The sequence below is a fragment of the Clostridium sp. LIBA-8841 genome (assembly GCF_057782475.1).
Genome location: NZ_CM173488.1, coordinates 2732201 through 2847543 on the forward strand (window position 1 = coordinate 2732201; position 115343 = coordinate 2847543).

Consider the following 115343-nt stretch of genomic DNA (forward strand, 5'->3'; position numbering starts at 1 on the left):
CCATAGATACTAATTTATATAAATTCTTAATTCCAACTTGATCTTTAGCTAATATTATTATGTGATGAAGAGGAAGTTTTCTAACATCTATATTTGATAAATACTTTTCATTCAAAGACTTAACATCATGAATATCCATTTCTTCTTTCATCTTTTTAAATGAAACCTTTAAAATTTCTGCAGTAGCCTTGGCATCATCAACAGCTCTATGATGGTTTTCTAAGCTTATTCCTAAGTGCTTAGCAACAAGATTTAATTTAACCTTCTTTAAATCTGGATAAAGATATCTTGCCAAAGGAACAGTATCCATAACAGGATTTTTTAAAGTTTCCCCTAAATCAGCTAAATTTTTCTTTATAAAACCAACATCAAAGGCAGCATTATGAGCTACCATAATAGCATCTCCAACAAACTCCATAAACTTTGGTAAAACTTCATCTATAGTAGGTTTACCATCAACCATATTCTGAGTTATGCTTGTAAGTTCTGTAATTTTATATGGAATAATAACTTTTGGGTCTACAAAAGCACTAAATGAATCAATTATTTCTCCATCTTTTAATTTAACAGCTCCTATTTCTATTATTTTATCATTCTTGCTAGAAAATCCTGTTGTTTCTAAATCGAATACTACGTACTCATCATCAAAGCTTTCATCATGCCCATTAATAACTATAGGTGTTCCATTATCCGCTAAGTATCCTTCTACTCCATAAATAACCTTTATATTATTTTTCTTAGCTGCAATCTGAGCATCTGGGAAGGCCTGAACCACACCATGATCTGTTATAGCGACAGCCTTATGTCCAAACTTAGCCGCTCTTTCAACAATTTTACTAGCTGCTGTTACAGCATCCATAGAACTCATAGTTGTATGCATATGAAGCTCTACTCTTTTCTCCTCAGCCGTATCCATACGCTCTATCTTAGTAAGTTTGTTTATATCCCTAGCCATTATTACAACTTCTTTAGCATAAGGGTCCATAGTAGCTTCCCCTCTTACCTTGCAATAAAGTCCTTTTTTAACATTCTCTAATACATGTTCCTTATCTTTATCTCTCAAGAAACACTTAACAGCTATGGAACTTGTATAATCTGTTATAAAGAATGTAAGAATTATTCTACCTGTCTTAGTTTCAAATATATCAGTTTTAAACACATCTCCAGCAACAGTTACTATTCCAGAACCCATATCAATCTTACTTATTTCTATGGTATCACCCTGAATATTTCTTCCAAGAATAGTGTTTTCATTTTTAGGTTCATCCTTATATGATTTCTTCTCATATGAACCTTTGCTTCCTCCACCTGTTTTTGGTTTATTATCTACATTTTCCTTTTTAAGAGGTTTTTCTTGAGAAACTTGAGCCTTCATAGTTTCTATAACCTTTTTAGCTATTTCCTTATTTTCATTTATCTTTTCGTCATTGTAATTTTTATTAGCTAAAGATTCATCATATTTAAACTCTATAAAAGAATTAATTCCAAAAAATGATTTTATATATCCCTTTAATTCTTTATCTATGTTTTTCTTATTAACGAAGGTACATAAGAACTCTGAGCCATTTCTTATAATTAATTTCTCCTCTTCAATCATTATAGGAGAATTAAGTAAAATATTTTTTAAAATAGGATGTTTGTCTATAATTTTTTCACATACGTGATTCCAATGTTGATCTACTACCTGTTTTAAAGTTATATCAGAAATATCTATGTAATACATAAGTTCTATATTTATTTCAAATCCTATGGCCTTCTTTATGTATTGCTTTATTATTTTTTTCTGTTCCTCTGATAATTGTTCCTTACTCTTTATTATAGTTCTCAAAGTATTGCTCTTTTTCAATAACTGAAACTTAGTTATTTCAAACTCTAAGTCGCTCAGATTTTCATCTGATCTTATAGACCTGTTAATCTTTTTGACAAACTCATTACTCAAAATCTAAGCCTCCTTTGAATTAAATGTTATTTTATCTATATACGACATAAAGAAGGGATAAGAATCCCTCCTTTAAATTATATTGTTTCTATTATTTTTATAAGCTCTTCAACTAAGTCTTCTTCTTTTACCTTTTTAATTATTTCACCTTTTCTAAAGATAAGTCCTTCTCCCTTACCTCCAGCTATTCCAATATCTGCTTCTCTTGCCTCTCCAGGACCATTTACAACACATCCCATTACAGCAACCTTTATGTTCTTCTTACAAGAACTTAATCTTTCTTCTACTTCTTTAGCTATGTTTATTAAATCGATTTGAGTTCTTCCACATGTAGGGCATGATATAAACTCTATTCCTTCTTTTACATAACCAAAGTTTTTAAGAATTTCTTTACCTACTTTTATTTCTTCAACAGGGTCTCCTGTTAAAGAAACTCTTATTGTATCACCAATTCCTTCTGCAAGTAAAGTGCCTATTCCTATAGCAGATTTTATTGTTCCTCTCCAAGGTGTACCAGCCTCAGTAACCCCTAGGTGAAGAGGATAATTAGTTTTCTGTGATGCAATTCTATAGCTTTCAATCATAGTTTCAACATTAGATGATTTCATTGAAATTACTATATCATGAAAATCTAATTCTTCTAATATTTTAACATGTTCTAATGCACTTTCAACTAGGGCATCTGGGGTAGGCTTTCCGTATTTTGCTAAAAGCTCTTTTGATAATGACCCTGAGTTAACCCCTATTCTTATAGGAATATTCTTTTCCTTACAAGCTTTTACTACAGCTTCAACCTTTTCTCTTGATCCAATATTTCCTGGATTTATTCTTATTGCTGAAACTCCATTTTCTATTGCTTTTAAGGCTAATCTATAATCAAAATGAATATCTGCAACTAATGGTATATTTATTTTTGCCACTATATCTTTTATAGCACAAGCTGCATCCATATCTAAAACTGCACATCTAACAATATCACATCCAGCTTCTTCAAGATCCTTTATTTGTTTAACTGTAGCTTCTACATCTTTTGTATCTGTATTGGTCATAGATTGAATGGAAACTCTAAAGTCTCCTCCAACAAATATGTTTCCAACCTTAACCTTTCTAGTTTCTTTTCTATTCACTATTAATCCCTCCAAAGTTCTATAGTATCGGGAATATTATATCCTTTATAGTAACTAATACCATAAGTCCCATAAGGAGCATGAATCCGACGGTATTTACAGCATCAATATATTTAGCCGGTATTTCTTTTCTAGTTATCATTTGAATAAGCTCTATAAATATTCTTCCACCATCTAAAGCTGGGAATGGTAAAAGGTTAAATACAGCTAACTGAACACTTAAGAATGCCATAAACCATAAAAGATTACTTGCTCCTGCTTTTGCTGCTTGCCCTGACATCTTAATTATGGTAACAGGACCACCTACATCTGTTTTAAGGTTAGCTTCTCCTGTAACAATAGTTTTTAATGCAATAAATGCCTGAGATACAAGACTTCTTGTTTCATTAAAACCTTGCTTTATTCCTTGAAGCAAAGTAGGATTTTCAACAACACTATAGCCTATTCCAACTTGATACATTCCATGCTCATTTGCAACCGGCTGTACTGTTTTACTTAAGACTTCATCGCCTCTTTTTATTTCTAATTCAACTGGATTTCCCTTAGCTAAGGCTAATCCTACTCTAAAATCATCAGTTGTGTAAATTTTATGCCCATCTATCTTTAGGAATTTATCTCCCTGTTCAATTCCTATTTCCTGAGCTGGTGAATTAGGTACTACGCTTGCAACTTTATTTTCTGCAAAACCAGAACTCATAGCTAACCCAATAAATATTATAAGGGCTAATACATAATTCATAAAGGCCCCTGCACCCATAACAAGGATTCTTTGTAATGGTGTCTTAGCATTTAAGCTTCTTGAATCCTCACTATCATCCTCTTCACCAAGCATTTTAACAAATCCACCAAAAGGAAGGATTCTTAAGTTATATTCTGTTTCTCCAACTTTTACACCAAAAAGCTTTGGGCCCATACCAATAGCAAATTCCTCAACATAAATTCCATTTAATTTCGCTACAATAAAATGTCCAAGCTCATGAACTAAGATTAAAGCACTAAATGCTAATAAAGCAAAAATTATATACACCCTTTCCCCTCCTAATTATATTTTTCATATATATATTTTCTTACCTTTTTATCTAAATCTATTACATTATCAAGAGTAACCTCTTTGTTGTAATCAAACTTATTCATACATTCTTCTATTATTTCTGGTATTTGTAAATACGTTATTTTCTTATTTAAGAATAACTCAACGCAAACTTCATTTGCACCATTTAATATTGTTGGCATAAGTTTTCCCTTTTCTCCTGCTTCATAAGCTAATTTTAAGCATTTGAAAGTATCTAAATCTGGCTTCTCAAAAGTTAATTCTCTAATTTTGAATAAATCTAACTTTTCACTTATATTACCCTCTCTATTTGGATAATTTAAAGCATATTGAATTGGTAACTTCATATCTGGTACGCCTAATTGAGCTATAACTGCTCCATCAGTATATTGAACCATAGAATGAATTATTGATTGCGGATGAACTACAACCTCTATATCTTTATAAGGACAATCAAATAACCAATGAGCCTCTATAACTTCTAAACCTTTATTCATTAAAGTTGATGAATCTATTGATATCTTTTGTCCCATATTCCATTTTGGATGCTTAAGAGCTCTTTCTGGAGTTACTGATTTTAAATCTTCTATAGTAAATCCTCTAAAAGGTCCTCCAGAAGCTGTTAAAAGTATTTTGTCAATTTTGTTATGAGCATTTCCTTGTAATGATTGGAATATAGCACTATGCTCAGAATCTACTGGAAGTATTTTTACTCCATTTTCTTTAGCTTCTCTCATAACAAGCTCGCCTGCTACAACTAAAGTTTCCTTATTTGCTAAAGCAATATCTTTTCCTTTTCTTATGGCCTTAACTGTTGGTTTTAATCCAATCATACCAACTACAGAAGTAACAACAATGTCAATCTCATCTAAAGTAGCAACTTTGACTAAGCCTTCCATACCATAGATAACTTCACATTCTAATTCTTCCTTTTTCACTAAATCCACAAGTTTTTCATAAGATTCCTTATGATTTATCGCAACATATTTAGGTGAAAATTCTTTTATTATATCTAATGTTAAATCTATATTTCTATTAGCTGTTATTCCAACTAATTCAAAATCTTCTTTATGAAATCTTATTACATCTAAAGTTTGAGTTCCTATAGAACCGGTTACCCCTAGTATAGATATTCTCTTCATATTCTTTCCTCCTAAGTTCTTCCTTAAACATACTAGACTAAAATTCTCTACTTAGCCTATTATACTATTTTATATCATTATATCTCTAAATACAATAATATACATTTATTATGTATTCTTTTAACAAAGATTTATATATTCTCTGCTAATTTTAGTTTTTTATTCAAATTTCGTTCGCTTCAATATAGTGAATTCCCTTAGGTATTGATTTAAGTTATAACTTAACAAGCCTTCATACTTATACATAATAAATATATTATATTTATTTCTGAATATTCTACATTAGATTATTTTACTATAAATATTTCTTCATATATCACTAAATCACTTTTTTCCTTTTAATGTCCTCTTTATGATATTTTATTCAGTTGCAAAACCGCATTTTATTATATAAGAAGGAGTTTTTTTATCCTCATAGCTATAAGCATTTTTATACCCACATCTGACTATGTATTTGCTAAATACAATAAAAAGCATGGACTAACCATGCTTTTCAAACATTATTTTTTAAACCTATCCCCAGTATTCATATATATAACTCCACCTAATGTAACAAGAATGAAAATTACACTTACTGAGAAAACAAGTCCATCATATTCAATTTTCAAAATTTCAGTAATAGGTAAAATTAATTGAATTGCTCCTAAAATAAATAAAAACTTTCCCATAAACCTACTTAATTTTTTCTTATCTATCTTTTCTTTTTCTTCTTTACTTGCAGTATTATATCCTGCAATCAAAAAGTTAGCCTTTCCTGATCCTATTACTATGGCTAATCCCCATAAAAGTATTGAAGCTAAAAAATACATAATCATATTACCATTCCCAAATTCTTATTATTTCATATAGATTGCAGTTAATTTTATTTCCTTATTAAAGCCTAATGTAAATTGTGCTTTACCATTTTCATACTTAGCTATTACAGCCACAGCTACTCCTTCTTCAGTTTCCTTAAATAAAATCTTTTTTATCTCTTCATAATTACCTAATTTAGAAGATAAACCTGTATATGCCTCTTCTATCTGCTCTTTAGTTAATATCTTCTTTAACTCATCACTTCCCATATCAACTATATCTTCATATTTTCCCTCTACTAAATAATTCACCACCTCTTCTGACGCAGCTTTTAAATCCTCTTCATTATAATCTGAACTTAATTTTGGAGCTCCACATCCCCCAAATAAAACCCCACAAAAAACTACCATTAAAATAGACATTAATTTTTTCATTTTTAATACACTCCCTTATTTTTCTCAAATACTCTTTTATATTTAATAGTAACTATTAATCCTCCTAAAGCACAAATCCCTACCCATCCTTCAACTAAAAGTATATTTATTCCTAAACTTGATAGTAATACAACTATAAAATCTACAAGTCCATGAAGTATAATAGCTAAGAATAAATATCTTATCTTATTTTTATTAATTCCATATAAGACTATCATTGTTAATCCTATATGAATCATAATTGCAAATATACGTTCAAATCCACCTAGCAAAATATATGGTCCATTTGAATATAAAATATTTAAAACACTTTCATTCCCTTTAGAAATTACTATAAATAAATTTTGCAAACTAGCCATTCCTAATAAAAGCATAGCTTCTATCCCTCCATGACCAATTCCAAAAGCAATTCCATCTATCCACCTTCTATTATTCTTTAAAGCTATTTTAAACCCTAAGTATCTTCCTACCTCTTCAAATACCCCTGCTGTTAATCCAAGAAATATCATAACTATCACTGGATAAAACGTAGACATCTCCATATACCAATCCATCTTGCTTATTACATTGTTCAGAAGAGGTATTCTAAGAATCATTTGAGATATGAAAAATACTAACATCCCTATAAAATATGGCTTTACACATCTATTCTTTTTTCTTATAAAATAAACCAAAGCTCCTATTGGTATTCCAAAACTGATTATTATATTGATTAAAAGATATATAATTATACTTGCTGATTCCATATAACACACCCCTAATTATTAATTGGAATAATTATATTAACTTTAAACTCTCTATCATCAAAATCTATTCTCATGTTTCCCTCATACTTTTCTAAAGCTCTACTTACATTTTCTAATCCAAATCCACTATGATTCTTCTTAGTGCTCTTAAAAAAATTCTTATCTTTTTGAGGCTTATTCCTTAGCGAATTTATAATATTGATAATTATAAAGTTATTAAAAGAATCTATCTTTAATGTTATTTTCTTTTCCTTCTCTACTAAGCTTGTCTCATCAATAGCATTATCTAATAGATTTGCAAAAATAGTTGTTAAATCAATATCCTTAATAAATTCTAAATCTATCTCTCCAACCTTACAGATAAAATCAATGTTATATTTATTAGCTTTAATCATCTTATCGTTTATTATAAGATTTAAAGTTCTATGTTCTGCATATTGTTTTTGAGAGAACTTTTCTAAAAGTTTATACATATCATCAGTATATGTTTTTCCTTTATCACACTGCTCTGATTTATATAAATTTTCTATTGTCTGAAGGTGATTTTTAATATCATGAATTACTTTTCTAGAATTTTTATAGTTATTTTCTAAAGAAGAGTAATATTCATACTGAATTCTAGATTGTTCTTCATAAAGTATCAACTTACTTTTAAGCTCATTATTCTTTGATATTGACTCAAATATATTAGTAATGAATATGTTCAAAATAATTATGGATAATATATTCACCATAATCCAAAGCATATCACTAAGTCCTATATAAGTCTGAAGGTACATCATTAAAGTCATTATATATATAATACTAAATAGTGGCATGACTAAGAAATTAAAATACTGAACCTTTGTTATCTTTTTAATATTTTTATTTTTAAAGTATATTATAAATAATCTTGAAATTCCTAAGTAGGAAAACTGAATAACCAGTGATAATGTACTAATATAAATTATTGGACTATAAAAATAAATTGCAAAACGAGCACAAGCAAGGTTAAATAATAAACTAACAACACTTTGAGTTATTAGCAAGGCTACTACATAAATTGAATAATAAATTATAGCTATCTTTTCTCTATTGTATAAAAAATACCCTATCGATACTGTTCCTAAAAAAGTTACTCCTAAAGTAATCAATCCATCGGCTAAAATTATATTTACGCCAAACAAACTAACAGTAAATATAATATATGCTATTACATATACGTACTTTGGATAAAACTTATTTCTTTTAAATCTACCTAAAAAATCAAATATTATAAAAGTAGAAAAAAATCCTAATAAAAGATTTATTAAACTAGCTAAAATCTCAATTGAACTATTCACCATATCTCCCACCTTAAAGTAAAATGCAGCTTTCTAAAAATATATTTAATTTATCTCTAAAGTAAGTAGCCTTCTTTTGAGATAAAGGAATACTACTTCCATCCATCATGAAAATATCATATCCTTTTATAGATTTAACATATAGCAAGTTCACAACAAAACTCTTATGAGGCATAAGAAAATTATACTTTTCCATCATTTCTGCAATATTAGTTATTTTCTCTCTTATCACATATACCTTTTCTTTTGAATGAATATAAACCTTTCTATCCAAATATTCAAAGTAATATATATCCTTTAGCTCTAATTGTAATACTCCTTCTGTAGTAACAAACTTTATGCTTTCTTCACCTTTCTCTTCTTTTAAATAAGAAACTACCTCCCTTAATTGCTTATGTATCTCTAATTCATCTACTGGCTTATTTAAATATCCAAATGCATGCACTTGAAAAGCTAAATTTGTATAATCAGTATAACTTGTTATATATATTATTTTTACTGATTTATCATATTCTCTTATTCTTTTAGCTGTTTCAATCCCATCCATATTAGGCATGTCAATATCTAAAAATATTAAATCAAACTTATTCTTCTCTTTTATAAGTTCTTCTCCACTACAATAAGTAGTTATTTCATATCTAATTTCTTCAAAACTTTCTATATAACTTTTAGTTTTTTCGATAATAGATTTATCATCATCACATATCCCAATTCTTATCATAGATCTCTCCATCGGTGTAATTTCTAAATTTTGTATCCTAGATTATTTAAATTATATATCCATGAAAATACTATTACAATACGAAGTGCATAAGGTATAGTTTTTTTTACATAAAATACAGATTTTATTAATAAGTATAAATTTTTGCATAAAAAAAATGCTTTAGAAAAATCTAAAGCATTAAATTTTTAATACAAGTGTTAAATAGAAGAATACTATTGTTCCAGCAAATAATATACTGTCAAATCTATCAAGTATTCCACCATGTCCTGGTATTAAGTTACTGTAGTCTTTTATTCCTGCATATCTCTTTATTGATGAAGCAACTAAATCACCAAATTGACAGAATACTCCACATAATATACCTATTATGAAATAATGATATATTGGTATTAAAGAGAAACTATTTGATATTAATATACCAAAAATTCCACAAGCTAGTGTACTTCCTATTATACCTCCTATAGATCCTTCTATAGTTTTCTTAGGACTAACCTTTGGACATAATTTGTGTTTTCCTAAAAATCTTCCTGAATAGTATGCTGCAGTATCACAAAGCCATGATGATAGGAATATTAACCAAACTAGGTATTGTCCACCATTTTTGCTGTTTACTAAATATATGAAGCTAAAGAAAACGCCAACATATATAAAACCTAAAATTGTTACTGCTACATCAATAAAAGTATATTCAATGTCTAGTATTGGAACACATAGTAAAATAAAAGTTCCTATTATAATTAAAAATGATAACACTTCAAAATTATTTGAAGTTAAGTAGTATAATATTAAAAGAATATATCCTGCTATAGATATAGGCTTCATTTTTGCTACTTTAACAGTCTTATAATATTCATATAACCCTGCTAGAGATAAAGCAATTGTAAAACACTTAAGCCAAATACCGCCTAAAAATATAAAGGCAATAAACGGCGCCATAATAAGTGCACCTAAATATCTGCTATTGGATTTCACTAAAATCACCTCAATATTTATTTAATTCCACCAAATCTTCTATCCCTATTTTGGTAATCAAAAATAGCTTTTCTTAAATCTTCTCCATTAAAGTCTGGCCAGTTAATTTGAGAATACCAAAACTCTGAATAAGCACATTGCCATAATAAAAAATTACTAAGTCTTTGTTCTCCACTTGGTCTTATTATAAGATCTGGATCTGGTATCCCTTTAGTATAAAGATAATCATTAAACATAGTTTCATTTACATCCTCTATGCTTATTTTGCCCGCTTGAACATCTTCTATTACAGATTTCATACCTCTAATTATTTCATTTCTTCCACCGTAATTTAAAGCTAGAGTTAAAACTACTCCATTATTATTTGCAGTTTTTTCAATAGCACCTAATATAGCCTTTTTAGGCTCTTCAGGAAACTTGGACAAATCTCCAATAGTTTTAACCTTCACTCCATTTTTATGTAGTTCTTCAATTTCATTTTTTATAAATTCAACAACTAATTTCATAAGAGCATTAACTTCTTCTTCTGGTCTTTTCCAATTTTCAGTGGAGAAAGCATATAAAGTTAAGTATTTAACTCCTAACTTATCACATTCTTTTACAATAGTTTTTATAGTTTTGACACCAGCTCTATGTCCCATAGTTCTTGGAAGCCCTCTTTTTTTTGCCCATCTTCCATTACCGTCCATTATTATGGCAATATGTTTTGGCATTTTATCTTCTATTAGAACTATTTCTTCTGAATCATCATTTCCTTTTTTACTAAAAAAATCTAACATAGAAGGTTCCTCCTTATAATACCAATTACAAAATAATAAAAACCTGCTAAAGAAGCAGGTTTTTAAAATTAAATTGACATAATTTCTTTTTCTTTAGCTGCTACTATATTATCTATTTCTTTAACGAATTTATCTGTTACTTTTTGAACGTCATCTTCGCCCTTTTTCATTTCATCTTCAGTAAGAGTTCCCTCTTTCTTTAAGTTCTTGATCTTATCATTTGCATCTTTTCTTATAGATCTTATAGCAACTTTAGCTTGTTCTCCAGCCTTTTTAACATTTTTAACTAAGTTTTTTCTTGTTTCTTCAGTTAATTCTGGAACTAAAAGTCTTATTATTGCACCATCATTATTAGGGTTTATTCCTAAGTCAGATTTTAATATAGCCTTTTCTATTTCTTTAAGCATTGGCTTTTCCCATGGTGTTACAACTAATAATCTTGGTTCTGGTGATGAAACGTTAGCCACTTGATTTAAAGGGCACATGCTTCCATAGTACTCAACTTGTATTCTATCTAACATAGTTGGGTTAGCTCTTCCTGCTTTCATTGTAGCTAACTCTGAATTTAAAGCACTTATAGTTTTATTCATTTTCTCTTCTAAATTTTTTAGAACATCTTTAATCATAAAAATCCTCCTTATTTCTTACTTACTATTGTTCCTATTTTCTCACCTAAAATAGCCCTTTTAATGTTTTCTGGCTGGTCTAAAGCGAAAACTAAGATAGGAATGTCATTGTCCATACAAAGTGATGTTGCTGTTGAATCCATTACCTGTAATCCTTGCTCAAGTACTTCTATATATGATAACTCATCATATTTTTTTGCATCATCGTATTTATGTGGATCTTTATCATAAACTCCGTCAACTTTCTTAGCTAATAATATTATATCAGCTTCAATTTCAGCTGCTCTTAAAGCTGCAGCTGTATCAGTTGAAAAATAAGGGTTTCCTGTTCCTGCTCCAAATATTACTACTCTGCCTTTTTCTAAGTGTCTCATAGCTCTTCTTCTGATGTATGGCTCTGCTATTTCTTTCATTTCTATAGCAGTTTGTACTCTAGTGTCAACACCTAAAGACTCTAATGAATCTTGAAGTGCTAATGCATTTATTGAAGTAGCTAGCATTCCCATATAGTCAGCAGTAGTTCTATCCATACCTTCTCCACTTCTACCTCTCCATATGTTTCCGCCACCTACAACAGCACCAACTTCTACGCCCATATCAACAAGCTCTTTTACAGCCTTCGCTATATTCATTGCTATGTTGAAATCTATTCCAAAGCCATTTTCTCCTGCTAAAGCTTCGCCTGATAACTTAAGCATAACTCTTTTGTATTTACAAGTTCCCATCTCAAACCTCCAAAACGCTGAAATTCTCTATTTTTGTTAATTTTTATGTCTATACTCTAAAAAAAAGAGAACACATTGTGTTCTCTTATGTTATTATTTTCCGCCCATTTTAGCTACTTCTTCAGCGAAGTTTTCTTCTTTCTTTTCGATACCTTCTCCTCTTTCGAATCTTACGAATTTGTTGATAGTTATCGGAGAACCTACTTCTTTAGATTTTTCTTGTAATAACTTAGATATTGACTTGTCGCCATCTTTTACCCAAGCTTGCTCTAAAAGACATACTTCTTTGCAGTACTTCTTAACTCTTCCCATTACCATCTTATCAACGATGTGCTCTGGTTTACCTTCGTTTAATGCTTGAGCTCTGTATATTTCTTTTTCTTTTTCTAAAGCTTCTTGATCAACATCAGCTTCTGATAAGAATAGTGGGTTAGCAGCAGCTATTTGCATACAAACATCTTTAGCAACTTCTGCTAATACAGGTGATGAAGCTTCGCATCCTAACTCAGCCATAACACCTATTCTTCCACCACCGTGGATGTAGCTTTGAATTAATCCGTTTTCAACAGCGAATCTTTCAAATCTTCTTACGCTCATGTTTTCACCGATTTTAGCTATTAACTCAGTTAAAACTTCTTGAACAGTTTTGTCTCCGTCTAACTTTTCTGCTAATAACTCTTCTACAGTTGTAACGTTTGAGTTAGCAACTAACTCTGCTACTCTTCCAGCGAATCCAATGAACTCTTCGTTTAAAGCAACGAAATCAGTTTCACAGTTGATTTCAACTATTGAACCTTTCTTCATGTCTTCTGATACATAAGTTTTAACGATACCTTCAGCGGCTACTCTTCCAGCTTTCTTAGCTGCAGCTGCTAATCCTTTTTCTCTTAAAACTTCAACTGCTTTTTCCATATCTCCATTTGTTTCAGTTAGCGCTTTTTTACAATCCATCATTCCTGCGCCAGTTTTTTCTCTTAACTCTTTAACTGCTTTAGCTGTTATCATTGAAATTCCTCCTGACTATTTAATTAAAAGGTAAATGAAGCAGAGAGCTTCATCTACCTTTTCAGTATTTATGTTAATATTACTCTGCTAATTGCTCGCCTTGTCTTCCTTCGATTACAGCGTCTGCCATTTTACCAGCTATTAATTTAACTGCTCTTATAGCATCGTCGTTTCCTGGAATTACGTAGTCAACTTCTTCTGGATCACAGTTAGTATCAACTATAGCTACTACTGGGATTCCTAATATTTTAGCTTCTGCTATTGCATTCTTTTCTTTTCTTGGGTCAACAACGAACATAGCTCCAACATTTGAAGCATCTAATTCTCTGATTCCACCTAAGTTTCTTTGTAATTTTTCTCTTTCAAGTTTTAACTTGATTACTTCTTTCTTAGGTAAAACGTCGAATGTTCCGTCTTCTTCCATTTCATTTAATTTGTTTAATCTGTTTATTCTTGTTTTTATAGTTGAGAAGTTAGTTAACATTCCTCCTAACCATCTGTGGTTAACGAAGTACATGTTTGATCTTTCAGCTTCTTCTTTAACAGCTTCTTGAGCTTGTTTCTTAGTTCCAACGAATATTACGTCTTTACCTGATTCTGATACTTCTCTTATAAAGTTGTAAGCTTCTTCAGCTTTCTTTACAGTTTTTTGTAAATCGATTATGTATATACCGTTTCTTTCTGTAAAGATGTAAGGAGCCATTTTAGGGTTCCATCTTCTTGTTTGATGTCCGAAATGAACACCAGCTTCTAATAATTGTTTCATTGAAATTACTGACATTATTGTTTCCTCCTCGATTGGTTATTTCCTCCACTATCTTCTTTACTATAAGCACTACCTAAAGTAGCACCGGCTTATAGATTCGATAATGTGTGTATTTTGTTACCTTTGATAGTATAACATAGGGTTATAAAAGTATCAATAAGATTTTTCAAAGTTTTTTATAAAATAAGAATTAATTGCCATCAGACTTTTAACCTAATTCAATTTTCCCTCAAATCGTCTATTAATATACTTAAAATAAACTATATATACTATAAATATAATAAAATTTCATTTATTCTTCTTAAATCACTTATGAAACTTTTAAACTAATATTAACATGTTAAATTTAATAGTTGTCTTTTTTAATTTATTATTTTATTAAAGTTTAATTATCTAAACAAAAAATAAGGAGATGCTTTACACATCTCCTTCTATTTCTATTTTATCTTCTTAAGTTCATCCATTAACTTTTCATTTAATATTTTTATGTGAGTACCTTTCATACCAAGACTTCTTGATTCTATAACTCCAGCACTCTCAAATTTTCTTAATGCATTTACTATAACCGATCTAGTTATTCCAACTTTATCAGCAATCTTAGAAGCTACTAATAATCCTTCGTCTCCATTTAACTCACTAAAAATATGTTCTACAGCTTCTAGCTCAGAATAAGATAAGGTTCCTATAGCTAACTGAACCACTGCTTTTTTACGTGCTTCTTCTTCTATTTCTCCTTGTCTAGCTCTTAAAAGCTCCATTCCAACTATTGTAGCACTATATTCTGCTAAAACTAAGTCATCCTCATTAAACTCTTCACCAAATCTAGCTAATAATAAAGTTCCTAATCTCTCTCCATTACCCACTATAGGAACAATAGTTGATATTTTCTTAGAGATTAAACATTCTCCTACCCCTTCAAAAACACAAATACCTTTATTAGATATGTTAGCAATTGTATCTTGAATGTTTATTAATTTATTATTGTAGTCTTCTGGGAACTTTCTATCAACAACAACTTTTTCTTTCATTATGTCACATTCAAATTTTTCTGAGAAAGAATAACCTAATATTCTTCCTTTTTTCCCTACTAAATACACATTACATAACATAACATCGCTTAATAATTCGCATATATCTCCAAAAGCTATAGCTTCAGTACCTGATTTTTGTAAAATCTTATTTAATCTTCTAGTTTTACTAAGTAGTGTCGACATTATATCCTCCTCGCACTATTTTACAAAAGATGTAAATTTCAGAATTTTTAAAATATTCTAATAATAAACCTATTATTTAAATATTAACATAGTACATACTTCATTTCAACCAGTATTCGTGGTAAAGATAATGCCTAAAAACTACTTTTCTGAGTTATTTTCATCGTTGTTTTTTTCAATTATTTTCTCATGTTTACATTCTTTATTGCTACACTGTAGATATTCACCTTTGCTCTTTGAATATCTCTTAACCATATATGAACCGCATTCTGAACATTTTTCATTTGTTGGTTCGTACCAGCTTACAAAATTACATTCTGGATAGTTACTACATCCATAGAATCTATTTCCTTTTTTACTTCTCTTAACTAAGATCTTTCCTCCACATAATGGACAGTTTGCATCAACCTCTTCAACTATAGGTTTTGTATTTTGACATTCTGGATATCCAGGACAAGCTAAAAAGTCTCCGAATCTTCCATGTTTTATAACCATAAGTCTTCCACACTTATCACAAGGAACATCACTTACTTTGTCTTCTATTATAACCTTAGATATTTCTTTTTCAGCCTTATCTATATCTTCTTTTAATGGCGTAAAGAATTCATCAACTATATGAGTCCAACTTTCTTTTCCTGCTTCAACATTATCAAGCTTAACTTCCATTTCTGCTGTAAAATCAGTATCTACTATTTGTTTAAAATAATTTGAAAGTATATCATTTACTATGAATCCTAATTCTGTTGGAATAAGAATCTTTTTTTCTCTCTCTACATACTTTCTACTTATTAATGTAGATATTGTTGGAACATAAGTACTTGGTCTTCCTATGCCTTTTTCTTCTAGAAGCTTAACAAAGGCTGCCTCTGAATATCTAGCTGGCGGTTGAGTGAAATGTTGCTTTCCTTCAACTGATTCCTCTTTTAAAACTTCATTTTCTTCTAATTCAGGTAAAAGAACTGATTCTTCCTCTTCTCCAGAAATATATTCATATACTTTCATAAAGCCATCAAATTTTATTGTAGAACCACTTGCTCTTAAAGTGTAATCTCCATTTTTTATTTCTAAGCTATTAGTATTTAATATGCATGTAGCCATTTGGCTTGCAATGAATCTCTTCCATATTAAAGCATATAATTTATATTGATCATTACTTAAATTTGCTTTAGCAACTTCTGGTGTTATTTCAACATATGTAGGTCTTATTGCCTCATGGGCATCTTGTATATTCTTCTTTCCTTTATATACTCTTGGCTCACTTGGAACATACTCTTTTCCATATGTCTCGTTTATAAAGTTAAGTGCTTTTTCTTGAGCCTCATTTGAGATTCTAACAGAGTCAGTTCTCATGTAAGTTATTAAACCTACAGTTCCGAACTTCTTAACTTCTACCCCTTCATAAAGTTGTTGGGCAACAGACATTGTTTTCTTTGTCATAAAATTAAGCTTTTTACTAGCTTCCTGTTGAAGTGTACTTGTAGTAAATGGTGCTAAAGGATTTTTATTTTTAGTTCCTTTTTTTATCTTACTTACTACATATTCATTTTCTTTTAATTCATCTATTATTTGGTCTGCTTGATCTTTATTTTTTATTTCTAATTTTTTCTTATTTTTAGTTGTTAACTTAACAGGGAAAGATTTTTTTCCTTTTTTAAGTTTAACATCAACAGTCCAATATTCTTCTGGATTGAACTTTTTTATTTCTTCTTCTCTATCACATATAAGTTTTAATGCTGCTGATTGAACTCTTCCAGCACTTAATCCCCATTTTACATTTCTCCATAAAAGTGGACTTATTTCATATCCAACCAATCTATCTAGTACTCTTCTTGCTTGTTGAGCATCTACTAAATTAGAATTTATTTTTCTTGGATGCTTTATTGAGTTTTTTACAGCATCCTTTGTTATTTCGTTAAATTCTATTCTGCAATTTTCACTTTCATCTATCTTAAGTACATTAGCTAAATGCCAAGATATTGCTTCACCCTCTCTATCGGGGTCAGTTGCAAGATATATCTTATCACTTTTTTTAGCTAACTTTCTAAGTTTACTTAGAAGTTCACCTTTTCCTCTTATTGTTATATATTTTGGATTATAATCATTTTCTATATCAACGCCTAATTGGCTTTTTGGCAAATCTCTCACATGTCCCATTGATGCTTCGACTACATAGTTTTTACCTAAGTATTTTTCTATTGTTTTAGCCTTAGCTGGTGACTCAACAATTACTAATTTTTGACCCATCGTAAACTCTGAATTAACTTCAGAGTGTTCACCCCCTCAAACTATCATATTATTTTTGTATAATAATCTCCTGGTATAACTTCTATTTTATTTTCAAATTGCAATTCACATAATAACTCATATATTATAGATGTGTCAATATTTGTTACTCTTATAATATCATCTATATGTAGAATATTATTATCTAATATGCTTAAAAGCAACTGGTTAATCTCCGAATTTTCTTCCTTTTTACCAACTTTATTACATTTTCCTTCTTTTTTTATCTTAAAAGGAATAGAATTCAACAAATCGCCTACATTAGTGAATATACCTGCACCATCTTTTATAAGATTATTGCATCCTTTACTCTGAAGTGAAAATACATCTCCAGGTACTGCAAAAACATCTTTTCCTTGATTTATAGCGTAATTTGCAGTTATTAAAGAACCACTTTTCTCTCCAGCTTGAACAACTATAACAGCATCAGACAAACCACTTATTATTCTATTTCTTCTAGGAAAGTTATATTTAAGAGGTGGTGTATCAGGGAAAAATTCGCTAACTATACATCCATTTTTAATTATTTTCTTATACAATTCTCTGTTATAAACAGGATAATCTAAATTTATTCCACAACCAAAGACAGCAACATTGTAGAAATTTCCATCAACACATTTTTTATGCGCCTCAGTATCTACTCCAAAGGCTCCTCCACTTACTATACCAACACCTACCCTCCCTAAACTAGCACTTATAAGTTGGGTGCATCTTTTTCCATATTGATCACACTTTCTTGAACCAACAATGGCTACATTAGTATTTTCAGCCTTTTCTAAGTCTCCTTTATAAAAAAGAATATATGGAGCTTCATCTATGTTTTTTAATCTCTCAGGATATTCTTTATCTAAGTATGTTACTATTTTATAGTCTTTCTTATTTATATCATTAATTATCCTACTATTCAAATCAACATTAATGTCATTTTTAAATTTACCAGCGCATTTAATTCCAGTTTTCTCTATATCTTTTCTATGTATGTATATATTTTCTTCATTTCCTAATTGATTTAAGAGTTCTATCTTTATATTGTTTGAAATATTCAAGTTTCCAAACCATATTTTATAATTCAAATCAATCTCTTTCATCTATATAACCTCACCCTCTAAATTCTTTCTATAATTAAGAGCTTCATATATATTAGCTTTACTAATATCTTCATTTGCATTAATATCTGCTATGGTTCTAGAAATTTTTATAATTCTATCTAAGGCTCTACCACTTAAAGAAAACCTTGTATATATATTATTTAAAACTTCATGACACTCTTCATTTAACTTTATAAGACTTTGTATATGACTATGTTTCATCTGAGAATTATAGCTTATATCATACTCTCTAAATCTAAGTTCTTGCTTTTCCCTCGCATTCTTAATCTTATTTCTTATTTCCTCAATACCTTCTTTTTCATTCTTTGAATTAAGTTCTTCGTATGAAGCATACCTAACAGAAGTAAAAATATCAATTCTATCTAACATCGCCTTAGAAAGTCTATTTCTATATTTAATCCTTTCATACTCACTGCAAGTACAAATACGTCCCTCATACCCACTTAAATAATTTCCACAAGGACATGGATTAAAAGCACCTATTAACATAACTTCTGCTGGGTAAGTTACGCTTCCTATATTTCTTGATATAGTTATTTCTCCATTTTCCATAGGTTCTCTTAAACATTCTAAAGTTCTTCTATCAAACTCTAGAAGTTCATCTAAAAATAAAATTCCATTATGAGCTAAGGTAACCTCTCCTACTCTTAAATCCCTTCCACCTCCAATAAGTGATACTCTAGTGGCTGTATGATGTGGACTTCTAAAAGGTCTCTCAATTTTTCCTTCTTTATTATTTAAAAGTCCTGAAACACTATATATTCTTGTTGTTTCTAACATTTCTTTTTCATTTAATTCAGGCAATATAGATTTAACTCCCTTAGCTAACATGGTTTTACCTGATCCTGGTGGTCCTTGAAGAATTACATTATGATTCCCTGAAGCAGCAATTGTTAATGCTCTTTTAGCACTTTCTTGTCCACAGATTTCATTAAATAAATTATCTTCTCTTTCAAAAAAGTTCTTTCTATTTTTTTCATAAGGCATAACATCTTCATAAGTTAAAAATCCAACTACCTCTTTTAAGTGAGAAAACCCATATAAGCTAATATTATTTACATAAGAACACTCACTTAAATTTTCTATTGGCATAATAAATTTATCATTATTATTCTCAACTGCTGATATTACAGAACACAATGCCCCTTTAATACCTCTTATGTGGCCATCTAATGATAACTCCCCTAAATAAACTGTATTTTCTACAAACTTTTTATCAACTTGCCCACTTTCCATTAATATTGCTAAGGCTATAGGCAAATCAAATCCAGTTCCTACCTTTCTCAAGTTACCTGGGGCTAAATTAACAGTTATTCGTCCTAGTGGAAATTCATATCCACTATTTACAATAGCTGCTCTCACCCTCTCCTTCGCTTCTCTAACAGAAGTATCAGCTAATCCTACTAAGGTAAAACTAGGCAACCCCTTACTTATATCTACTTCTATATTAACAATTACTCCTTCTATTCCCACTAAAGTTGAACTTATTAAACTAACAGACATATAACCCACCTTCTTAAAAAGATTTTCAAGAATCATACTGTCCATAAAAAAACTTTTTAAACATTAAACCTATTAAGTGATTAAATTAATGTTTCATTGTTAAAAATTTAGATGAGGTGATTCAATGAAAAAATATAACAAATCAATAGGTTCGTATGGCGAAGAAATCAGTGTGGATTTTTTGAAAAAAGATGGTTATTCAATTTTAGAAAAAAATTTTAATTGTTCCTCTGGGGAAATTGATATAATAGCTCTTAGAAATGAAATTTTATCTTTTATAGAAGTAAAAAGCAGGTTTACTAAGTCTTTTGGAAATCCAAAAGAATCAGTAACCTGCCATAAACAACGTAGAATAATAGCTGCTTCAAAATATTATCTGCACCTAAAAAAACTCTACAATTATTATATTAGATTTGATGTTATTGAAATTAATTTTAATTTTGATGGTTCTGAATATGAATTAAACTTTTTAAAGGATGCCTTTAGATTATAACTCTAAAATATTTTTTAAAAAGCTCATTCTATGTATATCAGTAGGACCATATTCCTTTAAGGCATCTACATGAGTTTTAGTTCCATACCCAACATTTTTCTCAAAATCATATTGTGGATATTTTTTATGATATTCCTTCATAATATTATCTCTATAAACTTTTGCAATTATTGAAGCACAAGCTATACAAGCACTCTTTGTATCACCTTTTATAACATGCTTATTCTCACCATTAAAGTTCTTTATTAAATATCCATCAGAAAGAACTAAATCCGGTTTTATACTTAGTCCTTCACAGGCCTTTATAAATACTTCATTATTGCAATATCCTATACCTTTTTCATCTATTTCATTACTATCACACATAGAAATAGAATAGCTTAATGCTTTTTCTTTTATGATTTCACTTAACTCTTCCCTTTTATGTTCTGATAATTTCTTAGAGTCATTTATGTAGAGAATTATATCATCTAAATCGTTAGAATCTAATATTACTGCTGCTGAAACTATAGGCCCTGCTAAAGGTCCTCTTCCAACCTCATCTACTCCAGCTACATGAGTATAATCTCCAAAACTCTTATCAAAAAGATACATGTTTTTAACCCTATCTTCTTCTTTAATAAGATTATTTAAGTTTTTCTCTAGTCTGGTACCTAAAGATGATACATTCTTTCTTTTATCCTCTTTTAATAAATCAGCAAGTTCTTTTATTTGAGCTTTATTGTCTTTATTTACTTCTAACTCTTTTACTAAATCACTTACCACTTTAAAAGAGTATGAATTTAAATTTTCTTTCATATCTTTTATTAAATTATCCATAATAAACCCTGCTTCCTATTCTGGTTTTTCTAAAGATATTTTCCCTATTTTTCCGCCTCTAAATTCATCTAAGATTATTCCTGCAATTCTATTGTAGTCTATTTGATTGCCTGACATTATAGCTCCTCTTTTTCTAGCTATAGAATCTAAGTTATCTAATGGATTTTCTTGAAGCTCCGTAAGCTTATATCTAGTCATTAAAGCTTCTGGATTTGTCTCTTGAAGTCTTTCAACTAGTTTAAGTGCTAATTCTTCAGTATCCATTATTTCGTCCTTTATAGCCCCAGTGAAAGCTAAGTTTAACCCAACAATTTCATCTTCAAATTTAGGCCATAAAACTCCTGGTGTATCCATAAGTTCTATTCCTAACTTAGTTTTTATCCATTGTTTATTCTTAGTAACACCTGGTCTATCTCCAGTTTTAGCTATATTGTTTTTAGCCATTTTATTTATGAATGTTGATTTACCTACATTAGGAATTCCAACAACCATAACTCTAGTAGTTATTTTAACTAATCCCTTAGCTCTTAATCTATCATGTTTTTCTTTTAATAATTTTAAAAGAGCAGGTTTTATAGCATTTAATCCTTCCCCTTTTAAAGCGTTTACTTCTAAAACAACCGTTTCATTGTTAGTTAAGCTTTCCTTCCAAGCCTTAGTAACTTTAGGATCTGTTAAATCACTCTTATTAAGAAGTATTACTCTAGGCTTTCCAGCACATAATGTATCTATATCTGGGTTTTTAGAAGACTTAGGTATTCTAGCATCTCTAATCTCTATAACAGCATCTACAAGCTTTAAATTGTTCTGTATTTCTCTCTTCGTTTTGACCATATGGCCAGGGAACCAGTTTATTGCCATAATAAATCACCCTTCCATTTTTTATTTTAGGTTATATCTAATATATTATCTTAAACAAATTAAATCAATATTGTTTAATGTAAAATTCTAATATTTTTATACAAACAAAAAATGGGACTATTCACTAGTCCCAGTTTATGTTTAAATTATCTAGTTAACTCTTTAACTTTAGCAGCTTTACCTACTCTGTCTCTTAAGTAGAATAATTTAGCTCTTCTTACTTTACCTCTTCTTACAACATCAATCTTATCGATGATTGGAGCATTCATTGGGAAAGTTCTTTCAACACCTACACCGTAAGCAACTCTTCTTACTGTGAAAGTTTCTCTTAATCCACCGTTTTGTTTCTTTATAACAGTACCTTCGAATACTTGGATTCTTTCTCTGTTACCTTCTTTAATTCTAACGTGAACTTTTATAGTGTCACCTATGTTGAATTGAGTTAAATCTTCTCTGATTTGTTCTTTTTCTATAGCTCTTATGATTTCGTTCATTGTGCATTCCTCCTTAATATCTAAAAATTTTGACGTTCTTAACACACTCTGTGACAGAGGACCGCCGGTACTAGCACGAAGTTTATTCTATCATACTTGTATTCTTTAATCAATATATTTATTTTGATTTTAATAATTTTATATCTTCTTTTGAAAGTTTTATTTTTTCAAACATATCAGGTCTTCTTTCCTTTGTTATAAGAAGGGACTGCTTCCTTCTCCACTTTCTTATATTTTCATGATGACCTGACATAAGAACATCTGGTACTTTTTCCCCTTCAAACTCAATTGGTCTAGTGTATTGTGGGTATTCTAAAGTTCCATCATAGTAACTTTCATCTTGGAAGCTCTCTTCACTTCCTAAAACTCCTGGGACTAATCTAGCTATACTATCAACAACAGGGATACATGCCATTTCTCCACCTGTTAATACAAAATCTCCAAGAGAAATTTCTAAATCAAAATATTTGTAAACTCTTTGATCTATTCCCTCATAATGTCCACAGACAAAAATAAGATTATCTTCTTTAGAAAGCTCCTTAGCCATCTCTTGGTTAAAAGTTTTTCCTCTTGGTCCTAAGAATATAACTTTACCCTTATTATTTTCTTTAACAGCCTTTATAGCATCTACAACTGGCTGAGGAGTCATAACCATTCCTGCTCCTCCACCATAAGGATAGTCATCAACCTTTTTATGCTTATTTAAAGTATAATCTCTTATATTTATTGTTTCTATATGTAGAAAACCATTTTCTTGAGCTCTTCCTATTATGCTATGTTTAAATATATCAAACATATCTGGGAAAAGGGTAAGAATATTAATCTTCATATTGCCACTCTCCAGAAGGCCTAATAGTTATTAATTTTTCATCCATATTAATATCTAAAACTATGTCCTTTAAAACTGGAACTAAAATCTCTTTATTTCCTTGAACCCAATAAACATCATTACTTGGAGTTTGTATAACATCTTTGATTTTTCCGTATTCAAATCCTTCTGTATCAACAACAGTGCATCCAATTAAATCAACTATGAAATATTCATCTTCTTCAAGTTCTATAGCATCTTCACGTTCTATTTCTAAATAAGTTCTTTTTAATTTTTCAGCTTCCTCTATTGAGTTTATTCCTTCTAATTTAAGTATAACTTTATCTTTAAAGTATTTTACGCCCTCTACTTTAACCTTTTTCCCTTTTAAGATAACATACTCTAAGTAATCAAATCTTCTCATGTCATCAGTTAGAGGCATAACTTTCATTTCTCCTCTTAATCCATGAGTGTTTATTATTTCACCAACTACTAATAAATCGTCCATTACTACACCCCTTTTCTGTATATAAAAGAAGAGTTAGGTATTCCCCTAACTCTTTTTTAAATGATCTCTACTACAACTTTTTTATTTTCTTTAATTGCAGCAGCTTTCACTACTGTTCTAATAGCCTTGGCAATTCTACCTTGCTTTCCAATAACTTTTCCCATATCTTCAGGTGATACCTTTAGTTCTAATATGATTGATTGCTCGCCTGTGATCTCATTTACATGAACATCTTCAGGTTTATCTACTAGTGACTTAGCAAGTATTTCAACTAATTCTTTCATATTACCCTACTTAATAAATTAAGTAGATCCACCTCCCTAAGGAAAATTATTTTATACCAGCTTGGTTGAATAACTTTTTAACTATATCAGTTGGTTGAGCACCATTTCCTAACCACTTAGCAGCCTTTTCAGCGTCTATTTTAACTTCAGCTTCTGGCTTAGCGATTGGGTTGTAGTATCCTATTTCTTCGATGAATCTTCCGTCTCTTGGACTTCTTGAATCAGCAACAACTACTCTGTAGAAAGGAGCTTTATGAGCACCCATTCTTCTTAATCTTATTTTAACTGCCATTACATTTTCACCTCCTTCAAAAGTGTGTTCAATTTATTTCATAAAAGGAAGTTTATTTAAAAATCCCTTTTTATTAACATTTTTTTGGAATGATTTCATTTGCTTCATTTGCTTTTTCATCATTTCATAGCCTTTTAAGACCTTATTTACCTCTTGTACTGTAGTACCAGAGCCTTTAGCTATTCTTCTTTTTCTTGAACCATTTCCTATAACTAAAGATGGATGTTTTCTTTCTTTAGATGTCATTGACTGTATGATTGCTTTAACTGAAGCCATTTGTTTTTCTCCTTGAGAAAAGTCAATACCTTCAAGTTCTTTTGAATTCACACCAGGAATCATTTCTATAAGTTTATTTATAGGTCCAAGCTTTTTCATTTGATCCATAGCTGATAAGTAATCATCAAAGTTAAATTCTTGACTTAACATCTTTTCACTTAACTTAGTTGCTTCTTCCTCATCAATAGCTTGCTGAGCTTTTTCTATTAAAGAAAGTACATCTCCCATACCTAATATTCTTGAAGCCATTCTGTCTGGGTGGAATACTTCGATATCACTCATCTTTTCTCCAACACCAACGAACTTTATTGATTTACCAGTAATGTCTCTTATTGAAAGAGCAGCACCACCTCTTGTATCACCATCTAGCTTTGTTAATATTATTCCTGAAAGATCTAATGAATTATTAAATGTCTCAGCTACATTTACAGCATCTTGACCTGTCATAGCATCTACAACTAATAATATTTCACTAGGATTTGAAACTTCCTTAACATCTTTTAACTCTTGCATTAAATCTTCATCTATATGAAGTCTACCAGCGGTATCTATGATAACAACATTATTTCCATTATCTTTAGCATGTTCTATTGCTGCTTTAGCAATATCAACTGCCTTAACCTTATCTCCCATTGAGAATACTGGTATATCTATTTGTTTTCCTACAACTTGTAATTGCTTTATAGCCGCAGGTCTATATATATCACAAGCCACAAGTAATGGCTTTTTGTTTTTCTTTCTTAAATGTAATGCAAGTTTTCCTGCCATAGTAGTTTTACCTGCACCTTGAAGACCTACTAACATGAACACTGTTGGTCCATTATCTGAGTACTTTAACTTGCTCTCAGTTTCACCCATAAGAGTTGTTAGTTCTTCATTAACTATCTTAATAACCTGTTGACCTGGAGTTAAACTATTTAATACTTCCTCACCAACACATTTATCTTTAACACTTGATATAAACTTTTTTACCACTTTGAAGTTAACATCAGCTTCTAAAAGAGCGAGCTTTACTTCTCTCATGGCTTCTTTTATATCTTTTTCTGTTAGCTTTCCTTTACCCTTTAACTTTTTAAGCGTATCTTGTAATTTAGACGCTAAACCATCAAAAGCCATGCTTAACCCTCCTAAGCGTTTATAATTTCCTCCAACTTTTCATTTATATATTTTTTAATATCATCATTCAAATTGAAGTTCTTATTTAATTCTGCCATAAGCTCCTCTTTAATTCTATACCTTTTATCATATTTTTTTGATAATTGTAATTTTTCATCATAAGAGTGTAGTTGCTTACAGCATCTCTTTATCAAATCATAAATTGCTTGCCTACTGGTTTTATTAATTTCAGCAATTTCTGCTAATGACAAATCTTCATTATAATAAAGGGTCATAACATTAAACTGCTTTTCCGTAAGCAATATTCCATAGTAATCTATTAACATTGATATTTCAAATCTATTTTCCATATAACCACCTTGCTCACGAATAAGATAATAACAAATATTTTTATAAGTGTCAAGTATTTTTACTTAACACCTATAATTTTTCATATTATCCCCATAAAGCTAGATAATTACTACTTCTCAATATAAATAAACTACAGTAAAAATAACATTTTCATTTTTTTTATTCTTTTTCAGAATTAAATATAAGTTTTAATTAAAACCTAAATTATAATAATGCCTCTGCAAATTCTTTAGCATTAAATTTTTGTATATCATCTACACCTTCTCCAACTCCAATATACTTAACTGGAATATTTAAAGTATTCTTTATAGATATAACAACTCCACCTTTAGCTGTTCCGTCTAGTTTAGTTAATATTATACCATCAATAGGACAAGCTTCCATAAATTGTTTTGCTTGAATAACAGCATTTTGTCCTGTTGTTCCATCTAATACTAAAAGAGTTTCTTTTTTTCTATCTCCTAACTCTCTATCTATTATTCTATTTATTTTAGCTAACTCATCCATAAGGTTTTTCTTGTTATGAAGTCTTCCAGCCGTATCACATATTAATAAATCCACATTTCTAGCTTTAGCAGCTTGAACAGCATCAAATACAACAGCCGCTGGATCTGAACCCTCTTGATGTTTAACTATATCAACATTAGCTCTTTGACTCCAAATATCTAATTGATCTATTGCCGCCGCTCTAAATGTATCTGCTGCCGCTAACAATACTTTCTTACCATTATTTTTATTTCTAGCAGCTATTTTACCTATTGAAGTAGTTTTACCAACACCATTAACCCCTATGATAAGCATAACTTTCTTTTCGTTATCCTCTTCCTCCTCTTCATAGTCACCTTCTAGCATCATTTCTGCAATAACTTCTTTTAAAGCTGGTTTAACCATTTCAACATCATTTATCTTTTCTTTTCTTATCTTAGCTTTTAATCTATCTATTATTTCAACAGTTGTATCCATTCCTATATCTGACATTATAAGAGCCTCTTCAAGCTCTTCATACATATCATCATCTATAGTAACAGCTAAATTTAAAGCCTCATTTATTTTATCCGTTAAGTTGTCTCTTGTTTTTGTTAATCCAGTTTTTAATTTGTCAAATAATTTTCCAAACATTTTTTCTCCTCCTCTATTTGTCTAAGTCTACTGAAACAATTTTAGATATACCCTTTTCTTCCATAGTAACTCCATACATAATATCAGCAGCTTCCATAGTACCCTTTCTGTGAGTTATTACTATAAACTGTGTATTATCTCTAAACTTGCCTAAAAACTCTGCATACCTTCTTACATTGGCATCATCTAATGCAGCCTCAATTTCATCTAGAATACAGAATGGTGTAGGTTTCATCTTTAATATTGAGAATAATAATGCTATAGCAGATAAAACTTTTTCTCCTCCAGACATAAGATTTATATTCTGAAGCTTTTTACCTGGTGGTTGAACATTTATATCTATGTTTCCTGTAAGCTCATCACCCTCACCTAAAACAAGTTTTGCACTACCACCCTTAAATAATTCTTTGAAGGTTTCATCAAATAATTTATTTAAAATATTAAAGTTCTGTCTAAATACTACTCTCATCTTAGAAGTCATCTCTTCTATAACATTTAAAAGTTCTTCCTTAGCCTTTTCTAAGTCATCTCTTTCTGTAGCCATAAAATTGTGCTTCTCTGATATTTCCTTAAACTCTTCAATAGCATTTACATTAACATTACCTAATCCAGTTATTCTAGCTTTAAGAGTTGTTATTCTTGATTTATGAGAATTAATATCTTCAATAGGCCTAAATCTATTTTTTTCTTCCTCAAAAGTTGTATTAAACTCTTCTAAAAGTCTCTTATTTAAAATATTTTTTTCATTTTCCTGTTTAGTATATGTTATATCATTCTTATGAACTTCTTCTTCTTTTCTAGCTATCTCAACTGAAAGAACCTCTAAAGCATTTTCTACAGAGTTAATAGTTTCTTTCAACTTACCTTTTTTAAGTTCAAAAGATTTAAAGTTTTCTTCAAGAGTAAGTATATTTCCCTCTTCATTCTTTATAAACTTTTCACATGAAATTATTTCCTTCTTACTTTCTTCCTTATTAGATTTGATCTCTTCTAAGTACTTAGTAAGATTAACAATTTTATTTTCTACCTCTTCTATCGAAGAATTTATTCTGGAAGCCTCTTTTTCTCTTCCTTCAATAACTTCTTGAAGTTTAGCCTTGTTTATTTTCATATTAGTTAATTTATCTTTATGCTTAAAAAGATTTTTTGAAAGCTCTTCACATTTCTTCTCTAACTCTTTAACCCTTTGAGAATTAGTCACTTCCTTATTTTCAACCTGACTAATCTTTTCATTAACCAATTCTATCTCTTTCTCTATTTTGGCTTTTCTTGAATCAGTATCTTTAAGTTCTAATTCTAAAGATTTTATTGAGTTTTTTATTTTAAATGTTTCATCATTAACATTTTTAATCTTATTATTTAAATCTGCTAATTCTAGATTCTTTTCATATATCTTATCTGTGATTTCTTTCTTCTGTATATTTAAATCTTCTTGAATGTTATTTAACTCTTCCAATTCCTTAGTTAATATTTTTTCTTCTTTTTTGACATTAACTAATTCATCTTCTAAAGATTTAACTTCATTTTTCCTAGACATTATACCTGTATTCTTTTGATAAAGACTACCACCAGTAAGAGCTCCACCAGCATTTACTACTTCCCCAGATAAGGTAACTATTTTATATCTATAATTAAGCACTTTAGCAATCTTTATAGCATTATCTATATTATCACATATTATGGTTTTACCTAATACATAGTTTATTACATTCTTATAGACCTCTTTAAATCCCACTAAATCCGAAGCTATTCCTAAGAATCCTTTACTTTCAACAATATTTTTACTAAGCTCTAACTTCTTACCTCTTATTATGGATAATGGTAAGAATGTAGCTCTTCCTAATTTATTTTCTCTTAAATGGTTAATAAGAATTTTAGCTACTTCTTCATCTTCAGTTATTATATTAGAAATACTTCCACCTAAAGCTATTTCAATAGCAGTTTCATATCCAGCTTTAGTTTCTAAGATTTCACCTAAAACCTTACATTTGTTCTTATTTATTTTAACACGTCCAGCATCTACACTAGACATAATCTTCTTTACAGAAAGATTATACCCTTCATACTGCTTTTCTAGCTTGTTTAGCATTTCCTTATTAGCTTCAAGTTTATTTCCTTTTGATAAAACTTGGTTTAACTTATTTTGAGTTTCCTTAATACTATTAAGTCCCTCTCTAAACTGGATTTCTTTTTCTCTTAATTCTTTTTCTTTATTTTGCTTCTCCTCTTCAATATTTTGAAGTTCTTTTTGAAGAGTTACTTTAGTTGCTAAATTTATCTTTAATGAATTATCATAATTTGTTTGCTTGTTTTTTGAAGATTCAATCTTCTCATTTAAATTATTTAATTCACTTTCTAACATTGTTTTTTTATTTTTAGAAGAAGAAACTTTTCTTAAAAGCTCTAACTCCTCATCTTTTATTTTCTTAACTTCTTTTTCCTTAGAAATAAGTTTAGAATTTAGTTCATTAACTTCCTTTTCTAACTTATTAATTTCTTCTAACTCTTTAGCAAATTTATCTTTATTTGAATTAAAATCCTTCTCTATAGAATTCTTTTCCTTCATTAAGCTATTTAGTTTTTTCTTGTTTTCTTCTAACTCTGCCTTATTTTTAAGAACTAATTCATCAATATTCTTAATTCTTTCATTTAAAAGATTTACCTTACCTAAGCTTCTATTTATTTCTTCCTTCTTAGCAAAGTACTCTCCTTGCTTTTCAGAATGACTATTTTCTAAAGAATCTAGTTCTTCCTTTAAAGCAAACATCTTTTCTCTTTCTACTTTATACTTTTCTTTTTGCTTATCATTAAAAGCTATTAAATCTTGTATCTTTTCTTTTTGCTTTAATATAACCTCATCAATATTATGAAGTTCACTCATAATAGATGAAATTTCCTTATGTTTAAGCTCATTAGAAAGTTCTAAATATCTTAATGCTTTATTCTTTTCCTCTTCTAAAGGACCTAATCTTTCCTCATAAGTAAAAATTATATCATTTATTCTAACTAAGTTTTCTTCCGTATTTTTTAATTTCCTCTCAGCTTCAACTTTCCTAGATTTAAACTTAACAATTCCTGCTGCTTCTTCTAGAATAGCTCTTCTATCTTCCGGCTTCCCACTTAGAATACTATCTATTTTACCTTGACCAATAAGCGAATACCCTTCTTTTCCTATTCCTGTGTCCATAAATAGGCTTACCACATCTTTTAGTCTACAAGGAGAATTATTTATTAAATATTCACTTTCTCCAGAACGGAATAATTTTCTAGTAACTTTTACATCTAAATAATCTAAAGGAAGTTCTCCTAAAGAGTTATCTAAAGTTAAGGAAACTTGAGCATATCCTATAGGCTTTCTATATTCTGTACCAGTGAAGATTACATCCTCCATCTTAGCACCTCTTAAAGTTTTAGCACTCTGTTCTCCTAAAACCCATCTTACGCTATCTGATACATTACTCTTACCGCTTCCATTAGGACCAACTATAGCAGTTATCCCTTTTTTGAAATTCAATTCCGTTTTATCAGCAAATGATTTAAACCCCCTTATCTCAAGAGATTTTAAAAACATATATTCACTCCTATCCTTACATAAACATAACTGGTAATAAAGTTGCTAAAAAGCATATTATTATAAAAACAATTGTATATTTTATAACTTTTTCTCTTGTATCTTTTCTCACTACACTTCACTCCTCATGGTATAAGTTTATATTATGCTAATTAAAATATCAATAAAAAAAGCCCCAGAGATTAACTCCAAGGCATATAAATTATAAATCTATTTTATATACTTTTGATTCTACTTCTATATTAATTTTATCTACTTCCATAGAATTCTCTACCTTAACCTTCAACTCACAATTTTTAGCCTTGTTCTTAAGTTCATTGAAGTATCTCTTCTTATCTGCATAAAGTTTAGAAACAGCCCTGTTACTAACCCTTATAATGACCTCTCCACTTTTATCCTTTAGTATATTGTAGATATTTTCATTTATAATACTACTTTCTACTAATTCTCTAAAAGCAGGATGAAAAGGTCCATCAACTATATCTTTTCCTAAAGCTATATTATCTGTTGGCTGAAGTCCTATTCTTATAACCTGTATATTATTTTCCTTATACATCTTATAAAGCTTAGCACTTATACAGACAGCCTCTTCTAGAGTATATGGCTTATAAGTTCCCTCTAAGTACATATCTTCCATAGGAGTATTTTTAACTGTAAGAGCAGGATATATTCTACATATATCAGGCTTCATTTTTATAGATTCCTTTGTTGTTTCTATATCTTTTTCAAAAGTATCTTCAGGTAAGCCAACCATTATTTGATGACCTAAAGTAAATCCATATTCCCTTATAAGCTTAGAAGCTTTAAGAACTTCTTCATAACCATGCCCTCTGCCTGATTTATGTAATACTTCCTTATCTAAAGATTGAACTCCAAGTTCTATTATATCAACTCTATAGCTCTTTAAATGATCTAAAATAAACTCATCAATATAATCTGGTCTAGTAGATAATCTTATATAGTCTATTATATTTTTATCTTTATATTCTTTAGCAACAGCTAATAGTTCCCTTTGCTTGTTAATATCGATAGCAGTAAAAGTTCCCCCAAAGAAAGAAACTTCTAATACCCTATCACCTTCTCCAATTGTTTCTATATACTCTTCAATTGTCTTTCTTACAAAATCACTATCAACCTTATTCTCTTGCTTGTATTTTGGCCCTAATATAATTTCCTTATTCTCCCCAGTAATTTTCCCTTGATTACAAAAAACACAATCATGGGGACATCCTTCATGAGGAACAAATATAGGTATTATATAGTGTCTTTTTCCCATTTAATTTCACCTAACCTTTGTAGTGCTGCTTTAGCTGCATTTTGCTCTGCTTCTTTTTTGCTATATCCAACACCTTCGCCCATGACCTCATTGTTTATCATAAGATCTGTAAAGAATTTTCTTCTATGAGGAGGACCTTCATGTTTAACTAAATTATAAACAATATTAACCTCTCCATTTTTTTGAAGAACTTCTTGTAATCTAGTCTTAAAGTCTAAGATTATCTCTTCGTTTATAGCCTTATCTATAACCTCTTTAAAGTTTCTTAATATAAAGTCATTTGCAACCTCGATTCCCTTATCTAAATAAACAGCTGCAATTACCGCTTCTAAAGCATCAGCTTGAATTGAGGTTCTTTGTCTTCCTCCAGTTAACTCCTCACCCTTACTCATTCTTATATATTTTCCAAGTGATAGTTTTATAGAAACTTTATGTAAAGAACTTTCACAAACTACTAAAGCTCTTATTTTAGTTAATTCACCTTCTGATTTTTCTTTGTAATTATTGAATAAATATTTTGTTACACAAAGCTGAAGAACTGAATCTCCTAAAAATTCTAATCTTTCATTGTATTTTACATCTTTAAATTGATTTGCATAAGAACTATGCGTTAATGCTGTTATAAGCACCCCTTTGTTTTCAAACTCAATTCCTATGAGTTTTTCAACTTCTGTTAATTTTATCTCTTTCACCTTAAAATCCATCTCCTTAAGGTTTATTCTTCAAGTTGTTTTTGAAACAACTTCAAGAATAAACTTAAATTAAAAATCCCGCTTAATGCGGGACTTTGTTACTTCTCTGAATGTTCTGTGATGTATTCTACTACATCTCCTACTGTCTTGAAGCCCTCAGCATCTTCATCTGGGATTTCCATCTCTAACTCTTCTTCAAGAGCCATTATTAATTCAACTATATCAAGAGAATCAGCACCTAAATCATCTATAAATGTTGACTCCATAGTTATTTCATCTTCGTTTACGCTTAATTTATCAGCGATAATTACTTTTAACTTATCAAACATCCAATTCACCTCCTAAGTCAATCTAATAAAATATTATTATATATAAAATCCATAGTCAATATGCATTACGTAATTTTTAAATATTTTTTTGATTATCAAAGCTTTTTTTCGCAATTTCCTCACTTAATTTTCCAATTAAGTTATTTTCATGGAATATTTTCGCTTGTCTTATTGCATTTTTGAAAGCTTTAGCATCAGAACTTCCATGTGCTTTTACACATATTCCCTTTACACCTAAAAACGGTGCTCCACCATATTCCTTATAATCCATTTTTTTCTTAAGATTTAATAAAGCTGGTGCTAAAAATGGTACTCCTAACTTAGCTAAAAATGATGATTTCACTTCTGCTTTAATCATGCTTAATATTGTAGAAGCAACTCCCTCGTACATTTTTAGTACAGTGTTTCCAACGAATCCATCACAAACTAAAACATCAACATCTCCAGTTGAAACCTCTCTAGGTTCAACATTTCCTACAAAATTAATATCTTTTTCTTCTTTTAAAAGTTGATAAGTAGCTTTTGTAAGATCGTTTCCTTTTTCTTCTTCTTCTCCAATATTAACCAATCCGATTTTAGGGTTACTAACTCCCATAACAGATTTAAAATAAACCTCACCCATTTTAGCAAATTGAACTAAATAAGAAGGTTTAGAGTCAACGTTAGCTCCCGCATCAATTATCATAAAAGGACCATTTTTTCCCGGCATAACTGGTGCTAAGGCAGGTCTTTCAACCCCTTTTATTCTTCCTACAATAAGCGTACATCCAGTTAAAAAAGCACCTGTGCTTCCTGCTGATATAACAGCTTCACACTCATTCTCCTTAACAAGTCTAAGAGCTTTAACAAGACTTGAGTCCTTTTTCTTCTTAACAGCCATAGCAGGATGTTCATTAGTACTTATTACTTCTTTAGCATCTATAAAAGTAACCCTTTCTTTATCATATTTGAATTTTGAAAAGGCTTCTTTTAAAAGATCTTCTGGACCAGTTATGTATATCTCTATATCCTTAAATTCTTCTAATGCCTGAACACACCCTTCAACTACTGCATTAGGGGAATGATCTCCTCCCATTCCATCTACAGCAATCCTCATGAGTTTACCCCCTTTTTTTCCTATATATAAAGAAAAGAAAGTCATAAGACTTTCTTTTATTCTTCAACTGATACTACTTCTTTACCTTTGTAGTGTCCGCAGTTTTTACATACTCTATGAGCCATTTTCATTTCATGACATTGTGGGCATTCTACGATACCTGGTAAGCTCGCCTTGAAAGTTTGAGCTCTTCTTGAATCTCTTTTTGCTCTGAACGTTTTTCTAGCTGGATTTCCCATTGTTACACCTCCTTATTACTTAAACAAGTCCATTAGCTTTGCCATTCTTAAGTCAATTTCTTCATTGTCACACTGGCATGTTTCTTTATTTAAATCAATACCACATTTTTGACAAAGCCCTTTACAGCTTTCACTGCAAAGTCTTTTTATAGGTAAGGTTGAAATTACGTTTTCTACTACCGCTTCAGCAACATCTAATTCGTCGCCTTCTACAAAAGCAATAGAATCATCTTCTTGGTTTGAATTATTTGTAAACTTCTCATCCATATCTATTGATACTTCATAAGAGAAATTTGTTAAACATCTTGAACACTTCATCTGAAGTTCTCCAGTGATATTACCTAATAACTCTATAAAAGACTCACTAGATATAAATTCACCAGTAAAATGTAGAGGCTTTACAACCTTCATATTTTCGCCTTCAAATTCAAAGCTTTTTAAATCTAGAACAAAATCTAAAGATTTTCTTCTTTCTCTTTTTGAGCATAATTCTGAAAAATTTAATTTCATAATTTACGTAGTTAAGTAACTACTTTCACGCTCCTTAACATAAGATATGCATTGTTTATTCCTAAACAACACATATCTTATTATATTGATTACCTATTTAAAAGTCAAGCATTTTATAATTATTTACTTACAATACTTACTGTATCTTGTGCTATTACTAGCTCTTCGTTAGTTGGAACTACGTAAAGTTTAATTCTTGAACCTTCTTTGCTTATTTCAGCAACCTTAGCTCTTATATTATTTCTTTCTTCATCTAACTCAATTCCTAAGAACTCTAAGTTTCTACAAATAGCTCCTCTTTCTATGATTGAGTTCTCTCCAACTCCAGCAGTAAATACTATTACATCACAGCCGTTCATCTCAGCAATGTATGAACCTATACATTTCTTTACTGAATTTCTAAATAAATCTAAGGCTATTTGAGCTTCTTTACTTCCTTTTTCAGCAGCTGCTTCAACATCTCTAAAGTCACTGCTTACTCCTGAAACTCCAAATATTCCTGATTTTTTATTCATTAAAGTATTTACTTCTTCTGCAGTATATCCTAATTCATCTATTAAGTATGTAACTACAGCTGGGTCTATACTTCCACATCTAGTTCCCATTACTAATCCAGCAAGAGGAGTGAATCCCATACTTGTATCTAAACATTTTCCATCTTTTATAGCAGATATACTTGCTCCATTTCCTAAGTGACAAGTTATTATTTTTAAATCCTCTATGTTTTTACCCATAGCTTCTGCCACTTTAGCTGAAACATATTTATGAGAAGTTCCATGGAATCCATATTTTCTTATATGCTCTTTTTCATATAACTCATATGGTAAAGCATACATATATGAACTTGCTGGCATTGTTTGATGGAATGCAGTATCAAAAACAACAACCATTGGTACATTAGGCATTGATTTTTGACAAGCTTTTATACCAATTATATGTGCTGGATTATGAAGCGGTGCTAATTTAGAACACTCTTCTAAATCTCTCATAACTTCCTCTGTAACTAAAGCAGATTCTGAATATTTTTCTCCACCATGTACAATTCTATGTCCAACAGCATTTATTTCATCAATTGATTTTATAACACCGTGCTTTTTATCAACTAAAGCTTTTAAAACTAAATCAACAGCAACTTGATGATTTTCCATAGGTGTTTCAATTACATATTTGTCTTCTCCGGCTTTTTGAGTTAATATAGATCCATTTAATCCTATTCTTTCAACTAATCCGATAGCTAAAACTTCTTCATTTGTCATATCTATTAATTGATATTTTAATGATGAGCTTCCGCAGTTTATAACTAATACCTTCATTATAAAATCCTCCTATTAATCTTATAAATTCAGCTTATTAAGCTTAATTCATATTAATTCTATCCATCTCTATCTATATAAATTCTAACAACTTAATTTTTCATATAATTATTTAGTTGCTTGTGCTTGAACAGCAGTGATTGCAACAACATTAACGATATCTTCTGAACTACATCCTCTTGAAAGGTCGTTTATAGGTTTAGCAAAACCTTGACAAACTGGTCCAATAGCTTCTGCATTAGCAAATCTTTGAACTAATTTATATCCTATGTTTCCTGCTTGTAAGTCTGGGAATACTAAAACATTAGCCTTTCCTGCTACCTTGCTGTTTGGTGCTTTTTGAGAAGCAACCTTTCCAACTATAGCAGCATCTAATTGTAATTCACCATCTATATCTAAATCTGGTCTTAATTCCTTAGCTTTTTCTGTTGCTACTCTTACCTTTGTTACTAAATCGTGGTCAGCACTTCCCATTGTTGAGAATGAAAGCATTGCAACCTTTGGATCCATTTTACAAAGATTTTTAGCAGTATCAGCAGTAGCTATTGCTATTGCTGCTAATTGGTCAGCATTTGGATTTGGATTAACAGCACAGTCTGAGAATAATAACATTCCACCTTCTCCATATTCTGATCCTGGTACCATCATTATGAAGAAACTTGATACTACAGATACTCCTGGAGCAGTTTTTATTATTTGAAGACCTGGTCTTAAAAGGTCACCAGTTGTATGTACAGCACCTGATACCATTCCGTCTGCATCACCCATTTTTACCATCATAGTTCCGAAATATAAAGGATCTCTTACGATTTTACCAGCTTTTTCAACTGTCATTCCTTTAGCTTTTCTTAACTCGTAAAACTCGTTTATATAAGTTTCTAATTTATCTGAAGTCTCAGGATCAACTACGTTTACTCCGTCTAAATTCACTCCTAAACTTTCAGCTTTTTCTCTAATTACTGATTCTGAACCCACTAAGTAAACATCAGCAAGTCCTTCCTCTTTTATTTTTTGTGAAGCAATAAGAGTTCTCTCTTCATCACCTTCTGGAAGTACTATCTTTTTTCTATTATTTTTAGCACTCTCCCATATTTGTTTCATAAGTTCCATGTTAATTTCTCCTTTCAAGTCAAAGCAGATCTTATGTGTCATCACACACAATACTAATAATACTATACTCCTATACTAATATATTTTTCAACAGATAACAAATAAAAAAACCACATAATAATATTTTTTTTATATTAAAAATTATCTGAATTTTCTTATAAATTTATACCCTTTATTATTTTTATATATTAGGGTATTATATTTTTATCAAACTATGAAAAAGCGGTGATTTAATATGAATATAACTGGCATAATAACTGAATATAATCCTTTTCATTTAGGTCATGAACTCCACTTAAAATCCTCAAAAGAACTCACTAACTGTGATGGAGTTATTTGTGTTATGAGTGGAAACTTTGTCCAAAGAGGTTTACCAGCCTTAACTGATAAATGGACTAGAACTAAAATGGCATTAGAAGCTGGAGTTGATTTAGTGGTAGAACTTCCAACTCTTTTTGCAACTTCCTCAGCTGAATTTTTCGCCTTTGGAGCCGTTTCTTTATTAAACTCTCTAAATGTTGTTGATAATCTTTGCTTTGGTTCTGAATGTGGAGATATAGATTTAATAAAAAAACTTAGTGAAATTATTGTCAATGAACCACAAGAATTTAAAGAATATTTGAAAGAGTTATTAAAGGAGGGGCTTCCTTTTCCTAAAGCTAGAAGCAAAGCTTTAATGAAGTACCTAGAAAATAATAATTTTAAAATAGACTTTTCTTATTTAGAAACAGTTTTAAATTCTTCTAATAATATATTAGCCATAGAATATTGTAAAAGCCTTTATAAACTTCAAAGTTCTATAACACCTTTTACAATTAAAAGATTAGGTGCTGATTATAACAAAGAAGAACTTTCCAAAAACGAAATAGCTTCTGCATCTGCTATAAGAAAGAGCATTTATACATCAAGCATAGAAGAAAGTCTTGAATTTATGCCTAAGTCTAGTTATAAAATACTTAAAAACTCTTCATTTAGTAGTATAGATAAAATGTTTGATTTAGTTAAATATGCTATAATAAGCAATCCTAATATATTAAAGGAAATACCTGAAGCATCTGAAGGAATAGATAATAAGATAATTCAAAACATAGGAAAAGCCAATTCTTTAGATGAACTAATAAATTTATGTAAGAGTAAACGCTATTCTTATACTAGACTTAATAGAATTTTATGCCATGTTCTTTTATGTGTAGATAAGGAACTTCTGTCTCTTAGAAAATCCCCTCCTAAATATATAAGGATTTTAGGCTTCAATAATAAAGGAAGAGAAATTTTAAAAGAGATTAAGCAAAATTCAGAAATAAATATCGTTAATAAATTATCAAAATCTAAACCAGATCCCTTGTTAGAATTTGACATAAAATCCACTAATATTTATAGTCTTTTAAATTCATCTATTAAAGTTAACAGTGACTATTTAAATAGTCCTATTATTTTTTAGATAACAATAATATTATTATATGTACTTAAATATAAATACTATATATGATTTCGCAAAAGGAGGAAACCATGTATAGTATTTTATTTTTACTTATAATAATACTTAGCATAATTTTAATAAAATTATTGAAGATAAAAAGCAATATTATTTTTTCTCTATTCCTAACCCTAACTGTAATATACTTCATAATTAATCCTAAACTTTCCATGGAAGCATCCTTAGCCGGTGCAAAGTTATTTTTTTACTCTGTACTTCCAACAATGTTTCCATTTATGGTTATTTGTAATATGATAATTAATCTAGATGGAATAAAGCTATACTCAAAAATTTTGGGTCCTATACTATGTAGGCCTCTAGGATTAAGCTATCCTTGTAGCTTCGCTTTGGTAGCAAGCTTTCTTTGTGGATATCCATTAGGAGCAAAATATTCTACAGATTTATATAAGAAAGGTATTATAAGACATGATGAATTTTTACACCTTCTAAACATTGCTTCTAATATAGGTCCTTTATTTTTATTAGGTGCTGTGGGTACATCCATGTTAGGTAATTCTACTTTAGGATACTTGCTATTAATACCAAGTTATCTTTCAGTAGTTATTATGGGAATAATAACTAAAAATAAAAAAAGAGAGAAAAAAATCTCTCTTCCTGGTAAAGATATTACTGAAAGCAAGTCCCACTATAATATAGGAGAAGTAATAAAAAAGTCTATTGAAGATGCTTCATTAAATATACTTGTCCTATGTGGATACGTAATTATGTTTTCAGTAGTAATAAGCATGGTAAAAACCTTATTTGTTTCAACTGGAACATTAACAAGTTTAAGTTCCCTATTAAATATACCAGAAGATATATTTAATGGCTTATTCCTAGGAGGCATAGAGGTTACAAACGGCTGTAACATAATTGCTTCTAGTAACTTATCAATTTTAAGCAAATTATCCTTGATTTCATTCTTAAGTTCCTTTGGTGGACTTTCAATTATAGCTCAAACATCTTCTTTCTTTTATAAAGAAAATGTGTCTATACTAAAATACTTTCTTTATAAAGTTTTACAAGGAATAATTTCTTTCGTATTAATGTTCTTTATCTATATGATATTTAAAAATAATATATCAGTATTTTTAATAGAAAGTTCTTTCTTAATTACACTTTCTCCATTAATACTTATTATAGGAATAACCTTAGGATTGGCTATTTTGTATAAACTATTTATCGCCTCTTAATTCCCTAATGTTACTTCTTATTTCACTTGTTGCTTTATCTAAGTCTTCAGTGAAGCCAATAGCAAATTTCTCCATATTATTTTTCATATGGTTAAGAAAGTCTTCTCTTTTATTTGTTATTTCATTTTCTAATTGAGATAATATTTCATCAGCATATTCTCTTGAGCCTAGTCTAATAGTTTTTGCTTGTCTTTGAGCATTAGCTATTATCTCCTGGGCTCTTAATTCTGCTTCTTTTACTATATTATGATTTTCAATTCTCTTTTTCATCATTTCGTAAGTTTCTTGCTTAACACTCTCATTCTCTTTTCTAGCTTCAGCCAAGATTCTTTCCTTTTCTCCTAAAACCCATTGTGCTTTCTTAATCTCATCTGGAAGACAATTAATTACCTGGTCTATAAGTTCAATGACCTCTTTTCTATCAACAACAACCTTACCAGTTATAGGTACTTTAGAAGCCCCGTCAACAGTATCTCTTAAGTAATCTAAAATTTCAATAACTTGTGACTCCATGTTAATAATTACCCCTCCCTTCTCAAAATGCTAATCCTTTCTTCTATATCTTCAACTATTTCCTTCGGAACGAAGTTCTTTATTTCTCCATTAAAACTTGCAACTTGCTTTATTGCAGATGAACTTATATAGGAATAATTAGGGCTTGTAACCATAAATACGGTTTCAACCTCATTTGCTAATTCTCTATTCATAAGTGCCATTTGGAATTCATATTCAAAATCAGTTACTGATCTTAATCCCTTTATTATTACATCTGCTTTCTCTTCTCTCACAAAATCAATCAAAAGCCCATTGAAGCTCTTAACCTCAACATTACCGTATTTCTCAACACATTTCTCTATAAGATTAACCCTTTCTTCTATAGAAAACATACCTTTTTTATTTATGTTTATAAGAACAGCCACTATGACCTTATCAAATTTACTTGCCGCTCTTTCAATAAGGTCTAGATGTCCTTTAGTAATAGGGTCAAAACTTCCTGGATAAACCCCTACCCTCATTTTAGTCCTCCTCTATTCTATAAAAGCAAACTGTTGTATTTCCGTATTTTTTAACCTTTGTAAGTTTTATCTTTTCAGTTCCTTCAAAGATTTCTTCACTTGAATCTATCTTAGTAACTATTAATCCATCTTCTTGAAGTAAGTTCTTCTCTTCTATTATCTCTATAGCTTCTGGAATAAGATTTTTCATGTATGGAGGATCTATAAACATTAAATCAAATACTTTTCCTCTTGAAGCTAAACTTCTTAATGCAGAATAAGCATCTGTGTTTAGAGCATGACAAAAATCTCCGAATCCTAATGACTCTATATTTTTCTTTAAAACTGGAAATGTTACTGGACTTTTATCAACTAAGTAGCACTCCTTAGCGCCTCTACTTGCTGCCTCTAATCCTAAACTTCCTGTTCCTGCAAAAACATCTATAACTACTGCATCAGGAATATCCCATTGAATCATGCTAAACATTGATTCTTTTACTCTATCTAGTGTTGGTCTTGTTTCATGTGTTGGTGGTGATAATAGTTTTCTTCCTCTTGCTTTTCCTGCTATTATTCTCATTTTTGATGTCCTCCTTTGATTTTCCTTAATTATTTTATCACATTACTAGTTTTTGAACAATTTACTAATTGAAACAAATGTATCTACTATTTCTTTCAATTCCTCTCATTATTTCTGTACAAAGTTTTTTATTATCTTCATTTATGTTATTTACGATTAATTTCGCTTCATGATTAGCACATTTTAATATATTTATATCATCAACTACATTTGCCAAGATAAATCCTTCATCTCCGTGCTGTCTCATACCAAAGACTTCTCCTGCACCTCTTAATTTCAAATCTTCCTCAGCTATATAGAAACCGTCTGAACTTTCTGTCATTATTTCCATCCTTCTTTTAGTAACATCATTTTTAGTATTTGCTATAAGAATACAAGATGACTTATGTTCTCCTCTTCCTACTCTTCCTCTAAGCTGATGAAGCTGTGCTAGCCCGAATCTTTCTGCATTTTCTATAATCATCATTGTAGCATTTGGTACATTAACACCTACTTCTATAACCGTTGTAGATATTATACCCTTTATTTCCCCTTTTTTAAAGGTGTTTATAATTTCATCCTTATCTTTTCCTGACATTTTGCCATGTAAGATCTCAATTCTAATATCTTTAAATATTCCATTATTAAGTTCCTCATAAATTTTCTCAACGGAGTTTAAATTCAGTTTTTCATTTTCTTCTATTAAAGGAGAAACTATATAAAACTGTCTTCCCTTTTCAACTTCCTTTAAGGCAAATTCATAGGCCTTCATTCTATGGTTCATATCTACCAATATAGTATCTATTGGTTTTCTTCCTGGTGGAAGTTCATCTATTATAGATATATCCAAATCACTATATAAATATAAGGAAAGAGTTCTTGGAATAGGTGTTGCTGTCATTACTAAAACATCTGCTCTCTTATTTTTGTTTATAAGTTTACTTCTTTGTTCAACACCAAATCTATGTTGCTCATCTGTTACTACAAGTCCTAAGTTATTAAGATCTACGTCATCTTGTATAACTGCATGAGTCCCTATTAACATTATTTCTTTTCCTGAAGCGATTTTTTCTTTTATTCTCTTCTTTTCCTTCTCTTTAGTGCTACCTGTTAAAAGCTCTATATCTACTCCAAAATCATCTAAATATTTCTTAGCTTCAGCATAATGCTGATTAGCTAAAATTTCAGTAGGTGCCATAAGTACTGTTTGATATCCATTCATATATACATTAAACATAGATATTAAAGCAACTAGAGTTTTTCCTGAACCAACATCCCCTTGCACCAATCTATTCATAGCAATATTTCTCTTTTGATCCATCAGTATTTCTCTAAGAGTTCTAGATTGTGCATTAGTTAAAGTATATGGTAATGACTCCTTTAAATCCTTAAGAAGAGGACTCATTTTAAAACTTATACCACTATTTTCTTTCTTTATGTGAGCTTTCATCATTATTATCTTTAAAGAATAAGTAAAAAGTTCCTGAAACTTTAATCTATTTATAGCACTTTGTAATTCTACTCTTCCATCAGGAAAGTGAATACTTCTTATGGCCTCATCTAATGAAATTAGTTTATATTTTTTAACTATTTCATCAGGTAAATTTTCTTTTATAACCATATTCTTAAGTATTTCATTTATTAACTTTACTATAACCTTATTAGTTAATCCATTTTTCAATGTATATATAGGTAGTATTTCACTTTTATTAGCTTCCTTACATGGTATTAATGGATTAATAACCTCTAAAGTGTTACCAACCTTTTTAAATTTCCCCATAAGGTTATATTCATTGCCTAAAGTGAAATTCCTTTTAATATAAGGCTGATTAAACCATTTTCCAACAACTTTTAAATTATTGTATGTAAAATTAATAGTGGTCAGCGTTTTTCCATTTCTAGTTCTTATAGAACTTCCATAACTTTGAACCCTGCATTTTAAAATAGCTTTTTCACCACTTGTATCTCCACTTAGATTTATGTCATCAGTTAAAAACTCATAATCTCTAGGAAAATATAAAAGTAAATCTAAAACAGTGAATATTCCTACTTTATTAAGTTTTTCTTTAAGCTTAGGTCCAACTCCCTTTATAAATCCTATATCATCATATATGTTAATCCTAATCCCCTCCTTCAGATAAAAAAGTTCAACTAAATCTTTCTATCCAATTTCCATAGAACTATGGCGATTAATTAATAATTTCTACATCATGTTTTTTAAAAATATTACTTTAAAACATAGCCAAATTTTAAAGTAAAATTGCAAAATTAAAGGATTATAACCATAAAAATATAGCTATAACCCCATAATAAGATTTCTATTTCTATTAGTTTTAACAAAAACTAAAATTTATCTAATAAATATCAAATCTCAATTTATTCTACTGACATTATGAAGTAGTATAATGGCTGCTCTCCATTATAGCACTGAACATCTAAGTCATCATATTTTTCTTCTAATTTTTCAATTAAGGCATCAACCTTTTCTTCTTCACAGTCTTTACCATAGAATATAGTGATTAACTCTGAATCTTCATCAACTAAAGAATCTATTAAGTCTTCAGCTACTTTATATGGATCTTCTCCAACTTCTTTTATCTTACCTTCAACTAAGCCTAAGATATTACCTTCTTTGATTTCTTTTCCATCAATTTCAGTATCTCTAACAGCATATGTTACTGAAGTTGTTTTAACCATTTCCATGGCTTCTTTTAATTCTTCAACATTTTCTTCTACATCAGCCTCTGGATTAAACATAGTTATACAAGTTATTCCTTGAGGAATTGTCTTAGTTGGTATAACTCTTATATCCTTGTCTGAAATCTCAGCTGCTTGGTTAGCTGCCATAATTATATTTTTATTATTAGGTAAAATAAATATATGTTCAGCATTTAATTTTTCAATAGCTGCTAACATATCCTGAGTACTTGGGTTCATAGTTTGACCACCTTCTATAACATAGTCAACACCTAAGTCCTTAAATATGTTTTTCATACCTTCACCCATTGCTACTGATATAAATGCATATCTTTTAAATTCCTCAGCTGCAACGCTTTCCTCTGTTTCAGCCTCTTCTTCATACATACCTTCAAGCATTTCTCTGTGCTCTTCTCTCATGTTATCAATTTTAATCTTTGAAAGCTCTCCAAATTTAACTGCTTCTTCAAGAACTTTTCCTGGATTATTTGTATGAATATGGACTTTAATTACATCCTCATATCCAACTACAACTAAAGAGTCACCTTTATCTATAACCTTTGATTTAAAATCTTCTGCATGAGTTGCATCACCTAGTATTATGAATTCAGTACAATATCCAAACTTAATGTCTTCCTCACTCATAGATTCACTTCTTTGAGCCTTAGCCACAGAAGATTTAACAGCTTGAGGTGTTCCTGTAGTTACTTTTAAATCATTTTCTAAAGCTTCTTGTATTCCTTGAAGGATTATTAATAATCCCATTCCGCCTGAATCAACAACTTTAGCCTTCTTTAACGCTGGTAACATTTCTGGTGTTTTATCAAGCATTATTTTACTTTCTCTGCAGACTTCTCTCATAAGTTCAGTTATATCATCTTCTTTTAAAGCTACAGCCACTTCTCCAGCAGTTCTAACAATTGTAAGTATTGTTCCCTCTGTTGGTCTCATTACAGCCTTATAAGCTGATTTACTACCTTCTAAAAGTGCATTAGCAAATTCACTTGCATCAGCTTCTTCTTTTCCTTCAAGCCCTTTTGAGATACCTCTAAGAATTTGTGAAAGAATAACACCTGAGTTTCCTCTAGCACCCATAAGTGCCCCCTTAGCTAATTTCTTAGAAACTTCGCCAATATTTTTGCTGTTCATTCCTTCAATTTCCTTAACAGCTGCTCTAAATGTCATAGACATATTTGTTCCTGTATCTCCATCTGGAACTGGGAAAACATTAAGAGAGTTTACATATTCACTCTGTAACTCTAACTTATTTGCTGCATTACTCATCATATAATACAAGTGTTCCCCATTTATCTTATTAAATTTCATTCTGTTTTACCTCCTAGACTCTAACCGCTTGAACATTTACTGTTATGCTAGATACCTTAAGCCCAGTATAATTTTCAACATTGTACTTAACCTTTTGAATTATATTGTTTGCTATTACAGATATTTTTGTACCATACTCTACCATAACAAATACTTCTATTGTTAACTTATTAGTCTTATTATCTATTTTTACGCCTTTTGTTAAGTTTTCTATTCTCATTAACTCCCAAAGGCCTTCTGTAGCGCTCTTAGAAACCATTCCAACGACTCCGTAACATTCCATTGTTGATAACCCAACAATTTTTGCTAAAACGTCATCAGTGTAAGACACATTTCCATATTCATTTGAATATCCAATCATGGCGATTCCTCCTCAACTATTACATATACTATATTCTATATTAAATACATTTATTATTCAAGAACTATATATGTTTAGCAACATATTTTTAAAGATTTATTTTAATATTATACTTGCACAATTAGTATATCTTATGATAGAATATTATCTGTCCTATTGAAGATTTTATCTTCATTTTAAAGGAGGTGTTTTTAATGGCAAGAAGATGCGAGATTTGTAACAAAGGAGTTGTCGCTGGAGTACAATACAGTCACTCACACAGACAATCAAAGAGAACTTGGGCTCCTAACATAAAAAAGGTTAAAGCAATCGTTAAAGGAACACCAAAAACTGTTCACGTTTGTACAAGATGCTTAAGATCTGGAAAAGTTCAAAGAGCTATATAAGAAATCTTTGGCAAAAATGCAGTTATTAAACTGCATTTTTATTTTGCACAAAAATAAGGGATAAGTCTTACTTATCCCTTATTTTTTCCATCTTATGTATTAGATTTTTTATTACCCTTAAAAGCCCTAACTATCTTAGCTAAGAATTTTGGCAACTTAATAGTCATTATTCTCATAAACTCTCTCCTACCTTTAAAATTATTTCTCATTTTATTTTATGCAGAAGAAACTCAAATTGTGTTTAATCTCTTGAATATATAACTAAAACTTCACCTTTTTCAAAGGATATTTCAATATATTCATCAATAAACTCATTAGAAACACATAATGAATCTCCTATTAAAAGTTTATGATTATGTAGTTCATATTTAGAACCCTTTATAGAAAAATTGTTTACTGGTGAACCAAATGCTTGAAAAGATATATATGCTCCAAACTCTTTTTTAAGAGTTGTCCCTTTATTCTTTAGATAAATTTTATTATTATCATCAATAATATATGCCTCTATGCCTCTTACTAAAGATTCTCTTAAAAGTCCTAAGTTAGCCATAACATGGTCTAATCTTGTTCCTGTAACCCCTAAAAAAACAATTTCTGTTACCCCTAGCTCCACAGCTTTAAAAAATGCAATTTCTGTATCAGTATTATCTTTTTCTGGATTAAATTTTTCTATCTTTATATTATCTAATATATACTTAAATTCTTCTCCTATGGAATCAAAATCTCCTAGGGCGTAATCTGGAGTAAAGCCATTTTCTAAATAAGCCTCAACCCCTCTGTCAGCAGCTATTAATAAGTCACAATTTTTAATCTCACTTTCTAATAACTCTTTACTAGGTTTTTCTCCTCCAGCTATTATAAGTGCTTTCATATTATAGTGCCTCTCTTAAAGCTTTAATGTTTTCTTCTATTTTATCTTCTTTAAATACAGCTGATCCAGCAACTAAAACATTAGCTCCTGCTTCTACTATCTCTTTTATATTATTTGCACCTACTCCTCCATCAACTTGGATTAATAAGTCTTCTTTACCGCATGCTTTAGCCATTTGTTTTACTTCTCTTATCTTGTATAAGCTATATGGTATAAAACTTTGTCCTCCAAAACCTGGATTAACAGACATTATTAATACCATATCTAGTGAAGATATTAAATTTTGAAGCATTGAAACTGGTGTTCCTGGATTTAAAGCTATTCCTGCTTTGCATCCTTTACTCTTTATATAATTTATTGTTCTATCAATATGTCTATCTGCTTCATAGTGTACAGTTATTAAGTCTGCTCCTGCACTTATGAATTCATCTACGTATCTTCCTGGTTCCTCTATCATTAAATGAACGTCAAAAACAAGATTACTTAGTCCTCTTATGGCTTTCATTATTGGAAATCCAAAGCTTATATTGGGAACAAAATGACCATCCATTACATCTATATGTAAGAACTCTGCCCCACCTTTTTCTACTCTCTTAACTTGTTCTCCTAAAATACTGAAATCTGCTGATAATATTGATGGTGCTATTTTAACCATTAATTACCCCTCCTATTTATTATCTCTTCTAAGGTTTTTATATAAAATTCATATCTTAGCTTATTTATTTTACCCTCTCCAACTGCTTCTTTTACAGCACACTTAGGCTCTTTATAGTGATTACATCCATTGAATTTACAAAGGTTATTGTACTCATTAAATTCTGGGAAACAATACTTTAAACTGTCTCTATCTATAAAAGTAACATCTAAAGTAGTGAAACCTGGAGTATCCACTAAAAATCCATTATCTACATCTATAAGTTCACTATGTCTAGTAGTATGCTTACCTCTTCCAATTTTCTCACTTACACTTCCAGTTTCCATATGATCTCTATCTATAAAAGCATTTAAAAGCGTAGATTTTCCTGCTCCAGAGGGACCACAAAGAACTGTTATGTTATTTGCTAATCTTTCTTTTAAGGCATCAAATCCTTTTCCTGCCTTAGCATTTATGAAGAGAACCTCATAACCTATATCATTTATTAATTCTTTTAATTTTTCCTTTTCTTCTTCTGTACATAAATCTTCTTTATTTAAACAGACAACAGCATGTATGTCATTATACTCACAAAGAGTTAAAAATCTATTTAATAAATCTAAATTTATATCAGGATTCTTTATTGCAAATACAACAAAAGCTTGTGTTACGTTTGCAACAGTTGGTCTTATAAGCTCTGAGCTTCTCTCATGTATTTCTTCTATTACACCTTTTCCATTCTCTACTTTTATTGTAACTCTATCACCTACCATAGGTTTTAATGAATTGTATCTAAACTTTCCTCTAGCCTTACACTCGATAATTCCTTCTTCTGTTTTTATATAATAGAATCCACCTATTCCTTTAATTATAATTCCTTCCATATTTCCTCCCTATCTTTAATAGTATATATTCTTATAATAAACAAATTTTAATATAAAATGCAAGAAGCTTAAGCATTATATATTAACTTCTTTCTCTCCTAACACTGATTTCTATTTATAATTAATAAAATTCTCCCACTTATAAAAATTTATAAAATAAAAGGGAGTATTAACTCCCTTTTATTTTATATTATGATTTTTTATTTGAAGTACTAGTACTTGCATGTTGACCATTTGTACTAGTTTGATTTGGATTATTTGGATTAGTTGATGAATCTCCACCATTAGTTTTGTCTCCATCATGGTTTTGATCTCCGCCATTAGTTTGGCCACCACCATTATTTTGATCTCCACCATTATTTTGGCCGCCACCATTATTTTGACCGCCATTATTCTGGCCACCACCATTATTTTGACCACCATTATTTTGACCACCATTATTTTGGCTACCATTATCACTTGGCTCAGTTGGTTTTGGTGGAACATAATCACCATAATAATTAATTGTTATAGTTAATTTTTCCCCTTGTTTAATTGTAAGAGATCCTGATTGGCTTTGGCTATAAACTTTACCAGCCTCACCTTCACTCTTAGCAGCATCACCCTTAACAGCATTTACTCCAACACCAGCATTAGCTAGGATAGATTTTGCTTCATCCACACTTTTTCCAGATACATCTGGAATATTTACTGTTGTTGTTTTTATTTCTTTACCTTTACTTATAGTGACATTTACTTTAGAATCCTTATCTACTGATTCATTAGCATTTGGACTTTGATATATAATTTGTCCCTTTGGAACACTATCACTATATTCATAGCCTACATCTCCAAGTTTTAACCCTAAATTATTTAAAGTACTCTTAACGCCATCTAAATCCATTCCTGCTAAATTTGGAACCTTTATTTGGCTTTCTCCTCCACTAATAGTAAGTTTTACTTCACTACCACTCTTTACAGTAGCATCTACACTCGGATCAACCTTTAATACAATTCCTTTTTCTTGGTCGCTTTCTTCTGTAACCTCTAATACCTTTAATCCTAAAGCTTCTAACTGACTCTTAGCATCTTCTGCCTTTTCGCCAACAACATTAGGTATTTTTACATCTTTTTCTTTTCCGCCTTCTACAAATTTCTTCATACCTAAGAATCCAAGTGATATACCTAACACAATTACTAAAATAGTTGCAAGAACTATTAGTATTTTTGATTTTGTCTTCTTTTTCTTTGTAGTTACAGGCTTCTTATCTTTATTTTCAGCTACTTCCTGATTTTCGTCTTCATCATCGTCATCTTCATCATCATAATCATAACCATCGTCATCATCTTCATCTTCTTCAGGCTTACTAGTATCAGCATCTGGAACAACAACTGGAGACATAACTCTTGTAAATTGTTCTTTATCCGCTCCTGCCTTTGATGATATTACAACATCAGGATTGTTTTTTATTTTTTCTAAATCACCTATTATTTCCTTAGCCGTTTGATATCTATTAATAGGATCCTTTTCCATAGCCTTTAATATTAAATCATTTAAACTATCTGGAATATTAGGGTTTATATTTTTAGGAGGTATTGCTTTCTCCTGTATGTGTTTTACAGCTACGGTAACTGGTGAGTCTCCATTAAAAGGAACAACTCCAGTAACCATTTCATATAAAACTATTCCTAAAGAATATAAATCAGTTCTATAATCAGTATAAGTTCCTTTAGCTTGTTCTGGAGAAAAATAATGTGCTGACCCCATAACACTATTAGTATGAGCTATTGTTGAGGAATCCATAGATTTAGCTATTCCAAAGTCTGTTACTTTAACAACACCTTCTTCTGTAACTAAAATATTTTGTGGTTTAACATCTCTATGTATAATTCCACTTCTATGAGCACATTCTAGAGCCTTAGCAACTTTTATTCCTATGCTTATAGCAACCTCATAAGGTAAAGCTCCCTTTTCTTGGACTATGTCCTTTAAAGTTTTACCTTCTATATATTCCATAACAATGTAGTTCATATCCTCTTGAGTTCCGACATCTAATACATTTACTACATTTGGATTAGATAAGTTTGCAATAGCTGTAGCCTCTTTTTTAAACCTTCTAACAATTTCTTCATTGTTTTTAAATTCATCTTTTAATATTTTTACAGCTACGAATCTATTTAGTTTTCTACATCTAGCTTTGTAGACAAAGGACATGCCGCCTTCACCTATACACTCAAGTAACTCGTACCTATTCCCTAAGATTTTACCTATCATTCTATTTCTCTCCTCCAAAAACTAACACGGTGATATTATCTCGTCCTCCTCTTTCTTTAGCCATTTCAACTAAATCCTTACATGCATTATGAAAGTCTTCAGCTTTTATTACTTTTTTCCAAATTTCATCTTCATCAACATCATTGCTTAATCCATCTGTGCAAAGTAAATATGCTTTATACTCGTGTCTATCCACCTTAAACACATCAACATCAACATTTGAATTAGTTCCTATTGCTCTAGTTATTATATTTTTTCTTGGATGCTTTTTAGCTTCTCCTTCTGTAATACAACCACTATCAATAAGTTCTTGAACTAAGGAGTGATCCTTTGTTAATTTTTTAATTCCATTTTCATTAATACCAAAACAAGCACTATCACCAACGTTAGCAATATAAACCATATTTTTAACTTCTAATATAGCTGTTATAGTTGTTCCCATACCTGATAATCCAGTACTTTCTTGACTCATATTATATATTTTAGCATTTGCATGTAATATTGCATCTTTTAATAGACTATCCAATGGTATTATTCCATAATTTTCTTTTATAAAACAAATAATGCTTTCTACAGCTCTTTTACTAGCCACTTCTCCAGCATTATGTCCACCCATTCCATCACCAACTACATATATTGAAAATTCATCTTCTCTACTATAAGATAAAAAATCTTCATTTAACTCTCTAACATTACCTTTATCTGTTACAAATCCTAACATAAATATTTCCCCCTACAGTTTTAACCCTTTTGACTTAATATAACTTCTTCTTAATTGACCACAGGCTGCATCTATGTCTGAGCCCATCTCTCTTCTTACTGTAGCTTCTACTCCATATGTTTTAAGAGTATTTAAAAATGCTTCTATATTCTTCTTAGTAGATTTTTTAAATTCATTTTCCTTTATTTCATTTACAGGAATTAAATTCACATGACAAAGCATGCCCTTTAATAATCTACCTAAGCTTTTGGCATCTTCCTTAGTGTCATTTACTCCGCTAACTAAAGAATATTCAAAAGTTATTCTTCTTCCTGTTTTCTCAATATAATAATTACAAGAATCTAAAATCTCACTAATTGAATATTTATTAGCTATTGGCATTATTGTTCTTCTCTTTTCATCTGAAACAGCATGTAATGAAATCGCTAAAGTTACTTGCATTTCTTTATCTGCCATGTCACGAATTTTCGGCACAAGTCCACATGTAGATAATGTTATATGTCTTTGCCCTATATTTAACCCATAATCAGCATTAACAAGCTCTAAAAACTTCATAACATTATCATAGTTATCTAATGGTTCTCCACTTCCCATTAAAACTATATTAGATATTCTTTCTCCTAGAAGTTTTTGTCCAATTAAAACTTCTGATAATATTTCTCCCGCAGTTAAATTTCTTACCATACCTTCTAATGTAGATGCACAAAACTTACATCCCATTCTGCAACCAATTTGTGTGGAAACACAAATTGAATTACCGTATTTATATCTCATAATAACACATTCAATTATGTTTCCATCATTTAATCCTAAAAGGATCTTCCTAGTTCCATCTTCACTAGATGATAAAGAATCTATAACTTCAGGGATACCTATATAAAAATTCTCTGAAAGCTTGCTTATAAGAGTCTTTGAAATATTTTTCATATCTTCAAAGTTAAAAACTTCTTTTTTGTATATCCAATCAAATATTTGCTTTGCTCTAAAAGCACTTTCTCCATTTTCTTTCATCCATTCTTTTAACTCTTCTAATGTAAAATCTAAGATGTTCTTCATATAGCCTCACCTTCCATGTTCATCTTTTTGCTAATTATTTTACTTTTTTCTTAAGCTTAGCAATAAAGAAACCATCCATGTACTTATTAGGTAATATTGTAACACTTCCATTATCATTATATATTACATTATCTGCTTTACCTAAGAATACTTTTTCAAGTTCACAGTCTGAATTGTTTTCTACAAACCAATCTATAACTTCCTCATTTTCCTTTTTATTTAAAGTACAAGTAGAATAAACTAGTTCTCCACCTTCTCTTAAATAGTTCCATGCATTTTTTAAGATTTCTTTTTGAACCTTAACAACCTCTGTTAAGTCGTTATTCTTCTTATTCCACTTTATTTCTGGTTTCTTTCTTATAATTCCAAGTCCTGAGCAAGGAACATCTAATAATATTCTATTAGCCCAATTTATGTACTTAGAATTGATTCTTGTAGCATCTCCTAATTCAACTTCAACATTAGTTAAACCTAATCTATCTATATTTTCTTGTATTAATGCTAACTTATGGTCGTGAATATCAAAAGCTACTACTTTTCCTTTATTCATCATTAACTCAGCAATATGAGTAGCTTTAGTTCCTGGAGCACTACATACATCCATAACTTGCTCATTACCCTCTAAATCAAATAAAGGAGCTACTAGCATAGCACTTTCGTCTTGAACTGTTATTAATCCTTCTTGATAAAGTTTATTTTTCTCTATAGCACTACCTCTTTTAATTATGATAGCCTCCGGTGAAAATGCTCCTTCTTCTATATCATAACCTTCTTCTTCAAGTCTTTCATAAACCTCATCATAATCAGCTTTACATGTATTTACTCTAACTGTTACATATGGAACTGTGTTTAGCCCTCTAAGTATTCTTAAAGCATCCTCTTTTCCATATTGCTTTGTGAACATTTCTATCATCCATCTGTCAAAAGAAAAATCATAACATAAAGCTTCATTATTTCTTAATCCAACTTTAAAGTTTTTATTTTCATTTCTTAGATAATTTCTAAGAACTCCATTTACGAATTTAGTTAAATTTGGATCTGTTTCCTTAGTTAAGTTTACTGCCTCATTAACTATTGCATATGGAGGTACTCTATCTAAAAACTTCATTTGGTATATAGCACTTCTTAATATGTTTACTACGCTTTCATCTATTTTTCCTATATCAGCAACAAAATTTGAAAGAATTATATCTATCATCTTTTTGTACTTTATTGTTCCATAAACAACTTCTGTTATTAATCCCTTATCTTTTGGATCTATATCATTAGATGCAAATTGCTTATTTATTTCTATATTTGAATATGCTCCATTTAATAAGACATTGTCTAATATTTCTACTATTATTTTTCTTGCATTCATATTCTAACCTCTAATCATTTGAATTTCTATTGCTTATAGCTATAAGTCTTACTAATTGTAATATAGCCATAAGTGTTGCTGCTACATAAGTTAATGCGGCTGCACTTAATACTTGTCTAGCCCCTTTCACTTCATTATCATAAAGTATTCCCTGTCCTTCTAAAAGTTTTAAAGCTCTTGATGAAGCATTAAACTCTACTGGTAATGTTACTAACTGGAATAATACAACTGCTGAGAATAATATTATACCGATAGCCACCAAACTTTTATAACTAAATAATATCCCAACAAAGAATAATATCCATGATAAACTAGATGAAAAGTTAACTACAGGAACTATAGCATTTCTAAAAACTAATGCTGCATAAGATTCCTTATCCTGTATAGCGTGACCAACCTCGTGAGCAGCCACTCCTATTGATGCCACAGAAGAGCTTCCATAAACATCTGATGATAATCTTAAAACCTTAGCTCTTGGATCGTAATGGTCACTTAATCTTCCTGGTACTTGTTGAATTTCTACATCTTGAAGCCCAGCATTATTTAAAAGAATTCTAGCAACCTGCGCTCCAGTATATCCATTTGTACTTCTAACTGTACTATACTTATTAAATGTACTTGAAACCTTAAATTGGGCCCATGCAGATATTAAAATCGCTGGTATAAGAATTAAATATGTTGGATCAAAATAAAACGGATAAAACATACCATCACCTTCTAAAATTATTTTAATACTTTACCTATTTCCACTGAGTTTCCATTTATAAATTGTTCTACAAATAGTTGCTTACTATTTGGGAATTGTAATTTTTCTATTATTAATACATCTTTTCCTGTCGCTACCTTAATTCCAGTCTTATCTACAGATATAATAGTTCCTGGATCCTTATTACTGTCACCTTTTTCTACACGAGTTTGATGGACTTTCATTGTTACATCATCATATGAAGTTAAGGCTACTGGCCAAGGATTTAATCCTCTAACTAAATTATGAATTTCCTGAGCTGAAAGAGACCAATCAATCTTAGCTATTTCTTTATCAAGCATTGAAGCATAACAAGTTTCTTCCTCATTTTGCTTTTCTGGAGTTATTTCATTATTAACTATTCCCTTTATAGTTCTAACTAATAAATCTCCTCCTCTTTCCATTAAGATGTCATGTAATTCTCCTGCTGTCATGTTATCTGTAATTTCCACTTCATCCTTTAAAAGCATATCTCCAGTATCAAGTCCTACATCCATAAGCATAGTTGTATTTCCTGTTACCTTTTCTCCCTTAATTATACTCCAGTTTAAAGGTGCTGCTCCTCTAAATTTAGGAAGTAATGATGCATGTAAGTTTATACATCCAAACTTAGGAATATCTAAAACTTCCTTAGGTAATATTTGACCAAAAGCTACTACTATTATGAAATCTGGTTCCATACTTCTTAATTCTTCTATAGTTTCTGGCTCATTTTTTATTCTTAAAGGTTGGTAAACTGGTATATTATGTTCTAAAGCAACTTCCTTTACAGGAGACATCCCTAATTTCTTACCTCTTCCTTTTGGTCTATCTGGTTGAGTGAAAACAGCTTCTACTCCAAACTCTTCTATTAGACTCTTTAATGATGGAACAGCAAAATCTGGTGTTCCCATAAATACTATCTTCATGTCTTATTCCTCCTCAGTCTTAAAGTTCATGATCTATAAAAAGCACTCCATCTAAATGATCATATTCATGTTGTATAGCTCTTGCTAAGAAGCCTTCAGCGTCTAATATAAACTCTTTTCCATTAGAATCTAAAGACTTTATCTTTATTTTATTAGCTCTTTTTACTGGTTTATGTCTTCCAGGTAAGCTTAAGCATCCTTCTTCATCAGTTTGCTCTCCACTCTTTTCTAGAATTTCTGGATTGATAAACACTCTAGAACCTGCTCCATCCATAGCATCTACAACAAATACTCTTTTAAGTATTCCAACTTGTGGTGCTGCTAATCCAACGCCATTATTTTCATACATAGTTTCTATCATATCTTCTGTTAAAACTTTTATTCTATCATTAACATCATCAACTACTCTACATCTTTTTCTTAGTATTTCATCATCATTAAATCTTAGGTTTCTTATTGCCAAAATAGGTTCCTCCCTTACATTAAACTATTAGGGTTTATATCTAAACCAATCTTAATCTCATTATAAACATCTTTAGATAATTCATAAACCCCTTTTTTTATTTTGTTGCATACCTGTAAATCTAAGTTTCCTTTGATTAATATTTGCCATCTATAAACATTTTTTATTTTACTTATAGAACAAGGACATGCCTCGTATATAAATATATTATCATATTCTTTTAATATATTACGTAAATACTTCTCTAATTTTTTTGCAAAGAGCTTTATTTTTATTTCTCCTTTTGCACTTAAACTTATTAAGAATAAATCATCAAAAGGTGGATATCCCATAACTTTTCTTATATTTATTTCTCGTTTAAAGAACTCATCATAGTCATTATTTTTGGCACATGTTAAAGCATAATGTTCAGGTGAGTAACTTTGTATTATTACATCTCCTTTTTTATCACCACGCCCTGCTCTACCACTTACCTGTGTTATAAGCTGAAATGTTTTTTCACTTGACTTATAATCTGGTAAATTTAAAGACATATCTGCTGCCATAACTCCAACTAAAGTTACATCTGGGAAATCTAGTCCTTTAGCTATCATTTGAGTTCCTATTAATATATCAGCCTCTTTACTTTTAAAAGAATTATAAATTTCCTCATGAGAATTTTTCTTTCTTGTTGTATCCACATCCATTCTTAAAACTTTTGCTTCTGGAAAATAATGATGAACTGCCGCCTCTAATTTTTCTGTACCTACTCCAAAATGTTTAACATAGGTACTTCCACATTTAGGGCAAATTTTAGGCATCCTTGCTGTGTTTCCACAATAATGGCAAATTAAGTATCCATTATTATGATAAGTCATTGATATGTCACAATTGTTACATTTAAAAACAAATCCACAACTTCTACAAGAAACAAAAGATGAAAATCCTCTTCTATTTAAAAACAAAATTATTTGTTCTTTTTTCTCTAATCTATCTTTTATTTTCAAATATAAATCTCTACTAAACATAGTCTTATTGTTTGCTCTTAATTCTTCTCTCATGTCAACAATAGAAACATCAGGAAGTTCCCCATTATTAACTCTATTTTTAAGTTCAATAAGCTCATACATTCCCTTAAGAGCTTTATAATAACTAACCACACTTGGAGTCGCAGATCCTAAAACTACCTTACAATCCTTTAAGTAGCTTAAATACTCACAAACCTCTATGGTATTATATTTAGGATTCATATCTGACTTATAACTACTTTCATGCTCTTCATCAACTACTATTAAGCCTAAATCATTAAAAGGTAAAAATATAGCTGACCTCGCACCAATAACAACCTTAACCTGGTCATTTTTCACTCTATACCATTCATCATACCTCTCTCCATCTGAAAGTCTACTATGAAAGACTGCTACATCTTTTCCAAATCTTCCTTTAAATCTTTCAATCATTTGAGGAGTTAATGCTATTTCTGGTACTAAAATCAAAGAGCTTTTCTCAAAGAGAAGCATATAGCTAACTAAGTTCATATAAACTTCAGTTTTTCCACTTCCCGTGACACCTTTTAATAAAAAAATATTTTTATCACTTTCTAAAACAGTATCATATGCTTTTATCTGTTCTTCATTTAGACTTTTAGGTGGATAAGGCTTAAACTCTCTTAAGTCTTCTCTAGAAACTCTTACTTCTTCAATATAAGCACATCCTAATTCTATTAATTTATTTATCATGTATGTTGATACATTGAAAAACTTATTCCATTCTGTCTTTGTGAAACCACCACTTTTTTCCTCAATTAACTCTAAGGCTGTTCTCTGTGGTTCACTTAACTCTTCTATATATTCCTTAAATAATACAACCTGTTTTGTTTTTTCTTTATTACCACTCATTATTCTAGGTGGAATCATAACTCTTATAGCATCTATATACTTACATAAATACTTTTCTCTTAAAAAGTAAATAAGTTTTAAAGAATCTTCACTTAATAAGGGTTTTTCATCACAAACAGCATATATAGCCTTATACCTTATATTTTTATTTTCAACATTATTTAATATTTTTAAAACAAAACCTTCAATTTTTTTATTTCCATTTCCAAAAGGAATCAACACCCTATGGCCTACCTCTATCTTATGGACTAAATCTTCTTTAATCTTATATGTAAAAGGCTTATCAATTGTAACAGCCTCACTATTTACAATTACTTCAGCAAATTTCTCCAAAATAATCACCCTTGTTCATATAGAATAAAAAGGCGCAATTAGCGCCCTTTTATAATATCAAATATGTTCTTTGCAACCTCTCTTTTAGACATCTTTTCTAAAGATATCTCTTCACCAGATTTACTTATTATAGTAACCTTGTTTTCATCACTAGCAAAACCTGTTTCTGGTTTACTTATATCATTTGCAACAATATAATCTAGAGCTTTTCTCTCTAACTTACCTTTAGCATTTTCTGATACATTGCTACTTTCTGCTGCAAAGCCAACTAGGATTTGATTTTTCTTCATTTCCCCAAGAGTGTGTAGAATATCTCTATCTCTCTCAAAGACTAAATTTAAATCATCCCCTGTTTTTTTAATCTTTTCACTACTATAGTTCTTAGCTTTATAATCTGCTACAGCTGCAGATTTAATAACTATATCAGCGTCTTCAAACTCTTTTTTTATAGCATCAAACATTTCTTCATTAGTCTTAACATCAATAACCTTAACCCCATGAGGTTTTATTAAAGAAGTAGGGCCTGATATAAGAACAACTTCTGCTCCTCTATCTCTGGCTTCTTCTGCTATTGAGTATCCCATTTTTCCTGAAGATCTATTTGTTAAAATTCTTACAGGATCTATTGGCACTACAGTAGGTCCTGCAGTAACAACAACTTTCTTACCTACTAAATCACTAGTAGAATGTAACCTTCTCAATGTTTCTTCTGCAATAACTTCGGTATCTTGAAGTTTACCTTTTCCCTCATCACCACATGCTAATCTTCCACTAGCTGGTTCTACGAATTCATAGCCAAGCTCCTTAAGAAGACTTATGTTTCTTTGAACTATAGGATTCTCATACATGTTTGTATTCATTGCAGGGCAAAAAACAACTGGCGCCTTTGTTGCCATTATAGTTGTTGATAACATATCGTCAGCAATGCCATTTGCAACTTTTCCTATAATGTTTGCCGTAGCTGGTACAATAAGCATTAAATCAGCCTTCTTAGCTAATGATATATGTTGTATTTCCCAAGCCTTTGGTTCAGCAAACATGTCTGTTATAACCATGTTTTGACTTAATGATTGAAAAGATAATGGTGTTACAAACTCAGTAGCGGATTTAGTCATTATTACATGTACTTCTACATCTTTTTTTCTTAGTCTGCTTATAACATCTAAAGCTTTATAAACAGCTACTCCTCCACTTACTCCTACAACAACACATTTCTTATCCTTCATGTCTCTTATTTCTCCTCAGCGTCTTTGTAATTTACAAATCCTTGGTCGATTTCGTTTATAGCTATTGTTAATGGTTTATTTGACTCAACATCAACAAAAGTCTCTGCTCCGTCAATTATTTGTCTAGCTCTCTTTGAGCTTAATATTACTAAAGAATATCTATCTTCTACCTTTTTTAATAATTCAACGATTGATGGATTAATCATAGAGTTGTTCATGCATTTCGTCCTCCTTTGACTCTAATATATTTTCTTTTAATCTGTCTACTCTACATTTCTCTGCTAATAATATAGCCTCTATTTTTTTCACTGCATCTTCTACATTATCATTAACTACAGCATAATTGTATTTTGATACATAATTAATTTCTTTATAAGCTGACTTAAATCTAGTCATTAAGCTTTCAGGAGTTTCACTACCTCTTTTTATGATTCTTTGTTTAAGTTCTTCCATTGAAGGAGGTAATATAAATATAAATACTCCATCAGTAGCCTTTTCCTTAACCTCTAAAGCACCTTGTATATCTATTTCTAATATTACGTCTTTTCCTTCATCAAGCATTTTTTCAACGCTTGATTTAGGAGTTCCATAGTAATTTCCATAAACTTCAGCATGCTCTAAGAAATCATCTTCTGCTATTCTTTGTTTAAACTCTTCTTTTGTTAAGAAGTGATAATTTACTCCATCAACTTCTCCTACTCTAGGACTTCTAGTCGTAGCAGAAACTGATATGAATATGTCATCATGTTTTTCTAATAAAGCTTTACAAATAGTTCCTTTACCCGCACCTGAAGGACCAGAAATAACTATTAAAACGCCTCTATTGTCCTTATGTATTTTATTCATCATCTTCAACAACTACTTCTTCCTTAGTTGATAATCTGTGAGCCACTGTCTCAGGTTGAACAGCTGAAAGAATTACATGATCTGAATCTGTAATTATTACGGCTCTTGTTCTTCTACCATAAGTTGCATCTATAAGCATACCTCTATCTCTAGCTTCTTGTATGATTCTTTTTATAGGTGCTGATTCAGGACTTACTATTGCTACTAATCTATTAGCTGAAACTATGTTTCCAAAACCAATGTTAATTAACTTTATACTCATTTGCTACCTCCAATTATTCTATGTTTTGAACTTGTTCTCTAATTTTTTCAATAATATTTTTTATATCTATAACCTTATTGGTTATTTCTAAATTTGTTGACTTTGATGCTATAGTATTAGCTTCTCTGTTCATTTCTTGTACTATGAAGTCTAACTTTCTACCTATTGGCTCATCTAAAGTTAAAGTTTTTCTTAATTGATTAATATGACTTCTAAGTCTTATTATTTCTTCGTCAATTGAAGCTTTATCAGCAAAAACAGCTACTTCCATAGCTACTCTGTTTTCATCTACTGGAACTTCTCCTAATAAAGTTTTAAGTCTATCCTCTAACTTTTGCTTATAAGCACTAACAACAACATCTGCCTTATTTTCTATAAAAGCTACTATTTCTTCTATAGAGTTGCATTTAACTAATATGTCACTAGCTAATTTCTCACCTTCAACTTTTCTCATAGAAACCATATTTTCTATAGCATCGCCTAATAGTGAGTTTATTTCTTCCCATATAGCATCTAAATCTTCTGATTTTTCTTCTATAGTTATTACATCTGGGTATCTAGCCACTAGTGATAAGCTTAAATCATCTTCCATGTTAGGAAATAAAGATTTTAACTGTTCTAAAGAACCAACATAACTTTTAGCTAATTCTTCATTTAAAACAGCGCCACCTTGATTTTTAGCATAATCTTTATAATTTATAAAGATATCAACTTTTCCTCTATTAAGCTTAGAAGAAACAATATTTCTTATTTTTTCTTCTAAAGAAACCATACTTCTTGGCATTCTTATGTTCATGTCTAAATATCTATGGTTTACACTTTTCATTTCTAGAGAAAATATTCTATCTTTTCCCTCTTCACTAGTTGCTCTCCCAAAACCAGTCATACTTTTAACCATAAAGAGAGCCTCCTTGAAAATAATATAAATATACTTTAATATAAAATCCCTATAATAACAAGATATTATTTACAAATTGTTAACATTTGTTTTCACAAAAAATTTTCAATCTACTCTTCTAAATATTCTCTAGATGGAATTGCTATATATATTACTAATAAAAAAGACTTTGCTCAAAAACCTCAAATTATTTATTACAAAATAATCATCGATTTTCAGCAAAGTCTTTTAAGTGCTTAAATTAAAGAAACATGAGATTTTATTAATATATTTTATATAGTCTTATTAGCCGACCATTTGAGTTATTATAGGTAAGCAAAGTTTTATTACAAATATAACCGCTAATACCTTCATTACCATTGATAACTCTTTTTTATCTTCTTTCTTCTTAGTAAATATATTGTGTACTAAGTTTAATATTACATATGCTAAAACTCCGATTGTTAATCCATCACCTATACTATAAGTTAAAGGCATTAAAGCTATTATTAAGAAAGCTGGTACAGCCTCTGTAATATCACTAAAATCTATTTTTAACACACTAGTTAACATTAAATATCCAACATATATTAAAGCTGGTGCAGTAGCACATGATGGCACTGCTACGAATATTGGTGAGAAGAACATTGCTATAAAGAATAACGCTCCTATTGTTATAGCTGTTAATCCTGTTCTACCACCTTGCTCAACTCCAGTGGCACTTTCAACATAAACTGTTACAGTTGATGTTCCAAGTAAAGCCCCTGCAGTAGTTGCTATGGCATCTGTCATTAAAGCTCTACCTGCGTTAGGTACTCTTCCTTTTTTATCTAACATATTAGCTCTTGAAGCAACCCCAATTAAAGTTCCTACTGTGTCGAAGAAATCAACAAATAAGAATGTGAAAACTATAGTTATAAAGTTAAATATATGTTGTGGTGAAGTTAAGTATGAGAAATCAACTTTTCCAGCTATAGGTGCAATTGATTCAAACTTAAATATTCCATTTGGTAAGTATATTCCAATATTAGCTGCAGCTTCAGTATTAATTAAGGCATATCCCCAAGCTAAAAGAGTTGAAACTACTATACCAACTAACATTGATCCTTTAACTTTTTTCTTTTCTAAAATTACTATTATACAAAGACCAATCATAGCTATTAACATCTTAGGACCTACTTGTCCCATAGCAACCATTGTGTCTGGATTTCCAACTACTATTCCTGCTCCATTAAATCCTATGAAGGCTATGAATAAACCAATACCTGCTGTAACTGCATACTTTAAATTTATTGGTATGGCATCAACAACGGCTTCTCTTACTTTAAATAATGATAAAAGTATGAATATTATTCCTTCTACAAAAACAGCTGTAAGAGCTACTTCCCAAGATATTCCCATTCCTATAACTACTGAAAAAGTAAAGAATGCATTCAATCCCATCCCAGGAGCTAGTCCAAATGGTAACTTTGCATAAAGTCCCATTATTAAACATCCTATGACAGCAGATATACATGTTGCTGTTACTACTGCCCCTGCTGGCATCCCTGCCGCACTTAATATTGATGGGTTAACAGCGATTATATAAGCCATTGCTAAGAAACTTGTTGTTCCGGCTAAAATTTCTCTCTTATACTCACTTTTGTGTTCAGGTAAGACACGTAAATTTTCTTCTTCGTGTAAAACATGAATTTTATTTTCCATAAAAAACCTCCAAATTCATCTTAAGTTCATAAATATAAAAAGCTATTTTAAGCTTAGTAAACTTAAAATAGCTTTATTCTCCATGAATAATAACCTTAGAAAAGTTTACTAATAATATTTCTCTCAACTCAAAACACGAACATTTTTATCATTTATGAACGTTTTATCTGTCTACGAATGTTATTGTACACTATTCTAGATTAATATTCAACTATTATCGAATATTTTTCATAACTTTTTAATAAATTATATGTGTTTAATATCTTTCTTTCTCAAAACTATGCTTAATATATCTATAGTCCTTATTAAATCCAAGAAGAGTTAAAAGCTTTATTCTAGCCTTTTGACTTGGCATACTCTCTCCGAATATAACACCAAGTTCCTTAAGATTTTTTCCACCTCCAAGATATCCATAGCTATCACTTACTCTTCCTTCAAAACATCTTGAAGTAAGCACAACAACTATGCCCTTATCTAAAGCAGCCTTTATTGCCTCTACCATAGTTGGAGGAACATTTCCTCTTCCTAAAGCTTCTATAACTATTCCATCATATTCTCTTTCTATACAATGATATATGAAATCCCCATCCATTCCAGCAGCACATTTAATTATTGCTACCTTCTTATCAATAACCTCTAATGGTATAAAGTCCTCTTGTGGAACCTTTCTATCGAATATAACCCTATTATTATCCACTATTCCTATAGGTCCAAAGTTAGGTGTTCTAAAGGCATTTAAAGCCATTGAGTTAGCCTTAGTTACTTCTGAAGCACTATTTAATTCTCCATTAAAGCAAACTAAAACCCCTCTATTTCTTGCCTCATCTGATGCAGCCGTACATATTGCTGCTGCTAAGTTAGCAGGTCCATCATATCCTAATTCCGATCCACTTCTCATAGCTCCTGTAAATACTATTGGCTTACTTGTTTTAGTTGTTAAATTCACAAAATAAGAAGTTTCTTCTAAAGTATCTGTTCCATGAGTTACTACAACTCCATCTATATCATCTCTATCTATTAAAGCATTTATAAATTTTGATAACTCAAGCATTATTTCTGGAGTAACATGTGGACTTGGTAATGAAGAAAAACTATGTGACTCTATTGTTGCAAAGCTTTCTATTCCTGTTACCATAGCCATTATTTCCTCTCCTGTTAGGCTTGGAACTGCCGCCTTTATTCTATCATCAACTTTCATTGATATTGTTCCACCGTTAAAAATTACAGCTATTTTCTTCATGAGTACCTCCGAATTTCTTTTTTATTTGATTAAACATCATTCGTCCTATTGCTTATTATACTTAAATTAATATTTTTCTTCAATGATTATGAAATTCTCTTTATATGAAACGTCAATTAGTTAAAATAAATTACCAAAATACCTAACCATTATTAATAATTATAATCTTTTTAGAAATTTTATAAAACTAAATTATATTATAAAATCATAAAAAGACTATATCAAAGTTTACTTTGATATAGTCTTTAAATATACTGATTACTTTAGAATATAATACAGATTAAGTTACCTTCACCCTCATTAATAATTCTTTGAAGAGTCTTTTGAATTTTACTTTGAATGTCATCTGGCATTTTATAAAGCTTGCTTCTTAAACCTTCTTGAACTAATGTCTCTAGTGATTTACCAAACATATTGCTTTGCCATAATTTTTCCGGATCACTTTCAAATTGCTCAAGTAATGTTTTGAATACTTCTTGAGTTTCTTTTTCAGTTCCCATTATTGGACAAATCTCAGTTTGAATATCTGCTTTTATTAAGTGTAAGCTAGGAGCACTAGCCTTAAGTTTAACAACATATTTTGAACCTTGCTTATCAATATCAGGCTTTTCAAATTTCATTTCTGATAATTGAGGAGCAACTAATCCATAACCTGTTTCCTTAACACTATTTATAGCCTCAGCTACCTTATCATATTCAGATTTTGCTCTATGAAGTTCTTTAATTAAAGAAATTAAATCACTTTCATCATTTAACTCTTCATCACACATTTCACTTATTATTCTGTAGAATATGCCATTTTTAGGATTCATCTTAACTCTTACAGTTCCATCTCCTAAATTCATCTCATCTATATCAGCTACTCCTAAGAAATCTTCCTCTCCATAAGTACTAAGTAGATCCTTAACGTCTCTAATTTTTGATATGTTTTTACACATGTCTCTAACTATGTTTATAAAATTAGATTTTAACCAATGAGATGGTTCTAATTTTTCAATCCATTGTGGCATGTCTATATTAATTTCCCTAACAGGAAACTCTTTAAGTACTTTGGTAAATAAATCGTTTATGTCATTTTCATTCATATTGGCTACATCCATTATCTGAACTGGAACTCCATATCTGATTTCTAACTCTTGTTTTAAATCTAATGTCTCTTCTCCTCTTGGGTGTAATGAATTAAGTACAATTATAAATGGCTTATCTATTGATTTTAATTCAGCCACTACTCTTTCTTCAGCCTCTAAGTAATCCTCTCTATCTATACCAGTTATACTTCCATCTGTAGTAATTACTAAACCTATTGTCGAATGGTCTGTTATTACCTTTCTAGTTCCTATTTCAGCTGCATCTTCAAATGGAATTTCGTAGTCAAACCAAGGAGTATGAACCTTTTTAGGCTCGCCATCATCAAAATAACCATTTGCTCCCTTGACAATATATCCAACACAATCTACCATTCTAACACTAAACCTAATACCATCGTCTAATGCAATTTCAACTGCCTCATTAGGAACAAATTTTGGCTCTGTTGTGTGAATAGTTTTACCTGAACCACTTTGTGGCAACTCATCCTTCGCCCTTTCCTTTTTATAAGTATTATCAATCTTAGGTATTACCATTAAGTCCATAAATCTTTTTATAAATGTAGATTTTCCTGTTCTTACTGGTCCAACAACTCCAACATAAATATCTCCCTGAGTTCTTTCTGCTATATCCTTGTATATATTGAAATCTTCCAAGATACACCCTCCTATAAATATTATTAACACTATATATATATTAGGAATCTCAAAAAAGTATACTTTTAGAGGAAATATATTTTCATTTAATTGTGGACAATTTATTTCAATATTTTCACTTTTATAAATATAAAAACAAAAAGAGATGCACAAAATTATCAATTTTGACACATCTCTTTTATTAAAAACAACTTATATCTCTTCTTTTTTCTTGTCTCTTTCCATTAAGAAAGTAACAGCATTTTCTGCCTTTGCACCTTCAAAAAGAACTTTATATGCTATATCAGTTATAGGCATTGTTATACCCTCTTTTTCTTTTAATTCATAGAAGGCTTTGCAGGCTTTTATACCTTCAACAACCATTCCTACTTCTTCTATAGCTTCTTCTGCAGTTTTCCCTTGACCTATAAGTATTCCAGCTCTTCTATTTCTTGAATGCATACTTGTACAAGTAACTATTAAGTCTCCCATACCAGTTAATCCAAAGAAAGTCTCAGCTTTTCCACCCATCTTAATTCCTATTCTAGCTATTTCAGCCATTCCTCTAGTCATTAAAGCAGCCTTTGAATTATCTCCATATCCTATACCGTCACAAACGCCAGCAGCTAAAGCTATGATATTTTTAACGGCTCCTCCAATTTCAACACCAATAATATCATCATTAGTATATATTCTGAAGTTTTTATCCATAAATAAATCTTGAACTTTTTCTGCACACTCCATACATTCTGAACTTGCAACTAAAGTTGTAGGAATTCCTTTTGAAACCTCTTCTGCATGACTAGGCCCAGATAAAACTACGACTCTATTGTTTGGTAATTCTTGATTTATAACCTCAGATAATCTTAGGTTAGTACCCTCTTCAATTCCTTTAGCAATATTAATTATGATTACATCGTCACTAATTTTGCCTTTTAAGCTTTTACAAACTGTTCTTATAACATGAGAAGGCACTGCAAGAACTACGTATTCAGCCCCATTTAAAGCTTCATCTAAGTCTTTATAAGCAGTGACATTTGTAGGAATAACTAGATCTTTTATATATCTATCATTTTTTCTGTTTACGTTAATGTCATTTATTACATTTTCATCTCTATCCCACAGAGATACCGTAACACCTTTGTTCCCCAATAATATTCCTAAGGAAGTACCAAAACTTCCTGCTCCTAAAAAAGCCACTTTACTCATAAAATTACTCCTTTCTAGCTCTATATTCTATTTCTATTCCAGTTCCCTCAAAATCAAAACTATCTCTTAGTTGGTTTTCTAAGTATCTAGCATATGAGAAATGTGAAAGATTCGGATCATTTACGAAGAATACAAACTTAGGTGGTTTTGTAGCAACCTGTGTAGCATAGTATATTTTTAATCTCTTTAATGCCACTACTGGTGGTTCCTTCATTAAAACAGCCTTACTTATAACATCATTTAATATTCCAGTTGAAACTCTCTTTGAGTAATTATCATAGCAGTACTTAGCTGTTGATAAGATTTTATGTACTCTCTGTCCTGTTAATGCTGATATAAATAAGTACTTAGCATATGGCATAAATTTAAGCTTTTGTTGTAAATCCTTTTGGTAATTACTTAAAGTTTTATCATCTTTCTCAATTAAATCCCACTTGTTAACAACAACCATAATAGCTTTGTTCATTTCATGAGCATATCCTATTATTTTCTCATCTTGCTCAGTTATTCCTTGTTCTGCATCTATTACAAGTATAGCTACATCAGCCTTTTCTACTGCAGCATAAGTTCTGATTACACTATATCTTTCAATTTCTTCTTTAACCTTGCTTTTTCTTCTTAATCCAGCAGTATCAACAAGGATGAATTTTCCTTCTTCTGTTTCTAAATAACTATCGATAGAGTCTCTAGTTGTTCCTGGAACATTACTTACGATAACTCTTTCCTCACCTAATAATCTATTTATAAGTGATGATTTACCTACATTTGGTTTTCCTATCATAGCTATTCTTATGTACTCATCCTCTTCCTCATCTTCTGAAGGATCGTTGAAGTATTTAACAACCTCATCTAGCATATCTCCAAGACCTAATCCTTGAGATGCTGATATAGTTACAGGATCACCAATTCCTAAGTTATAGAACTCATAACTATTTTCTTCTAATGCTAATCTATCTATTTTGTTAACTACTAAAACAACAGGTTTTTTACTTTTTCTAAGCATTTGTGCAACCTCTTGGTCAGCAGCAGTAAGCCCTTCCTTACCATCAACAACGAATACTATTACATCAGCCATTTCTATAGCAATTTGTGCTTGTCTTCTCATCTGTTTAACAATTACGTCGCTACTTTCTGGCTCTATTCCACCTGTATCTATCATTGTGAATTTTCTGTTTAACCATTCTGATTCTGCATACACTCTATCTCTTGTAACACCTGGTGTATCTTGTACTATTGAAATTCTTTTTCCTGCTAATTTGTTGAAAAGCGTCGATTTACCTACATTCGGTCTTCCAACCATAGCAACTATTGGTTTACTCATTCTTATTCCTCCTCACAGTGTTCGTTTATTAAGTCTATTAGGTCTTCCCCTGTATAGTTACAAACTATAACTTTAACTCCCAATCTTTCTTCAATATCCTTTGCTGTCAAATCATCTAACATTATTCTTTGAGTTATGTCTCCTGGCTCATAACCTTTTCTGAACATGTTGTCTGCCATAATCAAGTATTCACTGTCGATACTATCTTTAAGTTGAGCAATAACATCTTGACCTGTTAAAAGTCCTGCAACTGTTATTGTATGCCCAAAGAAGTCATTTAATATAGCTTGACATTTAATATCTATGTTATTATTTGCTTCTCTTATATCATTACATACCTTATCTAATTCTTTAAATGCTGATGTTCCTGTAATAAGAGTAAACTTTCCTTTTCCCTTTTTAGTTAACTTTTCTTTTATATCTTGAGTCATAGTTTCTCTTAGAAGTCTTATCATTCCCACTCCATCTTCTAATTGCTCATATCCACCATAGAACTCTTCATTTGGAACTTCTTCCTCTGCCATAACATAAAACTCATCTGATAGTCTTATAAATGGACTTCCAATTTCTTTTATATACTTTTCTTGAAGAACTTTTATTCTATCTATTTCTTCCTTAGCTGTTTCTTTATTAAATATTTCAAGGTCAGCTAATCCTTCTCTAAACTTTGTAACACCAATTGGAACAGCTGCAACATTTTCAACTGAAGGACGTAGCTTATAAAGATCCTCTACGGTTCTAACTAGTTCCTCTCCATTATTTATTCCTGGCATAACAACTATTTGAGCATTTACTGTTATACCTGCAGCAGCTAGCTTTTGTAATCTTTCATATACATTCCCTGCAAATCTATTATTAAGAATTTTTTTTCTTAAGTCTGGATTTGTTGTATGAACTGATACATTTATAGGACTTATTCTATATTTTATGATTCTATCAATATCTTCATCCTTCATATTTGTTAAAGTAACAAAGTTACCTTGTAAGAATGAAAGTCTTGAATCATCATCTTTAAAATATAAAGTTTTTCTCATTCCCTTTGGTAATTGATCTATGAAGCAAAATATACATTTATTTGTACAACTCTTCGCTTTATCTAGGATGGCTTCTTCAAACTCTACTCCTAAATCTTCACCATAATCCTTTTCTATTTCAAACTCCCAAACCTCTTTATTGGGTTTTAATATCTCTACCTCAATATATTCGTCTGCTAATAAAAATCTATAATCAAGTATATCTTCAACTTTAGTACCGTTTATGCTTAATAGTATATCTCCCTTTTCAAAGCCTAATTCCTCACCAATTCCACCTGGTAAGACTTCAGCAATTCTACTCTTCATATGCTTCACTCCTATTTTAGTACTATCTATGTTATATTACCTTAATTAAATAATGTAGTCAACTTAAATAACTTTATGCTTATATATTACGATTTTGTATAATTTTTAACTAATTATTTTTAATATATCTTGAATTATTAACTATTTAATCTTGCTTTAAACAATAGTAATACTTTAACGTTAAAAAGTAATCCTCAAATTGCTTTTAGAGGATTACTTATTTTTAACTATACCTATTAAGTATATTTTACTATACATAATTAAAAGTATCTACCAAATTTAATTAACACATGTAATATTTTTAACTTAAGATTTCTTTCAAATCCTCATATACTTAAATACACTATATTTAAATATTCTAAAGCTTAAAAACTCTTTATATATTTATAGGAATTGTTATTACAATTTTAGTTCCTACTTCTACTTCACTACTTACGCTTATATCCCCATCAAAAAGTCTTACTATGTGCTTAACTATGGCAAGACCAAGTCCAGTTCCACCACTTTCTCTACTTCTAGCCTTATCAACTCTATAAAATCTTTCAAATATTCTTGGAAGATCCTCTTTACTTATTCCAATACCATTATCCTCAATAACTAAGACTAGATTCATATCATGAGTATAACTTTCAACTTTTACTCTGCCGCCCTTTTCAGTATACTTAACAGAGTTACTTACAAGGTTTAATAGCATTTGTTTAAACTTATCCTTATCTCCTATAAGAATACAGTTACTATTTGTATCTAAGAATATTTCAACACCTTTTTTCTTAGCTTGATCACTTAATAAGAAATATACTTTTTCTATTTCTTTATCTACATCAAACTCCTCTGAAACATTGTTTCTCTTTTGTTCAATTTCATAAAGAGATAGTATATCCTCTAAAAGTCTTGCTAATCTGTCAGACTCTTCATCTATTATACTTAAAAACTTATTTCTAGTTTCATCATCATCAACATATCTTAAGGTTTCTGCAAATCCCTTTATTGATGTAAGAGGAGTTTTAAGTTCATGCGATATGTTAGCTACAAATTGACTTCTCATATTTTCAAGCTTTTTAATATCTGTAATATCTTGAATAACCACAACTGTTCCTATGATTTCAGGCTCATTTATTATACTTGCCTTTCTTATTTTTAAAATCTTAGGATCATTATTATAGTTAACCTCAATTTCTACTTTCTCTTTTCCACCACAAAAAGCTTTTATTATTTCTTTATCTGTTATATAGTCCAAAAGCTTATTTCCAACAATTTCTCCACTTATGCCAAATATTTTTTTAGCATACGGATTTATCATTAGAATATTCATATCTCTATCAAAAGCTATTACACCACTATCCATACTTTTTAATATTGCTTCTAAACCATTTTGCTTATCCTTAAATTGTTCAATTGTTATCTCTAATTGTTCTGCCATGTGATTAAAACTTTTTCCTAAGCTCTGAATTTCATCATCCTTAGAATTAATCTTAACTCTCTTATGAAAATTACCACTAGCAATAGTAGCTGTTAATTGTTCAAGTTCCTTTAAAGGATTTAGTATTATATTTGTTATTTTAACAGTTAATAATAATGAAATTACTAAAGCCAATACTACTCCTAATATTAAATAGTTAGTATTAGTACTATCTAATATTTGAGCATTTTTAACTGCTATAGAGGTTCTTATTATAGAGCCATCCTTAAGTTTAAGTGCACTATAAATCATGTTTTGATGTAAATCATCACTATATCTAACACTACTTCCAGAGCCATCTTTAATAGCATCCATTATTTCCTGTCTTTGAAGGTAGCTCTCATTTTCACTACTTAATTTTTTATGAGTATCAAAAAGAACATTTCCCTCTTTGCTAATATAAGTTATCCTTATATTTTTCATGTCACTGCTTGATTCTAGTTTTGATAATTCACTCTTTATATTTCCTTGATCATTTTCTAACAATAAAGCTATAACCTTGTTATACTCATTTAAAACATTTTTTGATTCCTCTAAATATTTGTGATTAGATATAACTAAATATATAGACGTCATTATTGCTAAAAAAAAGGTTATTATTAATGTTGTAAAAATAATGATTCTTTTCTTCATTGGCTATCCATCCTCAATTTATAAAATAGAATCTAAGAAATAAATACTGTTGAGAATAATCTTCCTGACATCTCTTGCTTTTGTCTATAACTATGCATCTTTATTTCTTCTTCACAGTAGGTGCATACTCCAACAGAAGTAATATTTTCTTCTTTCACAATTCCTTCAAGCTGAACTTTCACACACTTTTCAAGATTCAACATTCTACCATTACATACTTCTTTTCCAAAAACATTTCTAAACTTATCTGCTAACTCTTCACTAACCTCATAACAGCATTCTCTTACATGAGGTCCTATTATTACTTTAATATTTTCACAACCATATTTTTCTTTCATATATTCACAGGTATTTCTAACTATTTTGTTATATGTGCCTTTCCACCCACTATGGATGGCAGCAATAATTTCTTTCTCCTTATCATAAGCTATAACTGGAACACAATCTGCAGTAAATACTCCAATTAAAGTATTCTTATCCTTTGTAACTATGGCATCACAGTCTTTATTTCCTTTAAAATTTTCTCCTGTTGCATCTATAAAATCATGACTGTGTATTTGATTGACATAAACAACCTTATCAAGAGAAAATATCTCTTTTAAATCTTCTAAATTCTTTTTTCCATCTTCATCTTCTTTTTTATAATTAACATTATTATATGCTGTTGAAAATCTTACTTTTATATTTCCATCATTAAATGCAATAAACTCTTTATCTTTTATAATTTCTCTCTTCATACTCTCACCTCAAAATCATAAATTCAACGTACTTTTTGAAAACTTACTTATTTTATCATATTAACACACTTTCATACTTTATTAAATTAAATTCCGGTTAAATCTAATTCACAATAAAGACTAAACTTTTAATAATTATAAAAAAGCTATCTTAAAGAAAAGACTTTAAGATAGCTCATAATTATTTCATTAAATTTTTTATTTCTTCCATAAAAGTGTTAATATCCTTAAATTGTCTATATACAGAGGCAAACCTTACATATGCAACCTCATCTATAGCCTTAAGTCTTTCCATTACCATTTCACCTATGTAATCAGACTTTATTTCTACCATCATTTTATTACTTATGTTTCGTTCAATATCAGCAGCTATTTCTTCAACCTGAGCTCTAGATACGGGTCTTTTTTGGCATGCCTTAATCAGTCCGCTTATTATCTTCTCTTTGTTGAAACTTTCTCTGCTTAAATCTTTTTTTATAACAAGTATTGGTATATCTTCTACTTTTTCATAAGTTGTGTATCTCTTAGAACACTTTAAACATTCTCTTCTTCTTCTAATTGCATTATAGTCTTCTGCAGATCTAGAATCCACAACTTTACTTTCTTCATAAGAACAGTAAGGACATCTCATTTTAAATTACACGCCTTTCTCTAAGTTGTACTATCATTATACCTTCTTTTTTGCTTAATTTCTATATATATTTTTCAACATCTAGTATATTTTTCCCTTTTGAATCTATTAGTATAACATCTTCTCCTATCTTATATACATCAGACCAATCTATTTCTATGTCCTCTGACTTACTAAAAAATGATGTTTTTTCTCCTGGCATTATAATAGATAATATTCTATTATCATCACAGTCTATCTTAACATCACATATTAATCCTAATTTTTTCCCCTCATTTATATCTATGACCTCCATAGACCTTAAGTTATTTAAAGAAAATAAATTTTCTTCCATATTTAATCCCTCCTAAAATATACAATTCTTATATTTAATTTATATGTTATATTTTTATATTTATTAATTAGAAGAAAAGAAAAATTCTAAATAACATAAAATTTTAAAATTCTAGTCATAAAAAAATAGAGCTCAAAAGAGCTCTATACATACTTCCTCATGTGCTTTAATGCTATTTTTTCCAACCTTGAAACCTGTGCTTGTGATATACCAATTTCATCTGCTACTTCCATTTGAGTTCTTCCATTGAAAAATCTCAAATTTAAAATCAATTTTTCTCTATCATTTAATTTCTTCATAGCCTCTTTTATTGCTATATTTTCAAGCCAACTATCATCTTGGTTCTTTGAATCACTTATTTGATCCATAACATATATCGCATCTCCACCATCATGGTAAATAGGTTCAAATAAAGAAACTGGATCCTGTATTGCATCTAAAGCAAAAACAACATCTTCTCTAGGAATCTGAAGTTCTTTTGCTATTTGAGATACAGTAGGTTCCTTATTATTTTCATTTACTAATCTATCTCTAACCAATAAAGCTCTGTAAGCTATATCTCTTAAAGACCTACTAACTCTTATAGTATTATTATCTCTTAAGTATCTTCTTATTTCTCCTATTATCATGGGTACAGCATAAGTTGAAAATTTAACATTTTGTGATAAATCAAAGTTATCTATAGATTTCATAAGTCCTATACAACCAACTTGAAATAAATCATCTACATTTTCACCTCTGTTATTAAACCTTTGGATTACACTAAGCACTAATCTCAGATTCCCCTTAATAAATTTCTCTCTAGCGCTATTGTCTCCACTTTGCATTTGTAACAATAATTCTTTCATTTCTTTTTCTTTCAAAACTGGTAATTTTGCTGTATTGACTCCACATATCTCTACTTTATTTATCATCATAATTGAAATCAACCCCTTCGAAGTAATTCCCTTCCGCATTTTAATTATTACCTGTAGAGGTTAATTTTATACTCTTAAATCATTTTGTTAATTTCTTTCTTTAATCTTTTTATAATTTTTTTCTCTAATCTTGAGATATAAGATTGTGATATACCAAGCATATCAGCTACTTCTTTTTGAGTTTTTTCTTTATATCCACATAGTCCAAATCTTAATTCAACAATTTCTTTTTCTCTATTTGAAAGATTTTTCATAGCAGTAAATAATAATTCTTTATCTACTTCATCCTCTATTAAATTGTAAACAATATCATCATCTGTACCAAGTATGTCTGATAATAAAAGCTCATTTCCGTCCCAATCTATATTTAAAGGTTCATAAAATGATATCTCTGCTTTAATCTTACTATTTCTTCTTAAATACATAAGAATTTCATTTTCTATACATCTTGATGCATAAGTGGCAAGCTTTATTTTTTTCTCAGGATTAAAAGTATTTACTGCTTTTATAAGTCCAATAGTTCCTACCGAAATTAAATCTTCTACACCAACTCCAGTATTCTCAAATTTTCTAGCTATATAAACAACTAATCTTAAGTTTCTTTCAATAAGTATGCTTCTGATAGATTCGTCATTTTCCCCTAACTTGTTAACTAGCTCTTCTTCCTCTTCCTTAGTAAGTGGCGCTGGAAGAACATCATTTCCTCCAACATAGTAAATTGGTTCAACCATAATATCTAATTTAGTAAATAACTTATTAAGTAAAAGTCTTATATTTAACATAACCTAATCACCCCTATATAATTCCTCTAGACAATAAAGCCTCATATTCTCCTTCTTTACTCAGTTTATTATCACAAAAACATAAGATTACATCTCTTGTCATTATTTCCCCATTAACGTTACAAAGCTTTATATTGTCAATTTTAATCCCTTTCATATATCCTGAATTCCCATCAACAACCTTATACGGTATCTTAAATTGATCTTTTTCCTTAATGTTTATTCTTTCAAATTTCTCTCTTTCCGCTATTATTACAGGCAGTGCTGTTGCAGGTTCTACAAGTCCATTTCCTGTATCTAAAAAGGCCTTAAGACTTATAACCTCCGAATCAATGCAAAGATCTAAATCATATATAAAGTTATTAATCATGGCTCTATTTTTAAAATGATTCATAACTCCACTAACAAGTATATAACTTATAATTAATGAGAATATCATTCCCTTTGTTGAATAATTATTTATAGTAAATGATTCTGAAAAACTATATTGATTTTCAACTAAAGCGAACATAAAACAAGCTCCACAAAAAGCAAAAGTTATTACTAAAAAAGTTATATACATTTTCCTAATTGTCTTAATATTTCTTTTTTCCAAAATTATGGAAACCATACCTAAAGAAAAAAGCAGTTTAAAAGGCAATGATGTCAGTATGTTTAAATCCGGAATGAACACCAGTAAAGTGTATATTGCACCTAAAAAAGCTGCTAGTAGTATTCTCTTGTAAATTATTCTTTCTTTTAAGGTCTGTAAAGTTAGATAAAGTAGAAAAAAATTAATTAAAAAATTTTCTAATATGACAATGTCAACATATACAGTCATAAATCAACTCACTCCCTATTTATAATTATAAAGCTTCTTGTTCTAAAATTTTGTCATTATATATTCTATATGCATATTTTCTATCTTCCTTTTTCTACATTTTTCTTCATAATTTTACTTTATATAAGTTTTTTAACTTTATAATTCTTTTTTATTTGTCTAAATTTGTTTTGAAAATGTATTCATTCAATATAAATTCATAATTTATTAAATCTTAAATCATAATATTCAATAATATTTTCCATATCCTATTTTTTACATTTCCAATATATTGTAACAAAAGAAATCATCTTTTAATTTTTCATAACTTTCATTATAAATTTTACAAAGTAAATTAATAAATGACTCTATTAAGACTAATATTGGTTTTAATTAGTAAGTAAAAGATATAATTAGAGATCAACACTTATTATAAAAAAGCTAAATATAAAAAATTAACTATTTAAATATAAAGCTAGGTCTGAAAGTCTATCTAAAAATCAACATCCACCTAAAATAAAGCCAATATAAAAAGTAAAAGCACTTATAGTAATCTATACTATAAGTGCTTTTATGATTAAAAATATTATCTTCTGCCTCTTCTTAAGAACATAGGTATTTCTAAATCATCATTATATCTCTTTTCTGGTTCTGAAGTAGCTGCAACTTCTTGCTCAGTTATTTTTTCTTCTACTCTTTCAGTTACAACTTCTTTTTGAACTTGTGGTTCTCTACCAACTGTTCCTTGAGATGCCATACCTACTCTTTGACGCTCTTTTTCAAAGCCAGTAGCTATAACTGTTATTCTTATTTCATCTTTTAAGTTTTCATCAATAACAGTACCAAATATTATGTTAGCATCTGGATCGGCAGCTTCTTGAACTATTTCAGCAGCCTCATTTATTTCTAATAATCCTAATTCAGAATCACCTGTTACGTTTAATAGAACCCCAGTAGCTCCAACTATTGATGTTTCTAATAATGGAGATGATATTGCTTCTCTAGCAGCATCTTGCGCTCTGCTTTCTCCTTTACCATATCCAACACCCATGTGAGCTAATCCCTTGTCTAACATAACAGCTCTTACGTCTGCAAAGTCTAAGTTTATTAATCCAGGGTTAGTTATAAGGTCTGATATACCTTGTACACCTTGTCTTAAAACATCATCAGCTTTCTTGAATGATTCTAATAAAGTTGTTTTCTTATCTACCATTGATAAAAGTCTTTCATTAGGTATTGTAACTAATGTATCAACTTTTTCTTTTAAGTTTGCTATACCCATTTCAGCATGAGTCATTCTTCTTCTACCTTCAAATGGGAATGGTTTAGTAACTATACCAACTGTTAATATTCCCATTGACTTAGCTATCTCAGCAACTACTGGTGCAGCACCTGTACCTGTACCACCGCCCATACCAGCAGTTATGAATACCATATCAGCTCCTGATATAGCTTCTGTTATTTCATCTCTGCTCTCTTCAGCAGCTTTTTTACCTATTTCAGGATTAGCACCTGCGCCTAGTCCTTTTGTAAGTTTATCACCTATTTGAATTTTATTTTGGGCATGAGACAATGTTAAGGCTTGTTTATCTGTATTTATAGCAATAAATTCAACGTCTCTTAAACCTTCTTGAATCATTCTATTAACAGCGTTTCCGCCTCCGCCTCCGCATCCAATTACCTTAATATTAGTAAATGATTGTATATCTACATCAAAATCTAACAAACCAATTCCTCCTTTAGAAAAGCTCTTCTAAGAACGCCATTATTTTGGAAAGCCCTCTCTTCTTTACACTTTTATTTTCACTTTTATTTTCCTTATCAACGGTTACTTTCTTACCTGAAAGCAACTCTTCATCACATATTAATTTTAACCTATCATATACCTCTTTAACAATACTAATTGCATTAATTATTGAAGAATTGTCAAATAAAAATTGTTTTTTAGTGAATATTTTTACATCTTTATCAGATATATATTCCAATCTTTCCTTAATGTGTTCATAATAACTGATACCATCACCAGTTAATATTATCATATCTGTAGTGTTTAAAATCTCTTTTTCTACTAACTTATTATTGACAATTTCTAGTATTTCGCTTAATCTAGCATCTATAATATCATGAATTAAATAGGTATCCAATATATAATCTTCAAAGGAAATATTATTGTAATCCTTTCTAATACTATAATATTTTGAAGAATATTGCAATTTTAATCTTTCTGCTTCTTCTTCTGATATTGATAAACATATTGCTAAATCTTTACTTATGTTCCTTCCACCTAAAGGCACGCAGTCTATATCCTTTAATACATTTCCTTTATAACTATATATCTGAGTTTCTTCAGCACCAACATCAATAATTACAATATTAGAAGTTTCTGTTTTTTTATTCAGAAATATATTTTTAAATCCAAATCCCAATCCAATTGTCCCTAAAACTTCATAACCTGCCTCTAGAACAATCTTGTTTAGCACACTTATTTTTGACTTAGGTGCAACAATTAAGTCCTCATCTATTTCTATTCTTTCTGTTTTCATTCCTATTGGGTTCTCTACAAAGCCAACTTCTTCTGTATAAAATGAATTTATTACACTATCGGCTACACATTCCTCTTCAGAAAGATTTAATGTTCTTCCTTCTATATAAGCCTCTTCTAAGTTTTCTTTAAAAACTAATGAATCATCATTATCTGTATAGGAATACCCCTTATTTTCTACTATTTTGCATTCATTATTTTTTAATGTTAAGTAAACACCTTGAATATTATGTCCACTTTTTTCCCCTAGTTCTTTTAGACATTCTTTTACGGCCTCTATAACAGACTCTTCATCTATTATTTTACCCTTAGATACACCATGCACATCTTTTACTACAAAATCTAATACTTCAAATTCTCCACTTTCATTTTCACCAGATATAGCTGCACAGATATTTCTGTTTCCAATATCCAGTCCCACTATGTTTTTAGACATTTTTTCTATGTGTACCTCCCTATCTAAAAATTGTGATTAATATATATATTCTCTTAAATTCTTAAATTTCCTCTATATTTAATACATCAATAATCGACTTAGAATTTCCCTATCTATTGCAGAATTCATCGCAGTTTCTTTTGTTATGACACCTTCTCTAAAAAGCTTAGCCAATTCCATGTCCATTGTTGTCATACCATATTTACTTCCTGTTTGTATAGATGATTCTATTTGATGCGTTTTTCCTTCTCTTATTAAATTCCTTATAGCTGGTGTAGCAGTCATTATTTCTAAGGCTGCCGTTCTCTCACCATCAACTGTTTCTACCAATTGTTGTGATATAATTACTTGTAAAACAGATGCTAATTGTATTTTTATTTGTTCCTGTTGGTGTGGCGGGAAAACATCTACTATTCTGTCTATAGTTTTAGCTGCTCCTATAGTATGAAGAGTTGAAAATACTAAATGTCCAGTTTCAGCTGCTGTTATTGCTATTGAAATAGTTTCTAAATCTCTCATTTCTCCAATTAAAATAACATCTGGATCTTCCCTTAAAGCTGCTTTCAATGCTCTTTCATAGCTCAAAGTATCTTTACCTATCTCTCTTTGATTTACAATAGATTTATTATGTTTATGCAGAAATTCTATTGGGTCTTCTATAGTTATAATATGAGCCTCTCTATTAGTATTTATTTCATTTATTAGAGCTGCTAATGTAGTACTCTTACCACTTCCTGTTGGTCCTGTAACAAGTACAAGTCCTCTTTTAAGATTACATACCTCCTTTAAAACATCAGGATATCCTAACTTTTCTAAAGTTGGCATCTCTACAGATATGACTCTTATAGCCAATGCTGTACTATTTCTCTGCTTATATATATTAACTCTAAATCTACCTTTACCATGTATTGAATATGAGGTATCATACTCTCCGATGGCATCATACTTTTCATAGGCATCCTGTAGTATTTCCTTAGCATATGCTTCAGTATCTCCAGGACGTAGTATTTCATGTTCTAGCCTTACTAATTTTCCATTAACCTTTATTATAGGAGAAATACCTACTGTTAAATGCAAGTCAGATGCTCCCTCTTTAACTGTCAATTCTAAAAGTTCTGTCAAACTTTGCATAATCTCCTCCTAAACTTAACTCTCAATAAATAATTTGTCCATTTCACAAAGAAATGAACAAATTATTCATAGAAGAATTCACCTTTTTTATCGTATAATAAATATTATAAACCATATGATATTTCAATTCCATAATTTTATAAAACTTATTTTTTTTTATACAATTTCTTAAGTATCATTTAATATTTGAATTCTTTATTTAATTTTTTTAATGCTTTTTTTTCTATTCTAGATACATATGACCTTGATATACCAAGAATCCCTGCTATTTCTCTCTGAGTTTTTATATCACCATCTAATAAGCCATATCTCATCTGAAGTATTTCTTTTTCTCTAGAACTTAAAATATCAGACATTTTTTTATAAAGAGCCTTAACCTGTAATGAGTTTTCAACTATTTCCAAAACCGAGTCTGCATCGCTACTTAAGATATCTATAAGACATATTTCATTTCCTTCTTTATCTACTCCTATAGGATCTTGAAGAAACACCTCTCCCTTAGTCTTTTTATTATTTCTAAAAAGCATAAGTATTTCATTATCTATACACTTAGCTGCATATGTTGCAAGCCGTATGCCTTTGCTGGTATCAAAGGAATCTATAGCCTTTATTAACCCTATTGTTCCTATAGATATAAGATCGTCCATTTCCTTTGAATTTTGATAACTTGAAGAATACTTCTTAACTATATGTGCTACTAGCCTTAAATTCCGCTCAACCAATATACGTTTAGCCTCAACATCTCCATTTTTCAACCTTTCTAAGTACATCTTTTCATCCTTTTCATTCAAAGGCTTTGGAAAAGTAGAATTCCCTGTTACATAGCCAGTTAAAAAAATATTGCTACCAACTAATTCTAATAAGTATTGTAACATGAACATGCCGTTCCCCCTATTAATGCTTATTACTATAATATGAGTTGATAGCTAAAATATTGCTAAATCTATTTATTTTTTTGTAAGTTCTAAAACTATATCTCTAAAAATAGGACCTGCAGTATTACCTCCACCTGGCTTTCTATCTTCATAGACATTCTTTATATTTGGCACCATAACTCCTAAAGTATAGTATTTTCCTTCATGTTTAAAGTATCCTAAAAACCACCCATGAAGTTCCTCTCCTAAAGCCTCTGCTGTTCCTGTTTTAGCCCCTACCTCTATTCCTTCAATTTGAGTTACAATGGCAGTTCCCTCTCCAACAGTAGAATTCATTACACTTTTTAAATTATTAGCTGTTTCTTTAGAAATTACATTTTTTCTAAGTTCAGTAAACTCTTTTACCATTTTACCCTTTTGATTTTCAAATCCTTTTAATATATATGGCTGTACATACTCTCCTTCATTAACAACAGGAGCTATTATTCCTGCCATTTGGATTAAACTTGTTTGCATTGATTGACCAATAGAAAGGTTAGTTATACTAACATTTTCTGGTACAGCCCCTCTAGTTTCCATACCAGTCTTTTCATCCAAACCTAATACTGAAGAAAAAATTCCTTGTTTCTTTGCAAAATCTAAAAGTTCTTTTGTTCCTATTTCAGCTCCAAGTTTTGAGAAAACATCATTACATGAAACCTCAAAGGCTTCTTTTACACTAATAGTTCCATGTATTTTTTCTTTCTTACATACTAAGCCCTCACATCTTAACTCATCTGAAAGACTTATTCCTTTTAACTCCATTGCCGCTTCTAAGGTTAATATTTTAAATATTGATCCTGCTTCATACCCACTAATACTTCCAGAACCTAAAACAACATTAGGTGATCCTTCATTTTTTTGTGCTAAGGCTAATACTTCTCCACTAGCACTATCAATAAGAACAGCTCCAGCATTTTGAAATGTTTTATATTCTTCTTTTGATAATACATCTCTAACTATTTTTTGCATTTCACTATCTAATGTTAATTTAACATTTAGATTACTCTCTGGTATATCATACTCCTCTTCTCCATATAAGCCATCATGGTCTCTTTCAAAAACAATTTTAGGGTCTTTATTGTTTTCTAACTCTTTCTCTATTATCATTTCTAAAGACTTTTCTTCTTTATCTATTTCCTTAGTCTCAACCCTTTTATTTTCATTTTCTACTAAGGCAAAACCTTTAGTAGATGTTAACATATTCTCTATTTTCCAACTTTCATCTTTTTTCTTTTCTTGAGCCACATAAGTGTAAATTCCCTTTATATTTTTTAAGCTATTTATTTTATCAAAATTCTCTTTTGATACATCATAATATAACTTACCTCCATTTTTAACCACAGCATCAAAAGAAAAGTCCTTGTCCTCTGATTTCATAATATAATTAAAAGCCATTATATTTTCTAAGTTCTGATTTAAATTATTTAATTTAAAAGCCATAGTATCTATAACTACCTTGTATTTAATATCATATTGAAAAATACTCTTTCCATTTCTATCTAGAAGAGAATAATTATAGTCAGAAATTTGTTCATATTGTTTATGATTCCCCTTAAAACTACCAGTTTCTCTTGTACTATATTTTTTTTGAATATAGTAAACTCGCATACTAAGTAATATTAAAACTAAAAGCAGTAAAGATACTAAGCTTATTAATCTATTTTTAATTTGTGTTTTTCTTTTCCTATTAAACATAAAAATACCCCTCCTGGCTAAATTCTAGCCAAGTTAGGGGTATTTTATTCAGCAATAGTTATTAGTTTTGTCTTATTATTGAAGTAAATCTTCTAAGACAAGGATTCCAACCAATATATTATTTATATTATTCGTATTGTCCTAAAACCTCTTTTATTTTTGCAACAATAATATCTATAGCAACTTTGTTATGTCCGCCTTCTGGTATTATTATATCTGCAAATTTCTTTGTAGGTTCTGTAAATTGGTTATGCATAGGCTTAACTACATTTAAGTACTGATTTATAACAGACTCTATAGTTCTACCTCTCTCATTTATGTCTCTGACCATTCTTCTTATGATTCTAACATCGGCATCTGTATCAACGTAAATTTTTATATCTAGAAGTTCTCTTATTCTTGGATCTTCTAAGATTAATATTCCCTCTACAATAACAATTTCCTTTGGTTCAACTGTAGTTGTTTCTTCAACTCTGTTATGTATTGCAAAATCATAACTTGGTTTTTGTATAGAATGTCCATTTAGAAGTGATTCTAAATGAGAAACTAAAAGGTTGTTATCAAAAGCATGTGGATGATCGTAGTTAGTTTTAACTCTATCCTCCATTGATAAATGGCTTTGATCCTTATAGTATGAATCTTGTTCTATCATAGCAATACATTCTTCACCAAATTGTCTGTATATTTCCTTTGCTATTGTACTTTTACCTGAGCCAGTACCACCTGTTATTCCTATAAAAATTGGTCTCTTCATTAGCTGTTTGCCTCCTTGCACTTAATTAACATATCATTTATCTTTACAGGCTTATCTATTTTAACCTTGAATATCATTTGAGCTTTGTTAGCAACATCTATTTTTTGATCTTTTTCATCTTTCATATCATTCATTTGGATTTCATAGTAGTCTCCAACTGGAGTTAAGACTTCTACTGTATCTCCTTCGAATAATCTGTTTCTTTGCTCTATAGTTGCAACTTGAGTTTCTTCGTTATAATCTCTAACAACTCCTACGATATCATAATCTCTTATATAAGATGATGATTCATAAACTTGCTCACCTGATTTTCCAAAATAAAATCCTGTGTGATATCTTCTGTGACTAACCTTTAATAGATTATCCATTAATTTTTGGTCAAACTCATATCCTTCTGGATCTTCCCAATACTTATCTAAAGCTTCTCTGTAAGCTTTAACAATTGCTGCAACATAGTATGGGCTCTTCATTCTTCCCTCTATCTTAAATGAGTATATACCACTCTTAACAAGCTCTGGGATATATTCTATCATACATAAATCCTTTGAATTCATTATGTATGTACCTTTATCATCTTCTATAACTTGGAAATACTCTCCTGGTCTCTTTTCTTCCATTAAGTAATACTTATATCTACATGCTTGAGAGCAAGCTCCTCTATTTGAGTCTCTTCCTGTCATATAGTTAGATATTAAGCATCTACCTGAGTATGCCATACACATTGATCCATGTACGAAAGCTTCTAAATCACAATCTTCTGGTAAGTTCGCATGTATCTTTTCAACTTCTTTGAAGCTAAGTTCTCTAGCTAAAACAATTCTCTTAACTCCTAAGCTGTGCCAAAACTTAGCTGACTTCCAGTTTACGTTGTTTGCTTGAGTACTTAAGTGTATTTCTAAGTCTGGTGCAACTTCCTTTGCAGTGATTATTATTGATGGATCTGAAACGATTATTGCATCTACATTTAAATTATCTAGACCAATAATGTATTCTTCTAATCCTTCTAAATCATCATTATGAGGGAATACGTTCATAGTAACATAAACTTTTCTTCCTCTATCATGAGCATACTTTACTCCCTCTGCTATTTGTTCGTTAGTAAAGTTATCAGCGAAAGCTCTTAAATTAAGCTTACTTCCTCCAATATAAACTGCATCTGCTCCAAAATCTATTGCTGTTTTTAATTTTTCTAAACTACCTGCTGGTGCTAATATTTCTGGTTTTCTCATGTTTGCTTACCTCCTCTTAGTTAACGCAATTCCATCTCCCATAGGAATAACAGTTGTTATTAGATTTTCATCCTTCGAGACTAAATCTAAATACTTTCTCATTCTTTTAACAATAGTTATTTTTCTTCTTTTCACTAAGTCATCAGAAGCAACCATTCCTCTAAACAATACATTATCTGCTATTATAATTCCGTCATCTTCTAAAAGTCTTAAACATTCTGGTAAAAAATGATTATAATGTCCTTTACCTGCATCCATGAATATCATATCAAATTTTTCATCAAGACTTTCTAAAACTTCTAAGCAATCTCCCTGTAAAATCTTGATTTTATCTTCTAAACCAAATTTTTTGATATTCTCTGTAGCATATTTTATCATATTCTCATCTCTTTCGATTGTAGTAATATGACAATTTCCATTAGTAGCTTTATTCATAAGTATTGAAGAATATCCTATAGCTGTTCCAAGCTCTAAAATCTTCTTTGGCTTATTCATAGCTACCATAAATTCAAGAAATTTTGCACCTTCCTTTTGGATTATAGGTACCTTATTTTCTTTTGCAAAGTCTTCTAACTCTTTTAATTCGTCATTTCTATCTGGAATAAGATCTCTAAGATAATTTTCCATATAATCAAAGGTTACTCCACTCATTTGCTCCTCCAAATTTTAGTATCCAAATTCTTTCTTTTTAGCTAAGAAATCTTCGTAACTATTAGTGAAATAGTGTTTATTATCTGATGGATTTAATAAGTAATATATGTAGTCTGTTTTAGCTGGTCTTATTGCAGCTAAAAGTGAAGGTTTTCCTGGATTGCATATTGGTCCAACTGGAATTCCTTTAATTTTATATGTATTATATGGTGAATCTACTTTTAAATCCTTATAAAGCACTGTATCCTTATGCTCTCCTAAAGCATATAAGACCGTTGCATCAATTTGTAATGGCATTCCTTTTTCTAATCTGTTGTATATAACAGATGCTATTTCAGGACGCTCACTATCATCTCTAGCTTCTTTTTCAATCATAGAGGCTATAGTTACATATTTCTCATACTCTTCATTTGGAATTGTAATGCCTAATTCACTCTGTATCTCACTCATTACTTGCTCAAACCTATTTAACATCATCTCAACAACTTGAGTTGGTGTTGTACCTTTAGGAAATGTATATGTATCTGGGAATAAGAATCCTTCTAATTCATATTTTCTTTCCTTATTAGGTTTTATAAATGATGGTAATGGATACTCTTTAACTGCCTTTATAAACTCCTCTTTAGTGCATACTCCACTTTCTTCTAACTTATTAGCTATATCATCAACTGTATAGCCTTCTGGAAATGTTACCTTAGCTTCTGATACTTTTCCCTCAGTTAATACACTTATAAAGTCTGACAAGTTTATATCACTACTAACAGTATATGTTCCTGGTTTTATACTTTCTTTTACATCATTAAACTTTATGTATATCTTAGAAAAGAATGAACTTCTAAGTATATCCTCATTATTTAATCTCTGAAAAAGACCATGAAGCGATTCTCCATTCTCAACCTTAAATGTTATGGTTGAATTGTTAGACTCTAAAGGGTTCTTTTTTATCGAGTTATATTTTACTATAAATACAGCTAAGTTAATCAAAAGTAAAATTAAAAATATAGCTATTAAAGCCATACTTTTAGAGCTTTTTAGCTTTTTCACAGTAGTACCCCCTTATATTTAAAGATAAATGGCCGGGAAGCCATTTATCTAATTATAAAACTTTTTTTAATAAAAACAAACTTGTTTTACTAAATTTTGTTTATATAAACAAAGTTATTTTCTCAAAATTTATCTACAAATTCGATTTAATTATTTTTTACTTCTGTTTATTGCTCTCTTTCTCTCAGCACTATCTAAAATTCTTTTTCTCATTCTTACACTTACTGGAGTAACTTCAACTAACTCATCATTGTTTATGAACTCTAAACATTGCTCTAGTGACATTTGTCTTACTGGAGTTAATTTTAAAGCGTCATCAGCTCCTGATGATCTTGTGTTAGTTAATTGTTTTTTCTTACAGATATTAACATCTATGTCATCTGCTCTTGAACATTCTCCACAAACCATTCCAGCATAAACCTCTGTACCTGGTTCTATGAATAAAGTTCCTCTTTCTTGAGCATTGAATAATCCATATGTAACAGCTTCTCCAGATTCAAATACTACGATTGATCCTCTACTTCTTCCTGGGATTTCTCCTTTGTATTTTTCAAATCCATCAAATACATGGTTCATTATTCCGTTACCCTTTGTATCTGTCATGAATTCATTTCTGAATCCTATAAGACCTCTTGCTGGTACTCTGAACTCTAATCTTGAGTATCCATTTACTGCTGAAGTCATGTTTACCATCTCAGCTTTTCTTGGTCCTAATTTTTCCATAACAGGTCCCATGAATTCTTCTGGAACGTCTATAGTTAAGTGCTCCATTGGCTCAACCTTAACGCCATCTTCAATTTTAGTTATAACGTTTGGCTTAGAAACTTGGAACTCAAATCCTTCTCTTCTCATAGTTTCTATAAGTATTGAAAGGTGTAATTCTCCTCTACCACTTACCTCGAAACAGTCTGGAGTTATTTCATTTACTCTTAAACTTACGTTAGTTTCTAACTCTTTTAATAATCTATCTCTTAAGTGTCTTGAAGTTACGAAATCCCCTTCTTTACCAGCAAATGGTGAATCATTAACCATGAAGTTCATGTTTAATGTAGGCTCGTCTATTTTAACAAATGGTAATCCTTCTGGATTTTGTGCATCTGTTATAGTTTCTCCAATATTTACATCAGATATACCACTTACTGCAACTATATCTCCTAATTGAGCTTCATCAACTTCTACTCTCTTTAATCCATCATGAGTATAAAGACTTGATATTTTGAATTTAGTCACAGTTCCATCTTGTCTTACAACAGCCGCTTGTTGGTTTTTCTTAGCTGTTCCTCTAGTTATTTTACCGATAGCTATTTTACCAACATACTCACTTGAGTCTAAAGTCGTAACTAACATTTGTAAGCTATCTTCTATTGAACCCTTTGGTGATTCAACTTTTTCAATTATAGTATCGAATAAGTCTTTCATGTTATCTTTTGGTTCATCTATATTAATTGTAGCTACTCCATCTCTAGCTGAAGCATAAACTATTGGGAAATCTAATTGCTCATCGTCTGCTCCAAGTTCTAAGAATAATTCAAATATTTCATCTATAACTTCTTCTGGTCTAGCGTCTGGCTTGTCAATTTTGTTTATAACAACTATTGGTTTTAATCCTAACTCAAGAGCTTTTCTTAAAACGAATTTTGTTTGAGGCATAGCCCCTTCATATGAGTCTACTACAAGTAAAACACTTTCAACCATTTTAAGTACACGTTCAACTTCTCCACCGAAGTCAGCGTGTCCTGGTGTATCTATTATATTTATTTTAACTCCATTATAGTGAACAGCAGTGTTCTTTGAAAGGATAGTGATTCCTCTTTCTTTTTCTAGATCGTTTGAGTCCATTACTCTTTCTTCAATTTTTTCGTTTGTTCTAAAAACGTTACTTTGTCTTAATAATGCGTCAACTAAAGTTGTTTTACCATGGTCAACGTGGGCGATTATAGCTATATTTCTAATGTCATTTCTTATGAATTCGTTACTCATTATATATTCCTCCAATTTTATGTGCATAAAAAATTGGATACTTTTAAAGTACCCAATTTTTCTTTACCTTATTAGATTCTACTGTTAAGCTTGAAAAAAGTCAACACAACATTTTTACTTAAACAGTTACATTATACATTATCATCTAAATTTTTTTATATTTCCATTATTATTGGTAATATCATTGGTTTTCTCTTTGTTTTTTCATAAAGGAAACTTCTAAGTCCATCTCTTATGCTAGATTTCATAGTAGCCCAATCACAGATTCCTTTTTTCTCACAGTCTCTTAAGATGTCTTTTACTATTTGCTTTGCTTCATCCATTAAATCTTCTGATTCTCTTACGTAAACAAAACCTCTTGATATAATATCTGGTCCTGCTACAACTGAAGCTGTTTCCTTAGAAATAGTAACAACTACTGTAAGTATTCCATCTTGTGAAAGATGCTTTCTATCTCTTAGAACTATATTTCCTACATCACCTACTCCAAGACCATCAACAAAGATTTGACCTGAAGTAACAGATCCATTCTTTTTAATTGAATCTCTAGTGATTTCTATAACATCTCCATTTTCACCTATCATGAAATTCTTTTCTGGTAATCCTACATCAACAGCAAGCTCTGCATGTCTCTTAAGATGTCTGTACTCACCATGAACTGGTAGGAAGAATTTCGGCTTTGTAAGAGCTTGCATAAGCTTTAACTCTTCTTGACAAGCATGACCTGAAACATGGACATCAGCTAATTTTCCGTATACTACCTCAGCTCCTTTTTTGAAAAGTTGATTTATAACCTTAGAAACTAACTTTTCATTTCCTGGTATAGGAGTAGCAGATAGTATTACAGTATCACCCTCAATGATATTAACTTTTTTATGCTCTGAAGATGCCATTCTAGCTAAAGCTGACATTGGCTCTCCTTGACTTCCTGTAGTAATTATTGTAACTTGCTCACTTGGATATTTATTTATAGCATCTATACTAACGAAAGAATCCTTATCTATTGTTAAGTAACCAAGTTCTATAGCAACCTGAACTATGTTCTCCATACTTCTTCCAGAAACAGCAATCTTTCTTCCTGTCATTTCAGCAGCTTCAACGATTTGTTGTATTCTGTGGATATTTGAAGCAAATGTTGCTATTATAATTCTTCCTTTTGCCCCCATAAATATCTTCTTAAGATTTTCTCCTACAGCTCTTTCTGACATTGTATAACCTGGTCTCTCTACATTTGTAGAATCAGCCATAAGTGCTAAAACACCTTTTCTTCCTAGCTCTGCAAATCTAGCGAAATCCATTACTTCTCCGTCAGTTGGAGTATAGTCTACTTTAAAGTCACCTGTATGAAGTACAACTCCTAATGGTGTGTGTACTGCTATAGCAACTGAGTCTGCTATACTATGATTAGTTTTTACAAATTCAACTGATGATGACTTTAATTTTATAATATCTCTTGGTTTAACTCTTATAAGTTCTGTTGTACTTAATAAACCATGTTCTTTTAATTTAGTTTCAACTATTCCTAAAGTAAGTTTTGTTCCGTAAACAGGTACATTTAAATTTTTTAACACATATGGTAAAGCTCCAATGTGGTCCTCATGTCCATGAGTTAAAAATATTCCTCTAACTTTATCTGCATTCTTAACAAGATATGATACATCTGGAATAACTATATCAATACCAAACATATCTTCATCTGGGAACTTAAGTCCACAGTCAACTACGATTATATCGTCCTTAAATTCGATAACAGTTAGGTTTTTACCTATCTCGTTTAAACCACCTAAAGGTATAATTTTAACCTTTAGTTTTTCACGTTTCATATTTTCCCTCCTCTTTTTTGTAGTGATACGCTTATGTATAAAAGAGGTTTCCTCATTTGAGAAAATTTCTCTATTCATTTTTACAATCCTTGCATATTCCGAAAAACTTTACTGTATGATCTAATATTTTAAAACCGTATTTAGTTTCAATTTCTTCTTCTAATTCGTCTAATAAATCCGCCTCAACTTCAAAAACTTTTCCGCATTTATTACAAACTAAGTGATGGTGTCTATGCTCTTCATCATCATGAGCAAGCTCATATCTGCTACATCCATCTTCTAAGTCTAACTTATAGATTACACCCATCTCTTCTAGAAGAATTATTGTTCTATAAACGGTAGCTAATCCAATCTCTGGACAACCTTTTTTAACCTCGTCATAAATTTCCTCAGCCGTTAAGTGCTTACCCTCATTTTGTATTATAGTATCAACTATTGCTCTTCTTTGAGGAGTTAACTTATATCCTTTTTTCTTTAATTCTTCTTTCAAAGCATCAAAATCTACTGAAGCTATATTTGTCATATTAAAACCTCACTTTACCGTTATTCTTCTTCTGCGAATAAAGTTGCATAAGCTTCTTCTATCATTTCAATTTCAAAATCATTCTCAACTGGAGCTAGAGTTTCTTCTCCATCTTCATCTTGAACAACTTGCATAGCTATAACTACATCTTCTTCACCTTCTGGTGATAATAAGAAATATTCTTTCTCTTCTATATCTAATTTAGTTACTACGTTGAATGTTGTTTCTATTCCTTCTTCATCAACTAAAACTATTGGTTGTAAATCGTTATTCATATTAATTTCTCCTTTTTTACTTTGATATTCTGTCTAAGTATCCTTGTAATATATAAGTAGCCGCTATTTTGTCGACTATTTTCTTTCTCTTCGCTCTTGATAAATCCGCTTCTAACATGGCTCTATGAGCAGCAACCGTTGTAAGTCTTTCATCCCAAAACTCTATCTTACCATCAAAAGACTTTTGAATTTGTTCACATAAATTCTTAACCATCTCTCCTGAAGGTCCTATTGTTCCATTCATGTTTTTTGGCATACCTGCAACTATAGTTTCTACTCCATACTCTTTGCATATTTTCATAACTGCTTCTACATCTTTAGTATAGCAATCTCTTTTTATAGTTGTTACACCTTGAGCAGTCCATCCAAGTGGATCACTTACCGCAACCCCTATAGTTTTACTTCCGATATCTAAACCTAAAATTCTCATTGAATCTCCTTATATAAACGAAAGAGTACCCTTTCGGGCACTCTTTGTTATTTTATCTCTAGATAAGATTTTATAACTTCTTCAAGTATTTCATCTCTTTCCAGTTTCCTTACTAAAGCTCTTGCCCCGTTGTAATTAGTGATGTAAGTAGGGTCACCTGAAATTAAGTATCCAACTAGCTGATTAACCGGGTTATAGCCTTTTTCCTTTAGTGAGTTGTATACATCAGTTAATATTGATTTAGTTAAGTCTCCCTTGTTCTTACTAAAATCAAACTGCATTGTGTGATCAAAATTGTTACTCATAACACGCTGCTTACTAGCAGCTCACCCCCTTACAGTAAATATATTTATTTTATATATCTACGTATATTATTATCTTTTAAATTAGTTTTTATTCACGCTTTACTTTATAATTATTATAAACTATATTGGCATAAAAGTACAACTATTTTACAAGTATTTCTACAACTTCTTTTGCTTTTTCTAAAGCTTTAGCTATATTTTCTGGATTTTTTCCACCAGCTTGAGCCATGTCAGGTCTTCCACCTCCACCGCCGCCTACAACTGATGCAACTTCTTTAATAACTTTTCCACAATGAACTCCATTAGCTAATGAGTTCTTAGTTGCCATAGCTACTAGGTTTACTTTTCCATCATTATCACTTGCTAGAACAACTATTCCATTATTTAATTTATTTCTAACCTTATCAGCTAAATCTCTTAATGAGTTTCCATCAACATCTTTAAGCTCTGCTGTAACTAATTCAACTCCGTTTATCTCAACTTTGTTATTTAATATGTCATCTTCAGCACCTTGAACTAATTTAGCTTTAAGTTCTGCTATTTCTTTATCTTTTTCTTTTAATTCATGAGTTTGAGCTGCTATTTTCTTAGTAATGTCTTTTTCATTACACTTAAGCATTGAAGCAGCCTCTTTAAGCATGTTGTTCTTAAGTTCCATGAATTTTAAAGCACTTATTCCAGTAACAGCCTCTATTCTTCTTATACCAGCTGCAACTCCTGATTCTGAAACTATCTTAAATAATCCAATTTCTCCTGAGTTAGCTACGTGAGTTCCTCCACATAATTCTTTTGAGAAATCTCCAACGGCAACAACTCTTACCTTTTCAGCATATTTTTCATCAAAAAGACAAGTTGCTCCACTATTTCTAGCTTCATCTAATGACATTTCTTTTGTATCAACTACAGCTACAGTCATTATTTTCTCATTTACTAATAATTCAACTTTTTCTAATTCTTCCTCAGTTAAAGCTGCAAAGTGAGTAAAGTCAAATCTTAATCTTTCTTCATCAACATATGAACCTGATTGGTTTACATGATCTCCTAAAACTTCTCTTAAAGCTTCATGTAACATGTGAGTAGCAGTATGGTTTTTACATATATTAGATCTTCTTGAAGCATCTACTGATAATTTAACCTCTTGACCTTCTTTTATACTTCCTTCTACTACTTTAATGTAGTGAACAAATTTTCCACCAACATTCTTCTTACAATCAGTAACTATTGCCATTCCTGTTTCTGAAGTTAAGTTACCTTTATCTCCAATTTGACCTCCCATTTCAGCGTAGAATGGAGTTTTCTCTGTTAATAAGAATCCTTCTTCCCCTTCTGAAAGTTCAGCCTTGAATTCTTCGTTGCTTCCTAAAACTATAACTTTTGAATTAAGTTCTAAGTTAACATATCCATCAAACTCAGTAACTACTGAAGCATCAATCTTGTTTATTGGACTTTCTTCACTTCCCATGTAGCTACTTTCGCCTCTAGCATTTCTAGCTCTTTCTCTTTGCTCTTTCATTTCTTTATTAAAGTTTTCTATATCTAACTCTAATCCTTTTTCTTCTAAAATCTCTTGAGTAAGTTCTAGTGGGAATCCAAATGTATCATATAATTTGAAAGCTTTAGCTCCTGATAAAACTTTCTCATTCTTTTCTTCCATTTCTGAAATATAGCTCATAAGTATATCCATACCTGAATCTATTGTTTCATTAAATCTTTCTTCTTCTAATTTGATTATCTTCTTAATATAATCAGCTTTTTCTTTTAATTCTGGATAAGCTTCTCCATAGTTTTCAACTACTGCATCAACCATTTCATTTAAGAATATTCCCTTAACTCCTAAAAGTCTACCATGTCTAGCAGCTCTTCTAAGAAGTCTTCTTAAAACATATCCTCTTCCTTCGTTTGAAGGTTGAACTCCATCACAGATTAAGAAAGTAACACTCTTACCATGGTCTGTTATTATTCTTAATGATACATCAGTGTTTTTATCTTCTCCATATTTAGCATTTGTTAATTCGCATGCTTTATTTAATATGTTTTTAACTGTATCTATTTCAAAGATGTTATCAACACCTTGCATTATTGTAGCTATTCTCTCAAGACCCATTCCTGTATCTATGTTCTTTTGAGCTAACTCGTTATAGTTTCCTTCTTCATCTTTATCAAATTGAGTGAAAACTAAGTTCCAGAACTCAACTATTCTATCAGCATCAGAAGCTTCTAAGAATTCTTCAACAGTCTCAACTTTTCCTTCTCCTCTATCGAAGTGAATTTCTGTACATGGACCACATGGACCTACTCCGATTTCCCAGAAGTTATCATCTTTTCCTAATCTGAATATTCTGCTTGGATCTACATCTGTTTTACTAGTCCAAATGTCATAAGCTTCATCATCATTTAAGTATATTGTTACATATAACTTATCTTTAGGAATTCCTAAAGTTTCTGTTATGAACTCCCAAGCCCAAGGAATTATTTCTCCTTTAAAGTAATCTCCAAATGAGAAGTTTCCTAACATTTCAAAGAATGTACCATGTCTTGAAGTTTTTCCAACATTCTCTATATCACCAGTTCTTATACACTTTTGGCAAGTTGTTATTCTCTTTCTTGGTGGTTGCTCTAAGCCTGTGAAGTAAGGCTTTAAAGGTGCCATACCAGCGTTTATTAATAATAAACTCTTATCGTTTTTAGGTACTAGTGGAAATGATTGTAATCTTAAATGATCTTTGCTTTCAAAAAAGCTTAAGTATTTTTCTCTTAATTCATTTGCTCCCATGAATTTCATAATTCTTTACCTCCAAATTTTATGTATTTATCCTTTTGCTTCAATCTTTAATCTCTCTGTTCTTTAAAACAGATTAAAAATTCACTTAGCTCTTAGATAAGTTTTTTATTTTATTATTAGTTTTACACACAAAAAAAGAACATAAAAACAAACACCCCTAAAACTCAAGGGACGAAAGCCTATGCTCCGCGGTACCACCCTAATTATGTAAAACTACATCACTCTAAAAAATATAGCTCAAAGATAGCTTCAACACCTCTTTTAAGAAGTTCTCACCAACCACTTCCTCTCTGGATAAAAGATAAATGCCTACTCATTCTCGTCAACGCTTTTCATTTAGTTATTATAGGCAAATTATAAGAAAAATTTCTTCACATGTCAATATAATTGCCAATTGTATGTGTATCTATTTCATTAAAATTCCTTTATATTATATGGTAAACTTAGATATTTCACATAAATACTAAACTTTCCTTTTTGCTATGTTTCATGTAAAGGTTGATTTGTATAAAAACATATGATAATCCTAATCACTGAAAATCTTAGCTTCATTTTAAACCTTAAAGGAACATATAATAATCCCAATCTTCATATATTACCTTAATTATAACTGCTATAGGGACTATAAATACCATCCCCATAAGGCCTCCTATTTGCTCTCCAATTAAAAGCAATATTATGATTAATATTGGATGCATATCTATACTCTCTGCCGTAATTTTAGGTGCTATTAAGTTTCCTTCTATTTGTTGAATTATTAAGAAGGTTACTATGACCCATAGAACTTTACTTGGTCCTTCCACTAAGGCCACAATAATGGCTGGAATTGCTCCTAAAATAGCTCCAAAGTAAGGTACTATATTTAATAAGGCATTTAAAAATGCCAATAGTAATGGAAACTTTAAACCTAATATAAGCATCCCTATAAAAGTCATAACTCCAACTAGCAAACTTAAAAGTAATTGTCCTAAAATATATTTACCTAAAACCCTATCTATATCCCTTCCAAGATTTTTTAATAGGGATCTTTTGTTCATAGGGAAAAAATATAAAAATTTATTAGAAATCAAATCTCCATAAGCTAAAAAATAATAAGCTAAAACTGGTATTACAGCAAAAGCTAAAATATTTTCAGAGAACCCAATTAAATTATTTATAGTATTATTAGCAAAGTTAGCTATAAATATATTGAGTTTTTCTGTAGCTTGAGCCTCAACAACGTTAAAAACTCCTGAATCCATAAACTTCATCTTCATTGCTAAGTCATTTATAAAAGTTTCAATGCTATTTATAAGTCCATCAAAGCTTTCTCCTTCTTTAAACATACTTGGAATTAGAGCCATGAAAAAGAACAGCATTAAGAGAATTATTCCTACTACCACAACCATAGCTAAAAAGCTCTTATTAAATTTTGTTTTTTCATACAGTAACCTATATAAGGGTTTTAGAATATATGCAAAAACTCCTGATGCTATTATTATAATAATAGTATTTCTAAAAGCTTCAAATCTATAAAAAAGAAATATAAATAAAGCTGCTATCAATATAATTATTATATTTCTAGTTAATTTTCTTTTATTTTTTAAAGCCTCAAACATTCTAATTCCTTCTTTCACTTAATATCAAAAATAGCATAAGATAAAGAATAATCCTTTCTCTTCTATAAAGATTGAATAATTATTTAATCTTTATAAGATTTAGCTGGAAGCATTCTCATATTTATATTCTTGTTACCAAAAAACAAAATATTCTCTTCTCCCAAAATAGTCTCTTTTAGTTGAACTACTCTTTTTCCATTCTTAAACTTATCAAAGATTCCTCCAACCACAATTAGTCCTCTTATATAAAAATCATAGTCTATTAAAATATCCTCTAATATACCAAGCATATGTCCATCCTTATTTATAAGATCAAAATCTTTTATTTCACTAAATTTTAATCCTTTATGTATGTGAACTCCCTCAACCATAATAGTCTCACTTAAAGAAATGACATTAGTTAAATCCACATAATCTCTCTTTGAAAATAATTTTTTTGTTACTATGAATCCCATAACTTTTCCATTGAAATAATCCATAGCAAGATCACATACCACTCCAACCTTTTTTCCATTAGAATCAAAAACCTTAAGGCCAATTAAATCTCTTACTCTATACATCCTAAAAGTCCTCCCTTCCTAATTCAAGCAAAGTCATTAGTAATAATATTTAGTATTATCTATATCTTTCCAAAAAATACACAGTTTAAAGGTTATTTTAGAATTATTTCCATAAAATATAGCTAATATAAAAAAGATGATTAAATATTATACATTAAAATATTTAATCATCTTTTTCATTATATCTACTATATTATAATTTTCTTTTTCTTTTTTAAGTTCAAGTATTTTATAATATTCTTTTAATGTTTCTTCATTTGAACCTAAGTTTATCATATAATTATCACTTTTAGTTTTGATGTATATACTCTCATTATTTAAATTTTCAACAAAGCACTTGCTTACTCCAAAATTCTCAAGACTTTCCTCACCAAAAATTTTATCTCCAAAATTTCCTCCTCCCTTATTCCACTGTATATTTAAGGGACCATCTACGACTTTCATTGATTTTATATCATTTAAATTAATCTTGGCATCTCCCCATCCACTAATTCTAATTTCATTTTTTGATAAATTTATTATAAAAGGATTTTTAATCATATTTGAAAAATAAAAGTATAAACCAGCAGCAATACCCATTACTACTATGAAAATCATTAAAATAATTATTGCAAAAAATTTTTTATGTTCTTCTAAAGCCAAGGCTTTATAAATCATAAAATTTCCTTCTTTCTTTATATTTATATAAATTAATAATATTACTTACAATTCTATAATTAAACTGAACTTAATTATTAATTTGCTATTTTAAACCCAAATTTGTTTATAAATTACAAAATAAAGAACTATTAGTTATGTATTAAACATAAAACCAATAGCCTCAATGTTAAAAATCTTAAAAATTCGTTATATTTTAATTCTATTATGAATTTTCATTTTCATCTCTATAAGATATCCAAGTCCTTGAAGTAAAGTAATTGGATTATAAACTCTTTTATATTCTTTAAATCCAATTTTTTCGTATAAATTTTTAGCATTAATATTTTTGGATAAAACCTCTATATAGCATTCTTCAAAAATTCTTTCATCATTACAGACAAAATTAATAAGCGCTGTAGCTATTCCCTTACCTCGGTATTTTTTATCAGTTACTAAGTAATCAATGTATAAATCACTGTCTCCCTTTACTGCTGGCTTTTCCATAATTGATTTCATCTGCTTATATACTATTGTTCCTTTTCCATTTCCCAAAAGCTTTTTAAAAACTTCCTTATTAAGAGAAACTGCTCTTTTTTCATTTGTTCCACTGCCTAATAATCCTACAACTTTATCTTTCTCAAGTGTAATATAAATCATAGAGAAATCTAATGAATAAAAAAATAATTCATTTAACACCTCTCTATCTTTAGTAAAAGAAAACATCTTATGAAATCCTTCTGCGAATAAACCTGTAGCTTCTCTTTTATACTCTTCATCTAATTCTGATAACTTTACTATACTAAAATTTTTCATTTACTCTTTCTTTCCCCCATATCACTAATTATCTTTAGAAAACATTTTTTAAAATCCAAATTCTCAAAAATCAAAGTAATATTAATTATAATATCTTTTTTGTAAATAATATACATAAAAGCAAATAAAATAAAGCACTATAAAATACACCTACCTAAGGGTAATTATGATTGGCGAGATAATTAAAACTTTTTATTTTATGTTTTAAGAAGTTTTGTGATAGTAGTAAAAATAATATTTATATGGATCCCTAGTATATTCTCTAAAAACTCCTAAAAAGCTAAAATAAAAAAAGCCCCCTTGCGGGAGCTTTTTATTAAAGTAGGCTTTCGATTATTCCTCCACCTACAACTAAATCATCTTTGTAGAAAACAACAGATTGACCTTTAGTTATGGCTCTTTGTTTATCTTCAAAAGAAACCTTAATTCTTCCATTTTCCATAGGACTTATAGTAGCCTTAGCTGGTCTAGCTGAATATCTAATCTTAGCTTCAACTTCCATTGGCTCTTCAAGTTTATCTATAGATATTAAGTTTATATCCTTACAAACTAAATCAGTTTTAAAGATATCTTCTTCTGGTCCAACTACAACTGTGTTAGTTACAGGGTTTATATCTGTAACGAATACTGGTCTTCCAAGAGCTAATCCTAAGCCTTTTCTTTGACCTATTGTGTAGTAAACTATTCCTTTATGTTTTCCTAAAACATTTCCTTGCTTATCAACAAAGTTTCCTGGTCTAACTTTGTTTGGAGCAGCTTCACATATGTATCTTCCATGATTGTTATCTGGAATAAAGCATATTTCTTCACTGTCCTTTTTATTATGAACATCTAGACCAATTTCTTTAGCTATTTCTCTAATTCTATCCTTTGTAAACTCTCCACAAGGCATTAAAGTATGCTCTAACTGTTCTTGAGTTAAGTTATATAAAGCATATGTTTGATCTTTTCTGTCATCCTTTGATCTTATGAGCTGGACTCTTCCATCTCTCTCCTCGATTTTAGCATAGTGACCTGTAGCAACATAGTCTGCACCTATACCTTTAGCTTTTTGTAAAAGCTCATCGAATTTAAGATATTTATTACATGCAATACATGGATTTGGAGTTCTTCCTTGTATGTACTCATCTACAAAATAATCTATTACGTTTCTTTTAAAACTATCTCTAAAGTTTAAAACGTAAAAAGGAATATCTAATTTTTGAGCAACTCTTCTTGCATCATCAACGGCTGAAAGAGAACAACATCCGCCTTCTCTCTCTTCATATTCCTTATCCTCTTGCCATATTTGCATTGTAACACCAATTACATCATATCCCTGTTCCTTTAAAAGGTAAGCAGCAACGGAGCTATCAACTCCGCCACTCATACCTATAACAACCTTTTTCTTTGTCACAAAATCACCACTTTAATTATTATTCTTAGCCGTGAACATGCTCATGTATGTCATGTGAATGTTCTTTCATATCCCAAGGCTCTAAACCTTGACTTTTTCTATAGTCGTTTATAGCTTTGTGTATAGCTTCTTCTGCTAATACTGAGCAGTGCATTTTTACTGGTGGAAGACCATCTAAAGCTTCAGCAACAGCTTTATTTGATAATTCCCAAGCTTCTTCTACAGTTTTTCCTTTTATAAGCTCTGTAGCCATACTTGATGAAGCTATAGCAGATCCACATCCATAAGTTTCGAATTTAACATCTTCTATGATGTTATTTTCTATTTTAAGATATATTCTCATTATATCTCCACATTTAGCGTTACCAACTTCTCCGATTCCGTTAGCGTCTTTTATTTCTCCTACATTTCTTGGGTTTTTGAAATGATCCATAACTTTTTCACTATATATCATGATTAATTCTCTCCTTCTACTTCTCTTAAATGATTTTTCCATAATGGTGACATACTTCTTAATCTTGCGATTATTGGTGGTACTTTTTCTAATACGTAATCTACGTCTTCTTGAGTTGTACCTTCACCTAAACTTAATCTTAATGATCCATGTGCTATTTCATGAGGAAGTCCTATTGCTAATAACACGTGTGATGGATCTAATGATCCTGATGTACAAGCACTTCCGCTTGAACCACATATTCCTTCAAAGTCTAATGAAAGAAGTATTCCTTCACCTTCTATAAACTCAAAGCATACATTTACGTTACCTGGTAATCTCTTGCTACCATCTTTTGGTCCGTTTAATCTTGTAAATGGTACTTCTAATAATCCTTTTATTAATTCATCTCTTAACTTAGAAACCTTAGCTATATGTTCTTCTAGGTTATCTCCTGCTATTTCCATAGCTTTTCCTAATCCAACTATTGCAGGGATGTTCTCAGTTCCAGCTCTTCTAGCTCTCTCTTGACCACCACCATGGATTAAGTTATCTATTCTTATACCTTTTCTGATATATAAAGCTCCAATTCCTTTTGGTCCATAGACTTTATGTCCAGCTAATGAAAGTAAGTCAATGTTCATATCTTTAACATCAATCTTAACATTTCCTACAGCTTGAACTGCATCTGTATGGAATATTACTTTTCTTTCTCTACAGATTTTACCTATTTCCTTAACTGGTTCTATAGTTCCTATTTCATTATTTGCAAACATTATAGAAACTAAGATAGTTTTATCAGTAATAGCATTTTTTAATTCTTCTAAATCAACAAATCCTTCTTCATTTACATCTAAGTAAGTTACTTCGAATCCTTGCTTTTCTAACCATTGGCAAGTGTGTAGTACAGCATGATGCTCTATTTTTGAAGTTATTATATGATTTCCTTTATTCTTATGAGCAAAAGCTATTCCTTTTATTGCCCAGTTATCTGCTTCTGATCCGCCACCAGTAAAGTAGATTTCATTTGTATCTGCATTTAAAACTTTAGCTACTCTTTCTCTAGCAGTATCTACAGCCATTCTTGATTCTCTTGAAACTCCATAAAATGCTGATGGATTTCCAAATTTATTTGTGAAGTATGGTAACATTTCCTCTAATACTTCAGGTTTAACATATGTAGTTGCTGAGTAGTCCATATAAACAACTCTATTATTCATTTTCTTCACTCCTACTAACAATTTTTAAAGCTTCATTTTTTTCTTTCATAGCCTTGTAATCTTCTACTATATCTTTAAGAGTTACTGAATTAGTAACCTCATCTATACTTGTTTTTATCTTTTTCCATAAAAGTCTAGTTGCGCAACAATCAACATTATTACAAACTACATCCTCTAAACATTCAGATATTTCTATTGGTCCTTCTAAAACCTCCATAATATCTGCTACTGTTATTTCTTCAGGTAGTCTATTTAAAACATATCCTCCTTGAGCTCCTCTAATACTTTTTATAAGCTTAGCTTTTCTTAGAGAACTAAATAATTGCTCTAGATAATATTCAGATATATTTTGTCTTTGTGATATTGATTTTATTGACACAGGTGACCCACCATAATTTATAGCTAAATCAACCATGGCTTTCACACCATATCTTCCTTTGGTAGATAATTTCATTTAATCACCTCTAAATCTGACTAATTCGATGTACTTTATGTGATTATAATATCAAAGCCGAGTAAATTTGTCAACTATAATATTTACATATTCTTTATTTAAAAATATAAATATTTCAAAGAAAATTTGTCTAGTTTATCCATTGTAATCACAGCATAAAGGAGTTTTTATTAAATCACAAAAAGTAAAGCTTTTAAGTCTTCTACATTTACAAAAAAGACTCAAACTCACTGCTTTTTTCTCATGAAAAATCTAAACTCCTCTTAAAATTAGATTTATTTATTCTTAATATTCTTCCAATATGCCTTTATACTTCCCTCGTATTTATTGTCTTTAGGCTTATAATATTCTTTGCCTTTCATATTCTCAGGCATGTACTCTTGTGATACATAACTATTTGGATAATTGTGTGGATATAAATAGCCACCTACCCCTAAGTTGCTTGCTCCACTATAATGAGCATCTTTTAAATGTTTTGGCACATCGCCTGCATTAACTCTCTCTAAATCACTTAAGGCACTATCTATTGCAACGTATGCACTATTTGATTTAGGAAGAGTGGCTAAATAAATTACAAGTTCTGATAATATTATTCTTGCCTCAGGTAATCCTATCTTTAAACAAAGATCTATTCCACTATTTACAACCTGAAGGGCATTAGGATGAGCAAGTCCTATATCTTCAGCTGCAATAACCCCTAATCTTCTGACTATGCTATCCATATTTCCACCTTTAATAAGCCTTGCTAAATAATGAACAGCTGCATCAGGGTCACTTCCTCTTATACTTTTTTGAAGTGCACTTAATAAATTATAATAATCATCTCCAGATGCATCAGATTTTAAATTAGATTGTCCTAATTCTTCTATATAATCCTGAGTTAATACAATATTCTCTTTGTTCTGAGATTTAATGCCTAATTCTAATACTGTGTAAGCTTTCCTAACATCTCCTTGAGCTATTTCTCCAATATATCTTAGGACATTCTCCTCAATAGAAATCTTATAACCTTCCTTTTCTAGCTTACTAACAGCTCTTTCTAAAGCAATTATTATATCCTCTGTACTTACAGGTTCAAAAGCAAATATAGTACTTCTACTTAATATAGCCTTATGAATTGCAAAATATGGATTTTCCGTAGTACTAGCTATTAAGACAACTCTTCCATCTTCTATAAATTCAAGAAGAGCTTGTTGCTGCTTTTTGTTAAAATGCTGAAGCTCATCTATATAAAGTATTATTCCTTTAAAGTTCAATAAGTTATCTATATCTGAAGTAATACTTTGTATTTCTTTTATTGAAGATGTGGTGGCATTTATTTTATAAAATTTTTTATCTGTATAATTTGAAATTATGTTGGCTAAAGTTGTTTTTCCAACTCCAGGGGGACCATAAAAAATACAGTTCATTATATTTTTATTTTTTATAAGCTTATTTAGGGGAGTTCCCTCTCCAATAATATGCCTTTGACCAACCATATCTTCCAAACTTTTAGGTCTCATAACATCTGCTAAAGGTCTCAACTTTGATAACTTACCTCCTTTCTTAACTTCATCTAATAATATCTTTTCATTTACCTAAGATCCTATTTTATTTTTTCTTAGGAGTACAATTTCACTAAGTTCTACTTCATAAGTTCAAGGTACCAAATTGGAAATTTGAACTTTCACTTAAAACATAGCCTAATTTTAATATCTTATGTAAATATATTAACTTGCTAAAACATAATTTTGTTTCTTCCTGTCATTTTAGCATTATAAAGTTTATTATCAACATGTTTTATTATATCAGATATATCCTCTTTTTTTGAAATTTCAAATAGTCCAAAACTAGCTGTTAGTTTTATTTTTATATCACCATAAACGAAGTCTTCATTCTCAACTACTTTTCTAAGTTTTTCTGCTACATTAATTCCCTTTTCTTCATTAGTATTATTTAAAATAATTAAGAATTCTTCGCCTCCATATCTACCAACCCAGTCACTACTAACTCTAATATTTTTTTCTAAAATATTAGCAAAATCTTTTAATATTTTATCTCCAATCAAATGCCCATATGTATCATTTATATTTTTAAACCAGTCTATGTCTGCCATTATTATAGTTGTAGGTATGCCTCTATTTAAATTTTTATCTATTTCTTTTGAAAGCCTATGATTTATGTATCTTCTGTTATAAATTCCAGTCAAATAATCCTTAACAAGATTTTCTCCAATATTACTCATTTTTATATCTAAATATGTAGTTTCTCCACATTTGTCTACTATCTCACCATTTTCTGTTATATCTTTCAAAACTTCAACCACATATCTTTTCCCCTCAACTTCTATTGGAGAAGCTATAACCAAAAATATTTTCCCCACATTGTGCTCTAACTTAACAAAGGTATCATTCTCTAAATATGCCTTTTTAGCTATACAGTTACTACACCTTGAGTTTTTTTTCCATATATCATGACAGTTGACCATAGAAAAATCGCCCTCAAAGAGTAACTTATGATTACAATTTTCATTAATATGATCTGAAATAACTTTCTTTTTTATGGGGTCTACCACTCTAATAGCATCATAAAAATTTTTAAATATAGATAGCCTATCCTTAATATCCAATACAATGTCCAATTAATCGTCCTCCAATACTTTAAATTAAGTATAAAACCTTATTTAAAACAAAAAAACTAAATATGAAGCAAGCTTTTAATAAATACTTGCTCTCCCTAAAAATTACTTTTTCCAATATACACACTATCTATTAGTAATTATACAACAAAAAAGATTCTAATAAAAAATATTAGAATCTTTAATGTGTAGGTATTCTTTTTTATACTCTTCACAGCTTACGAATCAGTCCTTTATCTGGTAATTTTTCCAACATGGTACCATTTCACTGTTTTAAGTGAGTATTGATTTTTAGCTAACCATTCAAATCTAACTATTTATTTTAAAAGTTCTACTTCTTCATCTAAAGATATGATTCCACCTTTTAAAACTTTAGTAAAGACACCATATGCTGGCATTATACATCTTCCTACTTGATAATATATAGCACATTTATCGTGGCATTTTTTCCCAATTTGAGTTACTTCTAAAATAACATCACCAATTTTTATTTTTTGCCCTATAGGAAGTTTATTTAATTCTATTCCATCTACCACTAAGTTTTCTCCAAAAGCTCCGAAATCTACATTTCCTCCATCTGCTCTGAAGTCCTCTATTTTTTCAAAAGCTAATAAACTTACTTGTCTATGCCACTTTCCTGCATGAGCATCTCCTTTAATTCCGAAATCCTCTATGAATTCAGCTTCCTCAACTTGAAATTTAGCTGTTCCTTTCTTTTCACTTATACAAATAGCTCTTACCTTGCTCATGTCTTATCCTCCTATTTCATACATAAATCTTTTATCTTCATCTTTTTCTTTCACTTTAAAATTATGTTTCTCTGGCTTGTCATAAATACTTTTTTCGATTATTTCTCTAAGCTCTTCATCACTTATTCCGGCTCTAATCTTATCCTTTAAGTTAACCCCATATTTCCAATGAAGACATTGCTTCATAAAACCCTCTGGTGTAACTCTTATTCTATTACAATCTTCACAGAAACAGTCACTTATAGCACTTATAAAACCAACTTTTCCTTTAAATCCATTTATATTTATGTATTTAGCTGGCCCATTTCCTCTTAAAGTTTTCCCATTATCTAATACTTCTTTTTCTTTTTTTATGATTTCTAAAACTTCTTTATTAGTAACTCCCTTAAACTTTTTACCTTCTCCAATAGGCATAAGTTCTATAAACCTAATATCTATAGGATCTTTTTCTGCTAGGTTTACTAAATCTAAAATCTCATCTTTATTAAAATCCTCTAATATAACAGTGTTTATCTTAACTTTAACATTATTTTCTAGGCATTTCTTTATTGAATATAGTACCTTATGTAAAGTTCCTACTCTTGTTATTTCATTAAATCTATTCTCTTTTAATGTATCTAAACTTATATTTACTCTTGTTAATCCATTTTCACTTAATTCTTTTACATTATCACCTAATAAAATCCCATTAGTAGTTAGGCAAATCTCTTCAATACCTGGCACTTTATTAATATTTTTAATTAAATCTACAATTCCTTCTCTCACAAGAGGTTCTCCCCCTGTAAGTCTTACCTTCTTTATTCCAAGAGCTGCACATTCCTTAACAATCCTTAGGACCTCATCTAAAGTCATAAGCTTATTATTTTCGATGAAATTATTATGTTTCTCATCCATACAATAAGCACATCTTAAATTGCATTTATCAGTTAGAGAAATCCTTAAATAATCAATTTCTCTTCCATACCTATCCCTCACTTTTTCACCTACTTTTTCTACATAATAAACTTGATTTTCTAAAAATCAATATTTTCCTAAAACAAAGCCTCTTTCTTAAATAATTACTTTCCAAAAGAGCAATGTGGGAAAGTGCATACTGGACAGTTTAGGCAAAGTCCTCCATGTCCATACTCTGCAATATCCCTTAAAGTTAATTTTTCATCTGCTAAAACTCTTGGAAGAACTAAATCTAAAGCTGTTCTTTTTGCATACATAGCACAGCTTGGAATTCCTATAATAGGAACATCATTATAATATGCTAAAAGAAGCATTGCACCTGGTAGTACCGGTGAACCATATGTTACTAATTCTCCACCACATTCCTTTATAGCTGTTGGAGTTACATCATCAGGATCAACTGACATTCCACCTGTACAAAGTATAAGTTCAGCACCTTCATCTAATGCTTTTTTTATTTCCTCAATAATTCTCTCCTTATGGTCTGGAAGAATAACTTGTCTTTCCATTTCTATATTAAACTCTTTAAGTTTATCCTTAAGAACAGGACCAAAGGCATCCTTTATTCTTCCACTATAAACTTCATTCCCTGTAGTTATGGCAAAAGTCTTTTTCTTTTTTATATCCTTAACTTCTATAAGCTTATCTTTTATTAAATTTTCTGCTTCAATTATTTTCTTTTCATCTATAACAAGAGGAATTACTCTTGTAGCTCCTACCTTATCTCCTTTTTTAACTGGAAAGTTTCCATGTATTGTAGAAACTATTATTTCCCCTAACATATTTAACTCTAATAATTTTTCTTTATCTATTTTTAAAAGCCCATCTTTATTAGCTATAAACTCTATTTTACCTTCCTTTATTTCTCCAAAACTTAATCCTTCTCCACAAACTAAGTCTTTTAATCTTTCAGCAGCCTCATTTTCATGAAGCATTCCTTCTTCTTTCTCCCATACGTAAATATGTTCTTTACCTATAGATAAAAGTTTTTCTATATCTTCTTCTCTTATTACATGTCCCTTTTTAAAGGCTCTTCCTTTAAATTTACCTGGTATTATTTGAGTTACATCATGAGATAATATTGTTCCAACTGCATCTTCAACTCTTATTTGTTTCATAATTCTCTGTTATCCCCTATTATTTAAATCTCTTAGTAGCAAATATCTATTTAAATAGTTTGGATAACAATCCACCTCCCCTTAATGTTCTTTATATAATAATAAATCTTTTACTCTTCTCTATTTTCTATTAATTTTTCATACTCTTCAACGGTATTTATATTATAAAAATTCTTTTCTTTCTTGTCATTTATTTCTCTTAATGAAGAAAAATCATCAATTATTTTAGTATTAAAATTTAAGCAAGTTTTTATTAGCTTATTATTATTTCTTAAAAGTTCTCTCTCCATAAGTTCTTTACAAGTTTTTTTGTATATAGCACAAAGTGGTTGGAGTTTCCCTTCCACCTTAGGAATTAAAACCTCATAGTCATCATTTATACTTCCTAAATAATTAACTACATTTTTATTTATAAAAGGCATGTCACAGGCAACAACCAAACAATAATCTGTTTTTATATAGTTTAAGGCTGAATGAATTCCACTTAATGGTCCCTGAGAAGGATATATATCCTTAATAACCTTAAGCCCTAAGCCTTTATAATCCTCCGGGCTGTTAGATATTATGATTATTTCTTCATAATCACTTAAAGCATTAATTATTCTCTCTATAAAATAATTATTTTCATACTCTAAAAAAGCTTTATTTTTATAATTCATCCTACTACTTTTTCCGCCTGCTAAAATAGCAGCAGTCTTTCTTATCACCTTTAACACACCTCCTTAAATTATCACTTTCTAGTTCCGCTTTAAGCTAATATTGATTTTTAGATAGAACTGTAAGACCATCTTAATGAGCAGTCAGGTCTGAAGGGCTAGCTAAAAAGCAACATTCACCTAAAACAAAACATAAACTATAATTTTATTATGTTTACTGTTTCTCCAGCATTTAATCCTTCATTTCCAGCCTCAATTTCTATTAGGCAATTAGCATTTAAAAGGGAACTTAAAATTCCATTTCCACTCTTAACCTGAGTTATGTAAACCTTACCTCCACTTTCATTATAAACTATATTTCCTCTTAAAAACCTTCTTTGTGGACTTTTCTTATTAAAAGAATCCATTAAAACTCCCTTTTCTCTTTTAATACATACAGATTCTTCTTCTCCTTCTAATTTCTTAAGAACTGGTTTTCCTAATAGTTCAAAGGTTGTTAAGGCTGCATTTGGATTTCCTGAAAGGCTTATTAAAAGCTTATCTCCTCTTTTACTACAAACAACAGCAGAACCTGGTTTTATTTTTATCTTCCAAAATAATTTTTCAAAACCTAAATTCTCAGCGACATCTTGCATAAGGTCCTTATCTCCAACTGAGGCACCTCCAGTGGTGAAAACCACATCAGCTTCCTGAAAAGCTTCTTCTATTGCCTTTCCTATGTCTTGAATATCATCTCCAACATGCTCCATTAATAAAACATCATATCCTAGTTCTTCTATTCTTCCACTTAAACTATATAAATTGCTGTCATATATTTTTCCAGCTTTTAAAAGGCAATGTATATCACACACTTCATCACCAGTACTTACTATAGAAACTTTTGGCTTTCTATATACATGAACATTAGTTATTCCTGAACTTGCCATTATACCCAAATCAGCATAATCAAGCCTTTTTCCTTTATCAATTAAAAGCTCTCCTTCTCTTATATCCTCTCCCATAAAGGAGATATTTTCACATACCTTCATCTCTTTAAATATTTTAACTAGATTCCCATTTCTATACGTTTCTTCTTGTTTTAAAACACAATCTGCTCCCATAGGAATTGGAGCTCCCGTCATAATTCTAGCGGCTTCACCTTTTCTAATTTCTCTTTTAGGCCACATTCCCGCAAATATCTCATCTACTATTCTAAGTTCTATAGGATTTTCTCTTGATGCTCCCTTAGAATCTTCTGATTTAAAAGCATACCCATCAAAAACTGATTTATTAAAGGGAGGATTATTAATCTTCGATTTAACATCACTATATAAAACTCTCTTTAAAGAATTCTTTATACTAACAACCTCACTTTTTAAAGCCTTAGTATGCTTATTTAATGTTTCAAGAGCTTCTTCTAAAGCTATAAATTTTTCCAAAATATCACCATCCCTTTAAAAATAAAAATGCTTATTATCTTTGTTATAGTAACAAGAATAATAAGCATTAAATAGTCTTCTTTAGACTATAATATTAAAACTTTAGAAAACATAATAACAAATAAAATTTTCAAAATTAAGTGGTCTTTGTTTATTAATTAAAGAATTAAAATGTTATTTTAGTTTTATTAGCAAGGTTTATTTGTAATCATTCTTTAATCATAAACAGTTAAATCCTTCACCAAATAATATAATTATTAATACAGTGAATTTTTAAGCTCCTTACTTTGCAAATTTTATGCACGCTTTTTAGTTTCAAAGTTTTGCTTATTCTCCTTCCCAAAGTACGTGGAGGCAAAGTTTTTTCAAACCCTACCCTGTGGATTACTAAAACTAAATTTTATAATAAAACAAAATTATTATAATTATTTTTCTTATATGTAAGTGAAATCAAATTACTTAATAAACATATAAAGCTCTAATATTTTAGTAATCCAGGCTTAGAAATCATAGGTATTTTCCCTTAGACTTATAAGCTTGGAGAATTAAGTTAGGTTTTAATATGATATTTCTACCTAACTTAATTTAATATTTTATATATAAGATATGTCTTTTAATACCTCTATTTTAATCAAAATCTTCAGTTACAAGATTTGCAATTTCTTCATAGTCATTTAAATTAACAACTTTAACTCCATCTAATGATAATGGAACATCACTAGCAACTCCTATAAGTTTTTCCTTTGGAGTTATTATCTCAGTGCTAATCCCTTGTCTATATACTTCAAGCTTTTTATAATGACTATTTTTATAACCTTCTATTATTATAAAGTCAAAATCTTCAACTTGCCTTATAAGCTCTTCTAAAGGAATTTCTTCCTCTAATTCTCTTATTAAAGCCATTCTTTTCTTAGAGGAAATTATAACTGCCTCCGCTCCTGCTTTTCTATGACGCCAAGTATCTTTTCCTTCTTTATCTATATCAAATCCATGGACATCATGTTTTATGGTAGCGACACTCTTTCCTCTTTTTTTAAGTTCTTTTATAAGCCCTTCTATTAAAACAGTTTTTCCTGTATTAGAGCAACTTGCAACCACATTAATAATTTTAGCCAAAGCTCTAACCTCCTCCTAACAAAGCTTATATAAAAGATTATATAAACCATATTTACTTAATAGAATTATAGCTCTTTTTTTCTGTTTTAAGCTATTGTTGATTTTTAGATAGAACTGTAAGACCATCTTAATGAGTAACTAGTATTGCATTATTCTGGAGTAGATGATAGCAATACTTTGCGATATTAAGCTAGGTCTGAAAGTCTAGCTAAAAATCAACCCATGCTAAAACAGAGCTCTACTTTTAGCCACTAGTAAGTGTATTCTAAGTTTTCTTTTATGTTGAAGAAGTCTGCATAATCAACTTCAAATAATGGCTTTTTAACTCTTGAAACATTTATCTTTTCTTTTATAAGTTGAGTTAAAACTCCAGCGTAAGATAAATCTCCTTGAATTATTGCTCCATATATCTTTCCATCTTTATGAATTATCTTCTTATAGTTTTCTCCATCAATCTCTATTTCTTCTACATAAGAATCATCTGGAGAATTTACATTTCCTAAAGACATTGTTGTAAGACCTAGGAAGTTCATTGTATTTTTGCTACCAAAGAAATCTTCCATGAATATCTCATTTCCAGTCATATTATTAGCAGCTATTATACCTTCTTTTACTGCTGTTGGCCATATTGGATTTCTTCCTGTAATATCTCCTGCACCATAAACGTCTCTTGTGTTAGTTTCACCTTTTTCGTTTATTATTAAACCAAACTTATCAGTTTCAACTCCACTATCCTTTAAGAAGGCTACATTTGATCTTACTCCAGTAGCAACTATTATAAGTTCACAAGGAATTTCTTCTCCTGTATTTATAAGTAATGCTTTTGGATTATTGTTTTCATCAACAATAACTTTTTCCGCTCTAACACCAAGTTTTAAGCTTACTCCTGCCTTTTCAAATCTCTCTTCATACTTTGAAGAAGCATATTTATCAAGTTGTATAGGAAGAACTCTATCACCCATTTCAACTAAAGTAACATTTAGTCCTTTTCCTACAAGGCCAGCAATAGCATCTATTCCTACAAGCCCTGCTCCTAAAACAACTACATTTTTAACCTTTTCTGCCTCTTCTTTTATTTTGATAGCATCATCTAAATTTCTTAATCCAACTACATTATTAGCTCCTCTTAAATTCTCTATAGGAGGAATAAATGCTGAAGCTCCTGTAGCTAATAATACTTTATCAAATTTAACTTCTTCTCCATTTGAAAGAGTTAAAATATGTGCCATCGGGTCTATTGAAGTAACCTCAAGACCTTTTTTCCATTCTATATTATATTTTTCAAAAAAGTTTTTGTCTGTGAAATCTAAAGCTTCAACATCTCTATGTCCGCTTATATAATGATGTAATATACATCTTGAATATACATTTTCATCTTTTGATATTAATATTATTTCCGCATCCTTATCTATTTCTCTAAGAGTTTTTGCTCCACTTATTCCAGCGGCTGATGCACCTACAACAACATATCTCATATTATTCTTCTACCTCCTCTAAAGTTATTGCTCCCATTGGACATTTTGCAACGCATTGAGGAGTTCCTTCTGGTGTATTTGCACACATATCACATTTCATTATATATTTATTCATTTCATGCTCAGCTTTTAAAACACCATAAGGGCATGCCATTACACACATAAAGCAACTTGCACATCTTGACTTATCATAAGTTACAAAACCAGTCTCATTATCTTTTTTCATTGCTCCACTCATACAAGTATAAACACATTCTGGTCTATCACAGTGTCTACAGAAAATAGGAGTATATTTACCTTCACTTGTTATAGCTATTCTACTTCTTGTGTCCTCTGAATCATGTGCAACTATACAAGCAGTTGTACATGTTAAACATCCTACACATTTATCTCTATCTATTTTTATTCTTTTCACAGTAAATCCCTCCTACTTTCTAACCTTTTCTATATTAACTTGAACTGTCTTATATGAAGGCTCCTTTGAATAAGGATCAAATATAGATGGTGTTAATGCATTTGTTTCTATGTAATGTATTGGTGCATATAACTCTTTTTCCTTAACATTATCAGTTAATCTAGCAGTGAATTTAGATGTAACTCCATTTGATGAATGAACTAACACCTCATCATTTTGCTTTATGCCAAGCTTTTCTCCATCTTTTCTGTTTATATCTATATAAGCCACTTCTGGAACTATGTTAGTTACAGCCTGGATTTCTCTTGTTCTAGTTTGAGTATGCCATTGTCCTACTGTTCCTCTTCCTGTATTGAAGTTAAATGGGAACTCTTCATTTGTAGCAGTTGGATTTTCAGCTACATCTTCAAATACAAATTTAGCTCTTCCACTTGGAGTATAGTATTTTCCGTCTTCAAAAAGTCTTCTCTCATCTGACTTTAATTCTTCTCCTTCTCTACAAGGCCATTGAAGTCCCTTAGAACCTCTTAATCTTTCATAAGATACTCCTGTAATATCACAAGGCATTCCTTTACTACATTCTCTTAGAAGCTTGAAAGCATCCTCTGGAGTTCTCCATTTATCTAAAAGGCTACCCATTCCTAAAGCTTCTCCAATTCCTAAGAATATTTCATAGTCGCTTAGTTCTCCTTCTTCCTTTTCTAAAACAGGAACTAAGGCAGAAAGTCTACGCTCAGTGTTTATTAAGACGCCTTCCTTCTTAATTGCAGGAACTGAAGGTAGGTATAAATCACATTCACTTGAACTGTCTGTATCTTCATATATATCTTGAACAACAAAGAAATCTAAGTTTTCCATAGCCTTTTTAAATGTTTCATTATTAGTCCATGAATGTCTTGGGTTAGTACAAACTACCCATAGTCCTTTAATTTCACCCTTGTTTATTCCATCTATAATTGCAGGATAAGGAAGAGTTGGTTTTGTTGGAAGCATTTCTTCATCTATATCTAAAATGTCAGCAACAGCTTTTCTTCTTTCCTTATTATCATATTCTCCACCACCATAAAGACCAGTTGTATTACTAAATGCTCTTGATCCCATAGCATTACATTGACCTGTTAGAGAGTTAGCACCTGTACCTTCTCTTCCAATGTTTCCTGTCATTAAAGCTAAGTTTATTATGGCTTGGGCTGTTCTAACAGCTTCATAACTTTGGTTAACACCCATTGTCCACCAGAATGAAACTCTCTTTCCTTCGTGGATTATTTTTGCAAGTTCTAAAACTCTCATTTTAGAGATTCCAGTTTTCTCTTCAACATCTTCTAAAGTATATTTTTTAACATGTTCTTTGAAATCTTCAAAACCTTCAGTATGGTTATTTATATACTCTTCATCTATCCATCCTTTTTCTATAAGCACGTTTGCTAAAGTATAGAAAAGAGCTAAATCACCCTTAGTTTTTATGTCAATCCACATATCTGAGTTCATAGCTGTTTCAGATTTTCTTGGATCTATGGTAATTATTTTAGCATCCTTATTTTTTCTAACTCTTCCCCAAGCTATTGGATGAGCTATAACTGGGTTTGCTCCAATAAAAAATATAGTATCTGAAAGCTCTAAATCATTTAATGTATATGGCGGTGCATCAAAACCAAAACTTTGCTTATGAGCAACAACTGCTGTAGCCATACAAAGTCTAGTGTTACCATCACCGTTAATTCCCATATAAGTTCTTCCTACATGCCCTAAAAGAGCCATTTCTTCTGTTGGTAATTGTCCTGTGCTTATGTAAGCTACGCTCTCTTTACCATACTTTTCTTGAATGGCTGTCATCTTTTCAGCAAATAGATTAAATGCTTCATTCCACTCTATTGCCTTTCTTTCTCCATTTTCCATTTTAACTAAAGGCTTTTTAGACCCTTTAAATTTAGTGCATTGTTTATCTAAATTAAGTCCTTTTATACAAGAAAACCCCTTATTAACTGGATAATGAGGTGTAGGAACCACTTTTTTGATCTTACCATCTTCTGTGTAAAAATCTATATTACATGCAAGTGCACAATAGTTACATGTAGATTGTACTCTTTTCATACATTTTCCTCCGTTCATAAACATAACCAAACATTGTTAATTTTTTATCATACTTAATTGGATTATATCATTATGTTTCCTAAAATAATATGATAATTATCACGCTTTTTGTGTATATTATGAGAAAACAATGCTTGCACCTGTTTT

The 115343-nt window shown here is 30.2% G+C and carries 114 protein-coding genes, 1 riboswitch and 1 other annotated feature (1 of these 116 cut by a window edge); of the genes, 4 read left to right on the forward strand and 110 right to left on the reverse strand.

All coding sequences use genetic code 11. The features are described from left to right. The 19 genes from AC2A4K_RS11830 to AC2A4K_RS11920 all read right to left on the reverse strand — a co-directional run. Window positions 1-1939: the 5' end (the start) of a PolC-type DNA polymerase III gene (locus AC2A4K_RS11830; protein WP_322502695.1), read on the reverse strand. Its footprint begins 2411 nt before the window's first position; only the first 1939 of its 4350 coding nucleotides appear in the window; it begins with the start codon at window positions 1937-1939; its stop codon lies beyond the left edge, outside the window. 77 nt (window positions 1940-2016) lie between these two features. Then, the gene (gene ispG, locus AC2A4K_RS11835; RefSeq protein ID WP_322502696.1) at window positions 2017-3066 is read right to left on the reverse strand and encodes a flavodoxin-dependent (E)-4-hydroxy-3-methylbut-2-enyl-diphosphate synthase; all 1050 of its coding nucleotides are present in this window, start codon (window positions 3064-3066) and stop codon (window positions 2017-2019) included. 19 nt (window positions 3067-3085) lie between these two features. Beyond that, window positions 3086-4093, reverse strand: a complete 1008-nt coding sequence (rseP, locus tag AC2A4K_RS11840; protein ID WP_322502697.1) for an RIP metalloprotease RseP — start codon at window positions 4091-4093, stop codon at window positions 3086-3088. An 11-nt stretch (window positions 4094-4104) separates the two neighbouring features. After that, a complete protein-coding gene (dxr, locus tag AC2A4K_RS11845; protein WP_322502698.1) occupies window positions 4105-5259 on the reverse strand; it encodes a 1-deoxy-D-xylulose-5-phosphate reductoisomerase in 1155 nt (384 codons plus the stop codon). 500 nt (window positions 5260-5759) lie between these two features. Further along, a complete protein-coding gene (locus tag AC2A4K_RS11850) occupies window positions 5760-6074 on the reverse strand; it encodes a DUF3784 domain-containing protein (protein ID WP_322502699.1) in 315 nt (104 codons plus the stop codon). Between the two features lie 21 nt (window positions 6075-6095). Then, on the reverse strand, window positions 6096-6488 hold the full coding sequence (locus AC2A4K_RS11855) for a DUF3887 domain-containing protein (protein WP_322502700.1): 393 nt from the start codon (window positions 6486-6488) through the stop codon (window positions 6096-6098). Window positions 6489-6490: 2 nt separating this feature from the next. After that, window positions 6491-7234: a YhfC family intramembrane metalloprotease gene (locus AC2A4K_RS11860; protein WP_322502701.1), complete on the reverse strand. Its 744-nt coding sequence runs from the start codon at window positions 7232-7234 to the stop codon at window positions 6491-6493. Window positions 7235-7245: 11 nt separating this feature from the next. Further along, window positions 7246-8559 carry a sensor histidine kinase gene (locus AC2A4K_RS11865; RefSeq protein ID WP_322502702.1) on the reverse strand — a complete coding sequence of 438 codons (1314 nt, stop codon included), beginning with the start codon at window positions 8557-8559 and terminating at the stop codon, window positions 7246-7248. Window positions 8560-8569: 10 nt separating this feature from the next. Then, a complete protein-coding gene (locus AC2A4K_RS11870; RefSeq protein ID WP_322502703.1) occupies window positions 8570-9277 on the reverse strand; it encodes a LytR/AlgR family response regulator transcription factor in 708 nt (235 codons plus the stop codon). A 180-nt stretch (window positions 9278-9457) separates the two neighbouring features. Continuing rightward, window positions 9458-10252 carry a phosphatidate cytidylyltransferase gene (locus tag AC2A4K_RS11875; protein WP_322502704.1) on the reverse strand — a complete coding sequence of 265 codons (795 nt, stop codon included), beginning with the start codon at window positions 10250-10252 and terminating at the stop codon, window positions 9458-9460. A gap of 17 nt (window positions 10253-10269) precedes the next feature. Continuing rightward, window positions 10270-11031, reverse strand: a complete 762-nt coding sequence (gene uppS / locus AC2A4K_RS11880) for an undecaprenyl pyrophosphate synthase (protein WP_322502705.1) — start codon at window positions 11029-11031, stop codon at window positions 10270-10272. 68 nt (window positions 11032-11099) lie between these two features. Then, window positions 11100-11657 (reverse strand): ribosome recycling factor, encoded by a 558-nt coding sequence (frr, locus tag AC2A4K_RS11885; RefSeq protein WP_322502706.1) that lies wholly within the window; start codon window positions 11655-11657, stop codon window positions 11100-11102. A gap of 11 nt (window positions 11658-11668) precedes the next feature. Beyond that, on the reverse strand, window positions 11669-12382 hold the full coding sequence (gene pyrH / locus AC2A4K_RS11890; protein ID WP_322502707.1) for a UMP kinase: 714 nt from the start codon (window positions 12380-12382) through the stop codon (window positions 11669-11671). Window positions 12383-12475: 93 nt separating this feature from the next. Further along, window positions 12476-13387, reverse strand: a complete 912-nt coding sequence (tsf, locus tag AC2A4K_RS11895; RefSeq protein WP_322502708.1) for a translation elongation factor Ts — start codon at window positions 13385-13387, stop codon at window positions 12476-12478. 79 nt (window positions 13388-13466) lie between these two features. Further along, window positions 13467-14168: a 30S ribosomal protein S2 gene (rpsB, locus tag AC2A4K_RS11900; protein ID WP_322502709.1), complete on the reverse strand. Its 702-nt coding sequence runs from the start codon at window positions 14166-14168 to the stop codon at window positions 13467-13469. Between the two features lie 422 nt (window positions 14169-14590). Then, window positions 14591-15367, reverse strand: coding sequence for a GTP-sensing pleiotropic transcriptional regulator CodY (codY, locus tag AC2A4K_RS11905; protein ID WP_322502710.1), 777 nt, complete (start codon window positions 15365-15367; stop codon window positions 14591-14593). 141 nt (window positions 15368-15508) lie between these two features. Next, window positions 15509-17611 (reverse strand): type I DNA topoisomerase, encoded by a 2103-nt coding sequence (gene topA, locus AC2A4K_RS11910; protein ID WP_322502711.1) that lies wholly within the window; start codon window positions 17609-17611, stop codon window positions 15509-15511. Window positions 17612-17655: 44 nt separating this feature from the next. Then, window positions 17656-18738, reverse strand: coding sequence for a DNA-processing protein DprA (gene dprA / locus AC2A4K_RS11915; RefSeq protein ID WP_322502712.1), 1083 nt, complete (start codon window positions 18736-18738; stop codon window positions 17656-17658). After that, the gene (locus AC2A4K_RS11920; RefSeq protein ID WP_322502713.1) at window positions 18739-20262 is read right to left on the reverse strand and encodes a YifB family Mg chelatase-like AAA ATPase; all 1524 of its coding nucleotides are present in this window, start codon (window positions 20260-20262) and stop codon (window positions 18739-18741) included. Window positions 20263-20386: 124 nt separating this feature from the next. Here AC2A4K_RS11920 and AC2A4K_RS11925 point away from each other — a divergent pair, with 124 nt between their 5' ends. After that, window positions 20387-20755: a YraN family protein gene (locus AC2A4K_RS11925; RefSeq protein ID WP_322502714.1), complete on the forward strand. Its 369-nt coding sequence runs from the start codon at window positions 20387-20389 to the stop codon at window positions 20753-20755. Here the strand turns inward: AC2A4K_RS11925 and rnhB are convergent. The 20 genes from rnhB to pta form a co-directional block, all read right to left on the reverse strand. Further along, complete coding sequence (gene rnhB / locus AC2A4K_RS11930; RefSeq protein ID WP_322502715.1) at window positions 20750-21574, reverse strand: ribonuclease HII; 825 nt, start codon at window positions 21572-21574, stop codon at window positions 20750-20752. The genes AC2A4K_RS11925 and rnhB overlap by 6 nt on opposite strands. 15 nt (window positions 21575-21589) lie before the next feature. Next, on the reverse strand, window positions 21590-22435 hold the full coding sequence (gene ylqF, locus AC2A4K_RS11935; protein ID WP_322502716.1) for a ribosome biogenesis GTPase YlqF: 846 nt from the start codon (window positions 22433-22435) through the stop codon (window positions 21590-21592). 146 nt (window positions 22436-22581) lie between these two features. Further along, window positions 22582-22929, reverse strand: a complete 348-nt coding sequence (rplS, locus tag AC2A4K_RS11940; RefSeq protein ID WP_322502717.1) for a 50S ribosomal protein L19 — start codon at window positions 22927-22929, stop codon at window positions 22582-22584. Between the two features lie 118 nt (window positions 22930-23047). Then, complete coding sequence (gene trmD / locus AC2A4K_RS11945) at window positions 23048-23758, reverse strand: tRNA (guanosine(37)-N1)-methyltransferase TrmD (protein WP_322502718.1); 711 nt, start codon at window positions 23756-23758, stop codon at window positions 23048-23050. Further along, entirely contained in the window at window positions 23748-24245 is a 498-nt protein-coding gene (rimM, locus tag AC2A4K_RS11950) for a ribosome maturation factor RimM (protein ID WP_322502719.1), read from the reverse strand. The genes trmD and rimM overlap by 11 nt, the downstream gene beginning before the upstream one ends. A gap of 56 nt (window positions 24246-24301) precedes the next feature. Next, the gene (locus tag AC2A4K_RS11955; protein ID WP_322502720.1) at window positions 24302-24529 is read right to left on the reverse strand and encodes a KH domain-containing protein; all 228 of its coding nucleotides are present in this window, start codon (window positions 24527-24529) and stop codon (window positions 24302-24304) included. 46 nt (window positions 24530-24575) lie between these two features. Then, complete coding sequence (gene rpsP / locus AC2A4K_RS11960) at window positions 24576-24821, reverse strand: 30S ribosomal protein S16 (RefSeq protein WP_003458442.1); 246 nt, start codon at window positions 24819-24821, stop codon at window positions 24576-24578. 33 nt (window positions 24822-24854) lie between these two features. Next, window positions 24855-26213, reverse strand: coding sequence for a signal recognition particle protein (ffh, locus tag AC2A4K_RS11965; protein ID WP_322502721.1), 1359 nt, complete (start codon window positions 26211-26213; stop codon window positions 24855-24857). Window positions 26214-26224: 11 nt separating this feature from the next. Then, complete coding sequence (locus AC2A4K_RS11970) at window positions 26225-26563, reverse strand: putative DNA-binding protein (RefSeq protein ID WP_322502722.1); 339 nt, start codon at window positions 26561-26563, stop codon at window positions 26225-26227. Window positions 26564-26768: 205 nt separating this feature from the next. After that, the gene (gene ftsY, locus AC2A4K_RS11975) at window positions 26769-27683 is read right to left on the reverse strand and encodes a signal recognition particle-docking protein FtsY (RefSeq protein WP_322502723.1); all 915 of its coding nucleotides are present in this window, start codon (window positions 27681-27683) and stop codon (window positions 26769-26771) included. Window positions 27684-27696: 13 nt separating this feature from the next. Then, entirely contained in the window at window positions 27697-31254 is a 3558-nt protein-coding gene (gene smc / locus AC2A4K_RS11980; protein ID WP_322502724.1) for a chromosome segregation protein SMC, read from the reverse strand. Between the two features lie 16 nt (window positions 31255-31270). Further along, window positions 31271-31366 (reverse strand): DUF4044 domain-containing protein, encoded by a 96-nt coding sequence (locus AC2A4K_RS11985; RefSeq protein WP_322502725.1) that lies wholly within the window; start codon window positions 31364-31366, stop codon window positions 31271-31273. Window positions 31367-31456: 90 nt separating this feature from the next. After that, complete coding sequence (locus AC2A4K_RS11990) at window positions 31457-32530, reverse strand: elongator complex protein 3 (RefSeq protein WP_322502726.1); 1074 nt, start codon at window positions 32528-32530, stop codon at window positions 31457-31459. Further along, window positions 32509-33222, reverse strand: a complete 714-nt coding sequence (gene rnc / locus AC2A4K_RS11995) for a ribonuclease III (RefSeq protein WP_416173347.1) — start codon at window positions 33220-33222, stop codon at window positions 32509-32511. The genes AC2A4K_RS11990 and rnc overlap by 22 nt, the downstream gene beginning before the upstream one ends. 98 nt (window positions 33223-33320) lie before the next feature. After that, a complete protein-coding gene (gene acpP, locus AC2A4K_RS12000) occupies window positions 33321-33551 on the reverse strand; it encodes an acyl carrier protein (RefSeq protein WP_322502728.1) in 231 nt (76 codons plus the stop codon). A 76-nt stretch (window positions 33552-33627) separates the two neighbouring features. Further along, window positions 33628-34647 carry a phosphate acyltransferase PlsX gene (gene plsX, locus AC2A4K_RS12005; RefSeq protein WP_322502729.1) on the reverse strand — a complete coding sequence of 340 codons (1020 nt, stop codon included), beginning with the start codon at window positions 34645-34647 and terminating at the stop codon, window positions 33628-33630. Window positions 34648-34703: 56 nt separating this feature from the next. Beyond that, complete coding sequence (gene rpmF, locus AC2A4K_RS12010) at window positions 34704-34886, reverse strand: 50S ribosomal protein L32 (protein WP_003449428.1); 183 nt, start codon at window positions 34884-34886, stop codon at window positions 34704-34706. A 15-nt stretch (window positions 34887-34901) separates the two neighbouring features. Further along, window positions 34902-35297, reverse strand: a complete 396-nt coding sequence (locus AC2A4K_RS12015) for a YceD family protein (RefSeq protein ID WP_322502730.1) — start codon at window positions 35295-35297, stop codon at window positions 34902-34904. Window positions 35298-35515: 218 nt separating this feature from the next. Then, window positions 35516-36709, reverse strand: coding sequence for an acetate kinase (locus AC2A4K_RS12020; protein ID WP_322502731.1), 1194 nt, complete (start codon window positions 36707-36709; stop codon window positions 35516-35518). A gap of 108 nt (window positions 36710-36817) precedes the next feature. After that, the gene (gene pta, locus AC2A4K_RS12025; RefSeq protein WP_322502732.1) at window positions 36818-37819 is read right to left on the reverse strand and encodes a phosphate acetyltransferase; all 1002 of its coding nucleotides are present in this window, start codon (window positions 37817-37819) and stop codon (window positions 36818-36820) included. Window positions 37820-38054: 235 nt separating this feature from the next. On the opposite strand from pta, the gene AC2A4K_RS12030 reads away from it, so the two are divergent. Together AC2A4K_RS12030 and ylbJ are read left to right on the forward strand one after the other, a co-directional pair. Next, window positions 38055-39260 carry a nucleotidyltransferase gene (locus tag AC2A4K_RS12030; protein WP_322502733.1) on the forward strand — a complete coding sequence of 402 codons (1206 nt, stop codon included), beginning with the start codon at window positions 38055-38057 and terminating at the stop codon, window positions 39258-39260. A 68-nt stretch (window positions 39261-39328) separates the two neighbouring features. Continuing rightward, the gene (gene ylbJ, locus AC2A4K_RS12035; RefSeq protein ID WP_322502734.1) at window positions 39329-40489 is read left to right on the forward strand and encodes a sporulation integral membrane protein YlbJ; all 1161 of its coding nucleotides are present in this window, start codon (window positions 39329-39331) and stop codon (window positions 40487-40489) included. On the opposite strand, the gene AC2A4K_RS12040 is transcribed toward ylbJ, so the two are convergent. The 6 genes from AC2A4K_RS12040 to AC2A4K_RS12065 form a co-directional block, all read right to left on the reverse strand. After that, a complete protein-coding gene (locus AC2A4K_RS12040; protein WP_322502735.1) occupies window positions 40472-41002 on the reverse strand; it encodes an ATP synthase subunit B family protein in 531 nt (176 codons plus the stop codon). The two genes, ylbJ and AC2A4K_RS12040, sit on opposite strands and share 18 nt — an antisense overlap. Window positions 41003-41010: 8 nt before the next feature. Continuing rightward, window positions 41011-41505 carry a pantetheine-phosphate adenylyltransferase gene (coaD, locus tag AC2A4K_RS12045; RefSeq protein ID WP_322502736.1) on the reverse strand — a complete coding sequence of 165 codons (495 nt, stop codon included), beginning with the start codon at window positions 41503-41505 and terminating at the stop codon, window positions 41011-41013. Window position 41506: 1 nt separating this feature from the next. Then, window positions 41507-42064, reverse strand: coding sequence for a 16S rRNA (guanine(966)-N(2))-methyltransferase RsmD (gene rsmD / locus AC2A4K_RS12050; RefSeq protein WP_322502737.1), 558 nt, complete (start codon window positions 42062-42064; stop codon window positions 41507-41509). Between the two features lie 64 nt (window positions 42065-42128). Continuing rightward, on the reverse strand, window positions 42129-44162 hold the full coding sequence (gene recG / locus AC2A4K_RS12055) for an ATP-dependent DNA helicase RecG (RefSeq protein WP_322503251.1): 2034 nt from the start codon (window positions 44160-44162) through the stop codon (window positions 42129-42131). Between the two features lie 257 nt (window positions 44163-44419). Next, window positions 44420-46066, reverse strand: a complete 1647-nt coding sequence (locus tag AC2A4K_RS12060) for a DAK2 domain-containing protein (protein ID WP_322502738.1) — start codon at window positions 46064-46066, stop codon at window positions 44420-44422. 13 nt (window positions 46067-46079) lie between these two features. Beyond that, window positions 46080-46427, reverse strand: coding sequence for an Asp23/Gls24 family envelope stress response protein (locus tag AC2A4K_RS12065; RefSeq protein ID WP_322502739.1), 348 nt, complete (start codon window positions 46425-46427; stop codon window positions 46080-46082). A gap of 194 nt (window positions 46428-46621) precedes the next feature. Here AC2A4K_RS12065 and rpmB point away from each other — a divergent pair, with 194 nt between their 5' ends. Then, a complete protein-coding gene (gene rpmB / locus AC2A4K_RS12070) occupies window positions 46622-46813 on the forward strand; it encodes a 50S ribosomal protein L28 (RefSeq protein WP_003458496.1) in 192 nt (63 codons plus the stop codon). Window positions 46814-46905: 92 nt separating this feature from the next. Here rpmB and spoVM read toward each other — a convergent pair whose 3' ends face one another. The 65 genes from spoVM to AC2A4K_RS12395 form a co-directional block, all read right to left on the reverse strand. Continuing rightward, window positions 46906-47022 carry a stage V sporulation protein SpoVM gene (gene spoVM / locus AC2A4K_RS12075; protein ID WP_416173348.1) on the reverse strand — a complete coding sequence of 39 codons (117 nt, stop codon included), beginning with the start codon at window positions 47020-47022 and terminating at the stop codon, window positions 46906-46908. Window positions 47023-47054: 32 nt separating this feature from the next. Further along, window positions 47055-47684 carry a thiamine diphosphokinase gene (locus AC2A4K_RS12080; protein ID WP_322502740.1) on the reverse strand — a complete coding sequence of 210 codons (630 nt, stop codon included), beginning with the start codon at window positions 47682-47684 and terminating at the stop codon, window positions 47055-47057. Window position 47685: 1 nt separating this feature from the next. Further along, on the reverse strand, window positions 47686-48339 hold the full coding sequence (rpe, locus tag AC2A4K_RS12085; protein WP_322502741.1) for a ribulose-phosphate 3-epimerase: 654 nt from the start codon (window positions 48337-48339) through the stop codon (window positions 47686-47688). Beyond that, on the reverse strand, window positions 48339-49202 hold the full coding sequence (rsgA, locus tag AC2A4K_RS12090) for a ribosome small subunit-dependent GTPase A (RefSeq protein ID WP_322502742.1): 864 nt from the start codon (window positions 49200-49202) through the stop codon (window positions 48339-48341). Before rsgA ends, rpe begins: the two co-directional genes overlap by 1 nt. Window positions 49203-49392: 190 nt before the next feature. Beyond that, window positions 49393-51456 (reverse strand): Stk1 family PASTA domain-containing Ser/Thr kinase, encoded by a 2064-nt coding sequence (gene pknB / locus AC2A4K_RS12095; protein WP_322502743.1) that lies wholly within the window; start codon window positions 51454-51456, stop codon window positions 49393-49395. A gap of 1 nt (window position 51457) precedes the next feature. Continuing rightward, entirely contained in the window at window positions 51458-52177 is a 720-nt protein-coding gene (locus AC2A4K_RS12100) for a Stp1/IreP family PP2C-type Ser/Thr phosphatase (RefSeq protein ID WP_322502744.1), read from the reverse strand. Between the two features lie 12 nt (window positions 52178-52189). After that, on the reverse strand, window positions 52190-53233 hold the full coding sequence (gene rlmN, locus AC2A4K_RS12105; protein WP_322502745.1) for a dual-specificity RNA methyltransferase RlmN: 1044 nt from the start codon (window positions 53231-53233) through the stop codon (window positions 52190-52192). Between the two features lie 34 nt (window positions 53234-53267). Further along, on the reverse strand, window positions 53268-54593 hold the full coding sequence (rsmB, locus tag AC2A4K_RS12110) for a 16S rRNA (cytosine(967)-C(5))-methyltransferase RsmB (RefSeq protein ID WP_322502746.1): 1326 nt from the start codon (window positions 54591-54593) through the stop codon (window positions 53268-53270). A 10-nt stretch (window positions 54594-54603) separates the two neighbouring features. After that, window positions 54604-55299, reverse strand: coding sequence for a zinc metallopeptidase (locus AC2A4K_RS12115; RefSeq protein WP_322502747.1), 696 nt, complete (start codon window positions 55297-55299; stop codon window positions 54604-54606). A 17-nt stretch (window positions 55300-55316) separates the two neighbouring features. Continuing rightward, window positions 55317-56246: a methionyl-tRNA formyltransferase gene (gene fmt, locus AC2A4K_RS12120; RefSeq protein WP_322502748.1), complete on the reverse strand. Its 930-nt coding sequence runs from the start codon at window positions 56244-56246 to the stop codon at window positions 55317-55319. Window positions 56247-56265: 19 nt separating this feature from the next. Then, the gene (def, locus tag AC2A4K_RS12125) at window positions 56266-56709 is read right to left on the reverse strand and encodes a peptide deformylase (protein ID WP_322502749.1); all 444 of its coding nucleotides are present in this window, start codon (window positions 56707-56709) and stop codon (window positions 56266-56268) included. A 14-nt stretch (window positions 56710-56723) separates the two neighbouring features. After that, window positions 56724-58919 carry a primosomal protein N' gene (priA, locus tag AC2A4K_RS12130; RefSeq protein WP_322502750.1) on the reverse strand — a complete coding sequence of 732 codons (2196 nt, stop codon included), beginning with the start codon at window positions 58917-58919 and terminating at the stop codon, window positions 56724-56726. Window positions 58920-58957: 38 nt separating this feature from the next. Next, window positions 58958-60145: a bifunctional phosphopantothenoylcysteine decarboxylase/phosphopantothenate--cysteine ligase CoaBC gene (gene coaBC, locus AC2A4K_RS12135; protein ID WP_322502751.1), complete on the reverse strand. Its 1188-nt coding sequence runs from the start codon at window positions 60143-60145 to the stop codon at window positions 58958-58960. A gap of 5 nt (window positions 60146-60150) precedes the next feature. Continuing rightward, a complete protein-coding gene (gene rpoZ / locus AC2A4K_RS12140; protein ID WP_322502752.1) occupies window positions 60151-60363 on the reverse strand; it encodes a DNA-directed RNA polymerase subunit omega in 213 nt (70 codons plus the stop codon). After that, window positions 60344-60994 (reverse strand): guanylate kinase, encoded by a 651-nt coding sequence (gmk, locus tag AC2A4K_RS12145; protein WP_322502753.1) that lies wholly within the window; start codon window positions 60992-60994, stop codon window positions 60344-60346. The genes rpoZ and gmk overlap by 20 nt, the downstream gene beginning before the upstream one ends. Further along, window positions 60984-61253 (reverse strand): extracellular matrix/biofilm regulator RemA, encoded by a 270-nt coding sequence (gene remA / locus AC2A4K_RS12150; protein WP_003458433.1) that lies wholly within the window; start codon window positions 61251-61253, stop codon window positions 60984-60986. Before remA ends, gmk begins: the two co-directional genes overlap by 11 nt. Before the next feature lie 13 nt (window positions 61254-61266). Beyond that, window positions 61267-62151 (reverse strand): YicC/YloC family endoribonuclease, encoded by an 885-nt coding sequence (locus tag AC2A4K_RS12155; RefSeq protein WP_322502754.1) that lies wholly within the window; start codon window positions 62149-62151, stop codon window positions 61267-61269. Window positions 62152-62436: 285 nt separating this feature from the next. Next, window positions 62437-63834, reverse strand: coding sequence for an NCS2 family permease (locus AC2A4K_RS12160; RefSeq protein WP_322502755.1), 1398 nt, complete (start codon window positions 63832-63834; stop codon window positions 62437-62439). Window positions 63835-64090: 256 nt separating this feature from the next. Next, on the reverse strand, window positions 64091-65074 hold the full coding sequence (locus AC2A4K_RS12165; RefSeq protein ID WP_322502756.1) for an asparaginase: 984 nt from the start codon (window positions 65072-65074) through the stop codon (window positions 64091-64093). A 263-nt stretch (window positions 65075-65337) separates the two neighbouring features. Continuing rightward, the gene (gene spoIVA, locus AC2A4K_RS12170; protein ID WP_322502757.1) at window positions 65338-66816 is read right to left on the reverse strand and encodes a stage IV sporulation protein A; all 1479 of its coding nucleotides are present in this window, start codon (window positions 66814-66816) and stop codon (window positions 65338-65340) included. Window positions 66817-67008: 192 nt separating this feature from the next. Further along, window positions 67009-68004 carry an NAD(P)H-dependent glycerol-3-phosphate dehydrogenase gene (locus tag AC2A4K_RS12175; protein ID WP_322502758.1) on the reverse strand — a complete coding sequence of 332 codons (996 nt, stop codon included), beginning with the start codon at window positions 68002-68004 and terminating at the stop codon, window positions 67009-67011. A 4-nt stretch (window positions 68005-68008) separates the two neighbouring features. Next, on the reverse strand, window positions 68009-69325 hold the full coding sequence (gene der / locus AC2A4K_RS12180; RefSeq protein WP_322502759.1) for a ribosome biogenesis GTPase Der: 1317 nt from the start codon (window positions 69323-69325) through the stop codon (window positions 68009-68011). A gap of 2 nt (window positions 69326-69327) precedes the next feature. Next, complete coding sequence (locus AC2A4K_RS12185; RefSeq protein ID WP_322502760.1) at window positions 69328-70665, reverse strand: DUF512 domain-containing protein; 1338 nt, start codon at window positions 70663-70665, stop codon at window positions 69328-69330. Between the two features lie 376 nt (window positions 70666-71041). Next, entirely contained in the window at window positions 71042-72757 is a 1716-nt protein-coding gene (locus tag AC2A4K_RS12190; RefSeq protein ID WP_322502761.1) for a HAMP domain-containing sensor histidine kinase, read from the reverse strand. A 32-nt stretch (window positions 72758-72789) separates the two neighbouring features. After that, the gene (gene pgeF, locus AC2A4K_RS12195; protein WP_322502762.1) at window positions 72790-73494 is read right to left on the reverse strand and encodes a peptidoglycan editing factor PgeF; all 705 of its coding nucleotides are present in this window, start codon (window positions 73492-73494) and stop codon (window positions 72790-72792) included. 181 nt (window positions 73495-73675) lie between these two features. Further along, window positions 73676-74125: a transcriptional regulator NrdR gene (gene nrdR, locus AC2A4K_RS12200; RefSeq protein WP_322502763.1), complete on the reverse strand. Its 450-nt coding sequence runs from the start codon at window positions 74123-74125 to the stop codon at window positions 73676-73678. A 61-nt stretch (window positions 74126-74186) separates the two neighbouring features. Next, complete coding sequence (locus AC2A4K_RS12205; RefSeq protein WP_322502764.1) at window positions 74187-74459, reverse strand: YlmC/YmxH family sporulation protein; 273 nt, start codon at window positions 74457-74459, stop codon at window positions 74187-74189. Window positions 74460-74602: 143 nt separating this feature from the next. Further along, the gene (gene sigG, locus AC2A4K_RS12210; RefSeq protein WP_322502765.1) at window positions 74603-75376 is read right to left on the reverse strand and encodes an RNA polymerase sporulation sigma factor SigG; all 774 of its coding nucleotides are present in this window, start codon (window positions 75374-75376) and stop codon (window positions 74603-74605) included. Window positions 75377-75450: 74 nt separating this feature from the next. Beyond that, window positions 75451-76158: an RNA polymerase sporulation sigma factor SigE gene (sigE, locus tag AC2A4K_RS12215; RefSeq protein ID WP_322502766.1), complete on the reverse strand. Its 708-nt coding sequence runs from the start codon at window positions 76156-76158 to the stop codon at window positions 75451-75453. Between the two features lie 13 nt (window positions 76159-76171). Further along, the gene (gene spoIIGA, locus AC2A4K_RS12220) at window positions 76172-76978 is read right to left on the reverse strand and encodes a sigma-E processing peptidase SpoIIGA (protein ID WP_322502767.1); all 807 of its coding nucleotides are present in this window, start codon (window positions 76976-76978) and stop codon (window positions 76172-76174) included. A 565-nt stretch (window positions 76979-77543) separates the two neighbouring features. Beyond that, window positions 77544-78683 carry a cell division protein FtsZ gene (gene ftsZ, locus AC2A4K_RS12225; RefSeq protein ID WP_322502768.1) on the reverse strand — a complete coding sequence of 380 codons (1140 nt, stop codon included), beginning with the start codon at window positions 78681-78683 and terminating at the stop codon, window positions 77544-77546. A gap of 13 nt (window positions 78684-78696) precedes the next feature. After that, window positions 78697-79935, reverse strand: coding sequence for a cell division FtsA domain-containing protein (locus tag AC2A4K_RS12230; RefSeq protein ID WP_322502769.1), 1239 nt, complete (start codon window positions 79933-79935; stop codon window positions 78697-78699). Window positions 79936-80013: 78 nt separating this feature from the next. After that, on the reverse strand, window positions 80014-81066 hold the full coding sequence (locus AC2A4K_RS12235; RefSeq protein WP_322502770.1) for a type IV pilus twitching motility protein PilT: 1053 nt from the start codon (window positions 81064-81066) through the stop codon (window positions 80014-80016). Between the two features lie 179 nt (window positions 81067-81245). Next, window positions 81246-81947, reverse strand: a complete 702-nt coding sequence (sigK, locus tag AC2A4K_RS12240) for an RNA polymerase sporulation sigma factor SigK (RefSeq protein ID WP_322502771.1) — start codon at window positions 81945-81947, stop codon at window positions 81246-81248. Window positions 81948-82013: 66 nt separating this feature from the next. Further along, window positions 82014-83678, reverse strand: coding sequence for a penicillin-binding transpeptidase domain-containing protein (locus AC2A4K_RS12245; protein ID WP_322502772.1), 1665 nt, complete (start codon window positions 83676-83678; stop codon window positions 82014-82016). 127 nt (window positions 83679-83805) lie between these two features. Further along, entirely contained in the window at window positions 83806-84432 is a 627-nt protein-coding gene (gene udk / locus AC2A4K_RS12250; protein ID WP_322502773.1) for a uridine kinase, read from the reverse strand. Then, window positions 84432-85661 carry a peptidase U32 family protein gene (locus AC2A4K_RS12255; protein WP_322502774.1) on the reverse strand — a complete coding sequence of 410 codons (1230 nt, stop codon included), beginning with the start codon at window positions 85659-85661 and terminating at the stop codon, window positions 84432-84434. Before AC2A4K_RS12255 ends, udk begins: the two co-directional genes overlap by 1 nt. A gap of 6 nt (window positions 85662-85667) precedes the next feature. Next, the gene (locus AC2A4K_RS12260) at window positions 85668-86312 is read right to left on the reverse strand and encodes an O-methyltransferase (RefSeq protein ID WP_322502775.1); all 645 of its coding nucleotides are present in this window, start codon (window positions 86310-86312) and stop codon (window positions 85668-85670) included. A gap of 15 nt (window positions 86313-86327) precedes the next feature. Next, entirely contained in the window at window positions 86328-87356 is a 1029-nt protein-coding gene (mltG, locus tag AC2A4K_RS12265) for an endolytic transglycosylase MltG (protein ID WP_322502776.1), read from the reverse strand. 150 nt (window positions 87357-87506) lie between these two features. Continuing rightward, the gene (gene typA / locus AC2A4K_RS12270) at window positions 87507-89336 is read right to left on the reverse strand and encodes a translational GTPase TypA (RefSeq protein WP_322502777.1); all 1830 of its coding nucleotides are present in this window, start codon (window positions 89334-89336) and stop codon (window positions 87507-87509) included. 155 nt (window positions 89337-89491) lie between these two features. Continuing rightward, window positions 89492-91159, reverse strand: a complete 1668-nt coding sequence (locus tag AC2A4K_RS12275) for a ribonuclease J (RefSeq protein ID WP_322502778.1) — start codon at window positions 91157-91159, stop codon at window positions 89492-89494. 70 nt (window positions 91160-91229) lie between these two features. Then, window positions 91230-91682 (reverse strand): Fur family transcriptional regulator, encoded by a 453-nt coding sequence (locus tag AC2A4K_RS12280; RefSeq protein ID WP_322502779.1) that lies wholly within the window; start codon window positions 91680-91682, stop codon window positions 91230-91232. 20 nt (window positions 91683-91702) lie between these two features. Then, window positions 91703-91957: a DUF1292 domain-containing protein gene (locus AC2A4K_RS12285; RefSeq protein WP_003459598.1), complete on the reverse strand. Its 255-nt coding sequence runs from the start codon at window positions 91955-91957 to the stop codon at window positions 91703-91705. A 16-nt stretch (window positions 91958-91973) separates the two neighbouring features. Continuing rightward, a complete protein-coding gene (ruvX, locus tag AC2A4K_RS12290) occupies window positions 91974-92387 on the reverse strand; it encodes a Holliday junction resolvase RuvX (protein ID WP_322502780.1) in 414 nt (137 codons plus the stop codon). A gap of 47 nt (window positions 92388-92434) precedes the next feature. After that, window positions 92435-92692 carry an IreB family regulatory phosphoprotein gene (locus AC2A4K_RS12295; protein WP_322502781.1) on the reverse strand — a complete coding sequence of 86 codons (258 nt, stop codon included), beginning with the start codon at window positions 92690-92692 and terminating at the stop codon, window positions 92435-92437. Window positions 92693-92834: 142 nt separating this feature from the next. Beyond that, a complete protein-coding gene (gene alaS, locus AC2A4K_RS12300; protein ID WP_322502782.1) occupies window positions 92835-95474 on the reverse strand; it encodes an alanine--tRNA ligase in 2640 nt (879 codons plus the stop codon). A gap of 164 nt (window positions 95475-95638) precedes the next feature. After that, window positions 95639-95809 (reverse strand) — a binding site (T-box leader). A gap of 225 nt (window positions 95810-96034) precedes the next feature. Further along, complete coding sequence (locus AC2A4K_RS12305) at window positions 96035-97072, reverse strand: AI-2E family transporter (protein WP_322502783.1); 1038 nt, start codon at window positions 97070-97072, stop codon at window positions 96035-96037. An 83-nt stretch (window positions 97073-97155) separates the two neighbouring features. Further along, window positions 97156-97632, reverse strand: a complete 477-nt coding sequence (locus tag AC2A4K_RS12310) for a PRC-barrel domain-containing protein (protein ID WP_322502784.1) — start codon at window positions 97630-97632, stop codon at window positions 97156-97158. Window positions 97633-97779: 147 nt separating this feature from the next. Next, a complete protein-coding gene (locus AC2A4K_RS12315) occupies window positions 97780-98289 on the reverse strand; it encodes a PH domain-containing protein (protein WP_322502785.1) in 510 nt (169 codons plus the stop codon). A gap of 189 nt (window positions 98290-98478) precedes the next feature. After that, window positions 98479-99084: a GNAT family N-acetyltransferase gene (locus AC2A4K_RS12320; protein WP_322502786.1), complete on the reverse strand. Its 606-nt coding sequence runs from the start codon at window positions 99082-99084 to the stop codon at window positions 98479-98481. 316 nt (window positions 99085-99400) lie between these two features. Beyond that, window positions 99401-100480, reverse strand: a complete 1080-nt coding sequence (gene mnmA / locus AC2A4K_RS12325) for a tRNA 2-thiouridine(34) synthase MnmA (RefSeq protein ID WP_322502787.1) — start codon at window positions 100478-100480, stop codon at window positions 99401-99403. Window positions 100481-100505: 25 nt separating this feature from the next. After that, window positions 100506-100934, reverse strand: coding sequence for a Fe-S cluster assembly scaffold protein NifU (gene nifU, locus AC2A4K_RS12330; RefSeq protein WP_322502788.1), 429 nt, complete (start codon window positions 100932-100934; stop codon window positions 100506-100508). 2 nt (window positions 100935-100936) lie between these two features. Next, window positions 100937-102133 carry a cysteine desulfurase NifS gene (nifS, locus tag AC2A4K_RS12335; RefSeq protein WP_322502789.1) on the reverse strand — a complete coding sequence of 399 codons (1197 nt, stop codon included), beginning with the start codon at window positions 102131-102133 and terminating at the stop codon, window positions 100937-100939. Beyond that, entirely contained in the window at window positions 102126-102587 is a 462-nt protein-coding gene (locus AC2A4K_RS12340; RefSeq protein ID WP_322502790.1) for an RrF2 family transcriptional regulator, read from the reverse strand. The genes nifS and AC2A4K_RS12340 overlap by 8 nt, the downstream gene beginning before the upstream one ends. Before the next feature lie 275 nt (window positions 102588-102862). Further along, entirely contained in the window at window positions 102863-104110 is a 1248-nt protein-coding gene (locus AC2A4K_RS12345) for a replication-associated recombination protein A (RefSeq protein WP_322502791.1), read from the reverse strand. A gap of 194 nt (window positions 104111-104304) precedes the next feature. Then, entirely contained in the window at window positions 104305-105207 is a 903-nt protein-coding gene (locus AC2A4K_RS12350; protein WP_322502792.1) for a GGDEF domain-containing protein, read from the reverse strand. Between the two features lie 314 nt (window positions 105208-105521). After that, a complete protein-coding gene (locus tag AC2A4K_RS12355; RefSeq protein ID WP_322502793.1) occupies window positions 105522-105953 on the reverse strand; it encodes an MOSC domain-containing protein in 432 nt (143 codons plus the stop codon). Between the two features lie 3 nt (window positions 105954-105956). Continuing rightward, on the reverse strand, window positions 105957-106928 hold the full coding sequence (moaA, locus tag AC2A4K_RS12360) for a GTP 3',8-cyclase MoaA (RefSeq protein WP_322502794.1): 972 nt from the start codon (window positions 106926-106928) through the stop codon (window positions 105957-105959). Between the two features lie 83 nt (window positions 106929-107011). Continuing rightward, a complete protein-coding gene (locus tag AC2A4K_RS12365) occupies window positions 107012-108025 on the reverse strand; it encodes a molybdopterin-binding protein (RefSeq protein ID WP_322502795.1) in 1014 nt (337 codons plus the stop codon). Window positions 108026-108135: 110 nt separating this feature from the next. Beyond that, window positions 108136-108732, reverse strand: a complete 597-nt coding sequence (locus AC2A4K_RS12370) for a molybdenum cofactor guanylyltransferase (RefSeq protein WP_322502796.1) — start codon at window positions 108730-108732, stop codon at window positions 108136-108138. 146 nt (window positions 108733-108878) lie between these two features. Further along, the gene (locus AC2A4K_RS12375; protein ID WP_322502797.1) at window positions 108879-110099 is read right to left on the reverse strand and encodes a molybdopterin molybdotransferase MoeA; all 1221 of its coding nucleotides are present in this window, start codon (window positions 110097-110099) and stop codon (window positions 108879-108881) included. A 316-nt stretch (window positions 110100-110415) separates the two neighbouring features. Then, a riboswitch (molybdenum cofactor riboswitch) is annotated at window positions 110416-110654 on the reverse strand. Window positions 110655-110726: 72 nt separating this feature from the next. Further along, the gene (mobB, locus tag AC2A4K_RS12380) at window positions 110727-111215 is read right to left on the reverse strand and encodes a molybdopterin-guanine dinucleotide biosynthesis protein B (protein WP_322502798.1); all 489 of its coding nucleotides are present in this window, start codon (window positions 111213-111215) and stop codon (window positions 110727-110729) included. Between the two features lie 251 nt (window positions 111216-111466). Next, on the reverse strand, window positions 111467-112690 hold the full coding sequence (locus tag AC2A4K_RS12385) for an NAD(P)/FAD-dependent oxidoreductase (RefSeq protein ID WP_322502799.1): 1224 nt from the start codon (window positions 112688-112690) through the stop codon (window positions 111467-111469). A gap of 1 nt (window position 112691) precedes the next feature. Beyond that, entirely contained in the window at window positions 112692-113105 is a 414-nt protein-coding gene (locus tag AC2A4K_RS12390; RefSeq protein WP_322502800.1) for a 4Fe-4S dicluster domain-containing protein, read from the reverse strand. A gap of 12 nt (window positions 113106-113117) precedes the next feature. Then, window positions 113118-115196 (reverse strand): molybdopterin-dependent oxidoreductase, encoded by a 2079-nt coding sequence (locus AC2A4K_RS12395; RefSeq protein ID WP_322502801.1) that lies wholly within the window; start codon window positions 115194-115196, stop codon window positions 113118-113120. Window positions 115197-115343: the final 147 nt, after the last annotated feature.

Excerpts from the sequence above, each read along its gene's own strand:
- rplS (WP_322502717.1), bottom strand. The coding sequence starts at position 22,929 with ATGAACGAAATCATAAGAGCTATAGAAAAAGAACAAATCAGAGAAGAT.
- AC2A4K_RS12040 (WP_322502735.1), bottom strand. The coding sequence starts at position 41,002 with ATGGAGTCACAAGTTATTGAAATTTTAGATTACTTAAGAGATACTGTT.
- AC2A4K_RS12155 (WP_322502754.1), bottom strand. The coding sequence starts at position 62,151 with ATGGTTAAAAGTATGACTGGTTTTGGGAGAGCAACTAGTGAAGAGGGA.
- gmk (WP_322502753.1), bottom strand. The coding sequence starts at position 60,994 with ATGATGAATAAAATACATAAGGACAATAGAGGCGTTTTAATAGTTATT.
- nifS (WP_322502789.1), bottom strand. The coding sequence starts at position 102,133 with ATGAATAATAGAGTTGTTTATATGGACTACTCAGCAACTACATATGTT.
- AC2A4K_RS12295 (WP_322502781.1), bottom strand. The coding sequence starts at position 92,692 with ATGAGTAACAATTTTGATCACACAATGCAGTTTGATTTTAGTAAGAAC.
- rpmF (WP_003449428.1), bottom strand. The coding sequence starts at position 34,886 with ATGGGAAATCCAGCTAGAAAAACGTTCAGAGCAAAAAGAGATTCAAGA.
- AC2A4K_RS11920 (WP_322502713.1), bottom strand. The coding sequence starts at position 20,262 with ATGTCTGTTAGTTTAATAAGTTCAACTTTAGTGGGAATAGAAGGAGTA.
- topA (WP_322502711.1), bottom strand. The coding sequence starts at position 17,611 with ATGGGTCAAAAATTAGTAATTGTTGAGTCACCAGCTAAGGCTAAAACA.
- AC2A4K_RS11855 (WP_322502700.1), bottom strand. The coding sequence starts at position 6,488 with ATGAAAAAATTAATGTCTATTTTAATGGTAGTTTTTTGTGGGGTTTTA.
- AC2A4K_RS12080 (WP_322502740.1), bottom strand. The coding sequence starts at position 47,684 with ATGAAAGCACTTATAATAGCTGGAGGAGAAAAACCTAGTAAAGAGTTA.
- rpe (WP_322502741.1), bottom strand. The coding sequence starts at position 48,339 with ATGGTTAAAATAGCACCATCAATATTATCAGCAGATTTCAGTATTTTA.
- AC2A4K_RS12060 (WP_322502738.1), bottom strand. The coding sequence starts at position 46,066 with ATGAAATTTAATAAGATAAATGGGGAACACTTGTATTATATGATGAGT.
- AC2A4K_RS12160 (WP_322502755.1), bottom strand. The coding sequence starts at position 63,834 with ATGGAAAATAAAATTCATGTTTTACACGAAGAAGAAAATTTACGTGTC.
- AC2A4K_RS12315 (WP_322502785.1), bottom strand. The coding sequence starts at position 98,289 with ATGATTTATAAAGCCTTGGCTTTAGAAGAACATAAAAAATTTTTTGCA.
- remA (WP_003458433.1), bottom strand. The coding sequence starts at position 61,253 with ATGAGTATAAAGTTAATTAACATTGGTTTTGGAAACATAGTTTCAGCT.
- rimM (WP_322502719.1), bottom strand. The coding sequence starts at position 24,245 with ATGGACGATTTATTAGTAGTTGGTGAAATAATAAACACTCATGGATTA.
- coaD (WP_322502736.1), bottom strand. The coding sequence starts at position 41,505 with ATGAGGGTAGGGGTTTATCCAGGAAGTTTTGACCCTATTACTAAAGGA.
- rsmB (WP_322502746.1), bottom strand. The coding sequence starts at position 54,593 with ATGAATGCAAGAAAAATAATAGTAGAAATATTAGACAATGTCTTATTA.
- AC2A4K_RS11850 (WP_322502699.1), bottom strand. The coding sequence starts at position 6,074 with ATGATTATGTATTTTTTAGCTTCAATACTTTTATGGGGATTAGCCATA.
- AC2A4K_RS12230 (WP_322502769.1), bottom strand. The coding sequence starts at position 79,935 with ATGTCTAAAAACATAGTGGGACTGGATATTGGAAACAGAAATATCTGT.
- sigK (WP_322502771.1), bottom strand. The coding sequence starts at position 81,947 with ATGTTCATGTTACAATACTTATTAGAATTAGTTGGTAGCAATATTTTT.
- AC2A4K_RS11955 (WP_322502720.1), bottom strand. The coding sequence starts at position 24,529 with ATGAAAGAATTAGTTGAAATACTTGCTAAGTCACTAGTAGATAAACCT.
- AC2A4K_RS12260 (WP_322502775.1), bottom strand. The coding sequence starts at position 86,312 with ATGAGTGGAGTAACCTTTGATTATATGGAAAATTATCTTAGAGATCTT.
- rpsB (WP_322502709.1), bottom strand. The coding sequence starts at position 14,168 with ATGTCAGTAATTTCAATGAAACAATTATTAGAAGCTGGTGTTCATTTC.
- alaS (WP_322502782.1), bottom strand. The coding sequence starts at position 95,474 with ATGAAATTCATGGGAGCAAATGAATTAAGAGAAAAATACTTAAGCTTT.
- rsmD (WP_322502737.1), bottom strand. The coding sequence starts at position 42,064 with ATGAGAATAATAGCAGGAAAAGCAAGAGGAAGAAAACTATTATCACCA.
- AC2A4K_RS12115 (WP_322502747.1), bottom strand. The coding sequence starts at position 55,299 with ATGTTTTATCCGTTTTATTTTGATCCAACATATTTAATTCTTATACCA.
- AC2A4K_RS12100 (WP_322502744.1), bottom strand. The coding sequence starts at position 52,177 with ATGTTAGGATTTGTAACAGATAAAGGTAATGTTAGAGAGTTAAATGAA.
- AC2A4K_RS11970 (WP_322502722.1), bottom strand. The coding sequence starts at position 26,563 with ATGGAAAATAGATTTGAAATATCAATGTTAATAGATTACTATGGAATA.
- uppS (WP_322502705.1), bottom strand. The coding sequence starts at position 11,031 with ATGTTAGATTTTTTTAGTAAAAAAGGAAATGATGATTCAGAAGAAATA.
- AC2A4K_RS12385 (WP_322502799.1), bottom strand. The coding sequence starts at position 112,690 with ATGAGATATGTTGTTGTAGGTGCATCAGCCGCTGGAATAAGTGGAGCA.
- udk (WP_322502773.1), bottom strand. The coding sequence starts at position 84,432 with ATGAAGAGACCAATTTTTATAGGAATAACAGGTGGTACTGGCTCAGGT.
- rpmB (WP_003458496.1), top strand. The coding sequence starts at position 46,622 with ATGGCAAGAAGATGCGAGATTTGTAACAAAGGAGTTGTCGCTGGAGTA.
- rpsP (WP_003458442.1), bottom strand. The coding sequence starts at position 24,821 with ATGGCAGTTAAAATAAGATTAAGAAGAATGGGTGCTCATAAAGCTCCT.
- AC2A4K_RS12305 (WP_322502783.1), bottom strand. The coding sequence starts at position 97,072 with ATGTTTGAGGCTTTAAAAAATAAAAGAAAATTAACTAGAAATATAATA.
- frr (WP_322502706.1), bottom strand. The coding sequence starts at position 11,657 with ATGATTAAAGATGTTCTAAAAAATTTAGAAGAGAAAATGAATAAAACT.
- AC2A4K_RS12065 (WP_322502739.1), bottom strand. The coding sequence starts at position 46,427 with ATGATTGGATATTCAAATGAATATGGAAATGTGTCTTACACTGATGAC.
- AC2A4K_RS12310 (WP_322502784.1), bottom strand. The coding sequence starts at position 97,632 with ATGTATAGAGTAAGAGATTTAATTGGCCTTAAGGTTTTTGATTCTAAT.
- AC2A4K_RS12165 (WP_322502756.1), bottom strand. The coding sequence starts at position 65,074 with ATGAAGAAAATAGCTGTAATTTTTAACGGTGGAACAATATCAATGAAA.
- sigE (WP_322502766.1), bottom strand. The coding sequence starts at position 76,158 with ATGTTAAATATAAGACTTTTACTTAATAAGTTATTTACTAAATTAGAT.
- sigG (WP_322502765.1), bottom strand. The coding sequence starts at position 75,376 with ATGATGATAAATAAAGTAGAGATATGTGGAGTCAATACAGCAAAATTA.
- AC2A4K_RS12245 (WP_322502772.1), bottom strand. The coding sequence starts at position 83,678 with ATGTTTAATAGGAAAAGAAAAACACAAATTAAAAATAGATTAATAAGC.
- AC2A4K_RS12205 (WP_322502764.1), bottom strand. The coding sequence starts at position 74,459 with ATGGAAGAAAATTTATTTTCTTTAAATAACTTAAGGTCTATGGAGGTC.
- AC2A4K_RS12280 (WP_322502779.1), bottom strand. The coding sequence starts at position 91,682 with ATGACAAATATAGCTTCAGTAGATTTTGATGCTTTGAAAGAAGAATTA.
- acpP (WP_322502728.1), bottom strand. The coding sequence starts at position 33,551 with ATGTTTGATAAGTTAAAAGTAATTATCGCTGATAAATTAAGCGTAAAC.
- AC2A4K_RS12275 (WP_322502778.1), bottom strand. The coding sequence starts at position 91,159 with ATGAAACGTGAAAAACTAAAGGTTAAAATTATACCTTTAGGTGGTTTA.
- AC2A4K_RS12340 (WP_322502790.1), bottom strand. The coding sequence starts at position 102,587 with ATGAAATTATCTACCAAAGGAAGATATGGTGTGAAAGCCATGGTTGAT.
- AC2A4K_RS12175 (WP_322502758.1), bottom strand. The coding sequence starts at position 68,004 with ATGAGTAAAGTGGCTTTTTTAGGAGCAGGAAGTTTTGGTACTTCCTTA.
- AC2A4K_RS12185 (WP_322502760.1), bottom strand. The coding sequence starts at position 70,665 with ATGAAGAGTAGAATTGCTGAAGTCTTACCAGGTGGAATTGGTGAGGAA.
- tsf (WP_322502708.1), bottom strand. The coding sequence starts at position 13,387 with ATGATAACAGCTAAAGCAGTTAAAGAGTTAAGAGAAAAAACTGGCGCA.
- AC2A4K_RS12285 (WP_003459598.1), bottom strand. The coding sequence starts at position 91,957 with ATGAATAACGATTTACAACCAATAGTTTTAGTTGATGAAGAAGGAATA.
- pgeF (WP_322502762.1), bottom strand. The coding sequence starts at position 73,494 with ATGAAGAGAGAAATTATAAAAGATAAAGAGTTTATTGCATTTAATGAT.
- AC2A4K_RS12365 (WP_322502795.1), bottom strand. The coding sequence starts at position 108,025 with ATGAAACAAATAAGAGTTGAAGATGCAGTTGGAACAATATTATCTCAT.
- dprA (WP_322502712.1), bottom strand. The coding sequence starts at position 18,738 with ATGAAAGAGATTGATTTGAATTATAAAATATGGTTTGGAAACTTGAAT.
- plsX (WP_322502729.1), bottom strand. The coding sequence starts at position 34,647 with ATGAGGATTGCTGTAGATGGAATGGGAGGAGATCATTCCCCTAATGCA.
- AC2A4K_RS11925 (WP_322502714.1), top strand. The coding sequence starts at position 20,387 with ATGAAAAAATATAACAAATCAATAGGTTCGTATGGCGAAGAAATCAGT.
- AC2A4K_RS12190 (WP_322502761.1), bottom strand. The coding sequence starts at position 72,757 with ATGAAGAAAAGAATCATTATTTTTACAACATTAATAATAACCTTTTTT.
- AC2A4K_RS12030 (WP_322502733.1), top strand. The coding sequence starts at position 38,055 with ATGAATATAACTGGCATAATAACTGAATATAATCCTTTTCATTTAGGT.
- dxr (WP_322502698.1), bottom strand. The coding sequence starts at position 5,259 with ATGAAGAGAATATCTATACTAGGGGTAACCGGTTCTATAGGAACTCAA.
- spoIIGA (WP_322502767.1), bottom strand. The coding sequence starts at position 76,978 with ATGACTGTATATGTTGACATTGTCATATTAGAAAATTTTTTAATTAAT.
- der (WP_322502759.1), bottom strand. The coding sequence starts at position 69,325 with ATGAGTAAACCAATAGTTGCTATGGTTGGAAGACCGAATGTAGGTAAA.
- AC2A4K_RS12355 (WP_322502793.1), bottom strand. The coding sequence starts at position 105,953 with ATGAGCAAGGTAAGAGCTATTTGTATAAGTGAAAAGAAAGGAACAGCT.
- AC2A4K_RS12255 (WP_322502774.1), bottom strand. The coding sequence starts at position 85,661 with ATGAGAAAACCAGAAATATTAGCACCAGCAGGTAGTTTAGAAAAATTA.
- ftsY (WP_322502723.1), bottom strand. The coding sequence starts at position 27,683 with ATGTTTGGAAAATTATTTGACAAATTAAAAACTGGATTAACAAAAACA.
- smc (WP_322502724.1), bottom strand. The coding sequence starts at position 31,254 with ATGTTTTTAAAATCTCTTGAGATAAGGGGGTTTAAATCATTTGCTGAT.
- AC2A4K_RS12015 (WP_322502730.1), bottom strand. The coding sequence starts at position 35,297 with ATGAAGGTTGTAAAGCCTCTACATTTTACTGGTGAATTTATATCTAGT.
- AC2A4K_RS11870 (WP_322502703.1), bottom strand. The coding sequence starts at position 9,277 with ATGATAAGAATTGGGATATGTGATGATGATAAATCTATTATCGAAAAA.
- ylbJ (WP_322502734.1), top strand. The coding sequence starts at position 39,329 with ATGTATAGTATTTTATTTTTACTTATAATAATACTTAGCATAATTTTA.
- nrdR (WP_322502763.1), bottom strand. The coding sequence starts at position 74,125 with ATGAGATGTCCTTACTGTTCTTATGAAGAAAGTAAAGTTGTGGATTCT.
- codY (WP_322502710.1), bottom strand. The coding sequence starts at position 15,367 with ATGTCGACACTACTTAGTAAAACTAGAAGATTAAATAAGATTTTACAA.
- AC2A4K_RS11860 (WP_322502701.1), bottom strand. The coding sequence starts at position 7,234 with ATGGAATCAGCAAGTATAATTATATATCTTTTAATCAATATAATAATC.
- ffh (WP_322502721.1), bottom strand. The coding sequence starts at position 26,213 with ATGGCTTTTGATGGTTTAGCGTCTAAATTACAAGATACGCTTAAAAAG.
- AC2A4K_RS12235 (WP_322502770.1), bottom strand. The coding sequence starts at position 81,066 with ATGCAAAGTTTGACAGAACTTTTAGAATTGACAGTTAAAGAGGGAGCA.
- typA (WP_322502777.1), bottom strand. The coding sequence starts at position 89,336 with ATGAGTAACGAATTCATAAGAAATGACATTAGAAATATAGCTATAATC.
- ruvX (WP_322502780.1), bottom strand. The coding sequence starts at position 92,387 with ATGAGAATTTTAGGTTTAGATATCGGAAGTAAAACTATAGGGGTTGCG.
- rsgA (WP_322502742.1), bottom strand. The coding sequence starts at position 49,202 with ATGGAAGGAATTATAATTAAAGGAATAGGTGGATTCTATTATATAAAA.
- rpoZ (WP_322502752.1), bottom strand. The coding sequence starts at position 60,363 with ATGAACAACTCTATGATTAATCCATCAATCGTTGAATTATTAAAAAAG.
- trmD (WP_322502718.1), bottom strand. The coding sequence starts at position 23,758 with ATGAAGATTAATATTCTTACCCTTTTCCCAGATATGTTTGATATATTT.
- spoVM (WP_416173348.1), bottom strand. The coding sequence starts at position 47,022 with ATGAGAAATAATTTTAAAGGTAGGAGAGAGTTTATGAGAATAATGACT.
- rlmN (WP_322502745.1), bottom strand. The coding sequence starts at position 53,233 with ATGAAGAACATCTTAGATTTTACATTAGAAGAGTTAAAAGAATGGATG.
- nifU (WP_322502788.1), bottom strand. The coding sequence starts at position 100,934 with ATGATATATAGTGAAAAAGTTATGGATCATTTCAAAAACCCAAGAAAT.
- pknB (WP_322502743.1), bottom strand. The coding sequence starts at position 51,456 with ATGATAGGTAAAATCTTAGGGAATAGGTACGAGTTACTTGAGTGTATA.
- pyrH (WP_322502707.1), bottom strand. The coding sequence starts at position 12,382 with ATGGGAACTTGTAAATACAAAAGAGTTATGCTTAAGTTATCAGGCGAA.
- AC2A4K_RS12320 (WP_322502786.1), bottom strand. The coding sequence starts at position 99,084 with ATGAAAAATTTTAGTATAGTAAAGTTATCAGAATTAGATGAAGAGTAT.
- coaBC (WP_322502751.1), bottom strand. The coding sequence starts at position 60,145 with ATGAAGGATAAGAAATGTGTTGTTGTAGGAGTAAGTGGAGGAGTAGCT.
- AC2A4K_RS11990 (WP_322502726.1), bottom strand. The coding sequence starts at position 32,530 with ATGGGAAAAAGACACTATATAATACCTATATTTGTTCCTCATGAAGGA.
- rnhB (WP_322502715.1), bottom strand. The coding sequence starts at position 21,574 with ATGGATAATTTAATAAAAGATATGAAAGAAAATTTAAATTCATACTCT.
- AC2A4K_RS11865 (WP_322502702.1), bottom strand. The coding sequence starts at position 8,559 with ATGGTGAATAGTTCAATTGAGATTTTAGCTAGTTTAATAAATCTTTTA.
- ylqF (WP_322502716.1), bottom strand. The coding sequence starts at position 22,435 with ATGGCAATAAACTGGTTCCCTGGCCATATGGTCAAAACGAAGAGAGAA.
- AC2A4K_RS12395 (WP_322502801.1), bottom strand. The coding sequence starts at position 115,196 with ATGAAAAGAGTACAATCTACATGTAACTATTGTGCACTTGCATGTAAT.
- pta (WP_322502732.1), bottom strand. The coding sequence starts at position 37,819 with ATGGAACTTATGAAACAAATATGGGAGAGTGCTAAAAATAATAGAAAA.
- fmt (WP_322502748.1), bottom strand. The coding sequence starts at position 56,246 with ATGAAGATAGTATTTATGGGAACACCAGATTTTGCTGTTCCATCATTA.
- AC2A4K_RS12020 (WP_322502731.1), bottom strand. The coding sequence starts at position 36,709 with ATGAAGGTATTAGTTATAAACTGCGGAAGCTCATCATTAAAATATCAA.